Below are 113,849 nucleotides of genomic sequence, written 5' to 3' on the forward strand. Positions count from 1 at the left end.
TGGAACTGGGACGAGGATCGCTGCACCATCCGCACCGGCCACGGACCCGAAAACATCACCCGCCTGCGCCGCTTCGCCATCGGGCTGATCAAGACGAAATCGAAGGATTCCGTGGCGGCAACCATCGATAAACTCGCCCGTAAAGTCCGCCGTGTCTTCGACTATCTGGGCATGACGGCAAACTCCGCACCCCGCGTCGCCCAATCAGCGCCCGCCGGTTACCGTGAAACAGCGCACTTGTTGTAGGAGGCTCAACAGGACGCAATATGTTGCCTCTCCTGGCGTCCGTCCAAGCTACCGCCCCGTTTCATGGTCCGGGGTGGCGCTCCGCCATGTGCGTTAGAACGGATTCGCCGTGGCATCGGTTGGGTCAGGCGTGCCTGGGCGCGGATCGACGAAGCGGGCCTGCGACCGAGCGCAGGATGATGTCATGCACGTGCGTCGCGCTGCCTCGCCAACCAATCCTGGCGCGCAGTTTGAGTCAAACGCTGGGGCCTGTACAGAATCGAAGGTAAATCCCACTACGGCGAGTCAATCTGCGGTAGAACGGTTTCGCCGTGGGCGATGCGTAGCGACAACTTAGCGATGGCCGCGCCTTCCGATCGCCTGGGCCGCGCGGTGACCATCGGCGCCCTCGTCGTCTCGGACCTTCCCAACGTCAGGACGCCCCATGGCCCCAAAGGCAACCGTCTTCAAAGTCCAGGTCCAGATCAGCGATCTGCACCATCACAACGACGAAAGCTGCAGGCTCACCCTCGCCCGCCATCTCGCGGAGACGGATGCGCGGATCGCTCGATGCCGCTGAGGTTCAGGCGCTGACCGAGCTGGTCGAGCGCAGCATGGACCTGCCGTACAGGCTCGACGGCGAACCGGTCTAGATCAGCAATGGCCCGTCGACGGTCGAGCTGACACCACCCACACAGGCAACAGCTCCGACGCCGGCTATCCTTGTGGAGGTGAGTTCCGCCCGGCTCACGTCTAGCCCCATCTCCGTTGCGCACACTGCGCGCCAATTGATGTCCTTTGCTCGGTGCGTAGCTGGGCGGTACCTAAGTCGCTGTCAACCCCATTGTTGGTCGATGAGCTCAAGCACAGGAGGCCCCATGTCAGCTTCAATCGAGCAGGCGATCACTGAGCAGCTACAGGCATTCGCGCGGGACCGCGTTGGGCAGATGCAGGTACGGCCGCCGAAGTACGACGCCTCGGGAGCGCAGGTCATCGAAGGCGCCAGTCTCTTCGGCCGCGACCAGATCGAGGCTAAGCGCTACGTCGAGGCGCGCGACATCTTGCGCCAGGACATTCTCGACATGGAGGCGGCTTCACCGGATCGCGCGCCCTTCCGCGAGAACGATCGGGCGGAAACGCTGGTCGATGACCTCTTGCACATGTCTTTAGCCGCCATGGATTCGGCCGGGATGACATCCGCGCGACTCCCGGTCTCGCCCTGGTCGGACGACTACTGGGCGATCTACCTCGGGGTTCTGGGGTGTCGCTACGCCGACCCGGGCTTTCCCGCCTCGTCCGACTGGAAGGCCAACTACGACTATGTGGCCGCTCACCCCCCAGGCGCCGTGCTCGCCAGCGGGGATGCCGACGCCATCGATCGTCTGTCACCGGCGGAGAAGTATGACGTCCTCGTCGGCGACGCGTCCTTCACCCTGACCCGGCAGATGTGGAGCGAGGGCCGGACCTACTATGATCGCTACGGCGAGGTCGAGAGCTGGATGGGGATCTGCCACGGCTGGGCGCCGGCGGCCTACATGCTGCCGCGACCGACCGCGCCGGTCGCAGTGGCGGCGGCAGACGGTCGGACGCTCAGGTTCTACCCCTCGGACATCAAGGCACTGGCCTCGCTACTCTGGGCGAACGTCCGCACAGGCACGCGCTTCATCGGCGGACGCTGCAACGACCAGGACCCGGCGACCGATCCTCAGACCGGCCGGGTGACCTCCAACGACTGCTTCGACACCAACCCTGGCTCCTGGCACCTGGCCGTGGTGAACCAGATCGGCGCCTCGCAGCGCAGCCTGGTGCTGGATGCGACCTTCGACTACCAGGTCTGGAATCAGCCGATGCTCGCCTACGAGTACCGCTACTTCAACCCGCAGGAGATGCGCTACGCCAGCTCGCTGGAGGCAGCGCAGGTCGCCATGGCGGACTTCACGTCCGACGGCTTCTCCGCCTACCGCAGCGGCGCCGCCGCCTCCGTGGTCGGGATCGCCATGGACGTCTCCTACATCGTGGAGACACGCCCGAGTCATGCGGATACGGACAGTTCCGCCAGCGATGGCGTCAATCGCGTCCGTTACTTCTACGACATCGAGCAGGATGCGCTCGGCGGCATCATCGGCGGGGAGTGGTACAGCAACGCTCATCCGGACTTTCTCTGGACACCGCCCGAGGGTGAGCGGGCTGTGACCGCGGGCGACACGCAGGTTGCGGGCATCTGGCGACCTGGCGCACCCCTGCCGGCCGCGTGGCAGCAGGCCGGGCGCCGAGCGGCAGCCGTTAACAAGGCGCCGCTGGCCGCCATCGTCGAGCAGTTGATCGCCTTTGCCTCGGGCTAGGATCGACGCGCCCGCCGGTCACCGATCGGCGGGCGAGTGGCGCCGCTCCGAGGCCTATTCGCCGATCTTCTTCGCGAGGCTCACGACGGCCTCGGCGACGGAATACTTGGGTGCGGCGAGGCTGGACAGCAGCTTTCTGGCCTGCGCCTGTGGATCGGGTTCCTGCGTGGAATCGGTCGGTCGCTCACGCGCCTGCGAATAGGAGCGAACCGCCTCTAGGACGCCACGCTCGAGTGTGGTCAGCCCGCCCCCGCCTGAGCGGATCGACCCATAGACCTGCGCCAAGCGCTCAGGCTCGCTGGAGATCATGCGCTCCAGCACACGTGCGGCCTCGGCGAGGCTGGCCTGACGCTCTGGGCGGCTGCCCTGCGAGTGGCCGAGGCGATGGATGAGCCAGGGGCCTGCCCGCACGACCTCCGCCGCGATGCGCCCCGCCGGCGTATCCGCCGGCACCAGACCGGCACGCTTGCGCGAGGCCTGAACGATCCGATCCCAGCTCGCGCGCAGCGTCGGCGGCCGCTCGATGCGCTCCACACGCGGCCTGGAGCCATCGCGCAGCGCAAGGCTCAGCGCCTGAACGTCCGGGTGCTCGCCCAAGAGGGCATGCAGGCGCTCGACCACGGCCCCCAAGAGGTCGCGATGCGATTCGCGCATCTGCAGCAGCAGATGCGCGCCCATGATCGTCAGCATGGGGGCGCTGAGGTCATCGCTCGCCAGGCGCTGCATCAGCGCCGAGGAGATCACTTGCCGTCCCTGCATGAGCGCCTGACGCGCGAGCTCGGTCAGTCGCGCCGTCGCACTCTCGAACTCGAAGCCCTGGTCCGGGCGCGCCATCATGAGCGACGCGGCCCGCAGCGAGGGGGCGCGCACCGACTCCCTGTCGCTCCAGAGATCCTCCATGACGAAATACGCCTGGGTCTGCCAATCGGGCGCGACGGTGGCGAACAGCTCGTAGTCGCCGAGGCGCCCGGAATCCACCCGCACCGAATAGGTGCCGGGGTCCATCTCCAGGCTCAGGGCCGCCCACCGCTCCATCCGGCCAGCCTGGCCCTCCGCGAGCCGTGCGAGCTCGGCGCCGTCCAGTGCATGGATGCTGACGCCCGGGACATCGAACTCCCGACCCTCGTCCTCATCGCGGACGAACAGAAAGAGGCGTCCTCCCTGACCGACGGACCTGTGCACCTCTTTGGAGGTCTGAGCGGCGGGCGCGGCCTGGTATTCGTGGGTCGTGAGCGTGGCGGCAATGGGTGCAGCGGAATGGAAGCGCACCGGGTCGCCACTCACCTCGACCCCTGCCCCGCCCGGTGCGACCTCGACCAATTGGTCCTGCTGAGTGGCGCCAGAGCGAAACCGCACCTTGTAGAGCCCTGGCATCACCTGCATGTCCAGGCGGCCGAGTCCGGAGGCGATGCGCTTGAGGCTAGCGTCCATGAGAAAGATCTCCGTTGCCTCGTCCGCGGCGGTCACCGCGAGGCTGACAGCCTCAGAGGGAGACGCTGACATGTCCGGATACCTCGAAAAGGGTTGAGGCCGCAGCGCCTTCGATCCATGCCTTGTAGAGTCCAGGCGCCAGGTCGAGCTTGAAGTCGGTCGAGGTGATTGGAGCCCGGTAGATCGCTTCGAGGGCGCCGGTTGCGATGACCAGCACAAGGTTGGCGTACTGGGGCTGGATCTGGAAGCTGACCGGGATCGCCGACGGCGCTCGCACGGAAAAGCTCACGTCCTTGTTCTCGTCCGCGTTGATCTGCGGCGGCGTGATCGCGACGCTTCCGGCGAAGCGGTCGAGGCTGTTGTGCACCAGCCGTTTCACGGCGGTGCCATTGACGCGCCCCAGGCGATTCGGCGTCGCGTTGCGCAGCGCGTCCAGCAGCGCGACGGTGAAGATGCCGCGCACCCGTCCGTCCTCGAATTCCCGCTCACGGGCCGTGCGGTTGAAGCCAGCCGCATAGGCGGTGAATGTCTTGACCTTGTCTGCGCTCGGGTGCGGCGTCACCCTCGGCAGCGGCGGAAAACCGATCTGGTGGAACGGGTTGGTGACGCGGCAGGCGTCGAGGATGAGGATGACCTCGTCGAAGGCCCAGGTGCGCCGGAAGAAGTCCGCGTATTTCATGAGCGCGAGATGCGTCGGCATCTCCAACTCCGCGTTCGCGGCATAGAGGGCGGCGGAGTCGGCCTCCTGGGTGTCCGCAAACCCATGACCCGCGGCGAAGATGAAGAGGCGCCCCTCCGTGTGCTGCAGGTGTGCCGCCTGCTTCACGAGCGGTCTGAACAGGGTCTCCAGCTCATCGAGGACCGGATGCGCATTGCCAATCTCCGTGATCGGCGGAAACTGGCGCGTGGTCATGAAGGCGACGCGTGCGTCATCGAGCCCGCCACCGTCGTCGGCGACCAGCCAGTCGCGAAAGGCCTCGGCGTCATTACAGGGCCCCTTGAGATCCTGCATGCCAGGATAGCTGTCGATCCCGATGACGACGCCTTGGTCCGCCATGACTAGAATCCCTTCTGGATGAGATGTCTCAGGCTTGCAAGCGTGGTGGGCTCGTCGTCGAAATCCCCATGCTTGAGCGCCGCCGTTTCCAGTCCAGCACCGCCGGCGGCGACCGACCAGACGAGGCTGTGCGGCACATCGGCGGTCAGGTGTCGAAAGGACTCGACGGCGGGAAAGCGGTCCCCCGGATAGCGCGCGGCGTCGTAGTAGCGCTGCATCCCGATGAGGGGGGTATCGGCATCGGGCTCCACGACCCCGGAGACGAAGTAGAGCAAGGAGTGGGGATAGAGCACGGGTACCAGACGGTCTTTGCGCTCGTTCGGGTCGCTCATGGTGAAGATGCGCAGGCCCTGAATCCTTGCTCGGTTATGGGTGAAAGACTCGGCCGTCAGCGCGAACGTCGAGGCCGGCGCGAGCAACACGATGTTCAGCTTGAGCTCCGCTGGGAGCAAGGTCTCCGCCACCTTCAGCAGGTGGGCGATATAGACCGCCCCCGTGCTGTGCCCAACCAGCGTGACGCGCGGTCGGGCGCCATTGCGAACCCGCTCCCCAAGCAGGCTCAGGACCGCCGTGCCGCCGAAACGCTCGGGGTCGGGGCCGAAGCTATTTTGGGTATCGCCCTTCATCTGTGCCCAGATCGTCCCGCCGACATTCGCGAGATAGAAGGCCCGCAGAATCTCCTCGACGACCGTGGCGTGGAAGCCATGGTCTCGCTTGTGGAGGTAGCGTCTGATGACGCGCGCGGCGACGAGCACCAGGGCCTTGGCAAGCTTGGCGGCGGAGAAGAGGCCGCGGGCCGTCGGATCCGGGCGATCCAGCAGCGCATCCACCGCCGCAGGGTCCATCAGAGTCCCCGTGGCGGCGCGGACGGGCGCACCCGTCCGCGCCGCTGCATCCGCGACGACATCCGTCGGATCGCGCAGCCCCGCCGATACGCCCTGGGCCGCGATCTGCAGCTCTGGGTCCGCCTGCAGCTCCGCCTCCAGGACCATCATTTCGGCATCGGAGAGCGGCGTTAGTGCGGCGTCTGGCACCGGCTCGGCGGGCAAGCGCGCCGGATCACCCGAGTCCAGGGCGCGATCCAAAGCGGCCTCCTCCGCACTGAGATCGAGCGCCGGGATCACGCCCGCCGCGCGTGCGCCGACGCCCTGCTCCAGCTTGCGCCTCACCATGCTTGAGACCCGCTTCAGCAGAATGCGGAAGAAGGCCTCGGCGGCGATCGAGCCCAGGTTGTTGCGGATGGTCTCCAGCGCGCCGGACTCCCAGACGCTGAAGATCGGGAATGCGCCGGCTCGCTGGTACTCGGGCGTCAAACGCTCGGCGATGGCGCGGCCCTTAGCCTGGGAGACCAGGCCGCCATGGAAGTGCAGCACCAGGTTGCCGCTGTCGACCGCGTCGTCGACCATCTGCTTGACCGCGGAGAACGGGGTGTCCGGCGCCAGCCTGCCGTTCGCCGTGTGGATGATGTGGTTCGTCATGAGCGTCTGCCACCCTCTTGATCGAAGCGGTAATCCGTACCCTTGAGTATATCCGCTCAATGTCGGATGCGAGGTGGGCGGCGCGGTATTCAACCGTCGCGCTGTTGTGCAACGTCAGTGCTCGCCGAATGCACGTCCGCATCACGGCATCCACGCGCACGGCATTGAGCGCGTCCAGCGAGATCCACCCGTGGCCGCAGGGGATCAGATACAGCAAGACACCGGGAAAAGGGTGCCGGGCGATCGCGTGTAATTGCTCACCCGACCCGCTCCAGAAATGCGGGTCGAACGGTACATGGTCGGGCGGGATTCGGCGGTTGAGATCAACCGGTGTATTCAGAGCAGCAAATCCGCCTCGCGCCACTGGTGTAATCCGGCGGCGATCAGCGCGACCCCCAGCACCATGCCGAGCAGAATCGCAGAGCCCAAGGCGCCCATCGCGATGAGTAGGACACCGAGCAGGATGCTTGCCCACAAGCCGATTTTTCGAAGCAGTGGCGGATTGACGATTCCGGCGTCGCGCAGCGCGATCAAACCGGTGATGCCGCTCAGAATGAGACCACCACCGAAGAACACCGCCACCAGCCAGAGGGCCAACTCCGGCCAGATGAGGACCACCAGGCCAGCGATGATTTGCGCCCAAGGGCCGAAGACGCTGAGGGGCACCCCTTGCTTGCGCACGTCGATGACGAAGAGCAGAGAGACGATGCCGCTGGCGAGCATCACGCCGCCAAGCGCCAACACCGCCAATGTGCCGAAGAAATAGGGGAGCGCAACCGCCGCCACCCCAAGCAGGATTGAGACGATCGCAAAGCGTCTTGTTGAGGCCACGCTGTCGCTCCTTGTTGCGCTGACGGACACGCCCAAAGGTCGCCACGGGGCGGCGAGCCTGCCCCGATGACGTTAGCGTTTGTCAGGTTATCGGAGTCTAGCGCATGGCGCGATGGTGCTCGACCAGAAACCCGTCACTGCGGCTCGATGCGCCGGGTCGGCGACCTCATGGATCGGCGTTCATGGCCGATCCTTGTCGATTGGGCTGGGTCGAGCCAGCCAGGGCGACCGCTGTTCAGGCCTGAATCTGGCTGATCGCGGCCAGCGCCTGCTGTTCGCTGTCGAGACACCCTGCCCTGGCCGTCCGTCAGAACCCGCTGCCCGAGAGGCAAGATGATGACCGAACGCCACACGCCCGCCACCCACCAGCGCGCCCATGCAACCGACTGGGACGCCACGACCTATGACCGCATCGCGGACCCCATGACCCACTGGGGCGTGACCGTGCTCGAACGCCTGCGTCTGGACGGGCACGAGCGCGTGCTCGATGCCGGTTGCGGGTCGGGCCGGGTCACCGAGCATCTCTGCCAGCGCCTGCCGCGCGGGACGGTCATCGCCCTGGACCTCTCCTCGGCAATGCTGGTGGAGGCCAGGCGCAGACTCGCCTCCTATGAGGATCGGGCGAGCTTCCTGCGTGCCAGCCTCGCCCAACCGCTACCGCTCGCGCCTGTGGATGCCGTCTTCTCCACCGCCACCTTCCATTGGATTCGTGATCACGATGCCTTGTTCGCCAACCTCGCCGCGGTGCTGCGCCCTGGGGGTCAATTGGTCGCGCAGTGCGGGGGTGCGGGCAATATCGCGCGCGTCCATGCCGCCGCCAGGGCGGCGGGCATCGATCTCGATCCGACGCACTTCGCCACACCGGCCGAGACGCAGCAACGGCTCGAGGCGGCTGGTTTCATCGACATACAGTACTGGCTGCAGCCGGAGCCCACGACGCTCGCGCCAGGGGAGCCGCTTGAGACCTACCTGCGCACGGTCTGTCTGCGCCACCATCTTGAGCAATTGCCCGAAACGGACCGCCAACCCTTCCTGCGCGAGGTGATGCGGCAACTCGGCGAGCCCGTGATCGACTACGTGCGGCTCAACCTGCGCGCGCGCCGGGGGGCCGTCAGGTGAGTTCGTCCACGTCAACGGCAATGCCCTCCGCACCCAGCGCTGCGACGATCGCGGCGGTCAGCCTCGCGGCAATCGCGGCAATCGCGGGCGCTGATCGCCCTTGAAGACGCTGCTTGAGCGAGCGCACCTGCCTGACGAAGACAGACCAAGTCACGGGCTGGCCACCATCGCCGTCGCCGGGGTCGGATTGGCTGCCGCACCCGATCATGAATTCGGCGTCACCCTCGCGGTACTCGATGAGCCAGCCCCAGTCCTCGCCGATGGGATAGCTGGTCACGACGCCGCTTTTCACGAGCGTCTGCGCCAGCCACCAGGCCAATTCAAACCCGTAGGCGCCAGGATTGACCTGGCAGTCTTCCGGCAAGACCGGAAGGAACTTCGCGCTCGTGAATTCGATCTGCGCCATACAAGCCTCGCTCCGACCTGGATCTCGCTCACACCCTGACATCAACGTCCTGCCCACCTCGCAGGAGTCACCTCCGCTCGCCCCTGTTCGGCGACGCCCCTTCAGAGCGCCACCTGGCGCTCCGGTCGGACGTGACGCCCACCCGACAGGCTATCCGCTCGCGGCGTCGCGTCAATCGCGATCCGGCGAGCTTCAAGGCACGGTCGGAGCGGCCGCCCGCGGCAAGGTCTCTAGCGTCTCCTCCCATCCTTGCGCTTCGGCCTCGCGATTGGCCTGCCCCAGCGTCTGGACGTCGCTCAGATCCTCAAGCCGATCGGCGGTACGATTGCCCTGCCCTTCGGTCAACGTCTCCAGGTCGAGGTCGGTGGTGGTCAGGATCAAATCCGACTCGGTCAGCATCGTCAGCCATTCGGAGAGATCGATCCGGCTCCAGTCGACCTGGGCCAGGGTCTCGACCGCAATCCCTGTGCAGTTAGGATGCTTGGCGCTCCCATAGCCGCCGATGCCGGCCTGGCCCCGGATCTGCTCATTCAGGATCCGCGACAGCGGTGAGTTGAAGCAGCAGAAGCTGTCGCGGCTCTCGATGCAGGCCCCGAAGAAATTCTTCTTGCAGTAAGCGCCGACCCGGTGACAAGACCTCAGCTCGCGCTGCACGCCGAGGGTGAACTCGTCCTCGGTGCACTCCCAGATGAGGCGGATCAGGATCATCACGATGGTGTAGATCAGATAGGCCCACATCACCCAGTAGAGCACCACCGAGATGGCAGGATTGAGGGCGACAGTCGAGGCCACCGTGCCATCGGCGGCGACCGCCGCCCCGCCGGTGGCGGCATCGACGAAGAGGGCATTGGCCGCTTGGGGGCCGAATACCGAGGCGGTCCACTGTACCGTCTGCTGCAGGAGCTGCTGTTTGAAGGTGGCGATCAGACCTTGCTTGGCCGCCTCCGTCGTCACCGGGGTCGTATTGCCGGTGATGTTGTTGACCGCCGAGGTGAAGGCGTCTTTGACCGCCGACCAGGTATCGACCAGGGGTGAGCGCAGCGTCTCCCAGGCACCGAAGGCGGGGTTGGAGACGCCCGCCTTGACCAGGGACATGGTCACGCTGTCGAGCTTGGCCACGGAGAACATCAGCTGCAGATAAAGCCCGAGCGAAATCCCGCTCGGGCGCTCGCAGCAGTTGACGATGCCGCCGACCGCGCGCTTGCACTCCAGTGCCTCGCCCTTGAAGACCTGACAGCTCCCTGTCGTGCAGTCGGCATCGAGCGAGACCATCTCGGCGGCGTTGAGCGCCGCCACCGCCTCGTCGAAGTCGTCGGAAGAGTCAGGCACGATCGCCACGCAGTCATCGCCCAGACAGCGGATCTCGCCGCCGCAGTCCAGCTCCGAGGTGCGCTCGATGCCGGCGATCTCCTGATCGGTGCCGCAGTCGTAGACGACTTGATCCACGTAGCAGACCCCTGAGCGACCGGTCGCTTCCTCGGCACAGTGGCGGCTCACCGGGCGACACTGGGGATTGGCGTCGAGGGCCGCGCAGTTGTCCAAGTCGCCGGGATTCTCGGGACAGTGCGTCACACCGTCCGGATCGGTCCAGCAGTCCATCTGGCCTTCGTTGAAGCTGGTGCAGTCAAGGGCGACGCTGACCTGCATGCAGGCGGCACCGATGCCCGAGAACTGCTCCCAGGGCTCGTTGCCGGTCTCGCCCAGATACGGCGGTGACACAAGTTCGCCGTCGCATAGCTCACCGCCGGTGACCGGGACGCAGTTGGCGTCGGGGTTGCTGGTACAGGTCGTTGTGCTGCGGCAGAAGCCGTCCATGAGACGTTCGTTGAGGGTCTGGAGACAGGCCGCCGATTCCCAGCTCCAGGCATCCACGCGCTTCTCGACGCGCCGGACGTATTCGACGATGGGCTCCCCGGTCTCGGGATCGGTGCCGACCTGAACCGGGTCCCAGTAGACCGTCGCGTCCAGCGTCCGAGTGACCGTACAACCGAGCTTGGGCTGATCCTTGTCCGGGATCAGACAGGCTTCGTACTCGGGGACATGCACCGTCCTGGGACGGCTGAGAAAGCTGTTGTCCCAGGTGCAGTCGGCATAGGTCGCGGTGAAGTCATCGAGCGAGCTGACGGTCGCGTCGGTGAAGGCCCACAGCGGATCGGCGCTCAGGTCGCTACGCGGACGAGCGACCGGCTCGAGGAGGGTCTGGTACGCCTGACCGGTTGGGGATGAGTCGGCATAGGGCGTGTCGACCAGGTCCTGCAGGGTCTGAAGACCGGCTGCTTCCAAGGCTGCAGGATTGCCGTAGAGCGCGCTCCAGTCGGTCGCTTCGCCCGCCTCCGCGCCCGGGAAGTAGGCCCGATAGTCGCCGGTCTGATCGAAGGGGGCCAACAGCGCTGGATCGCTGCCGAGTTGGCTCCCCAGCCCCTGTCCATCGGTGGCCGCCTGATCGAAGTCGAGCGCCCGGCGCAGGTCATCGCCCCACACCAGCGCCCAGGGGGTCCAGACGATGGCCAAAGTCAGGACGCTGACCAGTGATCGCCGACCCCAACCCGGCGGCCTGGGGTCACAACCAGCTAACGCAGCAGTCATGCCAGCGCCAGATCAGATAGAGGTGGTCCTCGCCGACCCCAGGAATGTTGCGCCACATGCCCCAGCGCAACTCGCTCTCGCCGATGACGTGGTTGGCGTTGGCCTCGGGGAGCGGATAGAACTGTGAGAGGCGATACTGGGTCTTGGGCAGCATCAGTGCGAAGGGCGCCTCGCAGAGAGCGGCATCACCCACGGTCTGGCGGGCGAGTCCCCGCCGATGCAAGGCCGCGAGCACCCGCGCGCTGGCGAGGCTCATCTCCGAGGGACGACCGTTGAGGGTCGGGATGCGTCCGGTGAAGGGATAGAGCCCGCCCCAGGCACCGGCGCACCAGAACAACTCGTCCAAGGGCTTCTGCACTGTGGTCGCCGAGGCGGCATCGACCAGACAGGCGGCCTGGGCGATGGAGTTAGCCACGAAGGCCGCCTCAGGATTGGTGAAGAAGGCCTGCTCGTCGTTGTTCCAGGTCGGATCGAGTTCGGAGAGATAGAGCACGTCAAAATCGGTCAGGTGATCGACGTTGCAGCGATCCGGGAAGAACAGGTCGAGCATCACCAGGACCGGGAAGGCGTAGTAGTGATAGTTGTAGAACGCCTTGTCCGAGCCGTCATAGTTGGCCTGTCCCGGCGTGCCCAGGGTGCGAAAGGAGCCCAGATCGAGCCGCGCGCCGCCGAGCGAGGGCATGCAGCCCGGCACACGGACCAACTCGACGATCCGCGCCGGCTCCCACATGCCGATCACGACACCTGGACTCGGTAGCCCGGCCGGGTCGGTGCAGGCGCACAGCGCCTGGTCGCTGGCACCGCTCGGCACCGAGCCGCCCCCGATCGGCGCCCCGGCGATGCGCAACGGAAAGAGACAGCTCCAGCAAATGTCGGTGATGAGCTTGGGTCCGAGCAGCTCGGCGTCGGGGCAGACGGCGTTGCCGAGGCCCGTGGCGGTCTCCTCTTGGGCGCGCACGGTCAGGGCCAGCGCGAGCAGTAAGCCAACCAGCGCGGCGACCTGAAGGAAGCGGCAACGCAGCATCCTGCGCATCCTCAGCCCTCCGGCGGCCATTCGGCGACCACCAGGCCTCCCTCGCGCGACTCGACCACGGCCGGCACCCGCTCGATCTGGAAGCGGCGCTGAATGTCGGGGGTCAGCAGGTAGAGCGGATCCTGCAAGGCCGCCTGGACGGCGCGATAGCCTTCCCAGCCGGTAGCACGATCCAACCGTGTCGCCAGATAGAGCGGCAACCGCCGATCGGCACGACTCGCCCTTCCGCGCCGCGCGACCTCGGCCACTTGACGCGGGTCGGTCGCATCGAAGACAAAGAGGCGCTGACGAAAAGGCATGACGGCAAGCGGATCGACACGGTCGCCAGCGCGGATCACGGTGGTCCCGTCCGGGAGGGCCACATCGGCTTGTGCGACAAGGGTCAGGTCCAGACGTCGCTCACGTGGCTTCTCCGCCACCGGTAGCTCGGCAAAGGCCGCACGCTCCCAATAGTGCTCCAGTGCCGCCTCGCGCCGGGCGCTCCAGTCGATGCCCGCCAGACGCCGTTGCAGCTCAACGATCAGATCGGGCTCGCTCACAGCGACGGTAGGACCACGGACGCCCAGATTGCCCCGCCGGCCCTGCCCCACCTGCTCCAGCAGCCAGTCCGGTCGGCTGATGCCGCTGACGCGAGCAAGCTCCGCTCCTACCCTATCGGTGACGATCAACTTCGGAGCCACCTCCACCTGCGGAGTCTGGAAGGGGCGCGGATCGATCTCGATGCGGGGAATCGCATTGGTGCTCAGGCCATCGCGTGCTTCACGCAGAAGGACGTGGATCTGGCGGATGAAATCACCCAGCGATTCGCCCAGCGCCACACCACGAAAGACCACCCGCACTTCGGGTCGCCCGGCCGCCTGCGCGAAAAGCTCGCGCAGTTGAGCCTCACCCAGGGCACGGGAGGCCAGAATCGTCACGGTCAGCCCCTTGCTCGACGGCTCCGGCGCTGTGTCATCTGATTCTGGGGAAGTGGCCGATGGCGCAATGGCGTTGGAGGATCCGACGTCCCGAAGCGCCACCGACCAGTCGGCAACCGTCTCGTGCTGCTCGATCAGCCAATCGGGACGCGGCGCCGCCAGCGCCTGTTCCTGAATCTGCACCGCCTGATCGCGCAGCGCCGGATCTGGCAGCGCCTCGTCGGCCCGACTCTCGCCGATGACCAGGGTCGCCAGAGCCCAGATCAGGACCAACACCCATCGCCACTCAGAACAGCGCATAGGCCTTCCCGACCATCCGCGTGACCGGGAGAAAGCCCCAGTAGCGCGAGTCGAAACTGTCGGCGGTCTCGCCAAGCATCCAGAAGTGCTCGACCGGAACCCGCTCGTGGCGCAGCAGGCTCGCCGGATCGCGCTGCAGCGCCGGGGCCAGTGCCAGTCCTTGCGCCATCGGCATGCCGTTGATCGCGGTCTCGGCGAGCGTGACCGTCACCCAGTCTCCCGGCACCCCGGCTGCGTGCTTGACGAAGAGGCGTCCCTCGAAGGCGTCCACCCCCAGCCCCTGCGCGCGGAAGGCCACCAGATCCCCCTGGATCACTTCCTCGGGGCCGGCGAAGGTGTCGATCAAAAAGACGCGCGAGGACTCCAAACAGCTGTGCACCTGCAGATCGATCCCGAGGCGGTAGCGGATCGCCCCATAGGCGCCAACACCCAATACCAGGCTGAGTACCACGACAGCCAGCACTGCCCAGCGCCAACGCAGCGGCCGGATGCCGAACCGCCAGCGGCTCCCCACAAGCCGACCTTGGGCACCTGGCTCAGCCTTACTCGGGCGCATGCGGCACCTCCGTTTCCCGAAGCGTGAGCGCAGGCGGAGCGGCCAGCACCGCATGCCGATCCAGGACCAGCACGCCCCGCGCCGCCAGACCCTCGGCGGCCTGGGTATAGTCGCGCAGGATCTCCGTCATCTGCGCCGGGTCGGCGCCACGGGCGGCGGCGGACAGGTCCAGCAGCAGCACCGGCGGTCGGACCTCCAGCGCCTGGGCGAGCTGACGCTGCCACCAGAGGCTCAGAAAGGCACTACTCGCCAGACATAGGAGACCGGCGACAAGAACGACCGTGCTCAGCCCTGGTGGTCCCGCCGCCCTTGTCGGCTGGGTCGAGTCGGTTGGCGCCGCTCGCATCAGAGATACCCGCCCCTCAGCCATGCCCAGGCTCCGCCAACAACCTCCGGATCGCCGCGTCGATCGACAACCCCCGCCGGCGCAGCGCGCTCAGCGCCGCCACATCGCGCGGGTGGGTCGAATAGAGCAGCTGACGGAAGGGATCCACCACCAGCCGGCCGATTCCGGCCCCGTAGTCGCCGATGACCAGGATCTCGGAATAGACGCCGGGGACCGTGTGCACGGTCTTTAGGAGTTCCGCCCCGCCCTCGGTCAGCGGCAGGCGCTTGGCGGCGCGCAGCTGATCGATCGCCTGCGCAGGCTGGGCGAGCAGAAAGGTGTGGGCCGAGTTCTCGGCGATCGCCCGCCCGGTCGGATGGGCATAGAGGTCGTTGAGCGACTGGGTGACCGTGACCGCGGAACCTCGGTACTTGCGAAAGCGCCGGTAGCCGGTCTCGATGAAACGGGCGACATCGCCCTGGGTGAGCAGATCCCATGCCTCGTCGAGGATCACCAGCTTGGCCTGGTCCCGCTCGCCCAGATACATCGCCTGCTGGATCTGATAGATGAGCTGCAGCAGCACCACCTGCTGGAGGTGCTTGCGGCCCTTCAGCTCCTCCAATTCGAGGACGACGAAGGGCGCGGAGAATTGGATGCTGTTGGGTCCGTTGAAGAAGCGCCCGTACTCGCCCGAGGTGGTGAAGGGATAGATCTGGGTGCCCAAATCGCGCAGCCGGGGATCAGGCTCGGCGCTCAGGGCAGCGGCGATGCCGTCGATGGTCATGGCCGCTCCCTGCGCATCCCACAGGGTTTTGAGCACCCGCTTGAGCCCCGAGAGGGCATAGTCGTCCAGCCCGCCCGAGGGTGCGATCATGGCCCCAACCAGGGCCGCGATCATGTCAGCCTCCTCGTCCCAGTGCACGACCAGCTCGAAGGGATTGAGGCAGATCCGCGCCTCGCGAGTGAAGGCCAGGAACTGACCGTCCAGCGCCTCGCAGAGCTTCTCGTAGGAGCGCCCGACGTCGATCACCCAGCAGCGCCCGCCGACCGACAGCGTGGTGGAGATCAGCTCATTGGTCAGAAACGACTTACCGGCGCCCGACTGGGCGGCGATGCAGGCGTTGTAGTTGGAGGCCGAGTCGAACAGCGAGAGGTTCATCAGCTGTCCGCCCCGGCTGATGAGGTTCAGTACCGGGGTACCGGTCCCTTTCCAGTCCCCGTGCACCGGCATCAGGTTGACCGCGTGCGAGGCCGCCAGGGTGCGGTAGCGTTGCATGTCGCGAATGGCGGTGCGGTCGGCGCCGAAGGGCAGACAGTTGAGAAACAGGGGGAGCGTGAAGAAGCGGTCGCTCACCACCTGAAAGCCCAGCTCACGCCAATAGGTGCGCAGGTTCGAGGCGGCGGCGGTGGCCTGGTCCTTGGGCGCGAAGAGCACGAGCCCCAGATGCGCGCGCACCGGCCGGTCCCCGGCGTCGAGCCGCTCGAAGAGCACCCGGAAGCCCCGCGCCCGCTCGGCCAGGCGCGGCAGATAGACCGCGATCGGCCCGGTCGCCATGTTGGTCGCCCACTGACTTTGGGTCTGGAGCAGCGTCCGGGTGGTCTCGGGCTCGGGGAAGTGCAGATTGAGACAGACCAGCAGGTTGTGCGGGATGCCGCATGCTCAGTGGTGGCGACGCGCAGCAGCGTTCGGAACAGTTGGGGGTGCGGTGCCTTTATCGTCCCAACGGCCTATACACCGCCGACAAGACAGCCAATAGCCGGTTCAGCCCGATTTCTTGATCAGGTACGCGGACAACCGGTCCAATAGGCGGCGATGTCGGTCAGGTGCGAGTGTGCCGATGACGCCAAGAAGGCGCCTCTCGGGCAGCACGGCCAAGAAGCCCAAACGAATAAGCGAGGGAGACTTCAGACCGCTGGTGGCATAGTCGGCATGGTCCGTCAGGATCGGATCGTCGAATCCCGCGATCTCCTGATGCAACTGGGTACTGACGCCGCAGACCAACCAATCATGGAAACCCGGCATGCGCCGCAGTGCAATCGTCGGGCGGTTCTTCACGCGCCCGTCAGCTTGGGGAAGCGGCGTCAGCACTATGTCGCCCTCGTTCATGTACGTCTCACATCCATCAGCGTGTACTCGGGCTCGTCGTCTCCATAGGCATGCGCGAGACCCGTTACCGCAAGATCTGCCCAAGTTTCGCGTTCGGCGTCCATTGAAGGCGGCATGACTGTAACCAGCAACCGAGCGTTGCGGGGAAGCTGGAACGGCTCATCGAGAATGATCGATTGGCCGTCGAAATGGGCGTTCAGGGTAATGCTGGGCATCGAGACCTCTGCAAGCATCATTCGGTAACTGGAAGCCGGCTCTATGTCGTAGAAGGCTGGCGTCTGCCAAGCTCGCCATGAGGCCGTATTACTCATCCTGTTTCTTCGAGAGGACGACCACTGGCCGACGAATCTCAACGCCATTGACGTGACCGACGGTACCGACACTTTTCGACTCCACCACCTCGCCCCAAGCCTGCTTGACCAGCGAGCAGAGCAGCGCCCAGGGTGTTCGCGGTCCTGGCAGAGCTTCGTAACCAGGCAGACACTGAGGCCACGCAATGCTATCGATCGATAGAAAGTGTGGCAGCTCTGAGTCGGCAAAAATGACGTCTTCACTTCGTTCGAAATCGTCGTAGAACTCCACCTTAAGCACGCCGTCTTCGTCGCCTTCGTATTCGACGCTCGCGCCTTGGAAGACCTCGACCCGGTTAGTGACATGCAACATTTTCGAGAGTGCCGAGACTGTGATGCCTTTACTACCTTTAAGGACTACCGGCAAAGCGCCGGGATCGCCCCCGAGCGCCAAGATGATCGGCACATAGCTCGTGTCACTACAGAACCAATCCGGCTCATCGGCCTGACAAATCAGCGACGCCTGCTCTGTCGCCCAACAGCTCAGAACCTCCAATGGCACCTTCGGAATCGAAGAATCGCGAACCACGGTTTCGATCTCTCCTCCCAAGAGCACGCCTGCAATATGCCCGAGGCGAGAGGTTCTCAACCCGTCGGTTGTCACAACCCCGGGGGCAAGGAAACTTGGAGCAGTCGAGATTGTGGCCCGGCCATAGCGGCGACCGTCCGAACCTTCGAGCGTACACATGTAACTGCCGGTTAGCACATGCTTTTCATTCCCGTCCAGCCACAACCGCTTCAACAGGCCATCAGCAGGCATCGACCACCAGTCGCCAGCCTCAACCACACGGTGAACCCTCCCTAAATCATCGGCTACCTCGACGCTAACATCCAGGGTTGGGCACAGTGCTGCGGCCAGGCGCGCAAGACTGAGCCGAGATCCCTTTGATGTTGTCGTCTGGAACAAAAGCCCCCCTTCGACGCTCGGATCGACCTTCAGACGAACCGCGACCTGCGTCCCGCCTTCCCGCGACGCCCTGTCGCTAGGCGTATCTCGCAGCACCGGCCGCGATGCGAGACCCTGTCGGAACTCGAGCGTCCGGGTGTCGGCGTGACTGGCGTCGTAGCGACGACTGGTTACCTCTACATGGTCGCCAAGCATGAACACGGAGAAAAAACCGATCCCGAAGCGGCCGGCCGGCTTGAGGCCCTTCCCCATCAGACCTGGGTGCTCCCAGCGCATATCGGAGCTGCGCCACAGCGAAGCGCCGAAGTCCAATAGCGTGCCAGTCAGGACACGCGGCCCCATGCCGATCCCGTTGTCGCGCACGTCCAGCCAGATCCCAGCCTCATTTTTGCGCAATCCAACCTGGATCAAGCCGAAGTCTTCCGGCACACCGGGCAGACAACGCCGCGCGCGGATGGCATCGGCCGCGTTCTGGATCAGCTCGCGCAGGGCAACCCTGGGATCGTTGCCATAGAGTCGGGTGCCGCCCAGTTTAGCGACCAAGCCAGCCACGTCGGAGACGCGCAAACTGGTATCGACCGGCTGCCAGCCACTGGTCGGCAGCAGGCGCGCCAGCCGCTCAGGCGAGTCCGCTGCCTTGACGCGATTGATGGCGAACTGCGGCCGTCCGGTCTCTTCGAGCAGACGATCGACTCCTTGCAATTCGCGGTCGATCATGCGGATGGTGTCGAAGCACAGCCACCAGGCATCGGTCTCATTCGATCCGAATGGACTGCCGGTATAGACCAGGGCGTCTGCGTTGCGGCTCGGTTTGCCAAGGCGTTGCTGGAAACGCCAATGGTCGCCGGAGACACCTGCTGGTCGCTCAAGCGTCCTGAGCCAGCGCGGCGCCCGCCGATGGTCGATGTGGGCGGCATCCGCTACACGCAGCAAACAGGCGATCTTCAACGGATCGACCGTCCAGTCGGAGGGCAAACCGGCCCCGGCGTTGTAACAGGGCGGCAAACGGTGCTCCAAATCCACCAGATCCCACCAGTGGCTTGCGGCAATCTTGCCGATCAATGGACCGTAATAGGTTCGCAGGTCCGCATCCTGAATTAGATGCTCGTCGGCATCCTCTGACTCTGGCCCAGGCCAGCGGATGACCGCGAGATGCTCGGCCTGCTTGGCATGCAACGCGCGAAGGGTATCCGGCAATGACTCGTCGATGACGTCTTGCGGGGGGGTGTCGAGCGTCTGAGCCGAAGGCGGCTCGTCACACCGGCGCCTCAAGACCATCGCCACCACATCGCGCCATTCCGGTGTTTGCTGTATCTCGTCCAGGCCGCCCGGATAGGCCGCGCGACAATGCGCCGCATCATGGAGAAGGATGGCGCTGCCGAGCACGAATGCCTCGGCGGATGTCAGGTGAAAACCATCGCCAGCGATCAGACTAGCGGTCTCCCAGAGCGCGTCAAGGTGAGTAACATCATGCACCGTTAGACCTGGGATCTCAGCCGAGATGAGACCCACAAGTGCGGCGACCCGGCCCCGAATGTCGAGCAGAGTGACTCGCAGTCGCTCCCGGGCTTTCTGATTTGGATCTGCGGCTTGGCTCGCCAAACTGTCTTTCCAGAGAGATGTTCCCTCAAACTCGAGCATGGCTTGTCGGGTCCCTTGTCCACTTGTTCATGTGCCGAAACGCCAGCTTGCACCTCGGATGCACGCACTTCAATCTAGCAGCGCAAGCTGCGCTGAGATCGCACACGACACGGGGCGATGCGGTTCGTTCATCCCCGCATCCATAGCCGCCTATCCCGGGAGTGTTGTCCGCGTCACCGGGCGCGCATCCACCGCTTCGCGCAGCCGGGTGATCTCCTGCTGGAGGGCCTGGACGTCGCTTTGCTGGGACTGGCGCAACTGCTCGACCTGGCGGTTGAGCGTGGCCGCCTCGCCGGGGCCGCGCTGACGCTCGCGGGACGTCGCCTGGGCCAGCTCGCGCTCGAGCTGGGTCAGACGATTGGCCAGACCGTCGATGCCGAGCGCACGCGGATCGGCGTCGGTCAGCAGATGCCGGGTGAGCCGCTCGCGCGCCTGCTCGGCGCGAGTACCCGGGGTCGCTGGCTCATCAAGGGCGATCACCGCAATCAGCGCGACCACGCCGAGCACGACACCGATCAGCAGCCAGCGGCGCAGGCCGGGCGAGAGCCGCTCCCAGGTATCGGCGGGGGTGACGGGCATCTAGCGGGCTCCCTTACCGCGCAGAGAGGGACGCGCGGGTCGGCGCTGCTCCGGCGTCGGACGCCGCACCGCGACATAGAGCTCTGCCTGCTCGCCCGGAGCCAGCCAGACCCGTGGCCAGGCGGCCACGGCGACCGTGTCCCCGTCGAGGTCCGCGCGACAGGCGCGCTCTTCGATCTCCAGTTCGGCATCCGTCGTGTTCCGTGCGAGCGCGGTGATTAGCCAGAGGTCGCCACCTTCGAGGACCTGACCGCGGCGGGTCTCCAGACCCAGTTGGACGCAGGTCACGGTCTCCTGGCGCCGCGCCTGACGCAGACCGTAGCCCCCGGGGATCTCCTCGCGCGCCAGGGCGCGCATGGCCTCGGTGAGGGCCGTGACATAGTCCGGCGCGGCGACTGCGGTCGGTGCGGACGGCGCTCCAATCGGGTTCGTGCTGGGGAGCGGGTCGGTCAGGACCAGGCGGATCTCGCGCGGGGGGATGCGCCGTGGGGCGAGCGTCAGGGACAGCGCATGGTTGGGATCCGAGGCATCGCTCACGAAGAGGGTCACCGGCGTCTCGTTCCCAGTGGCGACATAGATGGCCGAGCCGTCGACACGAGTGCTGGCATCAGAGACGGTGCGTACCTGTGGATTCGGGAAGGGGGTGAGGATGCTGTTCAGATGATCGATGGCGATCTCGACGATGAGGTTGACACCGATGGTGGCCTGCACCGTCACCGGGCCGACCTCGAGGTGGGTCGGGCTCGGATCCGGCGACTCCGCCTTCACGCGCAGGAAGCGCCCGCCCCAGTCGTCCGGCTCCAGCGTCCGCTTTCCGGCGAGCACGGCGTCCGGGATCGGCGGCAGCTCGATGCCGATGTCCTCGGGCTGAGCCACCGCTGGACCGATGACCGCAAAGAGCACCGCCAGGGTCATCGCGAGTGTTAGCACCGAAGCACGGGGGTCAAGCAGGCGGCCGGTCGGCATGTCTCAAGTCCTCGATCGATCGGGCGGATGGACGGCCCGGGCGTTGTCACTGAGTCGACGCCGCCGGGGCGACGTCTGCCGTTGAATCCGCTCCGCGCCCCTTGCGCTCACGCGCATCCTGATAGGCGTCCAGGTACGTGATGAGCGGGCGGTAGTTGCGGAAGGCGACCTGCACCTCATAGGTCCGGGGCCGGGTCACCGGATCGGCACCGGGGTCGGTGATGACCTGCTTGCCGCTCACCCGCACCCGATCGCTGTCGGCCTCGTACTGGACGAGTTCGGGGGCGAAGCGCACGCTCACCCGGTCGCGCTTCAGGGCCTCGACCTGGTCGTCCAGAATCCCGGCGATGGCGCGACGCAGACTCGGGCTGAGCAGGGGCTCAAGGGTCCGGCGCAGGAAGGGCGCATTGGTCGGGGTGACGTTGCCGAGCAGTTCGGTGACGAAGAGGCCCCAGGCCTCCTTGACCTCCTGGCTTGCGGAGGCACGCGCCACATTGACCTGGCTCTCCAGGATCGGCGGCACCAGCACCACGGTGCGCTCGGCCTGCAGCAGCGCGCTGAGGGTGAGCAGGTTGGTGGCGAGGAGCGCGATCAGGAGACCGCGGTGGAAGCGGTTCTCCGTGACCAGGCGCTGCCAGGTCTGGCGAAAGCGCACCAAGTTCATCCGCGCGGCCTCATGGCAGGTAGCGCCGCACGAAGGGATTGGGCGTGCTGCGATGCCCCATCGGCATCAGGCCGATCCAGTAGAGCGCGTGCAACGCATAGCCGTCGGCGCGGCTCTCGCGGAAGCGGCCATAGAGGCGCACGGTCACCAGACCGAGCAGGATGAAGATCAGCGGTTGATTGACCAGGATGCCGATCACCAGCACCAGGAAGAAGGGCGTGACATCGTCGATACGCCAGAACAGCAGGTTCGGCGGATCGTCGATGTGACGGGGCAGCTCCAGGGTCGCCATCGGGGTCGCTCGCTCCGGGTGAGACAGACGTTTCGGTGCGCAAAACGATGCCGACTTTCACGCGCCGCGTCAGCAAACAACGGTTATTCGCGGAAGAACCGTTTCTTGGCAGTGGGCAGAAACGTCGTCCGATCACGAGCAGCGTTCAAGATGAGCGCACCAGCACACTGGAAGCGTCGAGCCTCCCTGTGCGCAAGGTCTAGACTGTCCTCCATCAACGCCATCGGGCATGCCGACCGATTCAACCAGGAGCGACTAGCCATGACATCCGAGCGACTCAACGCGGACTTTGGAATCCCCGAGCACCTTGTCTTCTGCGACGGACCCGGCGGACTGGTGCAGGCACGCCTGGCGTGTCCCTGGGGAGCGGCGGTGGTCTCGACCTACGCCGGTCAGGTCTTGAGCGATGTGCCGGCCGGCGAGGCGCAGGATCTGCTGTTCGTCTCCGAGCAGGCCACCTACCAGGCGGGCAAGGCCATCAAAGGCGGTATGCCGGTGTGCTGGCCCTGGTTCGGCCCCGATCCGCAGGGGCTAGGCCGTCCTCAGCATGGCTTCGTTCGCACCCACCAGTGGCAGGTCACCGGGAGCCATCGATCGGCCGACGGCGCGGTCCGACTGGTCTTGGGTGTGACCGACACCGACGAGACCCGCCAACTCTGGCCGTCTGCGTTCGCGTTGCGGATCGAGGTCACCCTGGGTCAGTCCCTCCAGGTCACGCTGGTCACGGAAAACCGCAGCGACGCAGCCATGGAGATCGGCCAGGCCCTGCACACCTATTTCAAGGTTGGCGATGTCAACCGAGCCAGGGTCGTCGGCCACGGCGAATCCGTTCTAACGCACATGGCGGAGCGCCACCCCGGACCATGAAACGGGGCGGTAGCTTGCACGGACGCCAGGAGAGGCAACATATTGCGTCCTGTTGAGCCTCCTACAACAAGTGCGCTGTTTCACGGTAACCGGCGGGCGCTGATTGGGCGACGCGGGGTGCGGAGTTTGCCGTCATGCCCAGATAGTCGAAGACACGGCGGACCCTGCGAGCGAGTTTATCGATGGTTGCCGCCACGGAATCCTTCGATTTCGTCTTGATCAGCCCGATGGCGAAGCGGCGCAGGCGGGTGATGTTTTCGGGTCCGTGGCCGGTGCGGATGGTGCAGCGATCCTCGTCCCAGTTCCAGTCGAGGATCCAGTGATGGGCCTCGATCCCCCAGTGCCCACGGTTAAAGCCGAGCAGACACGCGGGGTCGGCGCTGTCGGGGGTGTGATCGGTGACACCGTAGACCGTCTCGATGGAGACCTTGCCGGTCTTCTTCTCAATGGTGTGTCGCTCAATGGCGAAGACCTGACCGACCTGGGGGAAGTCGAGATAGGCGTTGAGGGCCGTGGAGGTCCAAATGGCACGGCTTTCGATGCGCCCGTGCTGGAGGGAGAATGGTTCACGAAAATCCGGCTCGCCGCGGTCGGCGAAGTGCAGGCGGATATCGGCGGCCAGCGTCGGTTGGTTATCCTTGGCGGTGAAGAGGTAGTGCGCACCACGTTCGACCAGATCGTCGGNGAGAATGGTTCACGAAAATCCGGCTCGCCGCGGTCGGCGAAGTGCAGGCGGATATCGGCGGGCAGCGTCGGTTGGTTATCCTTGGCGGTGAAGAGGTAGTGCGCACCACGTTCGACCAGATCGTCGGCGAGCTTGCGCTGGGTGAGCAGGGCGTCGGCGGTGATGGTTTTGCCGGCGATATCGAGCGGTTCGAGCACCGGGATCGCCATCCCGATCTCGTTGGTGCGTTTCAGCTCATCGCTGCCATCGACGGGCAACGAGGCGACTTTTTTTGGGTGTGACAGATCTGCGTTTGATGTCCGACGACACCAAGAATATGGGTCTGGCGCCCCTCCGCGTCGATGGCATTGCACATCGTCTTGCCATCAATGGCCAAGCCCTCGTCGGCCGCGGCCATCTGCGCATTCCAGCCCTGCAGCGCCTGATCGAGCGCGTCGGGATCAACCCGCGTGAGCACATCCCGGATGCGGGTGCGGCTCGGGACCTCGTAGCGCCCGTGACGATAGCGGCAGCCAAAGCGCGCACGGGCGGCCTGGCCAAGGTCCTTCGCCCATGCGGCGATCGCCTTATAGCCACGTGCCCCGCACAACACCGCGCCGGCGGCGATGGCGAGCACCGCCGGCAAGGGATGGCGCCGACCTTGGCTGCGACGTGGATCGGGCACATCGGCAAAGAACGCTGGAAGCGAACGCATCTGCTTGGCACTCAACATCAGTTTCGGGGCTCCGTCGTGGTCAAGAGGATCGAGCATCGGTTGGGTCAGGCGTGCCTGGGCGCGGATCGACGAAGCGGGCCTGCGACCGAGCGCAGGATGATGTCATGCACGTGCGTCGCGCTGCCTCGCCAACCAATCCTGGCGCGCAGTTTGAGTCAAACGCTGGGGCCTGTACAGAATCGAAGGTAAATCCCACTACGGCGAGTCAATCTGCGGTAGAACGGTTTCGCCGTGCCCGATTGCCCGCCGCCGCTTGACGCGCGCGGGCGTCGCCGATCATAGTAATCAGCGATGGCGTCTCAGCGTCGTCCAGGCGCCAAGGGAACTTTAGGCGTCGTTCCGACTCCGAATTCTGGAAGGATTCACCTCCTCCTATCCACTCGTTCCAAGCCAGCGCGCACCCCCTGATCGATGAAGATCCCAGGCGCTACCATTGCGCGCTCACTTGCCACTCCCGTCGAGCGGTCCAGGGATGTCGCGCCCCAGGTTGTGCCGCTGTTTCCCAAGCAGGGCACCGACCCGATCGTCCAGCGTCCGGTCACGGACGTGGACCAGTCTGCGGTCATCTACCTGCGCGATCGCTACCCCAGTGCCTACGCCGATCACGCCGCCGACCGCTATGCCCAGCGCGCGATCGGAGCCTACGAATCCGTCCACCAACTGAAAGAGCGCGACGATCTGCGCGCCATCACCGGAGTCGACACCTTCGCCTGAGGCTTGCGAGAACGCGACGATTCCGTCCCTGTCTAACCGCCCGTATCGACGGGGCCTGCGCATTCCTGACCAAGGTTTCGCGTCGGCTCCCATCGCTCTAGGGCCTCATCAATCTCAGTCTGTCATTTGGAGTCGTTGGCTATGAGCCAAGCGGGTAGTCGGGCCGACGCGTCGGTCGCGGAGCGTATCGGTTTGGAGGGTGGCGCATCCAGGCGCCGGCGTCGTTGGCCATGGTGGCTTGGCTTGATGATTGTCGGAGTCGTCGTGGCGGGTTTCGTGCTCATCGAACCGTCGCGGGAGGACGGGCTCGCCTTCAAGACGGCGGAGGTCAGCCGCGGTGATCTTGCCGTGAAGGTGACCGCCACCGGCAAGCTCCAGCCGGTCACCCAGGTCGACGTGGGCACCGAGGTATCCGGCACCATCCAGAGCGTCGGGGTCGATTTCAACGACAGGGTCAAGCGCGGGCAGGTCATGGCCAAGCTGGACCCGGAGCAGTCGCAAGCGAAGGAGCGGCAGTCCGCCGCCGCGCTGACGCTCGCCAAGGCCGGGGTCGACGAGGCCCAGGCGACGGCCAGCGAGACCGCCAGCAAGCTGCGGCGCACACGCGACCTGATCGCCAAGCGGTTGGCCTCCCCGGAGGAGCTGGACACGGCCGAGGCGGCGGCCGAACGGGCGGTCGCCGCGCTGGCGGTTGCACGGGCCAAGGTCGATCAGGCCCAGGCCCAGCTGGACGCGGACCGCCGTACCCTGGAGAAGACGCTGATTCGCTCGCCGATCGACGGCATCGTGCTCAACCGGATCGTCGAGCCGGGCCAGACCGTCGCGGCCTCGCTGCAAACGCCGGTGCTCTTCACCCTGGCCGAGAACCTCACGCAAATGGAACTCAAGGTCGACGTCGACGAAGCGGACGTCGGCCAGGTGCGGGAGGGCCAGGAGGCCGACTTCACCGTGGATGCCTATCCCAGCCGGACCTTTCCCGCGATCATCACCCAGGTGCGCTTCGCGCCGGAGACCATCAACGGCGTCGTGACCTTCGGCGCCCTGCTGGCGGTCGACAACGGTGATCTCTCGCTGCGTCCGGGCATGACGGCGACCGCGGACATCCTGGTGCGGGAAGAGCGCGGCGTCCTGCTCGTCCCCAACGCGGCGCTGAGATTCACGCCGCCGCGCCAGGAGGTGAAGACCAGCGGCCCGAACCTCCTCAGCATGCTCTTGCCGCGGCGCCCGCGCGGCGCGAAGCGCGAGCCCGAGGTGGCGGAGAAGAAGACGACCGGCGCGACCCTCTGGGTCTTGCGCGCGGGCGAGCCGGCGCCCGTCGAGGTGCAGACCGGTTTCACCGACGGTGCCATGACGCAGGTGTCGGGCGGCGATCTCCAGGCCGGTGCGCGGGTCCTGATCGGCATGGATCGGGGCGAAGGTCGGTCATGAGCGCGGTCGAAGGCGCGCTCACGGCCGTCGATACCGCTCCGCTGATCGAGCTGCGCCAGGTCAGCAGGATCTACGGGGCCGGTCTGACCGAGGTGCGCGCCCTGGACGGCGTGGACCTGCGCATCCGCGAGGGCGAATTCGTCGCCGTCATGGGGCCGAGCGGATCCGGCAAGTCCACCGCCATGAACATTCTCGGCTGTCTGGACACCCCGACCCTCGGCAGCTACCGCTTCCTCGGGGTCGCGGTCGAGACGCTGGACCGCAATCAACGCGCGCTGCTGCGTCGGCACTACCTCGGCTTCGTCTTTCAGGGCTTCAATCTGCTCAATCGCACCTCCGCCCTGGAGAACGTGGAGTTGCCGCTCATCTATCGGCGCAGCCCGCGCGCCGAGCGGCACGCGCTCGCGCGCGAGGCGCTGGCGATGGTCGGGCTCGCGGGCTGGGAGCATCACACCCCTGGCGAGCTGTCCGGCGGCCAGCAGCAGCGCGTCGCCATCGCGCGCGCCCTGGTGACCGCGCCCAGTCTGCTGCTGGCGGACGAGCCGACTGGCAACCTGGATACCGCGCGCAGCCACGAGATCATGGATCTCCTCACCGGGCTCAACCGCGAGCGCGGCATCACCGTCCTCATGGTCACGCATGAGGCGGACATGGCCGCCTACGCCCACCGGGTCATCCACTTCCTGGATGGCCGTGTCGCCGACGCCGCCCCGTCTGGAGCCTCCGCCTGATGCTCTGGAACACCCTCCTTCTGGCGTTGCGCGAGATCCGCCGCAACATGCTCCGCTCGGTGCTCACCATCCTGGGCATCGTCATCGGCGTCGCCGCGGTCATCGTCATGGTGACGCTCGGCGATGGCGCGACCCGTCAGGTCACTCAGCAGATCGAGAGCCTGGGCACCAACCTGCTGATGATTCGCGTGGGTCAGCGCATGGGGCCGGGGCAGCAGTCCAACGCGCCGTCGTTCGGCGTTGACGATGCCGTTGCCATCCGGCGGGACGTCTCGGCCGCTCGGGCCGTCGCGCCGTCCGCCAGCACCTCGCTCACCGCGATCGCGGGCAACCGCAGCTGGTCGACGACGGTGACGGGCACGGACAACGCCTACTTCGACGTGCGCAACTGGGAGCTGGAGTCTGGGCGCTTCTTCTCGACCGGCGATCTCCACGGCGGGCGAGCGGTGTGTGTGATCGGCGCGACCACCAGACGCGAGCTATTCGGCGCCATGGACCCCATCGACCAGAAGATCCGCTTGAAGTCGATGGCCTGTCAGGTCGTCGGACTGCTGCGCGCCAAGGGGCAGAGCACCATGGGCATGGATCAGGACGACCTGGCCCTGATACCGCTGCGGACCTTCCAGCGCCGGATCGCCGGCAATCAGGACGTCACTCTCATCCAGGTCTCCGTGCGCGACGGCGAGTCGACCGAGGAGGCGACCAAGGAGCTGGAGCGCCTGATGCGCGAGCGGCGCAACATCCTGCCCTCCGAGGAAGACGATTTCAGCGTGCGCGACATGAAGGAGATCACCAACATGCTGACCGGCACCACGCGCGTCCTTACCGCCCTGCTCACGGCGGTGGCGGCGGTGAGCCTGCTGGTCGGCGGGATCGGCATCATGAACATCATGCTGGTGTCGGTCACCGAGCGGACGCGCGAGATCGGCATCCGGCTCGCCATCGGCGCCCTGGAGCGCGAGGTGCTGCTGCAGTTCCTGGTCGAGGCCGTGGTGCTGTCGTCCCTGGGCGGTATTTTGGGGATCCTGCTCGCGCTCGGCGCCTCGGTCGGATTGACCAGGCTCTTGAACGTGCCCTTCGTCTTCAACGGCGGCATCGTCCTCATCGCCTTCTTCTTCTCCGCGGCCGTCGGCGTCATCTTCGGCTACTTCCCGGCCCGCCGCGCCGCGCGGCTCGATCCCATCGAGGCCTTGCGGCGCGAGTAGCGCCGCCGCATGACAGATGTCCGTCATCGTGCCAGGCGCGAGGCGCCACGCCGGCTGTCGGCGCTCGGCCGACAGCCTGAGATGAGCTCGGGTTAGCGGGTGTGGCTGGGCGGTGAGCCGCGGTCCGCCCTGGCATGGGAATCCGGGTGCGGCTGCGGTCGATGCTCGGCGTTGCGAGGACGGCGGACCTCGTCGTTGGACGCCAGGCTGCGGATGTGCCGTTCCGAGCGGTCGAGCTTCCGATCCAGGCGCCGATACGTCTCTCGCGACCAGTCACGGCGCAGGCTGCGTGCCAGATCGCGGATCTCGCGATGCTCCTGGCGCAGGATGCCGGCCTCCCGCTTGGTCAATTCGCCCGAGTTGATGCCGCGGTCGATCGTGGTCTGCTGTCGGTCGAGTCGCGCGTCGATGTCATGACCCTTTGGCGCGGCTTGCGCCGGCAGGGCCATCATCAGGGCAATGGTCGAGGCCAAGAGTGCTGTGGTTGAAGCTTTCATAGGACGTTCTCCAGTTCGTCTTGTAGGTGCGAGGATGAAGATACGCCCGCAAGGCTGAATGCTGTCTGAACGCTCGCGAGACGGCCTGTCATGGCACCGCGGCGCGGTGCCATCCGCTCGCCCGAGGGCCGCACGCTTGGAACGCGAAGGGCGGAATCAGGCCGGGTCCTCGGGCGAGGATGCGGGCCGCTCTGTCGTGTGTCGCACCAGCACGGGCGGCGGCTGCGGCATCCACCAGGCGGCGAGCAGGATGAGCACGAGGCCCGCGATGGAGACCCAGTACCAGCCGGTCATCTGGGTTGGGCTGAGCTGGTAGACGGCCCCGGCGCTCAGCATGAGGTGGTCGTCATGCGAGAGGATCCAGCTGATCCCGACCGGCGGCTGATACTCGGGACTGTCGGCCGCTGTCGGTTGATCCAAGGCGGTCAGGTCGCCCGATTGCTCCGAGAGATCGAGCCAGGACAGGCCCTGATCGCCGCCCATCCAGAGACGCTCGCTCCCGCCGCTGCCATCCCTGGGTGCCAGGTGGAGCGCCAGAATTCGCGTGTCGGCGAGCGCCGGGTGCAGCAGCCGCCAGGTCTCGCCGGGCCGAGCTTGCCAATAGAGGCCCTGATTGGTGCCTGCGAGCAGGCGCCCGCCCGGCGTCGCGGCGAAGCTGAAGACGTTGGAACCCTCCGGCAGACCCAGGCTGTTCGGCCGCCAAGGTGTGGCGGGATCGCCCGCCGGGGCCGAGAGCACGCCATCGCCGACCGTCGCGGCATGGAGCCATGCGCTGCCGTCGCCCTCTTGCTTGAACAGGGTGTAGACGTTCGCCTTGGGACCCGGCGTTTGCCAGCGCCCGCCGGTGAGCAGGCGCACGCCCTCTGGCGTGCCGGCGATCAAGCCCTGATTGGTTTGGAGCAGGCTGCCGACGCGCCCTTCGAGCGCGGCCGCCCCGACGGGACCGTTGTAGAGACCGGCGGCCGTTCCGACGGGTGCGCGGCCGGGCTCGCCGAGGATCGCCATGACGGGGTTGCCGCCGAGGTAGATGCGTTCTTGGGTCCAGATCCCGCCGTGCAGGCGCCAGATCTCACCGGTCTGGGTGCCCGCCAGCACATCGCCGGCGGCCGTGGTGGTCAGCACCGTGACGTGTCCGGAGCGTGGCGGATCATTCGGCATCAAATGAATGCCCCCCGGCAGAAAAGGGCCGGCGATGGCGAGGATGATGCCGATGGCGGTCATGCTGAGCGCGAGTGTCTTGCTTTTCTTCATAGTGTCCCTGTCGGTTGCGGTGTGAGACGCTGGTTTCGGCCAGCCGCCGTGCGGCCATGATCTCAGAGATCGTGCCGAAGCACTCGCCCTGGTCACCTGGTCATCTGGTCGCGGTGGCAAGAGGCGCCCGCGGTGGGCCGGGATCCGGCCAGTGATGCCGTTGGTTTTCCGTCGGACGACTCAGTGGCGAGACGCTAGCGAGCGCGCGTGGCGCCGCGGAGCGGGTAGCACGAGAGGGTCTTGGTCATCAGTTGGACCGGTAGGGTGGACGAGCGAGCGCGAAGTCCACCGAATCCCGCGCCGTTGTTGGTGGACTGCGCTGCGCTTGTCCACCCTCCCGAAGACGATTGGTCCGAAGGATGATCGACGCCCACGAGAGGTTTGCTGTTTCACGGTAAGGATCCCAAGCGCTTGAGCAGGAACAGGCGAGACGAGAACCCTGATGTGCTCGCCAGGCTTAGGGTCGGTGATTCGCCGTGATGCTGGGATCTTTCAGGCGCGGAACCCTCGTGTCCAACCCCGGATAGTATCCCGATACGGCGCGCGGATGAGATGTCCGTTTGTCATCGGCATCTTCGATCGTTCCGATAGAAATTCTAGATTGGCCGCAAGACCTCCTGTTCCCTAGGGTTTGTCTGCCGCGCATCGCTTATTTCGCAAGTGCTTATGCAGGACGACGCGCGGTGTGCGAATCACCACTCGAACAAGGAGAATTTTCGATGAGAGCATCCGCCCTTGCACTGGCGACCACGGCCCTCTTTGCGGTTTCGGTTTCGGCATCCGATCAGACGCTGCGCGACAAGGCCACCAACGCCGGGCTCAAGGCCCTGCCCGCCGACATGCAGCAGCCAGCCAATAATCCCATCACCCCGGACAAGATCGCGCTGGGCAAGATGCTGTTCTTCGATCCGCGTCTCTCCGCCAGCGGTCTGATCAGTTGCAACACCTGCCACAATCTGGGTATGGGCGGTGACGACAATCTTCCCACCTCGGTGGGTCATGGCTGGCAGAAGGGGCCACGCAATGCGCCGACGGTCTTCAACGCCGTCTTCAACACCGCGCAGTTCTGGGATGGGCGTGCCGAGGACCTCAAGGCCCAGGCCAAGGGGCCGGTCCAGGCCGGCGTGGAGATGGCCAATAAGCCCGAGCAGGTGGAGGTGACGCTGAAGAGCATGCCCGAATATGTCGAGCGTTTCGGCACGGCCTTTCCGGGCGAGGCCGATCCCGTGAACTTCGATAACATGGCCAAGGCGATCGAGGCGTTCGAGGTCACCCTGGTCACGCCCGATGCGCCCTTCGATCACTTTATGGCAGGCGACGACGCAGCCCTAACCCTGGAGCAGAAAGAGGGGCTGTCACTCTTCATCGACCGCGGCTGTGCCTCCTGCCACAGCGGTGTCAACATCGGCGGTCAGAGCTACTTCCCCTTCGGCCTGATCAAGCGGCCGGGTGCCGACATCCTTCCTCCGGAAGACAAGGGGCGTTTCCAGGTGACCCATTCGGCGTCCGATGAGTATGTCTTCCGCGCCGCGCCGCTGCGCAATGTCGCCGTGACGGCACCTTACTTCCACTCCGGTCAGGTGTGGGATCTCACCCAAGCCGTCGCCGTCATGGGCACCGCCCAGCTCGGCACCGAGATCAACGGAGAAGAGGCCACCAAGATCGCCGCCTTCCTCCAGTCGTTGACTGGCAAGGTTCCGGCGGTCGAATACCCCTTGCTCCCGCCCGAGACCAAGACGACCCCGCGTCCGCATCTCTGAGCGGCTCCTCGCGTGACACCGCTAGACGGTGTCACGCCTCGACTTCGCTGAGTAGGCGTTAGGCATAGGCCGGCGCAAAGGCCTTCTCGGGCTCCTCCACGGGGCCGTTTTCACCCCAGTAAGGCGATAGCTTGCGCAATTGAGCGACGATCGGCGGAACGGCGGCGATCACCCGCTCAACCTCTTCCAGGGTGTTGTACCTGGAGAGCGAAAACCGCGTGGTACCGTGGGCGGCGGTGTAGGGGATGCCCATGGCGCGCATGACGTGGGAGGGCTCGAGCGAGCCCGAGGTACAGGCCGAGCCGCTGGAGGCGGCGATGCCGAGCTTGTTGAGCAGCAGCAGGATGGCCTCGCCCTCGATGTATTCGAAGGCGATGTTGGCGGTGTTGGGCAGACGGTTGGACGGGTCGCCGGTGACGAAGCTGTAGGGTACCGTCGCGATGATGGCCTGCTCCAGCCGATCGCGCAGGGCGCGGACGCTCGTTTGCTCCTGCGCCATGTGCTCCATGGCCATCTCGCAGGCCTTGCCGAGCGCGACGATCGCGGCACTGTTCTCGGTCCCGGCGCGTCGGCCGCGCTCCTGGTGGCCACCGCGCAGCAGTGGACGGAAGCGGGTGTTGCGGCGCAGGTAGAGGACGCCGATGCCCTTGGGCGCGTGCAGTTTGTGGCCGGAGAGCGAGAGCATGTCGATCGATGAAGTCTTGAGATCGATCGCCACCTTGCCGACGGCCTGCACCGCATCGGTGTGGAAGAGGACGCCCGCCGCCTTGGCCATTTCGGCCATTTCCAGGACCGGGAAGAGGGTGCCGGTCTCGTTGTTCGCCCACATCACGGAGACGATGGCGACCCGATCCGACAGCACCTTGCGATACGCGTCCAGATCCAGCCGACCCTTTCCGTCAACCTCCAGGTAGTGGACCTTGTAGCCCTCTTTCGCCAGGTGCTCGCAGAGCGCCAACACCGCGGGGTGTTCGACCACCGTAGTGATGATCTCCTTGCGCTCAGGCTGGGCCTTGAGCGCGGAGAGGATGGCGGTGGAGTCGGACTCGGTCCCGCAGGAGGTGAAGACGATCTCGGAGTCGTGCTCGGCGCCGAGCAGTGTCTGGACCTGTTGGCGGGCCTGCTTGATGGCGAATCCGACCTTGTTGCCGAACAGGTGCATGGAGGAGGGGTTGCCGAACTGCTCGCTGAAGAAGGGCAGCATGGCCTCGACGACTTCCGGCGCCACCATGGTGGTGGCGTTGTTGTCGAAATAGATGCCTTGGATTCCGCTATCGGTGGTCACGTCTCTGGCCCCGCTGGAGTGTTCGTGAAGGGAATGGCTCGGTGTCGAGTCCGGCGCGCCGCTGGCGGCGCGACACCGCTCGGCGCTGCCGTGAGACGGCTCGATCAGCCGTAGGCGCGTTCGCTCTTGGGCATCAGCTCGGCGGGCACCACCCGCACGAACTCACCCAACTCATCGATGATGCGCTCTTGGATGCCTTCCAGCGTGACCGCCGCCATTTGGCAGCCGGCGCAGGCGCCGGTCATCTTCACGTAGACCGTCTTGCCGTCGACGTCGATCAGCTCGACATCGCCGTGGTCGCGCTGCAGGTTGGGGCGGATCGCCTCCAGGGCGGCCTCGATCTTGCGGATGCGCTGGACGCCGGTCATCTTGGTCGGCGGCGTCGGCATGGCGACCGCGACGGGTGCCGGAGCGGCGGGCGCGAAGGTCTGACCGGACTCGGCCATGACGCGCGTCAGGATCTCCTCGACACCTTCATGGCAGGCCGAGCAGCCACCGCCGGCCTTGGTGAAGTTGACGACATCCTCGACCGTGGTCAGCTTGTTGTTGCGGATGGTCTCCTCAATGAGCACGGAGTCGACCGCGAAGCACTTGCAGATGAGCGCGCCTTCCTCGTGATCGTCCTTCCACTCCTCGCCGCGATAGTTGGCGACGGCGGCCTGCAGCGCCTCGCGCCCCATGACGGAGCAGTGCATCTTCTCGGGTGGCAGACCGTCCAGATAGTCGGCGATGTCCTGATTGGTGACCTTGAGGGCCTCGTCCAGGGTCTTGCCTTTGATGATCTCGGTCAGGGCGGAGCTGGAGGCGATGGCGGAGCCGCAGCCGAAGGTCTGGAAGCCGGCGTCCAGGATCACCTCGGTCTCGGGGTCGACCTTGAGGCTCAGACGCAGCGCGTCACCGCAGGCCAGCGAGCCGACGTCGCCCAGGGCATTGGCATCTTGCACGGCCCCAGCGTTGCGGGGGGTGAAGAAGTGTTCCTGGACCTTTTCCGAGTACTCCCACATGGCATGTCTCCAGCTAGGTTGGCGGGTGCGCACGCCGGCGGTGCGGCGCATGGCTTAAGTCTTGCGTTGACTCGATGGCGATGAGTCAGCAAAGGCTGTGCCAGAGAGCTAGGCCGAGCAATGACGCGGATTCATTGACAATCTTCAACGTGCGACCGCGTCCTTTGTCGTCTCTTGAACAGGCAAAGGTGGTCGTCTGGTGATAAACCCGACAACAGGAGTCCGCGAATGGACCTGATCCAGCTCAGCCCCGGCGACATGGTGTTCGCCGCGAAGGACATCTTCAACGACGGCGGCATCCCGGATATTGCGCAGGACGCCCTCATCGCCAAGGCGGGCACGCGTGGCGTCATCGTCAACATTGGTCACTTGGAAGAGAACCCTGACAAGGAGCTCTATCTGGTGCGCTTCGAGGGAGCGGACCTGGTCCTTGGTCCGCCGACCGGGTGCTGGGAGGATGAGTTGAAGGCGGCCGAGAGCTGATCGGCTTGGGCCGGGGCGGTTTCCGGCATGCGCGTGCCCGTCTGGGCATCGGTGCTCCAGGGAGGATTGGCGCCTGGATCGGCTCGATCTAGGGCCGGAAGCCGCCGACGTCGTGAAGCAGAGCTTCATCGCCGAGGTCACGAAGCAGGAGCTTCGTGACCAGAAAGGCGGGAAGCAATTGATGCGCAGATCCTGAGACGCTCTCGCTCGGCGGGAGCGGCGCCCCGCCGCGACCGGGCGCCTGCCGCGCCGAGGGCGACGCTCCCCCGTCGGCGTGCCGGCTCACTCGTCGGAGACGGACACATCCTTGCCCTGGCTTGTCAGCTTGGCCGTCTTGGCGTTGATGTAGTCGAAGGGGGCGTTGGGATAGGTTTCGTACTGCCGCTGGCCGACGTATTCCAGCAGTCCGAGGAAGTGATAGCGATAGAGCATGCTCTCGATCCGCAGGATCTCCTTGCCCTTGTCGTAGAGCACCAGTGTCGGACGGTAGGTGATGCCGAGCCTGTCCGCGAGCTGCTTGGCTGTGGTCTTGGTGCCATCCGGCGCGGTGATGGGCGTGTCGGACTGGTCATCGAGGCGCACGAAGACGAAGTCCTTGAGTGCCTTGTTGACCTCGGGGTCGCCGAGGTTGCCGTCGTGCAGGGCGTCACAGGCGATACAGGCGCTGTCCTCGAAGAGGAGGGCGAGCGGCTTGTCGGTGACGCTACTGAGGTCGTCGATCGCCTGCAGCTGCGGGTGCGGCCGAAAGTCATAGCTGCGCTGGGTCTTGTGGGACGCCTGGAACTGGGCGAGTGTCTGGGTCTCATAGGCCTTGGCCGCGACATAGTCCAGGACGTCCTTGAAGTCATCCGGGTTGCGGTAGCCATTGATCCGGGCGACGGGATCCTTGTTCTGGTTCAGAAAGATGACGGTCGGGGTGTAGCTGACGCCGAGCTGCTTGGCGAGGGCCTTTTCGGTGAGCGAGGTCTCGGCGTCCAGCGCGACCTCGCGGTCACCCTGCACGTTGAGGGCGATGACGTCGAAGTTGTTCTGGATGAACTCTTTGTAAGGCGACCCTTTGAAATTCTCCTCGATCATCTTGTAGCAATAGGGACAGCCGTTCATCTCCAGGACGAGGATGACATGCTTGTCCGCCGCCGCCGCTTCGTCGACATCCTCGGCAATGTCCAGAAAGCTCTCCTTGAACCAGTCGGGATGGGTCGATTGTTTGGCGCCGGTGACTTTGCCCTGAGCGCTGGCGTCGGGCTGGCTTGATGCGGTCGTCTGCGCCTGCGCGAGCAAGGTGAGCGACAGCAGGGTCGCGGTCAGCGGGACGGCGATCCAAGAGGGTGTGCGATGCATGGTGCGGATCCTCTTTCCTGTGGGCGTCGTTGTCAGTGGTTGTCGATTCAGGCTACGGAGGCGGCGGCGCAAGCGCCTCGGCTCCCCACGGGGGTGTGGTGTCTGGCGCTCAATCCATCAAGGCGACGGCCTTGACCTGGGCATAGATCTGGCGGCCGGCGCTGAGGTTGAGGCGGTCGCGCGAGTGGCGGGTGATGCGCGCGAGCAGGGGGGTTTGCTCGCCGCTGCCGGTGCAGAGCTTCAGCAGGACCTGGGCGTTTTCGATCTCGCGCATCTCCAGGATGCGCGCGGGCAGGATGTTGAGGATGCTCGAGGTGCCGGGCTCGTCGAGCGCAACGCTGACGTCGCGGGCGTGGATACGCACGCGCGCCAGGTCGCCGACGGCGCGCTCGAGGCGGGCGACCGTGAGTCTGCCGCCGGGGATTTCGAGTCGCGTCAGGCGGTAGTCGTCGTCATGGCTCAGCACCGTCCCGTCGATGATGGAGCTGGCCTCCGCATCCTGGGCCAGCGGCAGGTCGAGGCGGGAGAGCATCTCGGTCGCCGAGCCGCTGGCCTGGATGTGCCCGTCGCGCAGCAGGATGATGTGGTCGGCCAGCCGGGCGACCTCGTCCGGCGAGTGGCTGACATAGAGCACCGGGATCTGCAGGTTGTCGTGCAGGCGCTCCAGGTAGGGGAGGATGTCCTGCTTGCTGGTGTGGTCCAGGGCCGAGAGGGGCTCGTCCATCAGCAGCAGGCTGGGGCTGGTCAGCAGCGCACGGGCGATGGAGACGCGCTGGCGCTCGCCGCCGGAGAGGCCGGCCGGGTCGCGGTCGAGGTGGTGGCGGATGCCGAGCAGGTCGACGACCTCGTCGAATCCGACCTGGCGCTGTTCGGCTGGGATGCGCTTGAGTCCATATTCCAGGTTGCGCCGCACGGAGAGGTGGGCGAAGAGGCTGGCCTCCTGGAAGACATAGCCGATGGGGCGGCGGTGCGTCTTGAGGAAGTGCCCGCGACTGTCGTCCTGCCAGCTCTCCCCATTGAGCCGGCAGTGGCCGGCGGCGCGCTCCAGCCCGGCGACGCAGCGCAGCACCGTGGTCTTGCCGCAGCCGGAGCGGCCGAAGAGCGCGGTGACGCCGACGCCGGGCGCCTTGAAGGCGACATCCAGCGTGAAGCCGCCGCGATCGAGTCGGAAGGCGATGTCGAGGTCGTTCATGCTAGTTCGTCAACCTGCTGCTTTGACATTGACGTTCTGGGTTCGCGCTCTGAGATTCGCACTGAGGAGGCGCGAAGGCCTGGATCCGCGACGGGCACAGGCCCAGCGGAGGCTGGCGGTACCCGGCCATCAGGAGCGGCGGTGGCGAAAGGTCCAGGGGGTCTGATGCTCACCGCGCTGCCGCCAGATGCCGCGCTTGGCCTTGCGGGCTTCACGCTCGGCGCGGAAGTAGCCCGGATCCTCGCAGTAGCGGTCGTAAACCGCGGCCTGGCCGCTCCGAACCTGCTCCAGGTTGAGCGAGAGGCGATCCGGTCCGGTGGTGAACACCTCTCCGACCGTCCGGCCGAAGCGGTCGCGCTCCATCGCCACCAGCTCCACCTCCCGTGGCGCGATCTCCCGCAGGTGTGCCCGTGAGCGGTCGCCCCAAGGCCGCTGGCCCTTCTCCGGGGCGTCGATGCAATGGAGTCTGACCTCCACGGGTCCGTTCGGGCAGGTCAGCCGCATCGAATCACCATCCAGCACCTTGTCCAGACGGCAGCTGTCCGCGGCTGGCCGGATCCGCCAGTCGGCCGGCACCAGACCCGGACCCCAGCGCTCCATCGCCCAAGCCCCGGAGATGAGCAGGGCGATGACGAGGGAACCCGCGCGCGAGCCGAGACGCCGGTTGCGCCTCAGCATCGGTCGGCTTCCGCTGGCACTGCCGACGGTCGCGTCAGCCGTTGAGCCACATGTGCACCGCGATGCTCGACAGATAGCCCAGCGCGATCGCCGGTGTCCATTCCAGATGGGCGAAGAAGGTGTAGACACCGCGCGCCTGCCCCATGAGCGCGACGCCCGCCGCCGAGCCGATCGACAGCAGGGAACCGCCGACGCCAGCGGTCAGGGTGACGAGCAGCCACTGCGTCTCGTTCATATCCGGGTTCATGGTCAGGACGGCGAACATGACCGGGATGTTGTCGACGATGGCCGAGAGCACGCCGATCGAGACGTTGGCGAGGGTCGGCCCCCACTGGGTGTAGATGACCTCGGAGGTCATCGCGAGATAGCCGATCTGACCAAGGCCGCCCACGCACATGACGACGCCGTAGAAGAACAGCAGGGTGTCCCATTCCGCGCGGGCGACCTTGTTGAAGACATCGAAGGGGGCCATGTCGGCCACGAAGCTCGAACGGTCCTCGTTGCGTTTGTACCAGCTCTCATGGCTCATCCGCAGGAAGAAACCGAAGAACTGCAGATAGCCTAGGCCGGTGAGCATGCCGATGACCGGCGGGAGGTGCAGGAAGTTGTGGAAGCTCACCGCCGTGATGATGGTGAGCAGGAAGAGCAGCATGATGCGCTTGGCGCCGCGGCGCATCGGGACGTCTTCCACCGCCGCATCGGGCTTGAGGTTGGGCACGGCGAGGAACATGAGCAGCGCCGGCACCAGGAAGTTGACGATCGCGGGGATCAACAGCTTGAAAAAGCCGAAGAAGCCGATGATCCCCTTCTGCCAGACCATGAGCGTGGTGATGTCGCCGAAGGGGCTGAAGGCGCCGCCCGCATTGGCCGCGACGACAATGTTGATGCAGGCGAGGGTGACGAAGCGGGTGTTGTCGCCGCCCACCGCCATGACGACCGCGCACATGAGCAGTGCGGTGGTCAAGTTGTCCGCGATCGGCGAGATGAGGAAGGCGAGGATGCCGGTCATCCAGAACAGGGTGCGGAAGCCGAAGCCCTTGCGGATCAGCCAGGCGCGCAGGGCGTCGAAGACCTGACGCTCCTGCAGGGCGTTGATGTAGGTCATGGCCACCAGCAGGAAGAGCATCAGCTCCGCATATTCGAGCAAGTTGTGCCGGACGGCCTCTTCGGCGACGTGCGGCAGTCCCTGCTGGGTATAGGCCCAGGCGATGATGCCCCAGATGAGGCCGGCGGCGATGATGACCGGCTTGGATTTGCGCAGGTGCAGGAACTCTTCCGCCATCACCAAGGCATAGGCCAGGCCGAAGATGATGAGCGCGGCATAACCGATGGGGTGCGTCGTCAGGTCGATGGCCTGACCCGATTCCGACGCCATGGCGGCCAATGGGGTAAAGAAGGCGAGAACGCCCAGGAGGAGCGAGCGGGCAGAAAGCATGGTCGTGCCTCTTCTTTGGTAAGCGGCTGAAAACACTTTGGGTGAATAAGCAGCCGAGCACCATACCCGTTGAGGGCAGAGGCGCCAAGTCGCATGGGCGCGAAATCGCGGACGGCTCCGGCGTCCGCGGCCGAGGTTCATGGGTTTATCCCTGTCGCGCCAGCCACTTGATTGGCGCTCTGGCGCTATCAATGCTCTCTATTGTGAAGGTGCTCGACCCGACCGGGCGGTGTCTCTCCGTCAGGCTCGACCTTCAAATGCCGCCCCTGGAGGCCGATCGGCGTTATCCTGCGCCCCCTGGTCGTGATGATCTGGAGCTCTCATGAAGAAGCGTCTGGCTGTGCTTGTGCTGGCACTGCTCACCATCCTTGGATACCTGCTCTACCGCAATCAAACGCCCGAAGGGGCAACGAGCGGGGGATTGGTCCTCTATGGCAACGTCGATGTGCGTCTGATCAATCTCGCGTTCGAAGTCAGCGGGCGCGTCGCCAGCATGGAGGTCGCGGAGGGGGCGTACGTCGAGACCGGTGAGACGCTGGCGCGCTTGGATGTCCGCCGCCTGACCTTGGCGCGGGATGTGGCCGAGGCTCAGGTCGAGGCGCAGCGCTCCGAGCTGGACAAGCTGGTCGCCGGCGCCAGAATCGAGGAGATCCAGAAGCTCAAGGCCGATCTGGAGGCCGCGCGTACCGAAGCCGCGAACGCCAGAGGTCACGCCAAGCGGTCCAAGGAGCTGGTGGGGCGCAAGCTGACCTCGCTCCAGGACTACGACGACGCCCGGAGCCAGGCAGAGGCGGCCGAGGCGCGCGCGGGGGCCTCACAGGCGGCGCTGGATCTCGCGTTGGCGGGCACCCGTCCCGAAGACCTCGCGGCGGCCAAGGCCCAGCTCGCCGCCCTGGAGGCGGATCTGCGCTCGGCGCAGGTCAATCTGGACGATGGGGTGCTGCGCGCCCCGGCCGAGGGCGTCGTGCAGAACCGCATTCTGGAGCCCGGAGACATGGCCTCGCCCGAGCGTCCGGCCTTCACCCTGGCGCTGACCGAGCCGCTCTGGGCGCGCGTCTACCTCGCCGAGTCGGACCTCGGGCGGGTCCGGCAGGGTCAGCTCGCGCGCGTGCTGAGCGACAGCTTTCCCGGTCAGGTCTATCCGGGCTGGATCGGCTACATCGCGCCCAGCGCCGAGTTCACCCCCAAGACGGTCCAGACGACCGAGCTGCGCGCGGACCTCGTCTACCAGGCGCGCGTCTTCGTCTGCAATCCGCGCGGCGAGCTGCGACAGGGGATGCCCGTGACGGTGGAGATCGACCTCGATGCCGAGCCGCTCGGTCAACCCGGCTGCCAGGCGTCCGCTCAAGCGGCCCCGTCGGCCCTGGGCTCGGAGGCGCGCGCCGGCTCTCCAGGACGTCTGGATCGATAGGCGGAAGGTCGGGCGTTGCCGGGCCACCTGGCCAGCCGAGCGGCTGTTTCTCGCCGACCGCCCGACCCAGCCCTCCCACTGAGATGACCCTGAGCGAGCCGATTGCCTTCGTCGCCATCGCCTGGCTGCTCGATGCAGTCTTCGGCGACCCCGTCTATCGCCTCCATCCGATTCGGATCTTGGGCGCCTGGAGTCTTCTCTGCGAGCGTCGCCTGTTCGCCCTGGGCTGGAATGGCCGTCTCGGCGGTGTCCTGCACTGGTCGCTGGTGGTGGGCGGCGCCCTTGGCGCCTGGTACGTCGTCCGTCTCGGCCTCGCGTGGCTCGATCCCTGGCTGGCGGTGGCCTGGGATCTGTTTCTGGCCTACAGCCTGCTGTCGATGCGTGATTTGCTGGCGCACGGCCAGCGGGTGCTGGACGCCCTGGACGATCTGCCGAACGCGCGCCGGCAGGTCGCCATGCTGGTGGCTCGGGATACCGATCGCCTGGGGGGCGACGGGGTCGTGCGCGCGGCCATCGAGAGCCTGTCGGAGAATCTGACCGACGCCGTGCTGACGCCGCTCTGGGCGCTCTGCCTCTTCGGCCTGCCGGGGCTCATCATCGTCAAGGCGATCTCCAACCTGGACTCCATGGTCGGCTACAAGGACGAACGCTATGGCCGATTCGGCTGGGCCGCGGCGCGCTCGGATGACCTCATCCACTGGATTCCCGCGAGGCTATCCGTCCCCTTGATTGCATTGGCCGCCGCCGTGCTGCGTCTGCATCCGGTCCTGGCCGTGCGCGCGGCCCTGCGCTACCACGCCATGCTGCCGAGTCCCAACTCCGGCTGGAGCGAAGCCGCCTGCGCTGGCGCGCTGCGGGTGCGGCTGATCGGCCCCATTCGCTGCCGAGGTGCCTTGGTGACCGAGCGCTATATGGGCGACCCGGACTGGCCGGCCAATCTGGACGCCGGGCATCTGAGGCGTGCCCTGCTGTTGATGCAGGTGTCTGGCCTGCTTGCGCTTGGCTTCGGGCTCCTGCTGACAGTGGCGCCGTTGCTGCTCCACTGGGTGTAAGGGCGGCGAGACCCTGGCGTTTCCAACAGTACCTCGTCACGCATTCCCGAGAGTCGTCCATCGAATCCCCCGCCGTTCTTCCCTTTGCGCCACCGGTTGAGTGGCGGTGGACAGGTCTGGACTGAGGCTTCCTGCCAAAATGGGACCGCTGTGCACTGCGCTCGATCCTGATGAGCGACGAACCCCAGGTCGGCGGCTCGCACCATCGGCCGGTGATGGCCGTCACAGAACGCACAAGAAGTCCTATATATATTAGAATATAATGATATACTAAATATCAACTACCCATCTCAATCGGAGACTCTCATGGGCGCACTTGGAATCATCGCTGCACTGGCCGTGCTGCTTGGCGGAACGCAGTCTGCTGTCACCGCCTCGCACGAGACGCAGCGCACCGCGTCATCGACCCCAACCTCGACGTCGCAGCCGATTCATCCTACGTCGGACAGGCTCCCGGGGAAGGCCGCGGAGCTGCTCCACGCGCATGACTGATCGGCGGCATGTCGCCAAGTGTGAATCGTCTTCCAGTTTTCTTCTTGCATGAGGAGCAATCTAGTTGAGCCGCGACCAGGCTTGCCAGGGTACGTCGGATCAGGACCCAAGGCTCGATCGTGACCCGTCATGGAACACGAGTTGTCAATCAATTCAGGCACCACTTCTGCCGACTCGAACGTGGAAGCTGTGCGCTCGGTCAGGAGACATCGCTATGTTATTCGACGCATTAACCATCCTTGGGATCTTCTCCACCCTGCTGTGTGGGGCATTCCTCGTCACGCTCGTGAAACGCAATGCGCGCGATTGAGGTTCCCTTGGGCTTTCGTCTTCCAAGGAATTTTCGTCGTCCACGGTACTGCTTTCCTGCCACCTGGTCTGCCTTCTGCCGCGCCTCAGGACAAGAGTCAGCGGCTTACCAGGTGTGATTGCCTCGAAATGAATGGGGCCATGCGACAGCTATAGCCACCCGGTCTGATATCCATACATGCCCCTTCGGTCGACCCCTGGAAACACTGGTAGAATCAAGGGGCCAGTACGAGTATCACGCAGAATGGCTATAGGCTAGCTGACTGCAGTTCACGTGGAAGAGACGCTGAATCGGTGCGGTGCGCCGACGTCTCTGAGCCGATCGCGGGCTCTGAGAATGCCCCGCGCAACAACGTGAACGGCCACACCGCCCGCGATCGCGTCTCAGCGTGAGACGATCGTACGTCCGAGATCCTTGCGAGATTGATCGCCAATGTGGACGGCACGCTCGGCGCGTCCGCAGTGGGACTCGATGTGAAGCTGGTAGGTCCCCGGCGTGTCGTCGCACAGACAGAAGATCCCTCCACCCCGCTGTTGCCCTCGAATCTCTTACCAACGCAGTAGATCTCCGGCGTCCACCGCGACCGGTCTTATCGGTCGGGCTCGGCTGCGGACAGATCGAAACGCACCTTGTCGTAGATGTCGCTCAGCGCAAGCGTGCAGTCGACCGCATCGAGGGGAACGGACGCGTTCGGGTCTGTGTGTGCTTCGAGGAGCCAGCGTCCGTCCGGTTGGCGGGTGAAGACATCGACTGAGAAGCGGTCTTGGGCGATGAGCACGTATTGCGCGAGTTCCGGGAGGCCGCGATAGACCGCGAACTTGCCACCGCGGTCGTATCCCTCGGTCGAGGGTGATAGGACTTCGATCAGCAGGGTTGCATTGGTGAGCACGTCCTTGCGGTTGTCGTGGAAACGCGGCTCGCCGCACAGGACGAGCACGTCGGGATAGGTGCAAGCGTCCGCGGCATCGATGCGGAGGCGCATGTCATTGACGAGGACGGTGCAGGGACGGGACTCGAGTTTGTTGCCGAGATGTCTCGCCAGGTTCGCCGTGATGAGATTGTGGTTGAAAGAGGCGCCGGTCATGGCGAAGACCTGACCATCGACGTACTCATGCTTCTCGTCCACGCACTCGCGCTCTGCGGCGAGATAGTCTTCGAAGCTGTAATCGGGCTTGGGCTGCGTGGACATGGGCTTCTCCTGAACCGATTTCGCAAGTATAGGCGCAGCCGAGCTTCGTGCTGGCTGTCAGCGTTGGCGTGAAACAGCAAAACTCTCGTGGCATCCGCTCCGCGGTGCCACGCGCGCGCGACGCCATGGTGCGACCGGGCGCTTAGGAAATGTCCATCTTCTACGTCCCGATTCGAGCCTGGTGACGAAGCTCCAGCTTCGTCACCCGCGAGACGAAGCTCCGCTTCGCGAACTCGAGGATCAGCGCCTGGATCGACCCAATCGAGGGCCGGAAGCCGCCGACGTCGTGAAGCAGAGCTTCATCGCTGAGGTCACGAAGCTGGAGCTTCGTGACCAGAAAAGCGGGAAACAATTGATGGACAGTTCCTTACTGCTTTACGCCAGGAAGATCCGCTCCAGTGCGCCGCGGGAGACATTGCCTCGCGTGTCTTCGGCTTCGATGAAATAGCGCACGTCCCCCAGACCCACGGGCAGGTCGGCTGTCATGTACTGGGCGGTCACCCGTGCCCCCGTCTGGCAGGGGTAGGGACGGCGGTCCGTCATCGCCATGCTCTGCTCGCCCTTCTCGGTGCGCAGGTGCAGCGTCACGCGCTTCAGCCCGGACAGGTCGTGGACGAAACTATGCACCCGGCCCTCGCGCGGGGCGTCTTCCAGGCATCCCTGGCCCCATTGCTTGCCGCCGGGATTCTCCGGCGTGACCCAGGGCGGGAAGATGGTCGGGCCGGTGCGGTCGGCGCCGCTGCCGGCGAGACGCTCCAGCTCGGCGCCCGCGATCGACCAGGCGCGATTGGCCGCGTTGGTGACCTGCTGGTCCCAGACCGACTGCCCGGTCCAATACCAGTAGTCGCTCGCCTCGGCCGTGAGCAGGAGTCGCGTCAGTTCGCCGAGCAGGGGATGATCCGGCTCGGCGTCCTCTAGGGTGTGAACGGCGTTCTGCAGCGCGGTCAGAACCGCCCAGGAGTTGAGGTCCGGTGAGTAGGGCTCGCGGTAGCGGCTGAACCACTTCATGAACTGGGGGTCGCCGTTGTCGGCGCCGCTCCAGGAGCCGGCCTCGACATGAACGGCCTGGTCCGGGTCGGGCGGGAAGCGCTGGAGGTAGTCCGCGATGCCGATCAGCTCGAAGCGCGGGTCCTGCTGCAGCCACTCGATCATGCGCGCGGTGTTGTGGCGGTAGTAGCTCTCCGCGCCGCCGCCGTGGTTATCGCCGTCGGAGTGCAGCAGCAGGAAGGGCGGGTGCTTGGGGTCGAAGCCGCCGTGGTCGAGCAGGTGCTGATAGAGCTGCTCGAACACGTCGGGATACTGTAGCGCGCCGAAGCCGCCGCGCGCGTCTTCGTTGCCGATGTAGCGCTCGGCGGGGATGCCAATGATCTTGTGGGTGACGCCGTCCGGGTCCGTGTAGGCCAGGTACTCCGGCTTGAGCAGGCTGGGTGCGATCTCCGAGCCGGTCCATACGTTGTGCAGACGCAGCCAGTCGCTGACCGGCGGGTTGACCTGATCCGACGGGTTCGGCGGCAGCATGCCCTCGCTCATGCCGCCGTAGGGATACTCCTTGCAGGCACGATAGCGGTGGATGGAATCGTAGAGCACCGCCTGGATACCGGCCTGATTGAGCGCGGGGATGATGCGCGGGTGGAAGGCCGTCTCGGGCGGGAAGAGGATGTCGGAGGCTGGTGCGCCAAAGGTTCTGGGAATCAGCTCACGGTGCAGCTGGATCTGGCGGACGATGTCGCGCTCCGGGATGAGCGGCATCAGCGGGTGGTGGAAGCCGAAGGCGCTCAGATCCAGACGCGGGTTGCCCAGGGTCGTCTTCAGGTTGGCGACCGCGCGCAGCTCGCGCGTCCAGTCCGCGAAGCGCCCGCCGCAGCGACCCTGCTCGGCGCAGAGGTCGAGCTGTTCGATCAGGGATCCGCTCCAACTGCAGGTGAGGCCGCCGTGCGGCAGCTCGGCGTCCGCGTATTGGCGGATGGCCGCGGCGACGAAGTCCACGTAGGGGCCGCCGCGCGAGCCGAAGATCCCGTCCTTCTCACCGTCCCAATAGTTGGGATCCACGGCATCGTAGTAGGGCTGATGCATGTGCTTGTGGATGCCGAAGTAGAGCTTGGGCTGGTCGCCGCTTTGGATGCGCGGTGTGGCGGTGCGCGGTGCGCGCTCCACCGCGATGCTGTGGAAGCTCTTGATCCAGTCCGCGCCGCCTGACTGATGGATGTCGGGCTTGCGGCACCCTTCGATTTGGACCTGGACCTCGCCGGGGCCGAGGATGCCCGCCGGAATCTCGGCGCGGTAGAGATGCGCCCCGTCCGGCTCGGTCGCGGCGAGCGCGATCTGATCGCCCTTGATCAACTGCTCCCGGCCGTATTGGCGCAGGATGATCTGGGGGAAAGGGATGACGCCATCGGCGCTCAGCGCGATGGTGAAGGCTGGACTCTTGTTGTCGGTCTCGCAGACCAGGCGGCTGGGGAGTCCTATCGACAGGAAGCGGGAAAATAGGTTTGGTGTCGGCATGGCATCGGTCCTTAGGTGCTGGATGCATTGCGCTAGCCTAAAGCCATTCGCCGCTGCCGTTCTATCTTCGATCGTCCTATCTTCGATCGTCAGTCGAGGTCAGAGCGAAGGCGCTGCCTCGGCCAGCCGCCGCAGCGGATCCTGCCTGTAGAAGGCGCTCAGCTGGTCGTAGATCTCGGGGTATTCGTCGAAGAGCAGGCCGGGGATCTCGAAAAAGGCCTCGCTGACGACGGCGAAGAACTCTGCCGGTGACTCCGTGGCATAGGGGTCGATCGGCGTGTCTTCGCCGGCATCGACGCGGCGACACAGATCTTGGTAGGCGTCCGCGAAGGTACGTTTCCAGACGGCGCCGGACATGCTTTTGTGCAACGGCGGGCAGCCGTTGGTGCCGCCGGAGCGGCCGTCCAGTTTGTGGGCAAGTTCGTGCAGGATGACGTTGTGGCCGTCCAGCCGGGTATCCTCGCGAACATCCGCCCAGGAGAGGATAACCGGACCTCGGTCCCAGCACTCGCCGGCCTTTGCCGTGCGGTCGACCCAGACGACGCCGTCGTCGCCCATCACCTGATGCTCGGGGACGAAGGCGTCTGGGTAGAGGATGACGGAGTACCAGCCGCCGTACCAGTCGAGTCCAAGCTCGAGCACCGGCAGGCAGGCCTGCAGGGCGATCGTCAGACGCATCGGGTCGGTTAGCTCCAGCCCCTGGACGGGCTCGAGCGTCTTGTCGCGCAGGAAGTCCAAGGCGAGCCGGTGGAGTCGGGCCGACCTGGCGGCGTCCAGGCCCGCGAGAACCGGCAGCGACGCCCAGACCTGCTCCCATGTCTCGGACGCGAAAGGGTCGTGCCCGCGGTCGTCCGCGCGGGAGCGCCACCAATGCGTCAGAGGTCTCATGATTCGCCTTCCGTTGGTGTCGTGGAGGCCAAGGCGTGCGCGATCAGCGGGCGTCCTCCGCATCGCCGTCGGGCGACATGCCCATCTCGGCGGCGATCTCGATCCAATAGGGCTCAGCCCCGCAGGAGCCGCAACCGGACCAGGGTGCGACGTCTTCATGCATGCTGCGAACGGGCGGCGTCGGTACGGGGGCGGCCGTCTCTGTTTCCGGCGCCGAGTGGTGCTCGCCGATTGCGGCGATTCGATGCGGGTCGCGGTCCGGTTTCAACTCGGTCATTGCGCTGGCTCCCTTGGTTGGCAAGGCCGTGAAGGCTCGCAGATTCCGAGCTTGCCATAGGATGCGTTTCCCGTGCGCGTCGCGCACTGTTCCTGAGGACCGATGGCGCGCGTCGGCGAGGTCCGCGCGGCCAGCGGCGCGGAGCCCAGTCACTTGGATTTCGCCAAGCGACGGCGGGGGCTTGCGGAAAGCTCTGTAATCCGATCCAAACTTTACGAGCAGATTCTTACAGATAGGGTTCAAGCAGACGCGGCATATCCACGCGTGCGCGCAGTCGGCGGCAAAGCAAAAAGGCGCCCAGGAACTTGCGGTACAGAAAAACGCTGGACGGATCGGGCAGCTGACTGTAGGCGCCCTCGTAGTAGAGTTGCTGGCCCTGATCGTAGATGCGCTTGAAGAGATCGGATGCGCCGAAATCATAGGGACCCTGGTGACGCATCATTTCGCTCGACAGGCGCATGAGTTCAAGCATGCCATCGACCTGCGCGCGCTGTGTATCCTCGCGGGCGAAGCCAAGCGCGATGGCACTCTGGTACATGGCCACGCGGTCTTCCGCCATCGCCGCTCGGATCAGATCCCGATAGCCGGAGGCGATGGCCGGCGGGACCGGGTGGGTAGAGCCGAAATCCAGCAGGACGACGCGGCCCGTATCGGCTTGATAGAGAAAGTTGCCAAAGTTCGGGTCGGTCTGCACCAGGCTGAACTCGAACAGCTCACGCAGAACAAGTTCCATGACGAGGTTGGCGGCGCGATCGCGGTCCTCGCGGGTGAAGCTTGTCTCGGCCAGTTGATCGATCGCGATGCCGTCGGCGAAATCCATCGCCAGGATGCGCCCGGTGCTGAAGTCGCGATGCACTTCGGGGACGAAGTAATGGGTGCCGTCGCCGATCAGGCCGCGATAGGCCTCGAGCGCATTGGCCTCGGCCTCATAGTCGGCTTCCTGGTGCAGCTGGCGGCGGGCCTCGTCGAGCATGGGTTTCAGGTCCATCCCCTTTGCCGACATGCCGATGGCGCGGCTGAGGAAGCCCAGATTATCCATGTCGCTATCGATGCTCTCGCGCACGCCGGGGAACTGAATCTTCAGCGCCAGATGGCGGCCATCCGCGGTTTCCGCGCGATGCACCTGGCCGATGGATGCGGCCGCGATCGGTGTGAATGCGAAGCGCCGAAAGCGTCGATTCCAGTCCTTTCCGTATTCGGTCTCAAGCAGGGGCGCGAGCTGGCTGAGCGGCATGGGTTCGGCGCGATTGCACAGCGCGCCCAAGATGGCGGCGGCTTCGGGCGTGAGGACGTCCGATCCGTCCATGGACATCAATTGCCCCATCTTCATCATCGCGCCGCGCATGTGTGAGAGCCGGTTCGTGATGCGCTGAAAGGCCTCCGGACTCAATTGAACGCGGTCCGATGCGCCTTCGCTCCCCCGCGCGAGATCGATCAGACCCCGCATGCCGATGCCTGCCGCGAGGTCGGTTGTCGCGCGTCCTAGATGCCAGAGGCGGTTGAGGCGCGAGCTCGGGACGGCGCGACCGCCCGTTAGAGAAGCCTGTGTCATGACGTATCCTGAGGAGATGTCGAGAATGCTGGCGGGTTTCGCTCGCGTCGCCGTACCAGACCCGGCGGTAAACGCCTAAGGCCTGAGCTGAGAGACGGGAGCGCCGGTGGTTGAACGAAAGACTAGCGACGCTCGCTGGTCGGGGGCAATGACAAATCCCCATGGCAAGACTCTGGCATTGGCTATGTTTGAACCCCGCCGCTGCATTCGTGACACCGCAGAGCGGTGTTACGAGCACGCGGGATTACAGGGCGGTTTCGTTTGGATCTGGCTTGGCAGCGCTGTTGATGTCACTCGTTCCCGGCTGTCGGTGCTGCTAGGGGGCGGCGGCCGGCGCGGCGGCGGAGCCAGTTGATGCCGTGCATGATCTTGGCATTACTCGCGATTCTCCGCTCGAGGGCGAATTTGCCTGGGAAGTCGCTCAGTACGATGCCCATGAGGATGGTGAGCAGACCTTGCCCAGGTAGCACGAGCATGATGATGCCGGCACAGACGAGCAGCCAACCCAAGAGGTTCTTGGCTGCCCAGATCATCATGTAGATCGCGGGATGTCGCTGGCGCAGGTGCGGTTGATGTCGGTTTGCGTCGGCAAAGTAGTCTTCGGGGATCATTGACGCCAGAAATGGCAGCGCCAGGATAGAGAGGATGCAGAGGAGCAGCGAGAGACCTGCCATCCAGAGCAGAAGTTCTTCATGTCCCGCTGCCCAGGCCAAGGCGGTTTCGATCATGGTCCACATCCTCCTGGGCGACTGACGACAGGCGATGATGAGGATCCGCCTGCGCCGAGTGGCCGACGCTCAGGTCGGCGGGCTCGGCGCGGGGAATGTCCCGAGCGGATCACCGCGCCCTCACGCGTTGGCGTGGAGCTCGGCGGCTTGCAGCGTATTTTCCAAGAGTGTGGCGATCGTCATCGGGCCGACGCCACCAGGGACCGGCGTGATCCAGGATGCCCGCTCGCTGCAGGCGGCGAAGTCGACGTCCCCCACCAGCTTGCCGTCTGTCCCGCGATTGATGCCGACATCGATCACGACAGCGCCTTCCTTGACCCAATCGCCCTGGACGAAGGCCGGGCGGCCGACGGCGGCGACCAGGATGTCGGCACTGCGCGCCTTGTCCGCGAGGTCTTTGGTGCGGCTGTGGCAGATGGTCACCGTGCATCTGGCGGCGAGCAGTTCCAGTGCCATGGGTCGTCCGACGATATTGGATTGCCCGATGATGACCGCATCGAGTCCTTCCAGGGGGCGTCCGGTGCGCTCGAGCATGGTCATCACCCCCTTGGGTGTGCAGGGGCGCAGCAATGGCATCCGCAGCACCAATCGGCCGACGTTGTAGGGATGAAAGCCGTCGACGTCCTTGGTGGGCAGGATGCGCTCGGTCACGGCGGTCTCGTCGATATGCTCGGGCACCGGCAGCTGCACCAGGATGCCGTCGATGCTTGGGTCGGCGTTGAGTCTGTCGATGAGGGCGAGCAGCGCGTCCTGCGTCGTCGTGGCGCTCAGCTCGTGAAGCGCGGAATAGAAGCCGACCTCCTCGCAGGCCTTGCGTTTGTTGCGCACATAGACCTGAGAGGCGGGGTTCTCGCCGACCAGCACGACGGCCAGCCCGGGTGCCCTGCCGCCCGCCGCGAGGATGCTGTCTACTTGCGTTTTGATGTGCCCGCGGATGTCTGCGGCGATTGCCTTTCCGTCCAGTATTGCTGCGCTGCTCATATCGGTCCTTTTGGTACCTCTGACTATCGGGCATCATAGCGAGCGCCGAGTTGGATGAAAACGTGCGGGACGGTGGTTCAATGGTCGGGCGCCGTGCGCGGACGAGCGTTTGGTGGTTGACCTTGGGCGAATAGATGCGTATATTGCCCGCTCTTCGGTTCCGGGCTATCGTTTTTGAGGCCGGGAAGCCAGCCGAAACCGGGGTATAGCGCAGTCTGGTAGCGCGCCTGCTTTGGGAGCAGGATGTCGGGGGTTCGAATCCCTCTACCCCGACCAATACGCCGGCCAGGCAGCGGCACGCTAGCGGAGCAGTTGCCGCAACTGCACCCAAGTTAAAGCGCCCGTAGCTCAGCTGGATAGAGCAACGGCCTTCTAAGCCGTGGGTCGCAGGTTCGAGTCCTGCCGGGCGTGCCAATGATATCTGGTCGCAGGTACCCAGAAGGTGCGGGTTGCGATAAGATAACGGTTAGGTTCTATGGTGGATGTAGCTCAGTTGGTAGAGCGCTGGATTGTGATTCCAGTGGTCGTGGGTTCGAGCCCCATCGTCCACCCCATCATGTCGTAGAGACGGCAAGGCTTGGAGAGCCATCCTTGCCGTCTAGTCAAGAATACAGCGGGTCGTTAGCTCAGTTGGTAGAGCAGTGGACTCTTAATCCATCGGTCGTAGGTTCGAATCCTACACGACCCACCACTCTTTGAAGGCCCCTCTAGGGGCCTTTTTTCTTGCCCATTGACTGCATGGTCGAGCCCTTGACGCTTGTCTGTGGGCTGACTAATCTGCCGCTGTCCGAGACCAAGGAGCCTGTTTGCGGCTCGGTCACACTTGTCCAACGTGTCGCCAAGCCCGACCCTCATCCGCTCCAGCGCAGGGATTGGCCGCGGTCAGCACCGGACCGAGCATCGAGCGTGTATCCCAAATACTTTGGGCTCAAAGAGCCCAGCTTCTCCATCGCGCCTGATCCCCACTATCTCTTCCTCAGCGAGCAGCACAAGGAGGCGCTGGCCCACCTGCTCTACGGGGCTGGGGAGAGTGGAGGTTTCGTCTTGCTCACGGGCGAGGTCGGGACTGGCAAGACCACTGTCTGCCGCGCCTTCCTCGAGCAGTTGCCCGAGGGCGTGGACGTTGCGCTCATTCTCAATCCGGCGCAGTCGGCCAACGAGCTCCTGACCAACGTCTGTGATGAGTTTCGCATCCCCCTGCCCAAGGGCAAGCTGTCCAACAAGATGTTGGTGGATCGGCTCAACGCCTATTTGCTGGCGGCTCACTCCGAGGGGCGGCGACCGCTGCTGATCATCGACGAGGCGCAGAATCTGCAGCCGCAGGCCATGGAGCAGGTCCGGCTCCTGACGAATCTGGAAACGACCAAGCACAAGCTGCTCCAGATATTCCTGATCGGCCAGCCGGAGCTGCGGCGCATGCTTGAGCGCGACCGCCTCAGGCAGCTCAATCAGCGGATCACGGCGCGTTTTCATCTCACGCCGTTCAGCCTGAGGGAGACGAGTGATTACATCCGTCACCGGGTTGCGGTTGCGGGCGTGGATCGGCCGTTGTTTTCAGCGCGTGCGATTCGGCGCATCTATAAGTTTTCCGGCGGGATACCCCGCTTGATCAATATCCTCTGTGATCGGGCGCTCCTGGGGACTTGCGTGACCCGCGGTTCTCAGGTGACACCCGCGATCGTCGCCAGGTCCGCGCGCGAGGTCCGGGGCGATCCGGTCGACGAGAAACCTCGCTCGCCCCTGCAGCTCACCGCGATTGCGCTGGTCTCCTTTGGGCTTGCGGCGGCCTTGGCCCTGGCCGCGCATTCGCGTCTCGGCTTGAGTCCGACCGTTTTGATCGATGGGTTATTCCCGGCTGGTGAGCTAGCGACGGGCGAGGCCACCCCCGAGGTGCCGCCTGTCGCCGAGCCAGCGCCTGCGGTCACGGACGCGCCGGCTGCCGGTGAGCTGTCAAGCTCGGCGGAGCCTGCGCCTCAGGAACCGCAGGCCGTCGCCTCTGCGTCGGAGGGCGACCTCGCGTCGATACCGGTCGCAGAGCCGGCCGAGCAGCCCGCACCCGCTGGCGATGCCGCGCCGGGCGTGCTTGCCAGCCCGGATGCCCAGGTCGCACTCGCCTCGTCCGAGGTGCTCGATCGGCTGGCGGTGTCGAAGTCCGAGGCGATGCGGGTCTTGCTCAAGCGCTGGGGGCTTGAGGTGCCCTCGCTCGGCACGGGCGACCCCTGCCTGCGTATTGTGAATTTCGGGCTCGGCTGCGAGGAAGAGCAGGGCCGGTTGAGTCATGTCCGTTTCTTCGATCTTCCGGCCTTGATGAAGATCCTCGCGGCGGATGGGGCGCCTCGTTATGTGGTGCTGGGCGAGCTGGGAGCGAGCGAGGCGGTCGTCGATGACGCGCAGGGCACTGGCGAGCGGGTGCGTGCCGAGGCGTTGGAGCGCGTCTGGACGGGCGATTACACCCTGGTTTGGCAGCTGCCGCCCACGGGTGTCGACCTCATCGGACCTGGCTCCGCTGGTGAAGACGTCCGCTGGTTGCGCGACCTCTTGGTGAAGGTGCCGGACTTGGCCGTTCTGAAGAGCGATTCGGCCTTCTTCGATGCGGCCCTGGCCAGTGCGCTGAAGGCCTTTCAGGCATCCAAGGGGCTGATGCCGGACGGGATTGCCGGCCCGCGGACGATCATCGCGCTGCAGCACGCCGTCGCCATGCGCAACGTGCCGAGATTGAGCGGCGAGGCCGCGGCCAGCAAGGAGTCAGAGGGTGCGCCATGAGCTATATCCTCGAAGCGCTCAAGAAGTCCCAGCAGGAGCGCGAGCTGGGGCAGGTGCCGACACTGGATGCGAGTGGGCTCTTCGTCGAAGACAAAGAGCCCGTGCCGACCAACTACTGGGCATTTCTCTCGGTTGCGCTTGCCGCCTTGGCTGTCGTGATCGCGCTCTATGCGGCGCTGCGAGGAGGGCAGGAGCCTCCAGGGGTGCCCGCAACGGTGGCGGCGACGCCCTCACCGCAGACGGCTGACCCCTCCGTCGATACCGCGCGCGCCGGCGCAGTGCGCCCAGCCGCCGAGCCGCCCTCTGGGATCGCTTTGCCGCCGCGAGCGCCAGCGATGCCGAGCGCGCCCGCGTTGGTCGAGGCGCCACCGCCGAAGCGCCTTCCCCGGCCAGTGCCGGCCGCGCCCACGCAGACGTCTCGCGCCGATGGTGCTGATACTGCGCCGGCACTCTACGATGCACCTGTGTCCCTTGACTTGGATCCCTTGACCGAAGAAGAGCTGCTGCGCCAGCTACAGGCTGAGCAGGCGGCCTTGAGCGGACAGCCGGCGCCGGGCGGACAGTCGGCCCTGGGCGAGACAGCTCCGTTGATCGAGGAAGCGCCGCGGCCCGCAACCATTCCGTCCGATCTGGTCAAGGACATCGAGGCATTCAAACAGCAGGTCAGGCGCGAGCAGGGCGTTGCGCCATCCGCGGCCAAGCGCCCATCGGCCAAGATCAAGGGTGATCCGACCCGGCTGCGCCTCACCGCCGAGCAGCGGGCGATGCTGCCGGCCTACTTGATGACCGTGCACGTCTACGATGCGAACGCCGACAAGCGCTTCGTGGTCATCAATGGCATGACGTACCGAGAAGCTGACGAGACCCGCGAGGGTTTGCGTGTCGAGCAGATCTTGAAGGATGGCGCGGTGCTCAGCTATCTGGGTAATCCCTTCTACGTGGCACGTTGACCTCGACGCCGGCCTGTTGCTCGCGAGCCGCTCTCCGAATCCGACAGCGACGCCGCTCATCCTCACCCGGCGCGGGCGCCTGGAGCTTCCATGACCGATCAGAAGACGCCGGATCCGGACACGCTCAGGCGCCATCTGCATGATGTTCAGGAGCTGCTCTCCAGGTATCGCCTGGCCGAGAATCTGGCGCATCGCCAGAGCACGGCCAACCAGGCGTTGGTCGAGACCATCACCCATCGCCAAAATCTGACGCGCCTTCAGCGCAAACTCGATCCGCTACACCCGGCGGACATCGCGCATATCCTCGAGTCGCTGCCGCTTGAGGAGCGCTGTTTCGTCTGGGATCTGGTGCGCGCGGACAAGGATGGCGAGATCTTGCTCGAGGTCTCGGACGCCGTCCGCTCGACCTTGCTCGACAGCATGGACATCGAGGAGCTCAAGGCGGCGGCCGAGACCCTGGACGCCGATGAGCTGGCCGACCTCGCGCCCGACCTGCCGCCGGAGGTGATGGAGGATGTGCTCGCCTCGCTCGACCAGCGCGAACAGGCCCAGGTCAAGGCGGCGCTGTCCTTTCGCGAGGGCACGGTCGGGGCGCTCATGGACTTCGACATGGTCCGCGTCCGCGAGGACGTGACGCTCGAGGTCGTCCTGCGCTACCTGCGCCGCTTCGACGCCCTGCCGGATCATACGGACAAACTCTTCGTGATCGATCGCGACGACCGCTTGCGCGGCGTGCTCACGCTGGAGTCGCTCCTGATCAACGACCCCGAGACCCAGGTCGCGGAGGTCATGAAGGCGCGCTCCCTGGTGACCTTCGCGCCGGAGGACGATGCCAATGAGGCCGCAACGGCCTTCGCGCGGTATGACCTGGTCTCCGTGCCCGTCGTCGACGGCGCGCAGCGGGTCATCGGACGCATCACGGTGGCGGACATCGTCGACCAGATCCGCGAGGAGTCCGAGGCTGAGATCTTGAGTCAGGCGGGCCTGCGTGAGGAGGAGGATATCTTCGCGCCCGTGATGCGCTCGGTGAAGAATCGCTGGGCTTGGTTGGCGATCAATCTGGTGACGGCCTTCATCGCCTCACGCGTCATCGGCCTCTTTGAAGGCTCGATCGAGCGCCTGGTGGCGCTAGCCGCTCTGATGCCCATCGTGGCCGGTATCGGCGGTAATGCCGGGAATCAAACCATCACCATGATCGTGCGGGCCATTGCCATGGGGCAGATCGATGCATCGGCGCTTTGGCGCCTGATGCGAAAGGAGCTTGGCGTCGCGCTGATCAACGGGGTCGTCTGGGGGGGCGTGATCGGCGGTTTAGCCGCCTGGCTCTACGGGAATCCGGCCCTGGGATCCGTCATGACCGCGGCCATGATCCTGAATCTGCTGCTGGCGGCGAGTGCTGGGGTCTTGATCCCCTTGGTCCGCTATCGCTTTGGCCGAGACCCTGCCTTGGGCAGCTCCGTCTTGATCACCGCCCTGACGGATTCTGGGGGATTCTTCATCTTTTTGGGGCTGGCGACGCTGTTTCTGATATAGCGGCGCGGCTTGGTTGGGGCGCTGCGCGAGGGGCCGGGCGCTTTCCAGTCGGGGAGCAACGGGGCCGAAGCCCCGGCGGGTCATCGCAGACCGAGTCTCGCCCGTCAGTCGATGATCTCGGCCTTCTCGATGATCACATCCTCGGCCGGGACATCCTGATGCCCGTTGCGGGTGCCCGTCTTGACGGCCTTGATGGCCTCGACCGTCTCCATGCCTTCGACAACCTTGCCGAAGACGCAGTAGCCCCAGCCGTCCTGCCCGGGATAGTCCAGGAAATCGTTGTTCGAGACATTGATGAAGAACTGCGAGGACGCGGAGTGCGGTTCCATGGTGCGGGCCATGGCGATGCTGCCGGTGACGTTCTTCAGGCCATTCTTGGCTTCGTTCTCGATGGGCGCCCGTGTCGGCTTGGCGTTGAAGTCCGGCGTCATGCCGCCGCCCTGGATCATGAAGCCGCTGATCACGCGGTGGAACAGGGTTCCGTCATAGTGTCCGTCGCGCACGTATTGCTCGAAGTTGGCACAGGTTTTCGGTGCCTTCTCGGCGTCGAGCTCGATGAGGATATCGCCGTGATTGGTGGTGAGTTTGATCATGGGATGCTTCCAGAATGGGGGTTGAGCCCGCCCGAAGGGCAGGCGAGGACTGAGGATGATGCCAAAGTGCGCCTATGGTAAGGACTTCGGCGCAACCGCGAAAGGCGCGATCACCAGATGGGAGGTGCCTTTGCTAAAATGGGCGTTTTCTCTCAGCCGGTCGAAATCCAAGCGCCAGATGCTACAAATCTATAACAGCCTGACCCGTCAGAAGGAAGTCTTTCAGCCCATCGAGCCCGGTCAGGTGCGGATGTATGTGTGCGGCATGACGGTCTACGACTACTGCCACCTCGGGCACGCGCGGGTGATGGTGGTGTTCGACGTGGTCTACCGTTATCTCCGCTCGCTCGGCTATGCGGTGACCTACATCCGCAACATCACCGACATCGATGACAAGATCATCCGCCGCGCCAACGAGAATGCCGAGCCCTTCGCCGCGCTGACCGAGCGATTCATCGCCGCCATGCACGAGGACTCCGACGCGCTCGGCGTCCTGCCGCCCACGGACGAGCCAAGGGCGACTGACCACATGGGCGAGATCCTCCAGATGGTCGCCACGCTGGTCGAGAAGGGGCTGGCGTACGAGGCGGGCAACGGTGATGTCTACTTCGCCGTCGGCCGCTTTCAAGGCTATGGCAAGCTCTCCGGCAAGGATCCGCAAGACCTGCGCGCCGGGTCGCGCGTCGAGGTCGGCGAGGCCAAGCGCGACCCCCTGGACTTTGCCCTGTGGAAGGCCGCGAAGCCGGACGAACCCGCTTGGGACTCGCCCTGGGGACTTGGCCGACCCGGCTGGCACATCGAGTGCTCCGCCATGAGCACCTGCGCACTCGGGAATCACTTCGACATCCACGGTGGCGGGGCCGACCTCCAGTTTCCTCACCACGAGAACGAGATCGCCCAGTCCGAGGGGGCCACGGGTGAGCCCTTCGTCAACGTCTGGATGCACAATGGGTTCGTCCGGGTCAACGAAGAGAAGATGTCGAAGTCCCTGGGCAACTTCTTCACCGTGCGCGAGATCCTGCAGCGCTACCGGCCGGAGGAGGTCCGCTATTTCATCCTGACCAGCCAGTACCGCAGTCCGCTCAACTACGACGACGAGCACTTGCAGAACGCGCGCGGGGCCTTGACCCGCATCTATACGGCGCTGCGCGGCCTGCCGGAGTCATCGCCCGCCCATGGCGATGCCTTTCGCGAGCGTTTCAGCGCGGCCATGGACGACGACTTCAATACGCCGGAGGCGCTGGCCGTGCTCTTCGATCTGGTGCGCGAGATCAATCGGATCCGCAACGACGACCCGCTCCGCGCGGCCGCCCTGGGTGCGCAGCTGCGCGCACTCGGTGGTGTCTTGGGAATTTTGCAGGACGACGCCGAGGCGTTCCTGCGTGGAGACTCAAAGGCCGGCGCGCTTCAGGACGCCGAGATCGATGACCTGATCGCGCAGCGCAAGGCCGCTCGGGCCGCCAAGAACTGGGCGGAGGCCGACCGCATCCGAGACCTCCTCACCGAATCCGGCATCCTGCTCGAAGACGGGTCGCAAGGCACCGCTTGGCGCCGCGGCGCCTGATGGCCTCAAGACCGGCGTGCACCGGTCTCCAGCCAGGCTGACGGATGCGCGCGTCGATGCCGAGCGCGTGTGCGGTATCGATCAGGACGAGGGATGCGTCGGCCACCGGCCCCTTCACACCGTCTTGGGCGGTAGCCGCTCCTCCCGTGGAGGGCCGCATAGGGGGGTCACCAAGTCGAAGATCGGCGGGTCTGTTTTGTTGGGCCAGGTGTCGTCCAGGGCCGGACGGATCGGCTCCGAGGTCGCGCCCTGACTCGCCGGCGTACCGCCGGCGCGCTCTGCGATTCTCTGGGTTGCCAGTTGAAGCAGGTGCTCGGCGAGCTGGCTTCGCCGCAGGGCCAATGAGCGAACCAGGTCGCGGCGCGCAGCCCCGAGATCGTCGCGTGCCAAGCCGCGGATGCCCCTCGCGAGTGCCTGCTCGGCGGCCTGCTCGGCCGCGATGAGCAAGCCGAGATCCATGCCGCAACGCCGACAGACCTCGGCGTCGCTGGTTCGGGCGGAGCAGTTGGGGCAGCGCTCCATCAGGACTCGAGATAGTAGATGAGATCGGAGAGCGCGCTCATGGCCGCTTCGATCGCGCTGAAGTCGCCGCCGTCGAGCGCGTCCTTGAGTCCTTCGGTCAGGTCGACCAGATCCTCGCGGTCCTCGGGATTGGTCGTTTCCATCAGCCGCTCGGCCTTCTCGATCAGCGCCTGGGCCTGGACGGATTCACGGTGCTCGGTGGTAACGTCGCGGGCTTCTCCTTCGATCAGGCTGGACAGGCGCTCGCGGGCGGCATCGAGCGCTTGGCCCTCGAAACGGGCCGTGGCGTTGTCGATGGTGATGCGTTGTTCGAGCCCGGTGCTCTTTTCGCGCGCCGTGACCTGGAGGATGCCGTTCAGGTCGAGCGAGAAGGTGGTCAGGATGATGTTGCCGGCCGGCACCTTCTTGAGCCCTTCGATGCGGAAGGAGCCGATTTCGCTGTTGTTGAGCGCGTCCGGATCCTCGCCCTGATAGACACGAATCTCGATGATCTGCTGGTCGTCGTAGAGGGTCTCGAAGGCTTCGGTCTTGGTGACGGGGATCGGGGTGTTCTTGCGGATCAGCGGGATGAAGGTGTAGGGGTAGGGCTCGCCGTTGAGCAGGCTCATGGCACTGGTGCCGAAGGTGTAGGGGGTGATGTCCACCAGCACGCTCGAGACTTGCTCGCCGGAAATGACGGCGGCTTGAATGGCGGCGCCCGCGGCGACGCAGAGGTCTGGGTCGACCTCCGCGCGTGGCTGCATGCCGAGCGCCTCCTCGAGCCGCTTCTGGATCAATGGCGTGCGTGTCGCGCCGCCGACCAGCAGGACCTCGTCGATGTCCGAGACGGCCAGCGCGGCGCTCTTCAGGGCGATGTGCACGGCCTCCAGGGTCTGGTCGATGTAGGGCGTGATCAGCTCCTCGTAGACTTCGCGGTCGATCTCCAGCGCGAGATTCACCGGGCTGCCGTCCTGCTCCAGCAGATACTCTTCTTCGATGCGTGCGTAGGGCTGGTCGCTCAGTGCGATCTTGGCGTTCTCGCAGGCGCGCACGATGCGCGCCATGGCGGCGCGGTGGTCGCTGGGGTCGGCGCCCTTGGTCTCTTTGAGGTGATTGAGAACGTGCTGGACCAGCTTGGCGTCGAAGTCGTCGCCGCCGAGGTGGTTGTCGCCGTGGCTCGCCAAGACCTCGGTGACGTCCTGGCTCAGGCGCACGACGGAGACGTCGAAGGTCCCGCCGCCCAGGTCGTAGACCAGAATGGTCTTGGCGGTCTCATGATCCGCCTCGTAGGCGAGGGCGGCGGCGGTCGGCTCGTTGATGATGCGCACCACCTCCAGCCCCGCCAGCTGCCCGGCGTCCCGGGTCGCCTGGCGCTGGGCGTCGGAGAAGTAGGCTGGCACGGTGATGACGGCCTTGGAGACGGCCTGCCCAAGATGCTCCTCGGCCGCCCGCTTGAGCCGCTGCAGGATGAGGGCGGAGATCTCCTGGGGCTTGTAACTCTGCTCGCCCATCTCGAGGCTGACGTCCTCGCCCATGCGGCGCTTGACGGAGCGCACCGTGCGCTCGGGGTAGAGGACGTACTGATTACGTGCCGTGTGTCCGACGAGCAGGCTTCCATCGTCGGCGATGCCGACCACCGACGGCAGGATCTTCGAGCCGTCGATCTCGATGATGTGTGTGCGTCCGCCCTGGACGACGGCGACTTCGGAGTTGGTGGTTCCTAGGTCGATGCCGATGATGATGTCGCTAGATGTCTTGGCTTCCAAAGTCGTGTCTTCCGGGTTGAGAGATGTGTGATCAGCGTTGGCGGTGAATGCGTGGGCTGCGCGTGGTCAGCCTCGGGAGGGGGCGCTCAGGACCTCAAGGACTTCAGGGACTCCAAGGACTTCGAGAAACGCCAAGGCTTGGGTGGGCGATCCTGTGCGCGGCTCAGTGCGTGTTGTCGCTGGGTCGGTGCCCAGGAGTCCTGCGTGCTCGAGCGCAAGCTCAGTTGTTCAGATGCGGTCGCGTATCCGCCTTGGTCGTGCTGGGCCGGTTGACTACGACCTCGGCCGCGCGCAGTAGTGCGTCCTCATGCAGGAAGCCCTTGCGCAGCTCGGCGACGACATGCCCCTCGGGGAGCTTGGGATTCTGGGCGAGTTCGGCGGCGTGCATGGTCCGGGGGTCGAAGGGACGACCCACGACGGTCAAGGGTCTCACGCCGCGCCGGGTCAGGCTTTCTTCCAGCCGGCGCAGATTCATGGCCAGTCCCTCCGCCATGGAGCTGACGAAGCGCTTGGCGCGGCGCCGCCCGAGCCAGCCGGGTCGAAAACGCAGCGCCTGCTCATGACCGGCTTCCAACCTGTCGCGCAGATCCAGCAGTTCGAGTAGCAGATCCTTCTGGGCGCGCTTGTCCGCCGCCCGCTCGGCCTCGCGCCGTCGGTCACGCTCTTCCTCCAGACGCGCCTCGCGCTCGCGCAGGCTGTCGAAGAGGTCGCGGAACTGGTCCAGCGCGCTCTTGACCTGGCGGGACTCCAGCTTGACCTCACTCTTGAGCGCGGCAAGCTCCGCGAGCAGGGTGAAGAGATCGGGTCCTGCCGCGGCGTTCGGTTCGCTCTGGCTCTCGTCGCTGTCTTCCCATTCGGCGGCCCGGTCGAGATAGGCGCGGAAATCCGCCGTGAGCTGCGCTTTGACGGCTTCGTCCATCAGTCATCCCCGCGGAGCAGGGCTTCGAAGAGCGCGGGCTCGGGGCGCCGCGTGGGCCCTACCGGCGCGATTCGGTCGAGCAGGTCCGCCGGTTCCGGCGGGGTGACGTCGAAGAGTCGATAGCCGATCCTGTCGCGCTGGGTGCGCAGTCGCTCGTAGGCGGCGCGTAGCGCTTGGAAACGCTCGGCGTCCCGCTCGGGCGGGCAGCGCTTGATGCCCTCCAGGTAGGCCTTCTCGACCATGGCGTCGTCGGCGTCTTCCGCGATGCCGAGGATGAGGTAGGGGTCTCTCATGAGAACAGATCCTCTGGCATGGGCGGATCCTCGTCGTTGGGCTTCTTGGCGGCCTTTGGCTTGGGTGTCCGACGGTTGCCTTTCGGTGGTGATGGCGGGGGCATGGGTAGCCCGTCGAAGTCGATGCGACTCTCGAGTTCCTCGAACATGGCGATCAGCATGTCGATGATGGCCTCCTCACCCGATTCGCGGGCGGCCGTCTTGAGCTCGCGTCTGATCGCCGGCGGTGCGTTGGAGAGTTCCAGGGCCTTGTCCAGGCCGACCAGTTCGATCAGCGCCACCAATGCATCCTTGGCACCAAGATCGAGCTCTGGGGGGAAGTCCGGCTCGTCGTCCAGAGGTGGGAGGTCGAAGGGATTCGAGAAGCGGCCGAAGGGGCCGACCGACTGGCTGATGACGTCTTGGATGCGCAGGGCGGTTCGGGTATCGCCTTCGCTGCGGGCGCGGTTCAGGGCGATTTCCAGGTCGAAGAAGTCCTGACCGTAAGTGTTGGAACAGCCGTGTGGGTATTTCGCCTCGAAGGCGTGGAGCTGAAAGAGCGGCGCGCCCCGCCAACGTTTGAGCGCGGCACGTGCCGCCTTGTCGCGGGCCGCATCGAGCTTGGCGCGCTTCAGTGTCTCACAGGCGGATTCCATGTCGCCGCGCGCCAGCTTCGACCAGTCGACCTTCGCGAGGAATTTCGCGAGGGCATCCCGCACCTTGATCGAGAGGGTGCCGCGACCATCCAGGTACTGTTTGAGTCTGGCGAGTGCGCCGATCAGATCCCGCGGGTCTGGCTTGAGCACCTTGTGGAGCGCAAGCTGTTTGAACAGCTTCAAGGGACGCCAGCGCACGGGATCGCCGGCCAGGGTGAGGACGACCTGCGCGGTCAGTCCGCTGCCCAGGCGTTCGGCCAGGGCGCGGAGCTGGGCGAGGCCGGCGCTCTCATCCTGCGTCAGGCGGTTGAGACCCGAGAGGATGTCGAGCTGCTCGCGCGCGTGCTCGCCGCGCGCCCACTCCTGGGCGGCCTCCAGCTCTTTGCTTGCGAGGTCTGGGCGGAAGTTGAACATCTGCTTGCGGGCATGCGCCAGATGCGCCTCGACGAGCCGGTCGCGCACGCCGCTGTTGATGGGGTCGATCGCGAGGATGCGCCGCGCGAGGGTCGTCGCCTTCTTGAAGGCGCCGGAATCGATCGCGGCCTCCATGGTGGCGTTCAGCACGCGCATGTCGTCGGGCCAGCGCTCGCTCGCGGCGGCGAGCAGACGGCGCACGTCCTTGGCGCGGCCGCGCCCGCGATGGAAGGCGATCAGCCGCAGGTAGGTATCGCAGTCGTCCGGATCCCACTCCAGGCTTTGCTCGACACGCTCGGCGGTGACGTCTTCCTCTTCGGGCGGGGCGTCGCTCGCGCTCGGGTCCGCGCAGAGGACGTCGGCGATGCGATCGGCTCGGCGCATGACCAGGGCGACGCTCAAGCGCTGGGTTGGGTTGGCGTCCTCTTGTCTGTAGTCGAGCCTGAGGCGCTCGGCGAGCAGTCCCCAGGTGTCGGTGATCTCCCAGGCCGCGTCCGTCTGCTCGGTCGCCCAGCAGCGGATCAGGAGTGCTTCACGCGGGGAGGCGGGTGGTGCGCCGATCGACGGCAGCCATTGGAGGCTGCTGGGGTAATGCTGAACGAGGAGTCGCAATCCCTTTTGGCGCGCCCAGTCCTCGCCCAACTGGGCGCGGTGCTTGTGCAGGAAGCGCAGAAACACATCCGCCGTGACGCCGGCCCCCAGAGGCCGGAGTTCGTCCAGAAAGGCGATGCGCTCCTGCGGCCAGCCGCGCAGCATGCAGGCGAAGCGGGCCTTGCTGCGGCCAGCCTTGAGGGCCTGGGTCAGAAAGGCCGACTCGGGGAGCAGCGCCAGCTCGGCCGCCTCCTTCAGCACCCGAAAGCCTGAGTCGGGGGCAATGCGCCCGAGCAGCTTGGCCGCCTCGGCCGGGCGCTCGGGCAGCAGCTGGAGGGCCTTCAGGATCTGAGCCAGGTCACGGTAGGGGGAGCGGAACGGGATCTCGCCCAGCGCCGCGCGCACGGCGGGCTCGTCTCCAGCGCAGTAGGCATTCAGGGCTGCACGGGCCGCGCCGGCTTGACGGCGGACAGAATCGTCGGCGGGCAAGCGATCGAGGGTGTCACTCTTGTCGGCCAATACCCGCGCCGCGATCAGACCGCGCAGACGCTCGCGGTCGGCGGGTCGCATCTCCTCGGCCTTGGCGAGTCTATCGAGGCAGGCATCGAAGCGTCCCAAGCGCAACAGCAGCGCCGCGTGGTCGGCGGCGGGCGGGACGTCGGGGCCCAAGGCCTCGCGGTTGTCCCACATGACCATCGCCTCCTTGAGCATGCCCTTCTCGGTCAGCTCGCCGGCGCGCCCGGCATAGGCATCCGCCAGGGCATCGCGCCACTCGGGTCTTGCCTCCTGCTTCAGCAACTGCTTGAAGCTGGCGATGGCATCTCGGAAGCGACCCGCGTCGAGTTCCGTGCGGGCCTGGTTCGCGAGGGCGTCAGGGGTGAGCGGCGACGACCGATGGCCAGCGCCCGCAACGCGCCGCTTCTGCTTCTTCGACATAGGCGTTCTAGCTGAAATAGTGTGTAAAAAGGACGCCGCCATGGGCGGCGTCGCCGGTGATGCTGACCGCTAATTGTACCGCGATGGTCGCGTCTTGTCCGACCTCCAGGTCGATCCGCAGCTAGGCTCGACCCTTGGGAAATGGAGCCCTTTCGATTGAGTCCGAGCGGTCCGCCCGGGCCGCCTGACATTTCCAACTTGCAGTCGAGCCCCAACCGCGACGACGATGGCACTGCCAACTGCCAACTGCCAACTGCCAACTGCCAACTGCCAACTGATGAGACCCCCCGACATTGACCGATTCGCCGCTCCTCATTGATCGCCTGACCAAGTCCTTCCAAGGCGGCGGGCGTCGGGTGACGGCGCTCGATGGGGTCTCTGTGTCGCTGGCGGCCGGGGTGGTGACCGGGCTCATCGGCCCGGACGGGGCCGGCAAGACGACGCTGATGCGGGTGGTGGCCGGGCTCCTGATCGCGGACGCCGGACGTGTCGAGGTGCTGGGTGTGGACGTGGCCGCGGAGCCGCTCGCCGTTCAGTCGCGGATCGGCTACATGCCTCAGCGTTTCGGTCTCTACGAGGATCTCAGCGTCCGCGAGAACTTGGATCTCTATGCGGATCTCCAGGGCGTCCCCGCGGCCGCGAGGGCGGAGCGCTATCAGCGTCTGATGGAGATGACAGGGCTCGGCGACTTCATGGCCCGACTCGCCGGTCAGTTGTCCGGAGGCATGAAGCAGAAGCTCGGTCTGGCCTGCACCCTGGTCAAGCCGCCGCGGCTGCTGTTGCTCGATGAGCCGACGGTGGGTGTGGATCCGGTGTCGCGGCGCGAGCTCTGGTCGATCGTCTACCGCCTGGTGGAAGAGGAGGGGATGAGCGTGCTCCTGTCGACGGCCTATCTGGACGAGGCCGAGCGCTGCGCCGAGGTGATCTTGATGCACCAGGGCCGGGTCATCGATCAGGGTCCGCCGCGGCGCTTCAGCGAGCCGCTGCGCGGGCGCGCCTTTCAGGTCAGCGTCCCGGCCGAGGAGCGTCGCTCCCGCCAGGCGCAGCTGAGCCGGACGCCTGGCGTGCTGGACGCCGTGCTCCAGGGGGATTCCATTCGCGTCGTGCTCGACCGGGAGCCGCCCGCCGAGACGCGCCGTCTCGCGGAATCCTCAGCCTGGAGGTCGGTCGAGCCCAGGTTCGAGGATGGCTTCGTCACACTCCTCAACGCGGGTCAGGAGCGCGTCGAGCCGCCGCATGTGACGCTGGGCTCGCGTTTCACCGGCGCGGCGATCGAGGTGGAGGACCTGACACGCTCATTCGGTGACTTCGTCGCGGTCAAGCGCTCGTCCTTTACCGTGCAGTCGGGCGAAGTCTTTGGGCTGCTCGGCGCCAACGGGGCCGGCAAGACGACCACCTTCCGCATGCTCTGTGGTCTGTTGCCCGTGAGCAGCGGGCAGGTCCGGGTCGCGGGCGTGGATCTCAGACATGCCGCCGCGAAGGCGCGTGGGCGCATCGGCTATATGTCGCAGAAGTTCTCGCTCTACGCCAATCTCTCGGTCCGCCAGAATCTCGACTTCTTTGCCCGCGCCTATGGGCTGCGTGGTCGCGCGGCCGGCGCACGCATTCGCTGGGCGCTGGAAGCCTTCGAGCTGGAGACCTTCGAGACGACCGAGAGCGGCACCCTGCCGCTGGGCTACAAGCAACGCCTCGCCATGGCGGCCGCGCTGATGCACGAACCCGACATCCTCTTTCTCGACGAGCCGACCTCCGGCGTGGATCCACTGGCGCGGCGCGAGTTCTGGGGCCGCATCAATGCGCTGGCCGAGAGCGGCGTGACGGTGCTGGTCACGACGCACTTCATGGAAGAGGCCGAGTATTGCGACCGCCTGGCCATCATGTCCGCGGGCGAGATCCTGGCCCTGGGCACGCCGATGGAGATCAAGGCGCGCGCCGCGACCGCCGAGCAGCCGCATCCGGAGATGGAGGACGCCTTCATCGCACTCATCCAGCAGCGAGGGTCCGACTGATGCCAACGCTCGTTTCGAGCCGCCTAATTGGGTTGCTGCGCAAGGAGTCGCTGCAGATCCTGCGCGACCCTTCCAGCATCGCCATCGCCTTCGTGCTGCCCGTGCTCCTGCTGTTGCTCTTCGGCTATGGCGTGTCCCTGGACTCCAAGCACGTCAAGGTCGGGATCGTGGTCGAGCAGCCGGGCTCCGAGGCCCGCTCCTTCGTCGCGGCCTTCCAGCAATCGGTCTATTTCGAGCCGCACCTCTATCCGACGCTGCAGGCCGGACGCGCGGCGCTGCGGGCAAGCGAGGTCAAGGGCATTCTGGTGCTGCCGGCCGACTTCGCCCAGCGTCTCAAGGGCGACCGCGACGCGCCGATTCAGGTGATCGTCAATGGGGTCGATGCCAACTCGGCGCGGCTCCTGGAAGGCTATGTCCAGGGCGTCTGGACCACCTGGCTGCAGCGTGAGCTGCAGGCCCGGCAGATCCAGGTCGCTCAGCCGGTCGAGCCGCAGACGCGCATCTGGTTCAACCCCGAGCTGGAGAGCCGTAATTACCTGGTGCCCGGTCTCCTGGTGGTGAACATGACCCTGGTGGGGGCGCTGCTGACCGCGCTGGTCTTCGCGCGCGAGTGGGAGCGCGGGACCCTGGAGGCGCTCATGGTGACGCCGGTTACCATCGGCGAGATCCTCATCGGCAAGCTGCTGCCCTATTTCGTGCTCGGCATGGGCGGCATGGTGCTCTCCGTGCTCATGGCGCTCTTCCTGTTCGGTGTGCCGATGCGCGGCTCGCTCTGGGTGCTGGGGATCTGCTCCACGCTGTTTCTGCTGACCGCGCTCGGCATGGGTCTGCTGATCTCCATCGTGACGCGCAACCAGTTCGTCGCCGGCATGGTCGCCATCCTCGCGACCTTCCTTCCGGCCTTTCTGCTCTCCGGCTTCCTGTTCGACATCGGCAGCATGCCGGTCGTCGTGCAGGTGGTGACGCACGTCGTCGCGGCGCGTTACTTCGTCACCATCCTGCAGAGCCTCTTCCTGGCCGGGGATGTCTGGAGTCTCATCCTGCCGAACGCGGCGGCCCTGGTCCTGATGGCGGGCTTCTTCCTCGGGCTCAGCCGCCGCTTGTTGCGCAAGCGGCTGGAGTGACGGTGTCATGTTTGCACGGATCCTGGCACTCACCATCAAGGAGCTGCTCGCCCTGTTCAAGGACAAGCGCAGCCGTTTCATCGTCGTCATCCCGCCGCTCATTCAGCTCCTGATCTTCGGCTATGCGGCCTCCTTCGATCTGAACCACATCCCCTATGCCGTCTATGACCGGGACGGTGGCTACGCCGCTCGGGATTTGCTCGCGCGCTTCGAGGGGGCGCCGAGCTTCGACCTGGCACGCCGCATCCAGCGTCAAGACGAGATCGCCGAGGTCATCGACACCCGTGATTGCCTGCTGGTGATCCAGGTGCCGCCCCGCTTCACGGCGGATCTGGTCTCCGGCCAAACGGCCCCCGTGCAGATCCTCATCGACGGGCGGAACTCCAACAGCGCGCAGATCGCGCAGAACTACGTCGCGCGCATCGTCACCGGCTTCAATCAGGACTGGGTTTTCGCGCGCGGGCTGCAGGGGATGCCGGTGAGCCTGGTGACGCGCGCCTGGTACAACCCCAACCTGGAGAGCCGGTGGTTCTTCGTCTCCGGGCTGGTCGGTTTGCTGACCCTGGTCGTCACCATGATGGTCACGGCCCTGTCCGTCGCCCGTGAGCGGGAGCAGGGCACCTTCGATCAGCTCCTGGTGACGCCGCTGCGGCCGGTCGAGATCCTCATCGGCAAGTCGATGCCGGGGATCCTCATCGGCGTGTTCGAGGCGTCGCTGGTCGTGATCCTGGCCGTTTTCTGGTTCAAGGTTCCGTTGATGGGCGAGCTGGCGGTGCTCTACACGGGCATCCTGCTCTTCGTCTTCGCGGCCGTTGGGGTCGGGCTCATGATCTCCTCGCTGGCCGCGACGCTCCAGCAGGCGCTGCTCGGCGCCTTTCTCTTCCTGGTGCCGGCGGTCATCCTCTCCGGCTTCGCGACCCCGATCGACAACATGCCGCCAGCGGTTCAGATGCTGACCCTGGTCGATCCGCTGCGCTATTACCTGGTGATCCTGCGCAGCGTCTTTCTCGAAGGGGCCGGCTTCGGGTTGCTGGCGCAGCAGATGTGGCCGCTGGCGATCATCGCGGCGGTGACGCTGGCGGCGGCCGGCTGGCTGTTCCGTCATCGCATGAGCTAGCGCGGATGTCTGTGATCTCCTCCTCGTAACGGTGACGCGCTCCGCCGAGCAGCGACGCGAGCGGCTATCCTGTGCGGAGCGCTGGAGAGACCCCGGCGAAAGGCGAGTCAAACGCGCCTATCATCATGGGCAGGAAGAGAATTTCCAGGAAATTTCAGTAGACTTGCATTAGCCTAGACCATCAAACGATCAACGGGAGACCCGCGATGCCCACTCAACCGCGCGCAAATCCGCACGGCCCTTTCCATGTCGATCAGTTGCATGAGGGCGACCGCTATGAGCTGAGCCAGGGGCACCCGATCTACTGTGCCCCCGCGGGTCGCGACCATTCCGGGCGCAACCTGTCTGGCGCTGGCGTGCTGGAGACCGACCCCGACGTGCAATGGGCGGGCGTCGATGCCGGGTTCACGCCAGCAGCTGGCACCCTGCGCGCGCCAGACATCGCCGTGGCCCCTCCCGGCGAGGAGCGCGGCTGGATCCCCGGCGTGCCGCCGCTCGCCGTCGAATATGCCGGAGCGGGGCAGGACGAGCAGGAGCTGGAAGACAAGATCGCCGAGCTGCTCGAGTATGGCACCCAACAGGTCTGGGTGGTGCGTCTGGTTGGTCCGCGGCGCGTCGAGGTGCGCTGCCCCGGACAGCCGATGCGGGTCCTGGGTCTGGGCGAGGAGCTCACCGCCCCCGGCATCCTGCGTAATCCGGTGCCGGTCGAGGCGCTCTACGATCGCGACGCCAGTCATCGCGCGATGCTGCGCAATCTGCTGCAGCGCACGGGCTACGAGAGCATCGAGGCGATTCGCGCGGAAGGTCGGAGCGAAGGCATCGAACAGGGTGTTGAGAAGGGCATCGCCGAATCGATCCTCGCCCTGTTGGCGGACCGCGGTCTGAGTCTGGATGAGACTGGCCGCGCGCGCATCCTCGCCTGCCGGGATCGCGTCCAACTCCAACGCTGGCTTCTCGCCGCGACGCGCGTGCAAGATCAGGCTGAGTTCTTCGACGCAGAAACGCCTTAAGGACGCGCGAGGACGTTGGAGCAGCGACAAGGGATCGGGCACTCCCCAGAGCTGCAACCCTGTTCGACGAGCTGTGGAATGATTTGATCGACGTCAGCTCGACCCTCCTTCCGCGGGTTGTTCATGCCCGCGCTTTTGGCGACGGTATCGACTGTGGCGACGACTGCGCTGGCGGCGGTGTCTGCGCCATCCGCATGACCGAAGACCTGGCCGTCGAGGCACGCTTCACGACCAACGACAGTCACACCTGTCAGCCCGACACGGCCGCCGTTAACGGGCCGCTGCTCCAGGGGGCACGGCTGATTCGCTTCGAGCGCGGTCGGTCCTCCCGCTCGCCCTGCCGCGACGCCGGCCGGATGGGTGGAGGTGGCCCGCCTCAAGCCCTTTCGGGCCGCAGGCGGTTGCGGCATGCCCGTCGGCGTGACACATTAGCCGGCTTTTATCCTGAAGAGGCAGAACCCCTGGACCTGCTTGCACCTCCCGAGCACGGCGGCCGGCTGCGTCAGGCCGCCGAGCGCTTCGGCATTCCGCTGACGGACTGGCTGGACCTCTCCACCGGGATCAATCCGCGGGCCTGGCCGGTGCCCGCCTTGCCCGCGTCCCTCTGGAGTCGACTCCCCGAGACGGACGATGGGCTGGAGCGCGCAGCCAGTGACTACTATGGCGCGTCCGAGCCTTTGCCCCTGGCTGGGTCTCAGGCGGCGATCCAACTCATCCCGAAACTTCGCCCGCCGGGTCGGGTCGGCGTGCCCGAGGTCGGTTACGCCGAGCACGCCCATGCCTGGCGCTGCGCTGGTCACGAGGTGGTGCCGCTGCCCGACGGCGACGCGGCACCCTGGCTCGATGTCGGGCCGGAGCGCCTGGACTGCGTGGTCGTCATCAATCCCAACAACCCGACTGGACGACGATGGTCGCCGGAGACCCTGCTCGACTGGCACGCGCGTCTCGCGGCGCGCGGCGGCTGGCTGGTGGTGGACGAGGCCTTCATGGATGCGACGCCTGAGTCGAGTGTGATGCCCCATGCCGGTCGTCCCGGACTGATTCTCTTGCGGTCGTTCGGTAAGTTCTTCGGTTTGGCGGGCGCCCGCGTCGGCTTCCTCTTCGCCGAGGCCCAGATCCGGCGGCGGGTGGCGCACGGACTCGGCCCCTGGACGCTCACCGGCCCCTCCCGCTGGGTCGCTGCCCGGGCCTTGGAGGATACGGCCTGGTACGCGCAGACGGCTGCTCGGCTGGCGCGCGACTCTGAGCGGCTGGCCGCGCTGTTGCGCGATCAGGGGCTGACGCCGAGCGGGGGCACGTCGCTCTTTCAATGGGTCGAGACGATTCACGCGGAGCGCATTTATGTGGGACTTGCGGCGCGGGGTATCCTGATACGCCTGTTCGCGCACCCCAAGAGTCTCAGGTTCGGGTTGCCGGGCGAGGACGGCGAGTGGCAGCGGTTGGCCAAGGCGTTGGCGTCTCTGTCGGAGCAAGGTGAGTCGACGCAGGTTCAGGCATCCGCCGCGTGGTCCGCGCACGCGGATTCCCCAGCCCCGCGCCCCTGATCCATGCCTCCGGAATGGCTCAAGATCCCGGCGGCGGACCCTTCGCTCGCGTCGAGGCACCAGGCTGAGTCTCGCGATGGACCCGCCTTGAGCGTCGTTTGTTCGCGCTTCGGTTTGACTTCCGAGCGGCGAGCGACCGTGCCGCCGACGCTTCCCCGGTCGAACGGCTCAAGCCGATCGAGGTTGGTGGCCTTCGTGTCGGACCCCGTGTTTGCGGCGCAGCTGCGCGCGAGCTTGGTGCCCGGCCCGCTCGCGGGCCAGGTCGAGGTGATGGATGCCGGATGGCTGGCGCGGAAGGGGCTGGATGCCGTCCACGGCCTCCCAGTCTCCGTCTCCCATGATCGGTGGGGCGAGGAGGTCGTCATGGACCGGCATCGTTTGGATGTGTGCCTGAGCATCGGTCGACACGCGGCGGAGCGCGCCAAGCTGGCCGGGCGTTCCCGGATCCTCTGCATGGGACTGGAGGCGGATTGGCCAAGCGCGGAGATGCCGCCGGTCGAGGACGGCGTTGTCTCAAGACCCGGACTGGAGCCCAAGGGGACGGTGCGGTGGTCAGCAGTCGATCGGCGAGATGTCTACGAGTCTCTGCGCGAGCAAGGCACCTTCAGTGCGAGCGCGCTCGTCGGCGCCATGATCGCAAGCGCGCAGATGGGGTTGTGGGTCGAGGCTGTGGGTCCGCTGGCGCGGGTCGCCGCGGCACTTGCCGCGCGCCTGAACCCGGAGGTGCGCGCCTGGATCGGCGGATTGGCTGCCGAGCCGATCGCCATGGAGGGAATGAGGGTAGTTTGCGCAAGCGGGGCGCGGGCGGCGTCCGGCTACAGCTCGGCGAGCGACTCTTCGGTCTGCGCTGTCTCGTAGGGGGGCTCTGGTTGGTCTTCCTGCTGTTCGCGCTTGAGCCGGTGGCGCAGCAGATTGAACTCCCAGATACGCTCGGCAAGCGTGCGTCTCAGCTCCGCGCGCTCCAACTCGGTGCTCAGTAGCTTTCTGCCGAGCCAGTCGAGACGAATCCCGACGACATCGAGCTTCGTCCTGGTGTGGGCGATGGATTGCTCAAGGCGCTGGAGTCTGTGCTCGTTCAGGCTGGCGACCTGGCATTTGGGGGCACAAGGGCCAGATTCAGGCATCTCAACTCCTTCCGATTTGAGGCGGTATACCCAGACGCCATCCTAGCCCTTCCGTGCCCATCGGGCATCCGGGAAAACACCTATGCGTGTATGAAAGGGTGGTGACGGCAATGCACATCGCGGCCCGGCGGTCGTCAGCTCCGCTGGTGGAAGTCGCCGCGATGGCTTCGATCGGGTGGCTCGGTGTCAGCCTGTCGAGCCCGTGCCGGTATCGAAGACGACGTTCAGCATCACCAGGGCGACGACCAGGAAGAGGACGGTCATGATTCCGCCGGCCTTCATGTAGTCGGGTACCCGGTAGCCGCCTGGACCCATGATGAGCGCGTTCACCTGGTGGGTGGGGATGAGGAAGGAGTTGGAGGTGGCGATGGCGACCGTGAGCGCGAAGACGGCCGGGTTGGCGCCGGCACCGATAGCCATGTTGACCGCCAGCGGGACCAAGAGCACCGTTGCGCCCACGTTGGACATGACCAGTGTGAAGAAGGTGGCGAGCCCCGCGAGGGCGGCTTGGATGACCCAGACGGGCACGTCGCCGAGTGCTTCCAGGGTCTGCTCCGCGATCCAGGCGGCCGTGCCGCTCTGTTCGACAGCGAGGCCGAGCGGGATGAGCGAGGCCAGAAGGAAAACGGTCTTCCAACTGACCGCCTCATAGGCCTCTTCGATGGACAGGACGCCCGTGAGCACCATCCCGACGGCGCCGGTCAGCAGCGCCACGGAGAGCCTGAGATCCGTGAAGAGCACCAGGCTCAGGGTCATCACGAAGAGGAAGAGGGCGGCCGGGACCTTGTGTGGCCGCAATTCCTCGTGCGGATATTCGGTGGTGACGACGACGAAGTTGCGGTCTTTTGCGATTCGACTCAGATCCGCCCAAGTGGTGTGGACGACCAAGGCATCGCCGGGTTCGAAGGGGGTGTTGCGCACGCCGCCGGTCTTGTAGGTGATCTGGGTTCCGCCGCGCCGGATGGCCAGGAGTGAGAGGCCGTAGGTCTTGCGCAGCCAGAGATCGCGCGCGGTTTTTCCGATGAGCGCCGATCCCGGCGGAATGACGATCTCGGCGATACCCGCCTTGGTATTGGCCATGGCCTCGGCGAAGAGGTCCAGGTCGGGCTTCTGCTCGACCGTGCAGGTGTTGGTGAAGTCGCGGAAGGCGTCGGCGTTGCCGAGCAGCCCCATGTGGGTGCCTGGGGTGATGCCCAGGGTGCGGTCCACGCCGTCGGCGCCGAAGCGCAGGCCATCGCCTTTCTCGACCCCGATGATGCGAACCTTCCAGGTGCGCTCCAACTCGTCGACGCTCATGCCGATGAGGTTGCTCTCCGAGGGGATGCGGAACTCCCGCAGCTCGAACTCGTTGAGTCCGTAGGTCTCCGCGAAATAAGCGCCCGTGTCGCCGCCCTCGAGCGTGTCGCTACCGCGCACCGGGAGCACGAAGCGGCCGGCGAGCACGAAGTAGAGGATGCCGGTGGCGAGCAGGGCGACGCCGATGGGCGTGACGTCGAACAGATCGAAGGTCGCCATGGGCGCGAAGCCCTCGGGCAGCGCCTGGTTGGAGGTCAGGATGAGGTCGTTGAGCAGGATGAGCGGGCTGGATCCGACCATGGTGATGGTACCGCCCAGGATGGCGCAGAAGCCCATGGGCATCAGCAGGCGCGACATGGGCAGTCCGGTCCTGGCCGAGATGCGGCTGACGACCGGCAGAAAGAGGGCGGCGGCGCCGACGTTCTGCATGAAGCTCGAGATGACGCCGACGGTCCCCGAGATCAGCGGGATGATGCGCGCCTCGGTCGAGCCGCCGATGCGCATGATGAAGGCGGCGACCTTGGACATGATGCCGGTCTTGTCCAGCCCGGCGCCGACGATCATGACGGCGATGATGGAGATGACTGCGTTGCTGGAGAAGCCGTCGAAGAGCTGCTCGACCGGGACCAGGCCGTGCTCCAGGCCGATCCAGGGCGCCGCTAGACTGGTCAGGCCGAGCAGGACCATCACGGTAATGGCCGCGACGTCGACGCTGACCACCTCGAAGGCGAAGAGAAAGATGGTGAGCAGCAGGAAGGCGCTGACCCAGGCGACCTCTGTGTTTGGCACCACCCCGGCGAGGTAGATGGCGATGACGGCGAAGAATGCGGCGGCGATGTCCCGTTGGGACAGGGCGCGGAGTGCGGCGAGCATGCGGATTCCCCTCTCTTTGTTTGTTTCCAGTCGTTCAGTTGTCAGTTGTCAGTTGTCAGTTGTCAGTTGTCAGTTGTCAGTTGTCAGTTGTCAGGACCAGGACAGCTTTGAGGCATCCGAGTGCGCATGATACGTAACGAAATCCTGGTCTTCGCGCCTTTCGCGCAGGCGGCGGGGATCAGGTGGCTGCTTTGGCGGCGAGCGCCGGATGCGCCCTTCTGCTAGTCTCGTGTCAGGACTCAATTTTTTATCCCGACGGGGTCTCTGACCATGAAAGGTTTCGGTCCATGGTTGTTGCTCGCAGTGCTGCTGTCCTGGTGCGGTGTTTCACTTGCGATTGAGGATCTCCAGTCCTCGCCTCAGGTCGAGGTGTCGGCGGAACTCGAGCGTCTCATGTCCGAGCTGGGTTTCGAGGTCAAGGGCTTCGAGCAAACCGATGGCGCCATCGGTCATGCCGCGGGCGATGAGCCCGTCGGCCGTCTGCATCTGCTCCTGGAGAACTTCGACCACGTCATCATTCAGGCGCCCGCCGGTGGGATCGAGCGCGTCATCATCCTCGGCGAGAAGTCGGATTATGTGCCACCACCCGTTGTGGTGGCGGGGACGCCGGACCAGGCGGAGGAGGGCGTTCCAGGCGGCGCGAGCGGCCAGGAGATCGTCCTGACCACGCAACGCAAGGGGCCTTCCCACCTCGTGACACTGGGGCTGGAAGGCCCGAACAAGCAGCGCGTCGAGGAGGCGATGCTCATCGACACCGGCGCGGACCGCATCGTTCTGCCCATCTCGCTGCTCTCGTCGCTCGGCATGGGCCTGGACTCCCTGCGCGAGCAGCAGGTGCAGACGGCCAATGGCTCCGTCGATGCCCGCATCGGCAGCCTCGCTGCCATCTGGGTGGGTGAGATGCGTATCGAAAACGTCGAGGTCGCCTTCATCGACGACCAGAAGCTGGGTGGGACCTCACTCCTCGGTATGAGCCTGCTCGGTCGCTTCCGCATGACCATCGACGATGAGAAGAGCCAGTTGACCCTGGCGACCAAGTGATACAGGCGGACGTACGCCGCCGTCGGATGCGCGATCTCGGCTCGCTGGGTCGTTCGCCGCCGGCCTTGCAGGGTCGTTGCCCGCCGGAGAAACCTGGGAAAGCGTGCGGCTCGGTGCCTAGCGTGGCGGCTTGAGCTTGCGCAGCTGCTCTTTCAGCTCCCTGAGTTCCTTGTCGAGATTCTCCATCCCCTGTGCATGCTGCTCCTCATGCTTGGCTTGGTTGAGGGCAAGTTGGCGCATGTACTTTCTGAGTTCGTTCAGATCGCTCTCGACGCGTCCTAAACTACCGAGCGCTTGATCAAGGCGGTCGGATGTTTGGTCGACACGCTCGGCGGCTTCCTGCCTGAACTTCTGCAGGGTCTCGCGCAGTTCCCTCAGAAGGACGAGGACGAAACCATTGGACATGTTGTGCTCCAGGGATCTTGGCGGGCTGGACTTGGCCGGGCGCGCCGTCAACAGATTGCTAACGAACAGATTAGACGATTGATTGATTCAGCTCGTCTTCGGGATCGAGGATGTGCCGATCGTCTCCGGTCTGCCCCGTGGCGGTGTCTCGATTGCCGATGCGCGCGATGTGGTAAAGCGCCTCTCCCTCCGTGATCAGGGGGAGGTTGGTCCGTCCGATCAGGATGCCGTCGTCCGGCGCCGTCACGGCCTCGTCGGCGGGTCGGAACGGGTCGCTAATGATACCAAGGGTGTCGTCTTTCTTGACGCTTGCGCCCAACTGCGCGAGCGAGAGCAGCACGCCGCTCTGGTTCGCGCGGACCCATAGGCTCGAGCGCGCGACCAGCGGCGGTTTGCTTGGCGCTCGGCGCGACCGCTCCGGAATCATCCCGAGATGGCGCATGACGCCCAAGACCCCGCGCAATCCCGCGCGAATCGCGACTTCGTCGAACCGCAAGGCTTCGCCCCCCTCATAGATGATCATCGGGATGTTACGCGCCGCGGCAACGGCGCGAAGCGACCCCGGTCGTACTTCCGCATCCAGGATGATGGGTGTTGCGAATGCCTGGGCGAGCGGCGTCAGGCGCGCGTCGGTGTTCAGCGATACCCGGACTTGGGCGAGGTTCTCGCGGTGTAGCGCGCCCGTGTGCAGGTCGATTCCGTGCGTCGCGCCGTCCAGGACCTCCCGCACCAGGGTCGCGGCCAGACGCGCGGCCAGCGAGCCTCTGTCCGAGCCCGGAAAGCAGCGGTTGAGGTCCCGCCGGTCGGGCAGATAGCGCGACTGGCGAATGTAGCCATAGACATTGACCACGGGCACCGCGAGCAGCGTGCCGCGCACGTGAGCGAGTGCCCGCTGCTGCAAGAGTCTGCGGATGATCTCGACACCATTGATCTCGTCACCATGCACGGCCGCTGTCACGACTAGCCGTGGCCCTGGGCGTTGACCATGGACCACATGCACCGGCATGAAGACGGACGTCTGTGTGTAGAGACACGGCAAGGGCACATCCACGCGCGCATGGCTGCCCGGTTGGACCTGTCGACCGGCGATGACGAGCGGCCCGTGGCTCACTCGGAACGACCAGGCAATCTCGCCTCGATACTGTCATCGATTGCGTTGAAGCGTACATGCCGCCGGGTCGGAATAGCGGGATGTTTGACCGATTGTGCGGCGCCTGTCACAGTCTTCAGCCTTGTCCGCGGGTGCGTGTCTTGCCAAGGGCGGCGTTCTTCTCGACGAAGTCGATCACGAGACCGGCGATGTCCTTCCCCGTGGCGGACTCGATGCCCTCGAGCCCAGGCGATGAGTTCACCTCCATGACGACCGGTCCATGGTTGGAACGCAGGATATCCACGCCGGCGACGTTGAGCCCCATGATCCTGGCGGCGCGGGTGGCCGTGGAGCGCTCCTCCGGCGTGATGCGGATCAGCGATGCGCTGCCGCCACGGTGCAGATTGGAGCGGAACTCACCCTCCTTCGCCTGCCGTTTCATGGCTGCGACCACCTTGTCGCCGATCACGAAGCAGCGGATATCGGCGCCATTGGCCTCCTGGATGTACTCCTGCACCAGAATGTTCACCTTGAGCCCCATAAAGGCCTCGATGACGCTTTCGGCCGCCTTCTGCGTCTCTGCCAGTACGACACCGATGCCCTGCGTCCCCTCCAACAGCTTGATCACCAGGGGGGCGCCGCCGACCATCTTGATCAAGTCCTGCACGTCGTCCGGGGCATGCGCGAAGCCGGTAATCGGCAGGCCAATGCCCTTGCGTGCGAGCAGCTGCAGGGAACGGAGCTTGTCACGCGCACGGGTAATGGCCACGGACTCGTTGAGCGGATAGACGCCGAGCATCTCGAACTGACGCAGCACGGCCGTGCCGTAGAAGGTAACGGATGCTCCGATACGCGGGATGACGGCATCGACGTCGCTGAGGTCTTCGCCTCTGTAGTGGATCGAGGGTGCGTGGGAGGTGATGTTCATGTAGCAGCGGAGCGCGTCGACGACCCTGGCCTCGTGCCCGCGCGCGCGTGCGGCTTCCACCAGGCGTCGCGTGGAATAGAGCGATGGGTTGCGCGAGAGGATGGCAATTCTCATGAGAGCCTCTGGATCTGAGCGGAGAGTCGATGCCGCGGGTCGGACGGCAGCGGACATGGAAGCAATCGGGGTGCGGGCTGTTGGGATTGGGCTCTGGCTCTGGCTGCTCGGGGGCGGTTCCGAGCCAGGCGTGATGGGATCGCGCCGGTCCGGCGCGAAGTAGCCACCGACGCGAGCTTCGCGGCCGCTATGATAGCCGAATCGCTCCGGGAATACCGGCCCAGCGTCGGGGTTTGGGCTCGACCATCAGTGATGCGCGCCGGCCAGCGTCCGTCGTTGGGCCGACGTCAGGAGGCCCAACATGCGCCGTTTCATTGGGCCTCGTCCCTCGGCCCAGCCGACCCCTTGGGGACGAGGATCCTTGGCGCCGGGCAGCGTGCCCGTGCCTCAGGGCGAGCGCGGCGATTCGTGGTGTGAGCCGTCCTCGCTCGAGCGCAGTATGCCGAGGATCAAGAGCGTGACCCCGATGGTGATGGCGCTATCGGCGACGTTGAAGGCTGGCCAGGGGTTGAATAGATCCAGCGGCAAGAAGGGCAGATAGACTTGAACGAAGTCGACAACATGCCCGAGCAGGACCCGGTCGATCAGGTTCCCGACCGCGCCGCCGATGAGCAGGGCCAGCGCGGCGGCCTGGCTCTTCTCGTCCGGTCTCAGTCGCAGGAGCCAGGATGCGAGGACGACGGTGACCACGATCGCCAGCGTTGCGAAGAGCCAGCGTTGCCAGCCTCCGGCACTCGACAGAAAGCTGAACGCCGCGCCCTCATTGAAGACCAGGGTGATGTTCAGGTTTGGGGCGAGGGGGACGACCTCGAAGGGGTTCAGGGCGGCAAGCACCATCCACTTGCTCGCCTGATCGAGTGCGAGGACGGTCAATGAGAGCCAGAGCCAGTGTTTCAACGTGTGTCTCGACGAGGGTAGAGGCCGCTTGAACCCACGCGGGGTTCGCGACGCTTAGGTTGGAGGATAGCCCTGGGGCAGGCTCGCGCCGAGCCGCCCCGGGCCAATGTTCGATGAGCTGCCGTCGCTGCTGGGGGCCGAATCAGGCGAAGCGCCGTGTCTCGCCGGTGTCGCCCAGGTTGGCCACGCATCGTCCGCAGAGTTCCGGGTGGTCGCCATCGGTGCCGACGTCCGCGCGGTGGTGCCAGCAGCGCACGCACTTCGGGTGCTCGGAGGGTCTGACCTGGACTGCGAGTCCATCCTGCTCGGTGTCGAGCGCATCCGCGGTTTTATCCGCAACTGGATGCAGCCGGACGGCCGAGACGATGAGGGCAAAGCGCAGCTCGTCTTCAAGCTGCCGCAACTGGGCGAGAAGCGGCTCGGCGCAATAGAGGTCCAGCTCGGCATCCAGCGAGGAGCCGATTTGCCCAGCCTTGCGGGCGGCCTCCAGCGCCGGTCCGATCGCGACGCGGGCCGCGATGACCTGGTCCCACAGGCCGCGGTCGATGGGGTCGCCCTGGTCCAGCGTGAAGAGTCCGTCGTACCAGGTCTCGGTGAGGATGGTCTCGCCGCGCTCGCCCGGGATCTCCTGCCAGATTTCGTCCGCCGTGAAGCTCAGGATTGGCGCCAGCCAGCGGCTCATCGCCTCGATGACGTGGTACATGGCGGTCTGGCAAGAGCGGCGGGGCAGACTGTCGGCCGGCGTGGTGTACTGGCGGTCCTTGATGACGTCCAGGTAGAAACCGCCCATGTCGACGACGCAGAACTGCTGGACCTTCTGGTAGATCAGGTGGAACTGGTAGTCCTGGTAGGCTTTGATCACCTCTTGCTGGAGACGATGGGCGCGATCGACGGCCCAGCGGTCCAGCTCGACCATGTCCCCCGGGGCGACCAGATTGGTGGCCGGGTCGAAGCCGTTGAGGTTGGCGAGGAGGAAGCGCGCCGTGTTGCGGATGCGCCGATAGGCGTCGGCGGTGCGCTTGAGGATCTCGTCGCTGACGCTCATCTCCGCCCGGTAGTCCGTGGCGGCGACCCAGAGGCGGATGATGTCGGCGCCCAGGGTCTTCATCACGTCTTGCGGCCGCACGACGTTGCCCTTGGACTTGGACATCTTCTCGCCCTTGGCATCGACCGTGAAGCCGTGCGTCAGGACCTGCCGATAGGGCGCCCGGCCATCCATGGCGACCGCGGTCATGAGGGAGGACTGGAACCAGCCGCGATGCTGGTCGGATCCCTCCAGATAGAGATCGGCGGGACTGCGCAGCCCGGCGCGATGCTCCAGCACGCAGGCGTGGGTGACGCCCGAGTCGAACCAGACATCCAGGGTGTCATGCACCTTCTCGTACTGGCCTGCGTCCGCGTCGTCGAGCAGGTCCGCGGGCTCTAGCGCAAACCAGGCCTCGATGCCCTTTTCCTCGACGCGCCTGGCGACGGCCTCGATCAGCTCCGACGTCTTGGGGTGGGGCTCGGCCGTCTCCTTGTGCACCAGCAGGGTGATGGGCACGCCCCAGGTGCGCTGGCGCGAGATACACCAGTCCGGGCGTCCGCGCACCATGCCGTCGATGCGGCTCTGGCCCCAGTCCGGCATCCAGCTGACCTTGCCGATTTCCGCCAGCGCGGTCTCGCGCAGCCCCTGCCTGTCCATGCTGATGAACCACTGGGGCGTGGCGCGGAAGATGATCGGCGTCTTGTGACGCCAGCAATGCGGATAGCTGTGGGTGAAACGCGTTTCGAGCAGCAGCGCGCCGTGCGCCTTCAGCGTCTCGACCACGTGCTCGTTGGCCTGAAAGACGTTCTCGCCCGCGAACAGCGGGGTGCCTGGCAGGAAGCGCCCGTCGCCGCCGACCGGGTTGTCGACCTGCAGCTGGTAGCGCTGACCGACGATGTAGTCCTCCAGACCATGGCCGGGGGCCGTGTGAACGGCGCCGGTGCCGGCTTCCAGGGTGACGTGCTCGCCGACGATGACGGGCACCTCGCGGTCGTAGAAGGGGTGCTTCAGCCGCAGGCCCTCGAAGTCGATCCCGCGCGCGTAGCCGACGACGCGGTAGTGCTCGATCCCCCAGCGGTCCATGGTGTCCTTGAGCAGGCCCTCGGCGACGATGAGCCGCTCATGTCCCTGGTCGGACTGGGCCTCGACCACGACGTACTCCAGCTCGGCGTTCAGGGCCACCGCCTGGTTGGCCGGCAGCGTCCAGGGCGTGGTGGTCCAGATGACGATGGAGGCGGGGCCTTCGCCACAGCCGGACGGGGTGCCGTGGCAGCGTTCCTTCAAGTCGTCCGGGGCGACCACTGGGAAGCGCACGTCGATGGCGATGGATTCCTTGTTGGCGTACTCCACCTCGGCCTCGGCCAGGGCGGAGCCGCAGTCGATACACCAGTGAACCGGCTTCTCACCCTTCTGCAGATGGCCGTTGGCGATGATGCGCCCAAGCGAGCGGATGATCTCCGCCTCGAAGGCGAAGTCCATGGTCAGATAGGGATTGTCCCAGTCGCCCAAGACGCCCAGGCGTTTGAAATCCGCGCGCTGGTTGTCGACCTGTTTGCTGGCATACTCACGGCAGGCGACGCGGAACGCCGCCGCGCTGATCTTGTGGCCGGGCTTGCCCTTCTTCTTCTCGACCTGCAGCTCGATCGGGAGGCCGTGGCAGTCCCAGCCGGGCACATAGGGGGCATCCAGTCCGTCCAGGGTGTGCGCCTTGACGATGATGTCCTTGAGCACCTTGTTCACCGCGTGGCCGATATGGATCTCGCCATTCGCGTAGGGCGGTCCGTCGTGCAGGATGAAGGTTTCGGCTCCGGCGCGTGCCTCGCGGATGCGGGTGTAGACATCGAGCGATGCCCAGCGCTTGAGCATCTCGGGCTCACGCTGCGCGAGATTGGCCTTCATGGCGAAGCCGGTGTTGGGGAGATTCAGGGTGCTCTTGTAATCAGTCACTGAAATTCGATCTCGAATGCGTCGAAAGGCCGAGGGTTTCTCAAGTGGTGCAAGCTACAAGCCGTGAGCCGCAGAATCAAGCGGATGCCGCGATCCCGCCCCCTGTCTTGGGCATCGGGCGGCGATCTGCGGCGAAACGCGCTGACGCCGCCGGTCGGTCTGCGGCTCTGGGCCTTTTGAGGCTGGGAGAGGGATGCCCTATGCTGTCCGCTCTGTCCACAGGAAGTCCGTCCAGGATGAACCCCTTCCGCGTGCTTGGCCGTCTTCGGCCCTGGTTTGAGGCGTGAGCGAGAAGATCATCGACATCGATCAGCTACGCGTTGGCATGTTCGTCCAGCTCGATCTGCCCTGGATGAGTCACCCCTTCATGACCAGCAGCTTCAAGATCCGCACGCGCAAGCAGTTGGAGGCGCTCAAGCATCTGGGCCTCAGTCAAGTTCGGATCGATCCCGACCGCAGCAACCGGGTTCTGGCCCCGTCCGACGATGCGGACACGGATACCGCCGCCGGCGATCAACTCAGGGAGGACCTGACCGCGGCGCTTTGGCAGGAGAAGACGCAGCGCATCCGTAAGCTCAAGGAGCGGCGCAGCCGGCTCAATCTCTGCGCCAAGCGCTATACGCAGACCGTCGGGCTGGCGCGTAAGCTCATGTCGCATCTGCGCGCCTCACCCTTTCAGGCGGCGGAGGAGGCGGGGGCCTTGGTGGGGCAGATGGTCGATGAGCTGACCGAGGATTCCGAGACGACCATCCAGCTGGTGAATCTGAAGAATCAGGATGAAGGCAGCTATTACCACGCCATCAATGTAGTGGCCCTGGCGCTGGTGGTGGGTCAGAAGCTGGAGCTGGACAAGTCGCAACTGCGCATGCTTGGGCTTGGCGCCTTGTTCCACGATCTGGGCCATATGAAGATCCCGACTCAGATCCTGCTCAAAAAGGAGGGGTTCACCCAGCCGGAGCGGCAGTTCTACGAGCAGCACCCGCGCTACGGTGCCGAACTGGCGCGCCAGATCAAGACGCTCCCGCCAGCGGTCGTCGAGATCGTCGCCCGGCATCATGAGCACCTCGACGGCAGCGGCTATCCAGAGGGTCTCAAGGATAAGGACATCGGCACCCTCACGCGGATCGTCACCGTCGTCAATCGCTATGACAACCTCTGTAACGGCTTCGGGGCAGAGCACGGTCTTTCGCCCCATCAGGCCATCTCCCAGATGTATTCCAAGGAGCGGACGCAGTACGACGCCAGGGCGCTGACCAGCTTCATCACCAACCTCGGCGTCTATCCGCCGGGGACCGTGGTGCGGCTCAACGATCGGCGCATCGCCGTGGTCGTCTCCATCAACGCCGGTGATCTCCTCAGGCCGAACGTGCTGGTGTATTCGCCGGAGATTCCCTCCGAGGAGGCGCTGGTCCTGGATTTGGTTGAAGAGGACATCGGGATCTGCGAGAGTCTGCGTCGCTCGGATCTTTCGGCCGAGCAGGTGGAGTATCTCAACCTGTCCGACAAACTCAGCTACTATTTCCAATCGCCGCAGGTCTCGTCGAGGCGCTAGGGCACGCGCAGCCGGCCTCCAGATGCGCTAGCGCGGCCCGGGCGGATCGAAGGCAAAACCGCGGGCCCGCGGCGCGCTTTCTGTTAGGCTCGCGCGGTTGGTTGGTGTGGCCACGCAGATCCAAGGCCCGCGGCGCCTATCCTCGGCAGACAGAAATGCGCCCCGCCGATCAGTCATCCCAAGAGAACAAGTGTCAGAGGAGCCCTACGTGGTGAGTCGCCCTATGAGTCGTCGTTTCGTCCTGTTCTGGATCATGGCTGCGTGGCTGGTCCTGCCCCTGGTGGCCGCGGCTGGCCAGGTGCTGGAGGTGCCCCTGCCCGGCAAGGCGTCCATCGTGCGACTCGGCGCCGTGCCTGACCCCGTGACCGAGACTGGGCGAGCGATCGCTCAGAGCCTGTTCGAGGGTTTGGAGCAGCAGGATCCGGCGTCCGTATCCGCCGCCATCGATCGGCTTGCGGCCGTCGTCGGGCGCGAGAACGTCGGTGGCAGCTACTCGGCGATGGAGTGGCTCGCCAAGGGCTGGTTGCGTGCGCAGGAGGTCGGGGTTGAAAAGGCCCGGCCGGAGTCCCTGATGGACCGCGCCTATTTCGACTACTTCCTCGACGAGGATGCGGCGAATTTCAAGGAGTACCTGCAGCGCAAGTACGCAGTGGGCGATTTCAAGGTGACAGACCCGGCGCAACACATGGATCGGCGCACCTTCCTCGAAGACATGCTGATGTTCAACAACCCGGTCCGCTCCGAGTGGGATTCGACGGAGCGGGTCGTCGAGACCCTGGTCGGACTCCAGCCGCCGATCAAGAAGGTGATCGATGTCGGTGCCGGATTCGGCTATTTCTCGCAGCGTTTCGCGCAAGCTTTGGGCGATGGCGCGACCGTGTTCGCGGTGGACACCCAGGACACCTATGTCGAAGCCCTGAAAAAGACCATCGCAGACTATGGCATTCGCGGGGTGCGGCCGATCCTCTCGACGGCCGACGACGTCAAGGTCGAAGAGCAGACCGATCTCGTCTTCATCTCATCGCTCTACCATGTCCTCTATGCCTGGAGTCAGCCCAGGCAGCGTGACGCCTTCATGGCGACGCTGGACAGGTCTCTGCGGCCCGGCGGCTACCTCATGATCCTGGACAACCGGGACAATCAGGGGGCCTCGCTGCACAACTCCTTCCTGAGCCAGGACTTTGCCATTGCTCAGCTCTACCACTATGGCTACGAGCTGGTGAAGAGCGAAGACCTCTCTGCGTATCGCTATTTGCTCGTCCTGCGCAAGGCGGCGCCCGAGGCGCCGAAGCCGCCCGTCTACTCGGTTCCGGAAGGGACGCCCGCCATCCAGGTCCGCGGCCCGGACTCCGTGGTGCACATTGGGAGTCTGGACTCCTTCGACATCACGCCCTCCGGCATTGCGGCGGCGAAGCTGCTGCTCAAGGCGCTCACCGATTCCGATGTCGAATCCGCGCGCGCGGCGGCGAATCTCTACGCGGCGACCATTCCGGCGGAGAACTTCGGCGGAGAATACACGGCGCTTCAATGGGTGGCCGAGTATGTCTCCGGCACCGAGGAGGAGCGGCAGGCGCTGACCAAGGACCCCTTGGCCGCCGAATTCCTCGCCTATCTCGGCGCGGACGACTACCAACGGCTCAAGGGGTATCTCACCCGCAAGTACAAGCTCGATGCGCCCGACCTGACGGTCGAGGAAGCGACCGACGAGAAGAACCGCGAGATCGGCATCGTCAGGCGCCAGGCGCTCGAGGACTTCATTCTCTTCAATAATCCGAGGCGCGAGTTCTGGGAGAAATCCTCCCGGATCATGGAGCTGCTGCCGCTGCGTCCGGGCGACACCGTGGTCGACCTGGGCAGTGGCCCCGGCTATTTCAGCTTCAAGTTCTCCGATCGGGTGGGTCCGAAGGGGGTGGTCTACTCCATGGACACGAAGCAGACGCACATCGACTATCTCACCGAGATCGCCAAGAAGTGGGGCGTCGAGAATATCCGTGCCTCTGTCTCCTCGACCGATGGCTTCGAGATCTCCGAACCTGGATCGGCCGACGTCGTCTTCATGTGCTCGCTCTATCACATCATCTACGCCGTCTCTTCCCAGAGCGAGCGCGATGGTATGATCGCGAGCATCATCAAGGCGCTGAAGCCTGGTGGTCGGTTCGTCGTCGTCGACAATGGTCCCGTGGATCAGGGCAAGCTGCCCTATCATGGCCCCTATATCCGCCAGGAGCTGATTCGTGCCCAGCTTGAAGCCTATGGCTTCAAGTACGAGTCCTCGGAGCAGATCATCCCGCAGCGCTACCTCATGGTCTTCTCGCATGGCGCGAGTGCGGACGCGTTGCCCTAGGCGTCTTGCGTCCCGGTCAGAATTCCCTCGAACGAGCGCTTCCCGCCGCCATGCGCGCGGGGCGCTCGTGGGCGGGCTGGCGTCGTGGTCGCGGAACATCTCCGGGTCTGCGCAAGTCTGACAAGATGAGCCACTCGATCGGGCAGTCGCTCCCCAGGGTCGTCGCTCCCCAGCGAGCCGAAAACGCGACACCGACGAGGTCGTTCGTCAGTCGCAGCCGTGTTACCCCCCAATCGTTCGGAGAAGCATCCTATGAAGACGTCACCGTCATCGATCATTTTGAGCTCGCTCGCTCTGGTGTCCTCGATGATTGCGATCGCCATCCAGTTTCCGCCCCTGAGCGGCTATGTTTCGGCGCTGAGGGGTGAGGAGCCGCCGGCGAAGCTCGACGCCGCGGCCATGTCCGCGCAGTCCTTGTCCGAGCCGCTGCCCGACACGCGCGTCGCAAGCCCGTCCGAGGCGGATGTGCCCGTCGCGGGGGCATTGGATGCGCAGGCGCGTCGCATCGCTCTGCTCGAGAAACAGCTGTCTCAGCTCGAGCGGGTGATCCGGTCAGCCGGGTTGGACGCGGCGGCGCCCTACCTCATGCCGCCGCCGGGCAGCGATTCGCCGCTGTTGGCCCAGATCGGTGAAACATACGCGACGCGCGCGCGCTTCGAGGAGCGCCGCAAGAAGATGCTGGAGCACTCTCAGGAGATGCGCCAACGCGATATGGACGCCTATGGCCAAGCCAGCTATGAGGCGATCAACGGCCTCTACGACAAGGCGCGCCCGGCGCGCGGCAACGCCACCCCCGAGCAGAAGGCGGAGCGTGACGCCGCGCTCAATAGCTTGATGACTGACTACCCGGAGGCCTATACGACCAGCGTTGCCGTCGCCGAGCAGGCCTTGGCTGCCGCCATCAATCGCGACACCGCGGGCGCTGAGGGCTACTACCAATCCCTGGTGTCGGCCTCGCCCTATTCCGAGGTGGTGACCGAGCAGGGCATCAACGCCATTCCCACGCTGCAGACCTATCTCGCGCGTCAGTACGTCGACGAAGGGCGATTCGATGAGGCGGCGACCATCCTGGACGCCCTCAGCACGCAGTCCGACACGATCATCCTCGAGCCCAATGACATGGGCGAGCCGACCGCGAAGCCGGCGCAGGACATCATCACCGAACTGCGGGATAAGATTGCGCGTTAGGCGCCTGTCCGGCTGAGGGGGCTCGACGCGAGGCGGCGGGAGCACGCGGCCATGTCGGCCCGGTCGTGAGGTGCATCGTGGGTTCCATGCGAGGAAAAGCCTGGGCGCAGGTCGGACAGGCTCCCAAACGGCCGCCCCCTTCCGGGTTGGGGGGCGAGTCCTCTCCCGAGCGCCCGATCGCAGGCCCTTGAGACGCCAGCCAGTGCGGCTGCCTACTCGCGCTCGCCGATGCGCGGTCCGCGCCGGCAACTGCGGCAGAAACGATAGAAACTGCGGTGAAATGCCGCCACTTGACTCACGTATATTCAAACGCTGTTGGGAGAAGGCCGAGGTGGGAGTGCAGAGCGGACGGCATGGCGCGATTCGAGCCAGCAGGGCTGGCGGGTAATCGGGCCGTGGGATTGGAGTTGATCGGTATTCTCGCCGCGCTTGGCTCGGCGGCAACCTGGGCAGTGGGTGCGCTCTTGCTGAAGCCCTTCGCCGAGCAGCTTCCGGCGATGGGGCTTGCGTTCGCGAAAGGGATCTTCGGCCTGCTGCTGCTCGGAACCTGCATTCTGCTGGTCGGGCGGGAGCCCATCGGAGCCCCCGTCTTCTGGGTCCTGTTCCTGAGCGGGGTTTTGGGCATCGGCGTCGCCGACACGCTGTTTTTCAAAGCGCTGCGCGAGCTCTCCTCGCATTCGGTCGTGCAGCTGATGCTGTTGGGGCAGGTCGCGACCATTGGCATGGCCGTGGTCTTCCTCGGAGAGGTTCTGGTTTGGCAGGAGTGGTCCGGTGTCGCGCTCGTGATTGCAGGCGTGGCCGTTGTCTTGACCGGGCCGGGCGAAGAGGGTGACGGTCGTGCGACGCGGCGTGGAATTCTGTTCGGGTTGGTGTCGGTCATGTCCATGGCGGCCTCGGTGACCATGGCCAAAGGTGTGCTGGACGACGTCGATGCCCTCACGGCGACCTTCTTGCGGATCGCGGGCGGGGTCGTGTCGCTCTTCCTCTTCGCGCCTGTGTTCTACCTGGGGCGGGGTAACTGGATCAGCCCCTTGCTGTCGGACTGGCGCCTGGCCTTGAGGTTCTGCGCCATTGCGACCTTCGTGACCTTCGGCGGATTCTTCCTCTCCCTGTTGGCGATGAAGTTGACGCCTCTGGCGATTGCCAACACCCTCTTGTCGACGGAGCCGCTGTTCGTACTCTTGATCATGGCGATCCTCTACCGGGAGAGGCCGGACTCACGGCGGCTGCTTGGCAGCTTGATCGGGGTTCTCGGTGTCGGCCTCATTTCCGCTAAGAGTATCCTGACGTAATACGAGGTTGGATCGATGAAAACGAATGAAGGGGTCCAGCTCCACGACCTGCAAGCCATCGGCTCGCAAGGCTTCGAGGCGGATGTGTTCGACGAGTCCATCAAGGTCGCACTCAAGGCCAGGGGCGAGGCCCAGGAGCAGCTCTTCGAGATGGCCCGCGCCGCGCGCCTCACGGGGTTTCCCGATCGCCGCGCGGAGATCCGCAGCGTTGTCGAGATCTCCAACATCTGCAAGCAGCGCTGCAATTACTGCAACATCGGCTCCGAAGGCACGAAGAAGTACGTCATCCCGTCCGACGACCTGGTGGACATCGCCTCCTTCCTCTACCGCGAGCGCGGCCGGCGTGTCCTGCTGCTGCAGTCTGGCGAGAACAAGGACAAGCAGTTCGTCTCCAACGTGATCCGGGGTTGCGCGCTCATCAAGGACAAGATGCCCGACATCCAGCTGATCGGCTGCATCGGAAATCTGAGCTATGAGCAGTACCGCGAGATGCGGCAGGCCGGCGTGGACCGCTACCTGCTCAAGATCGAGGCCTCCCGCCCGTCGCTCTACGAGGCGGTGAAACCCCATGACAAGTGGGCGGAGCGGCGCCAATGCCTGGACGACCTCGCCGAGCTCGGTTTCCTGGTGGGCAGTGGCGTCATCGTCGGGCTGCCAGGTCAGACGGAAGACGATCTGGTGGGGGATCTCAAGTTCCTGTCGGACCTCAACCTCCACATGGTCAGTGCCTCGGTCTTCATCCCCGGGCGGGGAACGACCTATGAGCACATGCCCTGCGGCGACGTCGAGACGACGCTGAACTTCATGGCCCTTCTGCGGATCAAGAACCCGACCGCGCTGATGCCGACGACCAGCTCGCTCGAAAAGCTGAAGGCCGATGGGCAATACCTCGGGGTCATGGCGGGCGCCAATACCGTGACGATTCACGACGGTACGCCCCAGGCCCTGCAGCACCTGTTTCCGATCTACGATGAACACCGATACCGGCCAAATGACGATTATCTTCGTGCGATTGTGGAACGCGCGGGCCTGCGTCTTCTGGCCTGAGTCCCATTGAACACCGCGGAGCGCGTCGAGCAACGAGCAACGCGTCGAGCGACGAGGAGAGAATGATGAGCGAAATGACAGCGACCCAGAACGACTCAACCAATCCGGTTCGGCGCGAGACTGTCGAGAGCCGTGTGCAAGACTTCAACAGGTTCCGCGAACTGGGGCTCGTCGCGAAATCGGGTGATTTCTTTCCGTCGGTGCATTATCCGCCCATTACCATGTATCCGGAGGCCGAGGAAGAGGAGTTGCTGGGAGACTATGTCCCACCCGCCGATGGGCTCTTCGACGTCTACCTGCACCTGCCGTTCTGCGAGCAGCGCTGCATGTTCTGCCACTATCCGGTGAAATTCGGTCAGTTCGGCGACAGCGTCAGCGATGAGACCGAGAGGTATCTGGACGCGCTCGAGACGGAGATGGACCTCTTCAGAGCCCGGCTCGGGATTCCGATGTTTCAGGCGCGCTCGATTCTGGTCGGCGGCGGCACACCGACCCTGCTGGCGCCGGTCCAGTTGCGGCGGATGCTGGAGGGCTTCAAGAAGCGCGTCGATTGCTCCCGGGTGACTCAGTTCAACTTCGACGTCGATCCGGGGACGCTGACCGATCAGCACGGCGAAGAGCGGCTCAGGATTCTGCGCGAGCATGGCGTGGATCGGCTGACGATCGGCGTCCAATCCCTGGACGACGAGATCCTGCGCAAGATGCACCGCCCGCACGACGTCAAGACGGCCTTGGCCGCGATCGAGGCGTGCAAGAGGCATGGCTTCCAACTGAATATCGAATTCATCTTCGGCTATCCCGGCCAGACGCTCGCGTCCTGGACCAGCATGATCGAGGAGGCGGCGCAGCTGGATGTCGATGAGATCCAGCTCTATCGCCTCAAGATCGAGGCCTATGGCGACGCCCAGGGGCCGATCCAGAAGATCGCGACCCTGCGTCCGGAGCAGCTTCCGTCGTTCGAGGAGGCCATCCGCATGAAGCAGGCCGCGATCGATGTCCTGGCCTCTTACGGGTACACAGAGAACCTGCGTCGTGTCTTCTCCAAGAAGCGCGAGCACTATTCGCACTATGCGCACAACCAGTGCTGCCAACTCTATGATCAGGTCGGCTTCGGGCTGACCGCCTTCAGCAGCCTGCGCGATCGCTTCCTGCTCAACACCCAGTCGTTCGATGATTACTATCGCCGCATCGCCGAGGGCCGCCTCCCGGTCAATCGCGGGCTCAAGCGAAGCCACGAGGAGCAGCGCCGATGGGCGGTGGTCTTGCCGCTCAAGAACCGCGATGTCGACAAGGCCCAATACGAGGCATTGACCGGGATCCCCTTCGAGCAGTCCTTCCCCGAGCTGTGGGAACAGCTGCTCGCGCAGGGGCTGGTCGAAGACAGAGGTGGGTTCGCCGGTTTGACGGCCAAGGGCGCCTTCTTCGCCGACGAGGTCTGTCATCAGTTCCATGCGCCCCAGTTCATTCCCTTCGAGCAGGACGAATATGCGAACGGACCGCTGAATCCTCACCGCTCGATGACGTCGTGATGGGTTAAGGGCGCGGCTCGGCGTTTCGCGTCATCGACATGGAATCTGGGATTGCGTTACCTTGAGCGCCGCGCCGTCGGCGCGACCAGAACCGACGACGCGCCTCACGTCGAGGCGCGTTTTATCCTGCTCGTCGGTGATTCGGTTGGGCGATCAGCAAGGAGCTTTCATGAATCCCATGTCTTTCGAGACTCGACTCCTGTCCGTCCTGCTCTTCGCGGGGGTCATTTCGAGTCCTGGCTGTGCCGATGGTCCGCCACGCGGCGACGGACCGCGGGGCGGGCCGCCGCCGCAGGCGCTCGAGGCCTGCGCCTCGCGGATGGAGAACGCCGACTGCTATTTCGAGGATGGACGCGACTCGATCACCGGCCGCTGCCAGCAGCGCGGAGGCGACTGGGTCTGCGTCCCTGATCGGGCGCCGCCCGGTGGCGGCAACGCGGCGACCGCCGCTGCTGGTGGTTTGGGCGGCGCAACGGCCGACGCTTTCGACCGCCAGGAGCCTGGTCGAGGAGGCTCGCGCCCGGTGCCGCCGCCGGAGGCGATCGATGCCTGTCTCAATCTGAACGAGGGGATGCGCTGCGTCGTGCGGACCTCACGTGGGGATGTCGATGGCCGCTGTTCCGATGGCGGTGCGTCCCTGGCGTGTATCCCCGCGGACCCGTCGCATCGTGCGAGCGGTGGTCCCGGTCCTCAGGCAAACGGGCTCTGATCGCAGGAGAAGCGGCGCGCGGAGGCGAGCGCTGGTGCATGGCGCTCCCATTCGGTTCCATCTGAATCCATGAACCCGCCCAAGGTGCGCCGGTCGTTTCGGGGCGCTTGCTCGCAGCGTGCCAGGGTGGCCCGCTGCGAGGGCGACGGTCAGCGGTGTGGTGGGAAGAGTAGGGGAAGCACCTGAGGAATAATGCCGATCGGACCAGGACCAGGACCAGGACCAGGACCCGGGGGTGGGGCGTAACCGGGTCCTGGTCCATACCCCGGGCCAGGTCTATAACCGGGTCCGGGTCCATAACCGGGGCCAGGTCCATACCCCGGGCCAGGTCCATAACCAGGTCCGTACCCCGGACCACCAGGTCCACGCGGTCCCCTTGGGCCGCCGTCAGGCCCACCCCCCGGACCACCGGGACCAGGTCCTTGTGCGACCCGTTCGATGGCGTCCGAGCCTGTGCTCGGGCTCATGGCCTCTGGGGCAACGGATGTGGGGAGTTGGGTTTCGAGCTGGACCGGGAGATGAGCCGAGGGAAGCCGCGGAACGGAGTCCGGGTTCGCGCCGATCTGGCCGACGGATGCATGGGCTCCGGGGGCAGTCACAGCCAAGGCGAGCACCGGAATCAGTCTGTTCATGATTGATCGGTTCATGATGGAATATCCTTCGATAACGGTACGGAAGAAGTCGATCGCTTGACCTCGCGTCAATCCTACTCCCTCTCCCAACCCAAATCATCCCGGTGCGAACGCTGGCGGGGCCGCGCTTCAAGCCACCGGGCAGCCCTCGGAGACCTTACGCGTGAAGCAACGAATCGCCGTGGTTGGCGCCGGCTTTTCCGGTGCAGTGATTGCCTATCGCCTCGCGCAGGCGGGGCACGGCGTGGATGTTTTCGAGGCTCGCCGACACCTCGCGGGCAACTGCCACACCGAGCGAGATCCGCAAAGCGGCGTCCTGCTGCATCGCTACGGGCCGCATATCTTTCATACGGCGGACGAGCGCGTCTGGCGGTTCGTCAATCAATTCGCGGAATTCATGCCGTTCGTCAACCGCGTCAAGGCGGTTGCGCGTGGGCGCGTCTTCACCCTGCCGATCAATCTGCTCACGATCAATCAGTTCTTCGGTCGGACCTTCTCGCCGGAGGAGGCGCGGCGCTTCATCGGCTCGATCGCCGACACCTCGATCGAGAACCCGCGCACCTTCGAGGAGCAGGCGCTGGCCTTCGTCGGCAAGGACCTCTACGAGACCTTTCTCGAGGGCTACACGCTCAAGCAATGGGGGCGGCATCCGTCTCAGCTGCCCGCAAGCGTGCTCAAGCGCCTACCGCTGCGCTTCAACTACGACGACAACTATTACAGCCACCCCTATCAGGGCATCCCGCGGGAAGGCTACACCCACATCGTCGAAAAGCTCCTCGATCATGCGGGGATTCGCGTGCACTTGGAGACCAGCTTCACGCAAGCGGATCGAAAGGGCTTCTCGCACCTCTTCTACAGTGGTCCCATCGATGCCTGGTTCGACGACGCGGAGGGGCGGCTCGCCTATCGGACCCTCGACTTCGAAACCCTGCGCGCCGAGGGTGACCTGCAAGGAACCGCCGTCATCAACTACTGCGACCCGGAGGTTCCCTGGACACGGATTTCGGAGCACAAGCACTTCGCCCCCTGGGAGTCCCACGAGCGGACGGTCGCCTTCAAGGAATTCAGTCGTGTCTGCGAAGCGGGAGACATCCCCTACTACCCGATTCCACTGGTCGCCGAGCAAGCCCAGCTCCAGCGCTATCTCGATCTCGCGCGTGCCGAGCAAGGCATGACGTTCCTCGGCCGGCTCGGCACTTACCGCTACCTGGATATGGATGTGACCATCAAGGAGGCGCTGGAGGTTGCCGACAGGTTTCTCGGCGCCTGTCCGGCTTAGAGAGTGGAAACGCCGAATCGGTAGAGCGGCCGATTCGGCCAAGGTCGGACGGGCGCCTCGATCTGGGCGGGACGCCTCGGCTAGGCATGTCTCGTCAGGCGTTCGCCCCAGACCTGGGCCGCCGAGATGACCTCCGTCGGGTTCACCGTGGTGGGCACGCCGTCTCTGATCACCTGCAGGCCCTGGATCCAAACCTGTCGAACCTGGTGCCTGCCCGCCGCGTAGACCAGCTGGGAGACCGGGTGATAGAGCGGTTGGGTGTGCGCGTCCCTGAGATCGAGCGCGACCAGGTCGGCTGACTTGCCGGGCTCGATGGAGCCGATCGTGTCGTCCATTCCCAGCGCGCGGGCACCGTTGATGGTGGCCATCCGCAAGGCATCCATGGCCGGGATCGCGGAGGCCGAGCCGGCGACGCCCTTGCCGAGCAGCGCGGCCGTGCGCATCTCTCCGAGCAGATTGAGGTCGTTGTTGCTGGCGGCGCCGTCGGTGCCGAGGGCGACGTTGACGCCGGCTTCCAGGAGTTTGGCGACCGGGCAGAAGCCGCTGGCGAGCTTGAGGTTGGATTCCGGGCAGTGCACCACGTGGGCGCCGGTTTCGGCCAGGCGCGCGATCTCGGCGTCTTCGAGCTGCGTCATGTGGATGGCGACGAGTGACGGCCCGATGAGTCCGAGCTGATCCAGTCGGCTGATGGGCCGCTCGCCGTGATCGCGCAGGGATTGCACCACCTCGTCCCGGGTCTCGTGCAGGTGGATGTGGATGGGCACGTCCAGCTCGTTCGCCAGGATTTGAACGCGCTGCAGAGGGCCGTCGGAGACGGCATAGGGCGAGTGCGGCGCAAAGCCGATACGGATCAGCGGGTGGTTGCGGTACTGCTCATGCAGCGCGAGACCCTTGGCGATGTAGTCGTCGGCGGACTCGGCATAGCCGGTCGGGAAGTCGACCACGATCATGCCGACCACGGCGCGCATGCCGGCCTCGGCGGTCACATGGGCGGTGACCTCGGGATAGAAGTACATGTCGTTGAAGCAGGTGACCCCGCCGCGCAGCATCTCCAGGACGGCTAGGCGCGTCCCGTCCGCCACGAAGCTGGGATCCACCCAGCGCTTCTCGGTCGGCCAGATGTGATCGTGCAGCCAGGTCATGAGCGGCAGGTCGTCGGCCAGGCCGCGCATCAGGCTCATGGCCGCATGGGTGTGGGCGTTGACCAGGCCGGGAATGAGGGCATGCCCGGGTAGCTCCACCACGCGCTGGGCCTCGACCGATTGCCGTGCCTCCGCGTAGGGCAGAATGGCAAGGATACGTCCGTCCGCGATGGCGACGGCGTGATCGGTGAGTTGTCGATTCTCGGGGTCCAGGGTCAGGATCCACTGAGAATGGATGAGAAGCTCGGCTTGCATCGCTCGGACCTTTGGTGGTGACGTCGAATTGGGGGACAATGCGCCGCAACATGCCATAAGGAGCCTTCGATGAAAACCACGCCCCCCACGACCCCGACCCCTGACGACGCGGCCTTGTGGCACGAGGGTCGCCTCTACCTCGCCGATCAGCGCGTGCTGCCGGAGCGGGCCGAGTTTCTGAGCTACGAGCGCGCGGCCGATGTCGCGGAGGCGATCCGCGCCATGGTTGTGCGTGGGGCACCGGCGATCGGGGTGACCGCGGCCTATGGCGTGGTGCTCGCCGGTCGTGCCGCCCATGCCGCCGCGGGCGCGGGCTGGAAGGCGGCGATCGATGCGGACCTGGAGCGCCTTGCGGCCTCTCGGCCGACGGCGGTCAATCTCTTCTGGGCGATCCGCCGCATGCGGGCCTGTATCGCTCGGCTGGGCGCGGACGATCCGACGGATGCCCTCCTGACGGAGGCATTGGGCATTCACGCGGAAGATCGTGCCGCGAACCGTCGCATGGGCGAGCTGGGCGCCGAGCTGATCGAGGGGCCGACCGACATCATCACGCACTGCAACGCCGGGGCGCTGGCGACTGGCGGCTATGGGACGGCGCTGGGTGTGGTGCGCAGTGCCTACGCGGCGGGCAAGATCCGTCGCGTCTACGCCGATGAGACGCGTCCCTGGATGCAGGGTGCGCGGCTCACGGCCTGGGAGCTGATGCACGATGGCATTCCGGTGACGCTGCAGGCCGATTGTGCCGCGGCGAGCCTCATGGCCGGCGGCGGCATTGGCTGGGTGATCGTCGGCTCGGACCGCATTGCCGCGAACGGCGATGTCGCCAACAAGATCGGGACCTATGGTCTGGCGGTGATGGCGCGGCACCACGGCATCCGATTCATGGTGGCCGCGCCGACCTCGACCGTGGACATGGAGGTCGCCTCGGGTGCCGAGATCCCGATCGAAGAGCGTGATCCGGACGAACTGCTCGGCTGTGGCGGGCGGCGAGTGGCACCCCAGGGCTGCGTCGCCCGCAACCCGGTCTTCGATGTGACGCCGGCCGAGCTGGTCGATGCCATCGTCACCGAGCGCGGCGTCGTGCTGAATCCGACACGGGAGAAGATGCAGGCGCTGATGGCCTGATGCTTTTGTCGGGTGGCAGGTGGCGGGCGCTCAGGCGCGGAAGCGGTCGGACCCTCGGCGTGGTAGAATCGGCGGGTTACGAACCAGCCTGATGTGGCGCCCCGTTCGGGCGCCGCGCCGTAAGCAAAGAGTCGGTTGACCACGCCCATGCCAGATTTCGCGAAAGAAGTCCTGCCCATCAATCTCGAGGACGAGATGCGCCAGTCCTACCTCGATTACGCCATGAGCGTCATCGTGGGACGGGCACTGCCAGACGTGAGGGACGGCCTCAAGCCGGTGCACCGGCGGGTCCTTTTCTCCATGCATGAGCAGGGCAACGTCTGGAATCGCGCCTACCGCAAGTCCGCGCGTGTGGTCGGTGACGTCATGGGTAAGTACCACCCCCATGGCGACTCCGCCATCTACGACACCATGGTCCGCATGGCGCAGCCCTTCTCGCTGCGCTACCTGCTCGTCGACGGTCAGGGAAACTTCGGCTCGGTGGACGGCGACCCGCCTGCCGCCATGCGTTACACCGAAGTGCGCATGAAACGCATCTCCGAGGCGCTGCTCGACGACCTCGACAAGGACACCGTCGACTTCATCCCGAACTACGACAATACCGAGCAGGAGCCCTCGGTCCTGCCAGCGCGCTTCCCGAACCTGCTGGTCAATGGCTCCTCCGGCATCGCGGTGGGCATGGCGACCAACATCCCGCCGCACAACCTGCGCGAAGTCATCGACGCCTGCCTGGCCATCATCGAGAACCCGCTCGTCACCATCGAGGAGCTGATGGAGATCGTGCCCGGGCCGGATTTCCCGACCGCCGCTCTCATCAACGGCATCCGCGGCATCCGCGAGGCCTATCGGACCGGCCGCGGGCGCGTCGTCATGCGTGCGCGCACCATCACGGAGGTCCAGAAGCGCAGCGGGCGCGAGGCCATCGTCGTCACCGAGCTGCCCTACCAGGTCAATAAGGCCCGGCTGCTCGAGCGCATCGCCGAGCTGGTCAAGGACAAGAAGATCGAGGGTATCGCCCAGGACGGTCTGCGCGACGAGTCCGACAAGGACGGCATGCGCGTCGTCATCGAGCTCAAACGCGACACCTACGCCGAGGTGCTGCTGAACAACCTCTACCAGCACACCCAGATGCAGCAGGTGTTCGGCATCAACATGGTCGCCCTGGTCGATGGTCAGCCGCTGACGCTGAACCTCAAGCAGGTGCTGGAGTACTTCCTGCGTCACCGCCGCGACGTGGTGACGCGCCGTACCCTCTATGAGTTGCGCAAGGCGCGCGACCGGGCGCACGTCTTGGAAGGCTACGCCATCGCCCTGGCCAACATTGACGCGGTGATCGAGACCATCAAGACCTCGGCGAGCCCCGCCGAGGCGCGTGAGCGCCTCATGATGCGTGCCTGGCCGCCGGGTGCCGTGACGGGGATGTTGGAGCGGGCGGGGGCCGATCAGACGCGCCCGGAAGATCTCGATCGCGGCTTCGGGCTCACGGATGCCGGCTACAGGTTGAGCGAGCGCCAGACCAAGTCCATCCTCGACCTGCAGCTGCACCGCCTCACCGGCCTTGAGCAGGAGAAGATCCTCAAGGAGTTCGAGGAGATTCTGGAGATCATCGCCGCGCTGCTGCTCATCCTCTCCGACCCCGATCGCCTGATGGAGGTCATCCGCGACGAGCTGATCGCCGTGCGCGAGCAGTTCGGCGACGAGCGGCGCACCGAGATCCAGATCGACCAAACGGATCTGACCCTCGAAGACCTCATTGCGCCGGAGGACGTCGTCGTGACCCTGTCGCATCAGGGTTACGTCAAGGCGCAGCCGATCAGCGACTACCAGGCGCAGCGGCGCGGCGGCAAGGGCAAGAGCGCGACCTCGTTCCGGGAAGAGGACTTCATCGACCGCATCTTCGTCGCCAACTCGCTCGATACCGTGCTCTGCTTCTCCAGCCGCGGGCGTGTCTACTGGCTCAAGGTGTATGAGCTGCCCCAGGCCGGGCGTGGCGCGCGCGGGCGGCCCATGGTCAACCTGCTGCCGCTGGAGGCCAACGAGCGGATCAATGCCCTGCTGCCCGTGCGGGAGTATGAAGAAGGCTACTTCGTCTTCATGGCCACCAGTGCCGGCACTGTCAAGAAGACGCCGCTCCAGGACTTCTCGCGGCCGCTCTCGCGCGGCATCATTGCCATCGATCTGCGCGACGACGAGTATCTGATCGGCGTCGCCATCACCGATGGCAATCAGGATCTCATGCTGTTCACTTCCGCCGGCAAGGCCGTGCGCTTCTCCGAGCAGCATGTGCGTGCCATGGGGCGCACCGCGCATGGCGTTCGGGGCGTCGCGTTGCGGGACGACCAGCGTGTCATCTCCCTGGTCGTGCCCGAGCCCGGCACCGTGCTCAGCGTGACCGAGAACGGCTACGGCAAACGCACGACGGTGGACCAGTTCCCGACCAAGGGCCGCGGGACGCAGGGCGTCATCGGGATCAGCACCTCGGAGCGCAACGGCGCGCAGGTCGGTGCCGTGCTGGTGCGCCCGGGCGACGAGATCATGCTGATCACCGAAGGCGGCCACCTGATCCGCACGACGGTCGACGGGATCCCGATCGTCGGCCGCAGCGCACAGGGTGTGAAGCTCATCAATCTCGCGGAGGGCGAGCGCCTGGTCTACGTCGAGCGCATCGTGGCCCTGGAGAATGGCGACAGGGACAACGGCGAAGAGGGCGCCGACAACGTCGACGACGACTCGGAGAAGGATGTCGATCCGGAGACGGGTGTCGATCCGGGGAAGGATGTCGATCCGAACAAGGGTGTCGATCCGGACACCGAGACAGATTAATCAGCTAACCGAAATGGGGATACCGAGAATGGCTCGCGTCTACAACTTCAGCGCCGGTCCGGCCATGCTGCCGGAGCCGGTTCTGGCCCAGGCCCGCGACGAGATGCTCGACTGGCAGCGCAGCGGCATGTGCGTGGCCGAGATGAGCCACCGCGGCAAGGAGTTCATGTCCATCGCCGCCAAGGCCGAGGCCGATCTGCGCGAGCTCTTGGGCGTGCCCGACAACTACAAGGTGCTCTTCCTGCAGGGCGGCGCCTCCAGTCAGTTCGCGGCCATCCCCATGAACCTGCTGCATGGGGCAGAGGGCGCGGACTACATCAACACCGGCTCCTGGTCCAAGAAGGCGATCGCCGAGGCGCGCCGCTATGGCGCGGTTCACGTTGCCGCCACGACCGAGGACAGCAAGTTCACGCGTGCCCCCGCGCAGGCGGAGCTGCAGTTGAGCGCTGACGCGGCCTATGTGCACTACACGCCCAACGAGACCATCGAAGGGGTCGAGTTTCCCTATATCCCGGAGACCAATGGCAAGCCATTGGTTGCGGATATGTCCTCGACGATCCTCTCGCGTCCCATCGAGGTGTCCCGCTACGGGCTCATCTACGCGGGCGCGCAGAAGAACATCGGCCCGGCCGGTCTCACCATCGTCATCGTGCGCGACGACCTCATCGGCCAGCCGATCAACGGCACCCCGACCATGTTCGACTACAAGGTCCAGGCGGACAACGACTCCATGTACAACACGCCGCCGACCTATGCCTGGTATCTGGCCGGGCTGGTGTTCCAGTGGCTGAAGGACAAGGGCGGACTCGCGGCCATGGCCGAGATCAACGCGCGCAAGGCCAAGCTGCTCTATGACACCATCGATGCCTCCAGCTTCTACGCCAATCCGGTCGATCCCCAGGCGCGTTCCTGGATGAACGTCCCCTTCACCCTGGCCAACGCGGAGCTGGACGAGACCTTCCTGAAGGAGGCGAAAGGCGCCGGGCTCACGACGCTGAAGGGCCATCGCTCGGTCGGCGGCATGCGTGCGAGCATCTACAACGCCATGCCGGAGGCGGGCGTCGAGGCGCTGGTGTCCTTCATGCGGGAGTTCGAGCGCAAGAACGGCTGAACCCAGTGGGCAGTTGTCAGTTGGCAGTTGTCAGTTGGCGCTGTTCAGGTTCGATTTTTCGCGACACCGCGGAGAGACTGGGCAAGGATTTTCCGTGGGCCGGGATGAGGGACGAACCCCGGCTTGGCTGGTTCGTCAGCCACTGGCACGCTGGGGTTCTCTCTCTCGTTCACCCCAGCCTGCGTGCTGACAACTGAAAACTGACAACTGACAACTTCTTTATGTTCAAGATTCAGACGCTGAACAACATTTCCGTGGCCGGCCTGGAGCGCCTCCCGCGCGACGCCTACGAGGTCGCCTCGGAGATCGCCCATCCGGACGCCATCCTGGTGCGTTCGGCCAAGATGCATGACATGGTGATCCCGGAGACGGTCAAGGCCATCGGTCGGGCGGGCGCGGGGACCAACAATGTGCCGGTTTCCGCCATGACCGCGCGTGGCGTGGCGGTCTTCAACGCCCCAGGCGCCAATGCCAACGCGGTGAAGGAGCTGGTGATCGCCGGCATGCTGATCTGCGCCCGCAACATCGCCCATGCTTGGCGGTTCGCCCGCGAACTCAGTGGCGACGATGCGGCGATCAACGAGGCGGTCGAGGCCGGCAAGAAGCAGTTCGCCGGCTTCGAGCTGCCCGGTCGGACCCTGGGCGTCATCGGCCTGGGGGCCATCGGCGTCAAGGTCGCCAACGCCGCGCGCGCGCTTGGCATGAAGGTCGTCGGCTACGACCCGAGCATCACCGTCGGCCGTGCCTGGCAGCTGGAGAGCGATGTGCAAGCCGCCTTGAGTATCGACGACCTGCTCTCGCGCTCCGACTTCGTCACCTTCCATGTGCCCTTGACCGAGCAGACCAAGCACATGATCAACGCCGAGCGCATTCGCACCCTGCCCAAGGGTGCCGTGCTGCTGAACTTCTCCCGCTCCGGCATCATCGACGACGATGCGGTGGTCAACGCACTCGACCAGGGACACCTCTACGCCTATTGCTGCGATTTCCCCAGCAACCTGCTCAAGGACCATCCGCGCGTCGTGACGCTGCCGCACCTGGGCGCATCGACCAAGGAGGCGGAGGACAACTGCGCCATCATGGTCGCCGATCAGATTCGCGACTATCTCGAGAGCGGCAATGTCACCAACTCGGTCAACTTCCCGGAGATCGTGCTGCCGCGCAACGGCGGGCTGCGCCTGGCCATCGTCAACAGCAATGTCCCGAACATGGTCGGCCAGATCTCGACGGATCTCGCCAATGCCGGGCTCAACATCCTCGACATGCTCAATCGCTCGCGCGGTGACATCGCGGTGACGCTGATCGATGTCGACAAGCGCTGCCCGCAAGACACGGTCGCGCAGCTTGAGTCGATCGACGGCGTGCTCTCGGTGCGCTGTCTGGGCGGTTGAACCGGTCTGGAGTCATCATGACGAAAGCCACCACCGAAGAGGCGGAACTCGAGGCGGTCCGCAACCGGATCGATGCGATCGATCAGGAGCTGCTCGCGCTGATCAGCGAGCGCGCCCGCTGCGCGCAGCAGGTCGCGCACATCAAGACGGAGGCGAGCGGCGGCGCGGTCCAGTTCTATCGGCCGGAGCGCGAGGTCGCGGTCCTGCGCCGGATCAAAGACGCCAATCCCGGCCCCCTGGATGGCGAGGAGGTCGCGCGGCTCTTTCGCGAGATCATGTCGGCCTGTCTTGCCCTGGAGCGTCCGCTCAACGCCGCCTTCCTGGGTCCCGAGGGGACCTTCACCCAGGCGGCGGCGATCAAGCACTTCGGCCATTCCGTGGTCACCAAGGCCATGGCGACCATCGACGAGATCTTTCGCGAGGTGGAGTCGGACGCCTGCGACTTCGGCGTGGTGCCGGTCGAGAACTCGACCGAGGGCGTGGTGAGCCATACCCTGGATCTGTTCATGAACTCAGCCCTGATGATCACGGGCGAGGTCTGTCTGCGGATCCACCATCACCTGCTGACCCAGGCGGACGACCTGGGCGCGATCCGCAAGGTCTATTCGCACCAGCAGTCGCTCGCCCAGTGCCGCGAGTGGCTCGACCGCTATCTGCTCACGGCGGAGCGGATTGCGGTGGGCAGCAACGCCGAGGCGGCGCGGTTGGCCGCCGGGGAGCCCGATGCCGCCGCCGTCGCCGGCATCCAGGCGGCGGAGATCTACGACCTCAAGGTGCTTGCGGAGCGCATCGAGGACGAGCCCTGCAATACCACGCGCTTCCTCGTCATCGGCAAGCAGGACGCGCGACCGAGCGGGCAGGACAAGACCAGTTTGTTGCTCTCGTGCAATAACAAGGCGGGTGGGCTCCATAGCCTCTTGGCACCGCTGGCCGTGCACGGGATCAGCATGACCCGGATCGAGTCCCGGCCTTCGCGCCGCGGCGTTTGGGACTATGTCTTCTTCGTGGACATCATCGGTCACCGTCAGGATCCCAATGTCGCCTATGCGCTGCAGAACCTGGAGAAGGACGCGCTCTTGTTCAAGGTGCTGGGCTCCTATCCGCTGGCTGTGCTGTGATAGCGTTGCGTGCAGTCCTCCCGTGGGCCGATCGTGCGGCTGCACCTTGACTCAAGGCCCTGACTGGCCTGTGCTTTCGTGACCGTTGATTTCTTGATCGCTAGTTTCTTGACCGCTAATTTCTTGATCGCTACTGTTCGTGACCCCTATGAGCCAAGCTGACAACCCCTTCCTGTCCATCGCGGCGCCTTGGATCGGCGGCCTCACGCCCTACGTCCCGGGAAAGCCCGTCTCCGAACTCGAGCGCGATCTGGGGATCCGCGACTCCGTGAAGCTGGCGTCGAACGAGAATCCGCTCGGCCCCGGCCCTCGCGCGCGCGAAGCCATGAAGGCGCTGCTCGAGGAGCTTGGCCGCTACCCGGACGGCGGCGGCTACGACCTCAGACGCGTCCTCGGCGACTATCACGGCGTCTCGCCGACCGCGATCACCCTCGGCAACGGCTCGAATGACGTGCTCGACCTGATCGCGCGCGTCTTTCTGCAGCCGGGCGCCGAGTCCGTCTTCTCGGAGCACGCCTTCGCGGTCTACCCGATCGCCATCCAATCCGTCGGCGCGACCGCGCGCGTCGCCAAGGCGCGCGACTATGGTCACGACCTCGACGCCATGGCGGCGCTGGTCAACGACAAGACCCGTGTCGTCTGGATCGCCAACCCGAACAACCCGACCGGAACCTGGCTGCGCGCGGCACCGCTCAAATCCTTTATCGGTGCGCTACCGCGCACCTGCGTCATCGTGCTCGACGAGGCCTACACGGAGTATGTCTCCGAGCCGGACTTCCCGGACGCGACTCGCTGGATCGAGACCTTCCCGAATCTCATCGTGACGCGCACCTTCTCGAAGGCGCATGGTCTGGCGGCGCTGCGCGTCGGCTACGGCATCAGCGATCCGAAGGTCGCGGAGCTGCTCAACCGCGTGCGCCAGCCCTTCAATGTCAACGCCCTGGCGCAGGCGGCGGCGAGCGCGGCGATCTCCGACCGCGAGCACGTGCGCGCCTCGGTCGAGCTCAACCGTGCGGGCATGGCGCAGTTCATCGCGGCCTTCGAGCGATTGGCCCTGGGCTACATCCCCTCGGTCGGTAACTTCGTGACGGTCGACCTGGGCCGCCCGGCCGGGCCGATCAACGAGGAACTGCTGCGGCGCGGGGTGATCGTGCGCCCGGTCGCGAACTATGGTCTGCCGAATCATCTCCGCATCAGTATCGGCACCGAGGAGGAGAACGCCCGCTGCATCGCGGCCTTGGAGGCCGTCCTGGCGGCATGATCGAGCGGCTCGCCATCATCGGTGTCGGCCTGATCGGCGGCTCCCTGGCGCGTGCCCTGCGCGCGGCCGGAGAGGTCGGCGAGATCGTCGGCTGCGGGCGCTCACTGGGGAATCTCGAGCGGGCGCAGGCGCTCGGTGTGATCGACCGCTTTCGTCAGGATCCTGGCGAGGCCGTCAGCGGCGCCGACATGGTCTTTCTTGCGGTGCCCTTGGGGGCTATGCGTGGCGCCATGGCGGCGCTCAAGGGGCACCTGGACCCGAGCGCCGTCATCACCGACGGCGGGAGCGTGAAGGGCAGTGTGGTGGCGGATGCCGCCGCGACCTTCGGGCGGATTCCACCGCGTCTGGTCCCGGGGCACCCCATCGCGGGGACCGAATGCAGCGGGGTCGAGGCGTCATTCGCCGAACTCTATGAGAGCCGTCGGGTCATCCTGACGCCCTTGCCGGAGACGGACCCGGACGCCCTTGGCCTGGTCACGCGCATGTGGGAGGCCTGCGGTGCCGAGGTCACCTCCATGTCGGTCGGTCATCACGACGAAGTCCTTGCCGCGACCAGCCATCTCCCGCACATGCTGGCCTTCGGGCTCGTCGATGCGCTGGCGCGGATGCGCGAGAACGACGAGATCTTCCGCTACGCGGCAGGCGGTTTTCGGGACTTCACCCGCATCGCGTCCAGCAACCCCGTCATGTGGCGGGACATCTGTATCGCCAACCGCGAGGCCCTGAGCGCCATGCTGGCGCGTTTCGGCGTCGAGATGACCGACCTCGCCGAGAGTATCCGGCGTGCCGACAGCGAGCACCTGCTGGAGATCTTCGAGCGCGCCAAGGCCGCGCGCGACCGCTACGTCGACAGCGCGCGATAGCGGCCCAGGTCCGCCGCGCGGCTCCCGAGACCGCTCCGTGCTGTCACGCACGCGCAGCACCCCGCCACGAGGCCCAGCCTCACTCCGAGACCGCGTGTTCCGCGCTGGCGGCTTCGAGCGGTGCCAGGAGTGCGGGAAAATCGCCCGCGTTGACATACTGAATCACCACATGTCCCTGCGGATCCCGCCCGATGTCCAGCCCGCGATCCGGGTAGAGCCAATGCACGATCCCGGTCTTCTGCTCGGTCTGCTTGCGTGCGGGCGCGCCGAAGCGCTGCTCGATCAGATCTTCGTCCAGCCGGGTTTTCGGGAGATAGCTGATACTTCGGATGGGGAATGACGCCAGTGCCTCGGCGTCGACCGGGTCCAGCTTCACCTTCTTGCCGCCGCTCTCGAGCTGGCTGATGCGCAAACCGCGATCGTACATCCCCTCGAGCTGGCTCTGATCGGCCACCAGGGCGATGACGAAGTCGGCACGCAGCCGCTCAAGATAGACTTGCTCGAAATAGGCCTCGACGGCGAATCGTGCCGGCGTCTGCGTCGTCTTGAAGAGGCTCATCTCACCCTCTTCCTGGAAGACCTTGCGCACCTCGGCCAGCGTGGTTCGACCCAGGGTGAAACCGAACACCTGCGTGCGCCCCGATTCATCCCGATCGATCTGCCAGGGCAGCCGCACGACGCCATCGTCGATCGGATCCGGCATCAGCAGCAACATGCCGACGAAGCCGAGGGCAGCCGCGCCCAAGATGGACAGGATGATGGGTCGATCCATGGCGGTACGCGCTCCGGAGTGAGTTGCAAGAGGCGAGGTGAGTTGCAAGAGGCGAGGTGAGTTGCAAGAGGCGAGGTGAGTTGCAAGAGGCGAGGTGAGTTGCAAGAGGCGAGGTGAGTTGCGACGGGGTGCCGGCGGGTCAGTCGAGGATGAGTGCGGCGGCGACGCGGCGACCTTCGGACATGAGGATGTTGTAGGTCCGACAGGCCGCGCCCGTATCCATGACCTCGATGCCCACACCCCGCTCCAGGATCCAGAAATAGACGTCGGGATCCGGGAACACCTGTCGCGTGCCCGTGCCCAGCACCACGACGTGGGGATCGAGCGCCACGACGGCATCGAGGTGCGCACGCGCCAGGTCGGCCGCCGCCCTTGGTTGCCAGTCCGCCAAGATCCGTTCCGGGGTCAGGATCAGGCTGGTTCGATACTGGCGGCCATCCACCAGAATGCCGTCGGCGCCATAGCCTTCGATCAAGTGGCCGCTCGAATGGTCTGTCTCGGTGAATCTCATGGCGTCAACATACCCCATGGCGCCAGGCGCGAACAAGCGGGCAGGGAGGCGGGCCACTGTGTAGAATTTCGCACCTCGATTCACTCAAACAGTCCGGAATGCCATGACAGTTCGCACCAGATTCGCCCCCTCTCCAACTGGCTACCTGCACGTTGGCGGTGCCCGCACCGCGCTCTTCTCCTACCTCTATGCGCGCAAGCATGGTGGCCAGTTCGTGCTTCGCATCGAGGACACGGATCTGGAGCGTTCCACCGCCGAATCGGTGAATGCCATCCTGGAAGGCATGACCTGGCTTGGGCTGGATTATGACGAAGGCCCCTTCTACCAAACGCACCGTTTCGACCGCTACAACGCGGTCATCGACGAGCTGCTGGAGAAGGGATTGGCCTATCGCTGCGATTGTCCCAAGGATCGCCTGGAAAAGCTGCGCGTCGACCAGATGGCGCGCAAGATGAAGCCGCGCTATGACGGTCGTTGCCGGAATCGCCAGATCGACCCCGATACGCCGCACGTCATCCGCTTCAAGAACCCGGTGGACGGCGCCGTGGTCGTCGACGACATGATCCGCGGCCGCGTGCCCTTCAGCAACGAGGAGCTCGACGATCTCATCATTCGCCGCAGCGACGGCGCGCCGACCTACAACCTCTCGGTAGTCGTCGACGACGCGGACATGGAGATCACCCACGTCATCCGTGGCGATGATCATCTGACCAATACGCCGCGTCAGATCAACATCCTCAAGGCGCTGGGCTTCGAGCCGCCGCGTTACGCCCACGTGCCCATGATTCTCGGCGACGACGGCGCGCGGCTCTCCAAGCGGCACGGCGCGGTCAGCGTCATCGCCTATCGCGATCAGGGGTATCTGCCGGAGGCGCTGCTGAACTACCTGATCCGCCTCGGCTGGTCTCACGGCGATCAGGAGATCTTCTCGGTCGAGCAGATGATCGAGCTGTTCGACATCAGCGACGTCAACAAGGCGGCCTCCGCCTTCAACACGGACAAGCTCGACTGGCTCAACCAGCAATATATTCAGCACGCCGAGCCCGCCCGCATCGCCCGGCTCCTGAGCCCCCACATGGGCAAGCTCGACATCGATCCCTCGACCGGGCCGGAGCTGGCGGATGTCGTCACGGCTCAGGCCGCCCGCGCCAAGACGCTCACCGAGCTGGCCGAGATCAGCGCCTTCTGCTATCGCGACTTCGACGACTACGACGAGGGCTCGGCCAAGAAGCATCTGCGTCCGGTCGCCCGCGAGGGGCTGGAGAGGCTGCGCGCGGCCTTCGACCTGATGGCCTTCGAGGACTGGACGCCGGAGCAGCTCAAGCATGTGGTTGAGCGCGTGTCCGAGGAGTTGGAGGTCAACATGGGCAAGGTCGCCCAGCCACTGCGCGTGGCCATCGTCGGCCGGGCCGCGTCCCCAGGCATCGACGAGACCCTGATGCTGGTGGGCAAGGAGGCGACGCTGCGCCGGATCGACAAGGCATTGGCCTATATCGAGGCGCGCGCCTCGGCCTGACCGTTCAGATCTCGCCACACCGCCCTGCGGTGTGGCGAACCTCCCCGGCGCTCCGCGCCAGGAGACGTCAGAAGGAGTTGATGCATGTCCAGAAGCCGATACCACTTCACGGAGCCCAGCCGACCGCACTTCCTCACCTGTACCGTCGTCGACTGGCTGCCGGTCTTCACACGGCAGGCGGCGGTGGAGATCGTCTGGGGTAGTGTTTCTCGTGTCACCGCTCCGCGGTGACACGCGCTTCCTGGCGCTCCGCGCCACGCGACGTCAGAAGGAGTTGATGCATGTCCAGAAGCCGATACCACTTCACGGAACCCAGCCGACCGCACTTCCTCACCTGTACCGTCGTCGACTGGCTGCCGGTCTTCACGCGGCAGGCGGCGGTGGAGATCGTCCTGGATTCATGGCGTCACCTTCAATCCCACGATGGCCTGAAGCTCTACGGCTACGTGATTCTCGAGAATCACCTGCATGCCGTCGCCCAGGCGCCGAATCTCCCCAGCGTCTGGCGTCGATTCAAGTCCTTCACGGCGCGGGAGATCATCGATTTGCTCGAAACCAAGGGCGCAGAGCCTTTGCTGAAGCGGCTTCGGGAGGCGCTCAAGGCCCATCGGAGCGATCGTCTCCATCAGTTTTGGCAAGAGGGATCGCACCCGCAGGGGATCGACGGGGAGGAGATGCTGCGTCAAAAGCTCGACTACATCCATCAGAATCCGGTGAAGCGCGGTTACGTCGATTGCGCGGAGCACTGGCGGTGGTCGAGTGCGAGGGACTATGCGGGGCAGGAGGGCTTGATCGAGGTCGATACCCGCTGGTTGACGGAGTAGGCGCGGAGCGCCGGGAGGGACGTGTCACCGCGGAGCGGTGACACGAGATCAGGGCGAGTGGCGTCGGTGCTTGGCACTCTGCGCCGCGAGGCAGGGCGCTGGCGCTGGATGAGCGCACGGAGGCATGTGGGGCGGGGGGGGATCGAGGTCGATACCCACTGGTTGGCGGAGTAGGCGCGGAGCGCCGGGAGGGACGTGTCACCGCGGAGCGGTGACACGAGATCAGGACGCGCGGCGTCGGCGCTTGGCGCTCCGCGCTGCGTGCTCCGGAACTTACGAGCCGCCTCAGCTCTCCCACATCACATTCTCTCCATCCGCCGCTGCGGCTTTGAGCAGCTCGATGAGGGGGAGGGCGCGGTGGGCGAGACTCACGCGCTGAGACTCGTCGCTCTTGCGCGCCCCGGCGGTCTGCGGATCCAGCGGCTCGTCCGCGTGCTCGGAGACGGCCGTCTGGAGCCGCTCGAGTGCGCCTGGCACGTCTTCGGCGAGCAAGGCACTCGGTATGGTCCCGCTATGCCCCATCAGCTTGATGAGTGCGACGGCGACGTCGCCGAACATGGTGATCGGCGCGTAGGCCTTGGTTTGAAATGTGACCAGCATGGAAAGTCCTCCGGGTCGTTGGTGATTGGGGCGGACGCCTTTGCCCACTGCGGGGCGTCCAACCACTGCGCTCGAGCTCCACGAACATGGGGGCATCCGTGTCGCGCGCCCGGGGGCGATCTGGATCCGATCCCGCGCGGGCGGCGGCAACACGCCTTACAATTCGCCTGGTACCCGCTAGAATGCGAAGCCCATCGACCCTGCCGCCCTCCGAGAGACCATGACTGACGCCGCTGAGTTGCACCCGAGCAAGTTGCACCCGACCAATTTTATCCGTCAGATCATCGAAGCGGATCTGGCTGGCGGAAAGCACAACCGCATCGCGACCCGCTTTCCGCCGGAGCCGAACGGCTATCTGCACATCGGTCACGCCAAGTCGATCGTCCTCAATTTCGGTCTGGCGCAGGACTTTGGCGGCACCTGCAATCTGCGCTTCGACGATACCAATCCGCACAAGGAGAACCTCGAGTTCGTCGAGTCGATCAAGGCGGACGTGCGTTGGCTCGGCTTCGATTGGGCGGACCGGCTCTATTTCGCCTCCGACTACTTCGAGCGGCTCTATGGCTTCGCAGTGGAGCTGATCGAGAAGGGACTGGCCTACGTCTGCGAGCTGGACGCCGAGCAGATGCGCGCCTACCGCGGCACCCTCACCGAGCCCGGCAGGGAGAGCCCCTACCGCAACCGCTCGGTGGCGGAGAACCTCGATCTCTTCGCGCGCATGCGCGCCGGTGAGTTTCCGGACGGCTCGCGCACCCTGCGCGCGCGCATCGACATGGCCTCGCCCAACATCAACCTGCGCGACCCGGTCCTCTACCGCATCAAGCATGGCGTGGTGCACCACCAGACGGGCTCGGCCTGGTGTCTCTATCCGACCTACGACTATACCCACCCCCTCTCGGATGCGCTCGAGGGCATCACTCACTCGCTCTGCACCCTGGAGTTCGAGGATCACCGTCCGCTCTACGACTGGTGCATCGACAACGTCTCCGTGCCGAGCAAGCCGCGCCAGATCGAGTTCAGCCGTCTCAACCTCGAATACACCGTCATGAGCAAGCGGCGCCTGACCGAGCTGGTCTCGGAGTCGCATGTTCAGGGCTGGGACGACCCGCGCATGCCGACCATCGCCGGACTGCGCAGACGCGGCTATACCCCGGCCGCGATCCGTGCGTTCTGCGCTCGCATCGGCGTCACCAAGGCGGAGAACCTGGTCGAGATGGCGATGCTGGAGAGCGCCATCCGCGACGACCTCGACGCCCATGCGCCGCGGCGCATGGCGGTGCTGCGCCCGCTCAAGGTGGTGCTGACCAACTACCCCGAGGGTGAGGGCGCGCAGCTCGCCGCGAGCAACCACCCCAAGGACGAGGCCATGGGCAGTCGGACCCTCTCCTTCGGGCGTGAGATCTACATCGATCGCGGCGACTTCGAGGAGGTGCCGCCCAAGGGCTTCAAGCGCCTGGTGCCGGACGGGGAGGTGCGCCTGCGCAATGCCTATGTCATCCGCTGCGACGCGGTGATCAAGGACGCCGCCGGCGCGGTCGTGGAGCTGCATTGCTCCGTCGATCTCGACACCCTGGGCAAGAACCCCGAAGGCCGCAAGGTCAAGGGCGTCATCCACTGGGTGTCCGCCGAGCACGGCGTCCCGGCCGAGGTGCGCCTCTACGATCGCCTCTTCGGCGTGCCGACGCCAGGGGCCGGCGGGGCGGACTATCGCGATGAGATCCACGCCAGCTCGCTGCAGATTCTCGCAGGCTGCATGCTGGAGTCGGCCCTGCGCGGCGTGCAGCCGGGCGAACGCTTCCAATTCGAGCGTGAGGGCTACTTCGTCGCCGATCCGGACTCGACCCCCGAGCGACCCGTCTTCAATCTCACCGTCGGACTCCGGGACACCTGGGGCAAGAGCCAGAAATGACGGATCGCGAATCAGACAGCCGCAGCCCCGTCGGCGCCAGCGGCATTCCGGCGCATGAGCGCCTGGCGGCCAACCTGGGTGTGCGCCTCTATGCCTCTCTCGCCAAGCCTGATCGCATCCTCGAGCATTTCCGCGCGGAGGCGATCCGCGCCCTCGAGCTGACCCGCAAGCTCCCGGAGGAGGCTGGCGCCAGAGCGGTGCGCATCCGACGTTTTCCCGGTATCGAGGCCGACAGCCGGCAGTGGTCCGTCTATATGACGCTCGACCACCTGGTGATGGTCAATACGGCGATCACGGCGCTGATTCATGCCATCTGCTCGGACCACCGTCATGGTGTCGAGATCCGTCTCGAAGACGCGCAGCCCCATGTCAGCGCGGGTCCGGACCGCATCACCGCGCTCGAGGTCCTGGTCGAGCGGTATGCGCACCAGATCCAGTGTCTCGGGGTTCTGCGCTCGCGCGCGCGCTATCCTCACCCCTGGTTCGGCCCCATGACCGCCCGCCAGTGGCATGCCTTGGCCGCGCTGCACAATCGGATGCACCGCGTGCAGATCGAGAAGATCATCCGCCGCTTGGACTGAGACCGTGAGTGAACCCGTCGCCGAAGAGGGCGCCGCCGTGACGCGCCAGGCCGCGCTCGAGCGTCTCCATGCCGATCTCGAGGGCTGCCGGCGCTGCCCGCGGATGTTCGGGCCGCCCGTGCACAGCCTCGCCGTGCTCTCCTCGATCATGCTCATCGGTCAGGCGCCCGGCACGCGCGAGATCGAGCAGAAGCGCCCCTTCTGCTGGACCGCCGGCAAGACGCTCTTCGGCTGGTTCCAGTCGATCGGACTGACCGAGCAGGCGTTTCGAGAGCAGGTCCTGATGAGCGCGGTCTGCCGCTGCTTTCCCGGGAAGAACCCCAAGGGCGGCGACCGCGTCCCGGACCGCGACGAGGTCGGGCGTTGCAGCGGCTGGTGGCGCAGCGAACTGGATCTGCTGCGCCCGCGTCTGATCCTGCCGGTGGGCAAGCTCGCCATCTCGCAGCTCATGGACTGCGCACGCCTCAACGACGTCGTCGGCAAGCAATGGCCCTACCGCTCCGAGGCCGGCTGGACGGCCGACATCATCCCGCTCCCGCATTCCTCGGGCGCCTCGACCTGGTTCAAGATGGAGCCGGGTCGGGAGCTTCTGTCCCAGGCGCTGGCGCTGATCGCCGCGCACCCCTGCTGGCGGGAACTCCCACGGGCGCGCCATGCCCTCAGCACCTGATGGCCCGACGCCTCTGCGTGATCCGTCCCTAGCCTGCCAGGACGATCGCGTCGCCTATGTAACTTCAATCCTGGGTTTTCCATCATGACCGCCGACCAGATCCACGCCTTCTTTCGCAACGACCGCTTCGCCGAGCATGTCGGTATCGAACTCCTGGATGTCGGGTCGGGCAGGGCGCGCGCGCGGCTGGAGATCGGCGAGCGGCACCTGAACGCGGTGGGTGTGGCGCATGGCGCCGCCATCTTCAGCCTGGCCGACCTGGTCTTCGCGGTCGCCTCCAACTCGCATGGGAGCGTGGCTCTGGGTGTCAATGTAGCGGTTTCCTTTCTCAAGTCGGCCGGTCGCGGCATCCTCATCGCCGAGGCCGAGGAAGTCTCGATCAACCCCAAGCTGGCGACCTACCTCATCCGCGTCACCGATGAGGGCGACAACCTGATTGCGCTCTTCCAGGGCACTGTCTACCGCAAACGCGACGCGCTCGCCGGGCATCTGCCCGCCCGGAGCGATGGATGATCAAGCTGCATCATCCCTCACCCGTCGCCTTCGGGCTGGTGGTGATCGGCGACGAGGTGCTCAATGGCGATCGGGTCGATAGCCACTTGCTGACCTTCAAGCGCATGATTCACGAGCGCGGTCATGAGCTGGCCTGGCACTGGCTCTTGCCGGACGACCCCGAGACACTGACGGGGCATCTGGCCTTCTCCATGGCGCGGCCGGATCCGGTCTTCGTCTGCGGCGGCATTGGCGCGACGCCGGACGATCACACCCGCGCCTGTGCCGCCGCGGCCGCGGAGGTCGCGCTGGTGCGGCATCCAGGGGCGCGGGCCTTGCTCGAAGCCAAGTTCGGCGCCGATGCCTACCCCAATCGCATCCTGATGGCGGATCTACCGGAGGGCGCGGAGCTCATCCCCAACCCGATCAATCAGATCCCGGGTTTCTCGATCGCCAACCATTGGTTTCTCCCAGGCTTTCCCAAGATGGCTGGGCCGATGGGCAAGTGGGTGCTGGACCAGCGATTCGGACACTGCGCGGCCCTGCAGGAGGCCGTGCTGGTCGTTCGGGGCGTTCCGGAGAGCCGTCTGGTGCCCCTCATGCATCGCCTCGCCACCGCCCATCCGGATCTCAAGCTCTTCAGTCTGCCCCACATGGGCGATGACCCGCACATCCTGCTCGGTTTTCGCGGTCGGTCAGGGCTCAAGGCCGCGATGGCCGACCTGCGTCAGGCGCTCGACGGCGAGTCGATCGGCTACGCCGAGGCGTCGTCGTAGGGGTTTTGCGCGCCCTTCTGGCGCGATCTCACGGGGTTTTCGAGATCGCCGTCACAACGCTCGGCACTTGCCTTGATGGGGGAATGACCACGCCGTAGCATCGTTCGCTGTCCGATTCCAGGGATCTGATCGACACGCGTCCATGACGAGACTAGGTGCCACCGAAACCCATCGCCGCGGCCCGAGCGCAGCGCGCGTCACCGCTCTGCTGCTGCCACTCTGCCTCGCGCTAGGCACGGGCTCTAGCTGGGGCGGCACCAAGGGGCGCGAGGTCGATCTCTTCGACATGAGCCTCTCCGAGTTGCTCGGCCTGCAGATCACCACGGCCTTCAGAAAGGCCGAGTCCATCTCCCAGGCGCCGACCGCCGTCTTCGTCATCGCCCAGCAGGACATCCGCCGCTCCGGCGTGACCAAGGTGCCGGAGGCCCGGCGCATGGCGCCCGGCGTGCCGAGCTGGCCGACATGCCGATGACCAGCTTGGAGCGGTCCGTCTATCTCAAAGGTGAGTCTGGACTTCTGAGCGTGGCGAAAGGCTCGCGGCAAGGATCTTTCATGGATGCCCCGATTCAACCCAGCCAGGCGTCGCGCGACCGGGCGGACTGGAGCCATGGCGATGGATTCAATGGGTCCATTCTGGTCATGCCGCTGACTGCGTGGCGGCGATTCGCCATCCGCCTCCGGCCGGTGTTCGCCCTGTTCTCTTTGTTCGTCGTGCTGCCAGCTCATGCCCTGGAGCCTTCGCGTGAAGACCTGATCAAGGCGGCCATC

At 65.5% G+C, this 113,849-nt stretch carries 100 protein-coding genes, 4 tRNA genes and 1 pseudogene (1 of these 105 running past the window's edge); 53 read left to right on the forward strand and 52 right to left on the reverse strand.

Going from position 1 to position 113,849, the window contains the following annotated elements:
• From CKO23_RS07650 to CKO23_RS07660, 3 genes are all read left to right on the forward strand, one after another.
• Positions 1 to 246, forward strand: a 246-nt coding sequence (locus CKO23_RS07650) for a hypothetical protein (RefSeq protein WP_200329707.1), incomplete at its 5' end; no start/stop codon positions are given.
• Between the two features lie 424 nt (positions 247 to 670).
• Positions 671 to 805 carry a YaeQ family protein gene (locus tag CKO23_RS07655; RefSeq protein WP_200329709.1) on the forward strand — a complete coding sequence of 45 codons (135 nt, stop codon included), beginning with the start codon at positions 671 to 673 and terminating at the stop codon, positions 803 to 805.
• Positions 806 to 1,103: 298 nt separating this feature from the next.
• A complete protein-coding gene (locus CKO23_RS07660; RefSeq protein ID WP_200329711.1) occupies positions 1,104 to 2,567 on the forward strand; it encodes a hypothetical protein in 1,464 nt (487 codons plus the stop codon).
• A gap of 54 nt (positions 2,568 to 2,621) precedes the next feature.
• Here CKO23_RS07660 and CKO23_RS07665 read toward each other — a convergent pair whose 3' ends face one another.
• The 4 genes from CKO23_RS07665 to CKO23_RS07680 form a co-directional block, all read right to left on the reverse strand.
• Complete coding sequence (locus CKO23_RS07665; RefSeq protein WP_200329713.1) at positions 2,622 to 4,070, reverse strand: hypothetical protein; 1,449 nt, start codon at positions 4,068 to 4,070, stop codon at positions 2,622 to 2,624.
• Positions 4,051 to 5,055 carry a caspase family protein gene (locus CKO23_RS07670; RefSeq protein ID WP_200329715.1) on the reverse strand — a complete coding sequence of 335 codons (1,005 nt, stop codon included), beginning with the start codon at positions 5,053 to 5,055 and terminating at the stop codon, positions 4,051 to 4,053. Before CKO23_RS07670 ends, CKO23_RS07665 begins: the two co-directional genes overlap by 20 nt.
• A 2-nt stretch (positions 5,056 to 5,057) precedes the next feature.
• On the reverse strand, positions 5,058 to 6,533 hold the full coding sequence (locus CKO23_RS07675; protein ID WP_200329717.1) for a hypothetical protein: 1,476 nt from the start codon (positions 6,531 to 6,533) through the stop codon (positions 5,058 to 5,060).
• A gap of 336 nt (positions 6,534 to 6,869) precedes the next feature.
• The gene (locus tag CKO23_RS07680; protein ID WP_200329719.1) at positions 6,870 to 7,364 is read right to left on the reverse strand and encodes a DUF308 domain-containing protein; all 495 of its coding nucleotides are present in this window, start codon (positions 7,362 to 7,364) and stop codon (positions 6,870 to 6,872) included.
• Between the two features lie 333 nt (positions 7,365 to 7,697).
• Between CKO23_RS07680 and CKO23_RS07685 the strand changes: the two genes are divergently transcribed.
• Positions 7,698 to 8,483 (forward strand): class I SAM-dependent methyltransferase, encoded by a 786-nt coding sequence (locus CKO23_RS07685; protein ID WP_200329721.1) that lies wholly within the window; start codon positions 7,698 to 7,700, stop codon positions 8,481 to 8,483.
• Here the strand turns inward: CKO23_RS07685 and CKO23_RS07690 are convergent.
• The 14 genes and pseudogenes from CKO23_RS07690 to traL form a co-directional block, all read right to left on the reverse strand.
• The gene (locus CKO23_RS07690) at positions 8,476 to 8,889 is read right to left on the reverse strand and encodes a hypothetical protein (RefSeq protein WP_200329723.1); all 414 of its coding nucleotides are present in this window, start codon (positions 8,887 to 8,889) and stop codon (positions 8,476 to 8,478) included. The two genes, CKO23_RS07685 and CKO23_RS07690, sit on opposite strands and share 8 nt — an antisense overlap.
• 192 nt (positions 8,890 to 9,081) lie before the next feature.
• On the reverse strand, positions 9,082 to 11,400 hold the full coding sequence (gene traN / locus CKO23_RS07695; protein WP_242482287.1) for a conjugal transfer protein TraN: 2,319 nt from the start codon (positions 11,398 to 11,400) through the stop codon (positions 9,082 to 9,084).
• Positions 11,401 to 11,449: 49 nt separating this feature from the next.
• On the reverse strand, positions 11,450 to 12,508 hold the full coding sequence (locus CKO23_RS07700) for a TraU family protein (RefSeq protein WP_200329727.1): 1,059 nt from the start codon (positions 12,506 to 12,508) through the stop codon (positions 11,450 to 11,452).
• Between the two features lie 2 nt (positions 12,509 to 12,510).
• Entirely contained in the window at positions 12,511 to 13,701 is a 1,191-nt protein-coding gene (locus tag CKO23_RS07705) for a TrbC family F-type conjugative pilus assembly protein (RefSeq protein WP_346014585.1), read from the reverse strand.
• A 10-nt stretch (positions 13,702 to 13,711) separates the two neighbouring features.
• A complete protein-coding gene (gene lepB / locus CKO23_RS07710) occupies positions 13,712 to 14,281 on the reverse strand; it encodes a signal peptidase I (protein ID WP_200329731.1) in 570 nt (189 codons plus the stop codon).
• Positions 14,268 to 14,627, reverse strand: a complete 360-nt coding sequence (locus CKO23_RS07715) for a hypothetical protein (RefSeq protein WP_242482288.1) — start codon at positions 14,625 to 14,627, stop codon at positions 14,268 to 14,270. Before CKO23_RS07715 ends, lepB begins: the two co-directional genes overlap by 14 nt.
• Before the next feature lie 16 nt (positions 14,628 to 14,643).
• A pseudogene (locus tag CKO23_RS07720) lies at positions 14,644 to 16,260 on the reverse strand (TraG/VirB4 family ATPase); the annotation flags it as partial.
• 108 nt (positions 16,261 to 16,368) lie between these two features.
• On the reverse strand, positions 16,369 to 16,713 hold the full coding sequence (locus CKO23_RS07725) for a type II toxin-antitoxin system PemK/MazF family toxin (protein ID WP_200329735.1): 345 nt from the start codon (positions 16,711 to 16,713) through the stop codon (positions 16,369 to 16,371).
• A complete protein-coding gene (locus tag CKO23_RS07730; RefSeq protein WP_242482289.1) occupies positions 16,710 to 17,024 on the reverse strand; it encodes a hypothetical protein in 315 nt (104 codons plus the stop codon). Before CKO23_RS07730 ends, CKO23_RS07725 begins: the two co-directional genes overlap by 4 nt.
• Entirely contained in the window at positions 17,017 to 19,611 is a 2,595-nt protein-coding gene (locus CKO23_RS07735) for an HD domain-containing protein (protein ID WP_200329737.1), read from the reverse strand. Before CKO23_RS07735 ends, CKO23_RS07730 begins: the two co-directional genes overlap by 8 nt.
• A 150-nt stretch (positions 19,612 to 19,761) precedes the next feature.
• Entirely contained in the window at positions 19,762 to 20,190 is a 429-nt protein-coding gene (locus CKO23_RS07740) for a hypothetical protein (protein ID WP_200329739.1), read from the reverse strand.
• Positions 20,191 to 21,156, reverse strand: a complete 966-nt coding sequence (locus tag CKO23_RS07745; RefSeq protein ID WP_200329742.1) for a TraK domain-containing protein — start codon at positions 21,154 to 21,156, stop codon at positions 20,191 to 20,193.
• Positions 21,157 to 21,202: 46 nt separating this feature from the next.
• Positions 21,203 to 21,820, reverse strand: a complete 618-nt coding sequence (locus CKO23_RS07750) for a TraE/TraK family type IV conjugative transfer system protein (protein WP_200329744.1) — start codon at positions 21,818 to 21,820, stop codon at positions 21,203 to 21,205.
• Positions 21,821 to 21,830: 10 nt separating this feature from the next.
• Positions 21,831 to 22,112, reverse strand: a complete 282-nt coding sequence (traL, locus tag CKO23_RS07755; RefSeq protein ID WP_014777977.1) for a type IV conjugative transfer system protein TraL — start codon at positions 22,110 to 22,112, stop codon at positions 21,831 to 21,833.
• Between the two features lie 261 nt (positions 22,113 to 22,373).
• Between traL and CKO23_RS07760 the strand changes: the two genes are divergently transcribed.
• A complete protein-coding gene (locus tag CKO23_RS07760; protein ID WP_242482290.1) occupies positions 22,374 to 22,979 on the forward strand; it encodes an aldose epimerase family protein in 606 nt (201 codons plus the stop codon).
• 61 nt (positions 22,980 to 23,040) lie between these two features.
• Here CKO23_RS07760 and CKO23_RS26700 read toward each other — a convergent pair whose 3' ends face one another.
• Together CKO23_RS26700 and CKO23_RS07775 are read right to left on the reverse strand one after the other, a co-directional pair.
• The gene (locus tag CKO23_RS26700) at positions 23,041 to 23,655 is read right to left on the reverse strand and encodes an ISAs1 family transposase (RefSeq protein ID WP_369408000.1); all 615 of its coding nucleotides are present in this window, start codon (positions 23,653 to 23,655) and stop codon (positions 23,041 to 23,043) included.
• Between the two features lie 238 nt (positions 23,656 to 23,893).
• Entirely contained in the window at positions 23,894 to 24,376 is a 483-nt protein-coding gene (locus CKO23_RS07775) for a transposase family protein (RefSeq protein ID WP_200329748.1), read from the reverse strand.
• Positions 24,377 to 24,790: 414 nt separating this feature from the next.
• Here CKO23_RS07775 and CKO23_RS07780 point away from each other — a divergent pair, with 414 nt between their 5' ends.
• From CKO23_RS07780 to CKO23_RS07795, 4 genes are all read left to right on the forward strand, one after another.
• Entirely contained in the window at positions 24,791 to 25,093 is a 303-nt protein-coding gene (locus CKO23_RS07780) for a hypothetical protein (RefSeq protein WP_200329750.1), read from the forward strand.
• 246 nt (positions 25,094 to 25,339) lie between these two features.
• Complete coding sequence (locus CKO23_RS07785) at positions 25,340 to 26,521, forward strand: efflux RND transporter periplasmic adaptor subunit (RefSeq protein WP_242482291.1); 1,182 nt, start codon at positions 25,340 to 25,342, stop codon at positions 26,519 to 26,521.
• Positions 26,518 to 27,252 (forward strand): ABC transporter ATP-binding protein, encoded by a 735-nt coding sequence (locus CKO23_RS07790; RefSeq protein WP_200329754.1) that lies wholly within the window; start codon positions 26,518 to 26,520, stop codon positions 27,250 to 27,252. Before CKO23_RS07785 ends, CKO23_RS07790 begins: the two co-directional genes overlap by 4 nt.
• Positions 27,252 to 28,457 (forward strand): ABC transporter permease, encoded by a 1,206-nt coding sequence (locus CKO23_RS07795; protein ID WP_200329756.1) that lies wholly within the window; start codon positions 27,252 to 27,254, stop codon positions 28,455 to 28,457. The genes CKO23_RS07790 and CKO23_RS07795 overlap by 1 nt, the downstream gene beginning before the upstream one ends.
• Positions 28,458 to 28,549: 92 nt before the next feature.
• Here the strand turns inward: CKO23_RS07795 and CKO23_RS07800 are convergent, their stop codons facing one another.
• Together CKO23_RS07800 and CKO23_RS07805 are read right to left on the reverse strand one after the other, a co-directional pair.
• A complete protein-coding gene (locus CKO23_RS07800; RefSeq protein WP_200329758.1) occupies positions 28,550 to 28,954 on the reverse strand; it encodes a hypothetical protein in 405 nt (134 codons plus the stop codon).
• A 156-nt stretch (positions 28,955 to 29,110) separates the two neighbouring features.
• Entirely contained in the window at positions 29,111 to 30,205 is a 1,095-nt protein-coding gene (locus tag CKO23_RS07805; RefSeq protein ID WP_200329761.1) for an ABC transporter substrate-binding protein, read from the reverse strand.
• Positions 30,206 to 30,924: 719 nt separating this feature from the next.
• Here CKO23_RS07805 and CKO23_RS07810 point away from each other — a divergent pair.
• Positions 30,925 to 31,965 (forward strand): cytochrome-c peroxidase, encoded by a 1,041-nt coding sequence (locus CKO23_RS07810; RefSeq protein ID WP_200329763.1) that lies wholly within the window; start codon positions 30,925 to 30,927, stop codon positions 31,963 to 31,965.
• Positions 31,966 to 32,023: 58 nt separating this feature from the next.
• Here CKO23_RS07810 and nifS read toward each other — a convergent pair whose 3' ends face one another.
• Entirely contained in the window at positions 32,024 to 33,250 is a 1,227-nt protein-coding gene (gene nifS / locus CKO23_RS07815; RefSeq protein ID WP_200329765.1) for a cysteine desulfurase NifS, read from the reverse strand.
• 104 nt (positions 33,251 to 33,354) lie between these two features.
• Positions 33,355 to 34,254: a Fe-S cluster assembly protein NifU gene (gene nifU / locus CKO23_RS07820; RefSeq protein WP_200329767.1), complete on the reverse strand. Its 900-nt coding sequence runs from the start codon at positions 34,252 to 34,254 to the stop codon at positions 33,355 to 33,357.
• A 228-nt stretch (positions 34,255 to 34,482) separates the two neighbouring features.
• On the opposite strand from nifU, the gene CKO23_RS07825 reads away from it, so the two are divergent.
• Positions 34,483 to 34,737: a nitrogen fixation protein NifZ gene (locus tag CKO23_RS07825; RefSeq protein ID WP_200329769.1), complete on the forward strand. Its 255-nt coding sequence runs from the start codon at positions 34,483 to 34,485 to the stop codon at positions 34,735 to 34,737.
• A 282-nt stretch (positions 34,738 to 35,019) separates the two neighbouring features.
• Here CKO23_RS07825 and CKO23_RS07830 read toward each other — a convergent pair whose 3' ends face one another.
• From CKO23_RS07830 to nhaD, 4 genes are all read right to left on the reverse strand, one after another.
• Positions 35,020 to 36,078, reverse strand: coding sequence for a thioredoxin family protein (locus tag CKO23_RS07830; RefSeq protein WP_200329771.1), 1,059 nt, complete (start codon positions 36,076 to 36,078; stop codon positions 35,020 to 35,022).
• 109 nt (positions 36,079 to 36,187) lie between these two features.
• The gene (modC, locus tag CKO23_RS07835; protein ID WP_200329773.1) at positions 36,188 to 37,270 is read right to left on the reverse strand and encodes a molybdenum ABC transporter ATP-binding protein; all 1,083 of its coding nucleotides are present in this window, start codon (positions 37,268 to 37,270) and stop codon (positions 36,188 to 36,190) included.
• A gap of 129 nt (positions 37,271 to 37,399) precedes the next feature.
• Positions 37,400 to 37,948: a thermonuclease family protein gene (locus tag CKO23_RS07840; RefSeq protein WP_200329775.1), complete on the reverse strand. Its 549-nt coding sequence runs from the start codon at positions 37,946 to 37,948 to the stop codon at positions 37,400 to 37,402.
• A gap of 34 nt (positions 37,949 to 37,982) precedes the next feature.
• The gene (nhaD, locus tag CKO23_RS07845; RefSeq protein WP_200329777.1) at positions 37,983 to 39,383 is read right to left on the reverse strand and encodes a sodium:proton antiporter NhaD; all 1,401 of its coding nucleotides are present in this window, start codon (positions 39,381 to 39,383) and stop codon (positions 37,983 to 37,985) included.
• A 322-nt stretch (positions 39,384 to 39,705) separates the two neighbouring features.
• Between nhaD and CKO23_RS07850 the strand changes: the two genes are divergently transcribed.
• Positions 39,706 to 40,794, forward strand: coding sequence for an efflux RND transporter periplasmic adaptor subunit (locus CKO23_RS07850; RefSeq protein ID WP_200329779.1), 1,089 nt, complete (start codon positions 39,706 to 39,708; stop codon positions 40,792 to 40,794).
• 83 nt (positions 40,795 to 40,877) lie between these two features.
• Positions 40,878 to 41,846, forward strand: a complete 969-nt coding sequence (cbiB, locus tag CKO23_RS07855) for an adenosylcobinamide-phosphate synthase CbiB (RefSeq protein WP_200329781.1) — start codon at positions 40,878 to 40,880, stop codon at positions 41,844 to 41,846.
• A 1,391-nt stretch (positions 41,847 to 43,237) separates the two neighbouring features.
• Here cbiB and CKO23_RS07860 read toward each other — a convergent pair.
• The 7 genes from CKO23_RS07860 to folD form a co-directional block, all read right to left on the reverse strand.
• Positions 43,238 to 43,837, reverse strand: coding sequence for a Uma2 family endonuclease (locus tag CKO23_RS07860; protein ID WP_200329783.1), 600 nt, complete (start codon positions 43,835 to 43,837; stop codon positions 43,238 to 43,240).
• Positions 43,838 to 44,212: 375 nt separating this feature from the next.
• Positions 44,213 to 46,339: a glycosyl hydrolase family 57 gene (locus CKO23_RS07865; RefSeq protein WP_200329785.1), complete on the reverse strand. Its 2,127-nt coding sequence runs from the start codon at positions 46,337 to 46,339 to the stop codon at positions 44,213 to 44,215.
• Positions 46,340 to 46,438: 99 nt separating this feature from the next.
• Positions 46,439 to 47,227: a zinc-dependent peptidase gene (locus tag CKO23_RS07870; protein ID WP_200329787.1), complete on the reverse strand. Its 789-nt coding sequence runs from the start codon at positions 47,225 to 47,227 to the stop codon at positions 46,439 to 46,441.
• Between the two features lie 43 nt (positions 47,228 to 47,270).
• Positions 47,271 to 47,504, reverse strand: coding sequence for a hypothetical protein (locus CKO23_RS07875; RefSeq protein WP_200329932.1), 234 nt, complete (start codon positions 47,502 to 47,504; stop codon positions 47,271 to 47,273).
• Between the two features lie 226 nt (positions 47,505 to 47,730).
• Entirely contained in the window at positions 47,731 to 49,056 is a 1,326-nt protein-coding gene (locus CKO23_RS07880; RefSeq protein WP_200329789.1) for an ABC1 kinase family protein, read from the reverse strand.
• Positions 49,057 to 49,346: 290 nt separating this feature from the next.
• Positions 49,347 to 49,784, reverse strand: a complete 438-nt coding sequence (locus CKO23_RS07885) for a PGPGW domain-containing protein (protein WP_200329791.1) — start codon at positions 49,782 to 49,784, stop codon at positions 49,347 to 49,349.
• 120 nt (positions 49,785 to 49,904) lie between these two features.
• Entirely contained in the window at positions 49,905 to 50,765 is an 861-nt protein-coding gene (folD, locus tag CKO23_RS07890) for a bifunctional methylenetetrahydrofolate dehydrogenase/methenyltetrahydrofolate cyclohydrolase FolD (RefSeq protein WP_200329793.1), read from the reverse strand.
• Between the two features lie 199 nt (positions 50,766 to 50,964).
• On the opposite strand from folD, the gene CKO23_RS07895 reads away from it, so the two are divergent.
• The 7 genes from CKO23_RS07895 (at position 50,965) to mgtE (ending at position 56,011) form a co-directional block, all read left to right on the forward strand.
• Positions 50,965 to 51,041 (forward strand) — tRNA-Pro (locus tag CKO23_RS07895).
• A 61-nt stretch (positions 51,042 to 51,102) separates the two neighbouring features.
• Positions 51,103 to 51,179 (forward strand) — tRNA-Arg (locus CKO23_RS07900).
• A gap of 64 nt (positions 51,180 to 51,243) precedes the next feature.
• Positions 51,244 to 51,319 (forward strand) — tRNA-His (locus tag CKO23_RS07905).
• A 61-nt stretch (positions 51,320 to 51,380) separates the two neighbouring features.
• A tRNA-Lys gene (locus CKO23_RS07910) sits at positions 51,381 to 51,456 on the forward strand.
• 215 nt (positions 51,457 to 51,671) lie between these two features.
• Complete coding sequence (locus CKO23_RS07915) at positions 51,672 to 53,528, forward strand: AAA family ATPase (RefSeq protein WP_200329795.1); 1,857 nt, start codon at positions 51,672 to 51,674, stop codon at positions 53,526 to 53,528.
• Positions 53,525 to 54,478, forward strand: coding sequence for a general secretion pathway protein GspB (locus CKO23_RS07920; RefSeq protein WP_200329797.1), 954 nt, complete (start codon positions 53,525 to 53,527; stop codon positions 54,476 to 54,478). Before CKO23_RS07915 ends, CKO23_RS07920 begins: the two co-directional genes overlap by 4 nt.
• Before the next feature lie 90 nt (positions 54,479 to 54,568).
• Entirely contained in the window at positions 54,569 to 56,011 is a 1,443-nt protein-coding gene (gene mgtE, locus CKO23_RS07925) for a magnesium transporter (RefSeq protein ID WP_200329799.1), read from the forward strand.
• Between the two features lie 104 nt (positions 56,012 to 56,115).
• Here mgtE and CKO23_RS07930 read toward each other — a convergent pair whose 3' ends face one another.
• Positions 56,116 to 56,604 (reverse strand): peptidylprolyl isomerase, encoded by a 489-nt coding sequence (locus CKO23_RS07930; RefSeq protein ID WP_200329801.1) that lies wholly within the window; start codon positions 56,602 to 56,604, stop codon positions 56,116 to 56,118.
• A gap of 178 nt (positions 56,605 to 56,782) precedes the next feature.
• Here CKO23_RS07930 and cysS point away from each other — a divergent pair, with 178 nt between their 5' ends.
• Positions 56,783 to 58,168: a cysteine--tRNA ligase gene (gene cysS / locus CKO23_RS07935; protein ID WP_200329803.1), complete on the forward strand. Its 1,386-nt coding sequence runs from the start codon at positions 56,783 to 56,785 to the stop codon at positions 58,166 to 58,168.
• A gap of 114 nt (positions 58,169 to 58,282) precedes the next feature.
• Here the strand turns inward: cysS and CKO23_RS07940 are convergent, their stop codons facing one another.
• The 5 genes from CKO23_RS07940 to CKO23_RS07960 form a co-directional block, all read right to left on the reverse strand.
• Positions 58,283 to 58,690, reverse strand: a complete 408-nt coding sequence (locus tag CKO23_RS07940) for a hypothetical protein (RefSeq protein WP_200329805.1) — start codon at positions 58,688 to 58,690, stop codon at positions 58,283 to 58,285.
• The gene (locus CKO23_RS07945) at positions 58,690 to 60,435 is read right to left on the reverse strand and encodes an Hsp70 family protein (RefSeq protein ID WP_200329807.1); all 1,746 of its coding nucleotides are present in this window, start codon (positions 60,433 to 60,435) and stop codon (positions 58,690 to 58,692) included. Before CKO23_RS07945 ends, CKO23_RS07940 begins: the two co-directional genes overlap by 1 nt.
• A 220-nt stretch (positions 60,436 to 60,655) precedes the next feature.
• Positions 60,656 to 61,354: a nucleotide exchange factor GrpE gene (locus CKO23_RS07950; RefSeq protein ID WP_200329810.1), complete on the reverse strand. Its 699-nt coding sequence runs from the start codon at positions 61,352 to 61,354 to the stop codon at positions 60,656 to 60,658.
• Positions 61,354 to 61,647, reverse strand: coding sequence for a J domain-containing protein (locus CKO23_RS07955; RefSeq protein ID WP_200329812.1), 294 nt, complete (start codon positions 61,645 to 61,647; stop codon positions 61,354 to 61,356). Before CKO23_RS07955 ends, CKO23_RS07950 begins: the two co-directional genes overlap by 1 nt.
• On the reverse strand, positions 61,644 to 64,223 hold the full coding sequence (locus CKO23_RS07960; protein WP_200329814.1) for a hypothetical protein: 2,580 nt from the start codon (positions 64,221 to 64,223) through the stop codon (positions 61,644 to 61,646). The genes CKO23_RS07955 and CKO23_RS07960 overlap by 4 nt, the downstream gene beginning before the upstream one ends.
• 293 nt (positions 64,224 to 64,516) lie before the next feature.
• On the opposite strand from CKO23_RS07960, the gene CKO23_RS07965 reads away from it, so the two are divergent.
• From CKO23_RS07965 to CKO23_RS26535, 6 genes are all read left to right on the forward strand, one after another.
• Positions 64,517 to 66,232 (forward strand): ATP-binding cassette domain-containing protein, encoded by a 1,716-nt coding sequence (locus tag CKO23_RS07965; RefSeq protein WP_200329816.1) that lies wholly within the window; start codon positions 64,517 to 64,519, stop codon positions 66,230 to 66,232.
• A complete protein-coding gene (locus tag CKO23_RS07970) occupies positions 66,232 to 67,356 on the forward strand; it encodes an ABC transporter permease (protein WP_200329818.1) in 1,125 nt (374 codons plus the stop codon). The genes CKO23_RS07965 and CKO23_RS07970 overlap by 1 nt, the downstream gene beginning before the upstream one ends.
• A gap of 7 nt (positions 67,357 to 67,363) precedes the next feature.
• The gene (locus CKO23_RS07975; RefSeq protein ID WP_200329820.1) at positions 67,364 to 68,473 is read left to right on the forward strand and encodes an ABC transporter permease; all 1,110 of its coding nucleotides are present in this window, start codon (positions 67,364 to 67,366) and stop codon (positions 68,471 to 68,473) included.
• 206 nt (positions 68,474 to 68,679) lie between these two features.
• Positions 68,680 to 69,483, forward strand: coding sequence for a Uma2 family endonuclease (locus tag CKO23_RS07980; protein ID WP_200329822.1), 804 nt, complete (start codon positions 68,680 to 68,682; stop codon positions 69,481 to 69,483).
• A gap of 83 nt (positions 69,484 to 69,566) precedes the next feature.
• Positions 69,567 to 71,027 carry a threonine-phosphate decarboxylase CobD gene (gene cobD / locus CKO23_RS07985; protein ID WP_440870563.1) on the forward strand — a complete coding sequence of 487 codons (1,461 nt, stop codon included), beginning with the start codon at positions 69,567 to 69,569 and terminating at the stop codon, positions 71,025 to 71,027.
• A gap of 186 nt (positions 71,028 to 71,213) precedes the next feature.
• On the forward strand, positions 71,214 to 71,885 hold the full coding sequence (locus tag CKO23_RS26535; RefSeq protein WP_200329823.1) for a nicotinate-nucleotide--dimethylbenzimidazole phosphoribosyltransferase: 672 nt from the start codon (positions 71,214 to 71,216) through the stop codon (positions 71,883 to 71,885).
• Here the strand turns inward: CKO23_RS26535 and CKO23_RS07995 are convergent.
• Positions 71,843 to 72,151, reverse strand: a complete 309-nt coding sequence (locus CKO23_RS07995; RefSeq protein WP_200329824.1) for a hypothetical protein — start codon at positions 72,149 to 72,151, stop codon at positions 71,843 to 71,845. The genes CKO23_RS26535 and CKO23_RS07995 overlap by 43 nt on opposite strands.
• Before the next feature lie 186 nt (positions 72,152 to 72,337).
• Positions 72,338 to 74,320 (reverse strand): SLC13 family permease, encoded by a 1,983-nt coding sequence (locus tag CKO23_RS08000; protein ID WP_200329825.1) that lies wholly within the window; start codon positions 74,318 to 74,320, stop codon positions 72,338 to 72,340.
• A gap of 270 nt (positions 74,321 to 74,590) precedes the next feature.
• Between CKO23_RS08000 and CKO23_RS08005 the strand changes: the two genes are divergently transcribed.
• Positions 74,591 to 75,361 carry a retropepsin-like aspartic protease family protein gene (locus tag CKO23_RS08005; protein ID WP_200329826.1) on the forward strand — a complete coding sequence of 257 codons (771 nt, stop codon included), beginning with the start codon at positions 74,591 to 74,593 and terminating at the stop codon, positions 75,359 to 75,361.
• Positions 75,362 to 75,478: 117 nt separating this feature from the next.
• Here the strand turns inward: CKO23_RS08005 and CKO23_RS08010 are convergent, their stop codons facing one another.
• The 5 genes from CKO23_RS08010 to ileS form a co-directional block, all read right to left on the reverse strand.
• Positions 75,479 to 75,766 (reverse strand): hypothetical protein, encoded by a 288-nt coding sequence (locus CKO23_RS08010; RefSeq protein WP_200329827.1) that lies wholly within the window; start codon positions 75,764 to 75,766, stop codon positions 75,479 to 75,481.
• A gap of 70 nt (positions 75,767 to 75,836) precedes the next feature.
• Positions 75,837 to 76,877: a succinylglutamate desuccinylase/aspartoacylase domain-containing protein gene (locus CKO23_RS08015; protein WP_200329829.1), complete on the reverse strand. Its 1,041-nt coding sequence runs from the start codon at positions 76,875 to 76,877 to the stop codon at positions 75,837 to 75,839.
• A 115-nt stretch (positions 76,878 to 76,992) separates the two neighbouring features.
• The gene (gene rimK, locus CKO23_RS08020) at positions 76,993 to 77,898 is read right to left on the reverse strand and encodes a 30S ribosomal protein S6--L-glutamate ligase (RefSeq protein WP_200329831.1); all 906 of its coding nucleotides are present in this window, start codon (positions 77,896 to 77,898) and stop codon (positions 76,993 to 76,995) included.
• A 387-nt stretch (positions 77,899 to 78,285) separates the two neighbouring features.
• Positions 78,286 to 78,795, reverse strand: a complete 510-nt coding sequence (gene lspA / locus CKO23_RS08025; protein WP_200329833.1) for a signal peptidase II — start codon at positions 78,793 to 78,795, stop codon at positions 78,286 to 78,288.
• Between the two features lie 142 nt (positions 78,796 to 78,937).
• Entirely contained in the window at positions 78,938 to 81,769 is a 2,832-nt protein-coding gene (gene ileS / locus CKO23_RS08030; protein WP_200329835.1) for an isoleucine--tRNA ligase, read from the reverse strand.
• Between the two features lie 283 nt (positions 81,770 to 82,052).
• On the opposite strand from ileS, the gene CKO23_RS08035 reads away from it, so the two are divergent.
• From CKO23_RS08035 to CKO23_RS08070, 8 genes are all read left to right on the forward strand, one after another.
• A complete protein-coding gene (locus CKO23_RS08035; RefSeq protein WP_200329837.1) occupies positions 82,053 to 83,321 on the forward strand; it encodes a DUF3391 domain-containing protein in 1,269 nt (422 codons plus the stop codon).
• Positions 83,322 to 83,544: 223 nt separating this feature from the next.
• Positions 83,545 to 85,665, forward strand: coding sequence for a class I SAM-dependent methyltransferase (locus tag CKO23_RS08040; RefSeq protein WP_200329839.1), 2,121 nt, complete (start codon positions 83,545 to 83,547; stop codon positions 85,663 to 85,665).
• Positions 85,666 to 85,971: 306 nt separating this feature from the next.
• On the forward strand, positions 85,972 to 86,853 hold the full coding sequence (locus CKO23_RS08045; protein ID WP_200329841.1) for a hypothetical protein: 882 nt from the start codon (positions 85,972 to 85,974) through the stop codon (positions 86,851 to 86,853).
• Between the two features lie 353 nt (positions 86,854 to 87,206).
• Complete coding sequence (locus CKO23_RS08050; RefSeq protein ID WP_200329843.1) at positions 87,207 to 88,145, forward strand: DMT family transporter; 939 nt, start codon at positions 87,207 to 87,209, stop codon at positions 88,143 to 88,145.
• Positions 88,146 to 88,160: 15 nt separating this feature from the next.
• A complete protein-coding gene (locus CKO23_RS08055; protein WP_200329845.1) occupies positions 88,161 to 89,192 on the forward strand; it encodes a biotin synthase BioB in 1,032 nt (343 codons plus the stop codon).
• A 65-nt stretch (positions 89,193 to 89,257) separates the two neighbouring features.
• On the forward strand, positions 89,258 to 90,721 hold the full coding sequence (locus CKO23_RS08060; RefSeq protein ID WP_200329847.1) for a coproporphyrinogen-III oxidase family protein: 1,464 nt from the start codon (positions 89,258 to 89,260) through the stop codon (positions 90,719 to 90,721).
• Positions 90,722 to 90,890: 169 nt separating this feature from the next.
• Positions 90,891 to 91,430 (forward strand): hypothetical protein, encoded by a 540-nt coding sequence (locus tag CKO23_RS08065; RefSeq protein WP_200329849.1) that lies wholly within the window; start codon positions 90,891 to 90,893, stop codon positions 91,428 to 91,430.
• A gap of 795 nt (positions 91,431 to 92,225) precedes the next feature.
• Positions 92,226 to 93,341 (forward strand): FAD-dependent oxidoreductase, encoded by a 1,116-nt coding sequence (locus CKO23_RS08070; protein WP_200329851.1) that lies wholly within the window; start codon positions 92,226 to 92,228, stop codon positions 93,339 to 93,341.
• Positions 93,342 to 93,421: 80 nt separating this feature from the next.
• Here CKO23_RS08070 and CKO23_RS08075 read toward each other — a convergent pair whose 3' ends face one another.
• Positions 93,422 to 94,738, reverse strand: coding sequence for a TRZ/ATZ family hydrolase (locus tag CKO23_RS08075; protein WP_200329853.1), 1,317 nt, complete (start codon positions 94,736 to 94,738; stop codon positions 93,422 to 93,424).
• Positions 94,739 to 94,807: 69 nt separating this feature from the next.
• Between CKO23_RS08075 and mtnA the strand changes: the two genes are divergently transcribed.
• The 7 genes from mtnA to CKO23_RS08110 all read left to right on the forward strand — a co-directional run bounded on the left by mtnA (position 94,808) and on the right by CKO23_RS08110 (position 104,430).
• On the forward strand, positions 94,808 to 95,863 hold the full coding sequence (mtnA, locus tag CKO23_RS08080; protein WP_200329855.1) for an S-methyl-5-thioribose-1-phosphate isomerase: 1,056 nt from the start codon (positions 94,808 to 94,810) through the stop codon (positions 95,861 to 95,863).
• Between the two features lie 147 nt (positions 95,864 to 96,010).
• A complete protein-coding gene (gene gyrA / locus CKO23_RS08085) occupies positions 96,011 to 98,686 on the forward strand; it encodes a DNA gyrase subunit A (RefSeq protein ID WP_200329857.1) in 2,676 nt (891 codons plus the stop codon).
• A 28-nt stretch (positions 98,687 to 98,714) separates the two neighbouring features.
• On the forward strand, positions 98,715 to 99,797 hold the full coding sequence (serC, locus tag CKO23_RS08090) for a 3-phosphoserine/phosphohydroxythreonine transaminase (RefSeq protein WP_200329859.1): 1,083 nt from the start codon (positions 98,715 to 98,717) through the stop codon (positions 99,795 to 99,797).
• Positions 99,798 to 100,018: 221 nt separating this feature from the next.
• On the forward strand, positions 100,019 to 101,188 hold the full coding sequence (locus CKO23_RS08095; RefSeq protein ID WP_200329861.1) for a phosphoglycerate dehydrogenase: 1,170 nt from the start codon (positions 100,019 to 100,021) through the stop codon (positions 101,186 to 101,188).
• Positions 101,189 to 101,205: 17 nt separating this feature from the next.
• Positions 101,206 to 102,306, forward strand: a complete 1,101-nt coding sequence (gene pheA / locus CKO23_RS08100) for a prephenate dehydratase (RefSeq protein WP_200329863.1) — start codon at positions 101,206 to 101,208, stop codon at positions 102,304 to 102,306.
• Between the two features lie 148 nt (positions 102,307 to 102,454).
• Complete coding sequence (hisC, locus tag CKO23_RS08105; RefSeq protein ID WP_200329865.1) at positions 102,455 to 103,567, forward strand: histidinol-phosphate transaminase; 1,113 nt, start codon at positions 102,455 to 102,457, stop codon at positions 103,565 to 103,567.
• Entirely contained in the window at positions 103,564 to 104,430 is an 867-nt protein-coding gene (locus CKO23_RS08110; protein ID WP_200329867.1) for a prephenate dehydrogenase, read from the forward strand. The genes hisC and CKO23_RS08110 overlap by 4 nt, the downstream gene beginning before the upstream one ends.
• Before the next feature lie 79 nt (positions 104,431 to 104,509).
• On the opposite strand, the gene CKO23_RS08115 is transcribed toward CKO23_RS08110, so the two are convergent.
• Together CKO23_RS08115 and CKO23_RS08120 are read right to left on the reverse strand one after the other, a co-directional pair.
• Entirely contained in the window at positions 104,510 to 105,202 is a 693-nt protein-coding gene (locus CKO23_RS08115; RefSeq protein ID WP_200329869.1) for a hypothetical protein, read from the reverse strand.
• A gap of 139 nt (positions 105,203 to 105,341) precedes the next feature.
• Positions 105,342 to 105,713, reverse strand: a complete 372-nt coding sequence (locus CKO23_RS08120; protein ID WP_200329871.1) for an Mth938-like domain-containing protein — start codon at positions 105,711 to 105,713, stop codon at positions 105,342 to 105,344.
• 103 nt (positions 105,714 to 105,816) lie between these two features.
• Between CKO23_RS08120 and gltX the strand changes: the two genes are divergently transcribed.
• From gltX to CKO23_RS08135, 3 genes are all read left to right on the forward strand, one after another.
• Entirely contained in the window at positions 105,817 to 107,229 is a 1,413-nt protein-coding gene (gltX, locus tag CKO23_RS08125) for a glutamate--tRNA ligase (protein ID WP_200329873.1), read from the forward strand.
• An 84-nt stretch (positions 107,230 to 107,313) separates the two neighbouring features.
• A complete protein-coding gene (locus CKO23_RS08130) occupies positions 107,314 to 107,460 on the forward strand; it encodes a hypothetical protein (RefSeq protein ID WP_200329875.1) in 147 nt (48 codons plus the stop codon).
• Positions 107,461 to 107,510: 50 nt separating this feature from the next.
• Complete coding sequence (locus tag CKO23_RS08135) at positions 107,511 to 108,053, forward strand: REP-associated tyrosine transposase (protein ID WP_200329877.1); 543 nt, start codon at positions 107,511 to 107,513, stop codon at positions 108,051 to 108,053.
• 285 nt (positions 108,054 to 108,338) lie between these two features.
• Here CKO23_RS08135 and CKO23_RS08140 read toward each other — a convergent pair whose 3' ends face one another.
• Entirely contained in the window at positions 108,339 to 108,653 is a 315-nt protein-coding gene (locus tag CKO23_RS08140) for a DUF1840 domain-containing protein (RefSeq protein ID WP_200329879.1), read from the reverse strand.
• Positions 108,654 to 108,873: 220 nt separating this feature from the next.
• Between CKO23_RS08140 and CKO23_RS08145 the strand changes: the two genes are divergently transcribed.
• The 7 genes from CKO23_RS08145 to CKO23_RS08175 form a co-directional block, all read left to right on the forward strand.
• Positions 108,874 to 110,562 (forward strand): glutamine--tRNA ligase/YqeY domain fusion protein, encoded by a 1,689-nt coding sequence (locus tag CKO23_RS08145; protein WP_200329881.1) that lies wholly within the window; start codon positions 108,874 to 108,876, stop codon positions 110,560 to 110,562.
• On the forward strand, positions 110,559 to 111,143 hold the full coding sequence (locus CKO23_RS08150) for a DinB family protein (protein ID WP_200329883.1): 585 nt from the start codon (positions 110,559 to 110,561) through the stop codon (positions 111,141 to 111,143). Before CKO23_RS08145 ends, CKO23_RS08150 begins: the two co-directional genes overlap by 4 nt.
• 4 nt (positions 111,144 to 111,147) lie before the next feature.
• Positions 111,148 to 111,813 (forward strand): uracil-DNA glycosylase family protein, encoded by a 666-nt coding sequence (locus CKO23_RS08155; protein ID WP_346014586.1) that lies wholly within the window; start codon positions 111,148 to 111,150, stop codon positions 111,811 to 111,813.
• 84 nt (positions 111,814 to 111,897) lie between these two features.
• Positions 111,898 to 112,326 carry a PaaI family thioesterase gene (locus tag CKO23_RS08160; protein WP_200329886.1) on the forward strand — a complete coding sequence of 143 codons (429 nt, stop codon included), beginning with the start codon at positions 111,898 to 111,900 and terminating at the stop codon, positions 112,324 to 112,326.
• On the forward strand, positions 112,323 to 113,081 hold the full coding sequence (locus CKO23_RS08165) for a competence/damage-inducible protein A (protein ID WP_200329888.1): 759 nt from the start codon (positions 112,323 to 112,325) through the stop codon (positions 113,079 to 113,081). The genes CKO23_RS08160 and CKO23_RS08165 overlap by 4 nt, the downstream gene beginning before the upstream one ends.
• 142 nt (positions 113,082 to 113,223) lie before the next feature.
• The gene (locus tag CKO23_RS08170) at positions 113,224 to 113,553 is read left to right on the forward strand and encodes a hypothetical protein (RefSeq protein WP_200329890.1); all 330 of its coding nucleotides are present in this window, start codon (positions 113,224 to 113,226) and stop codon (positions 113,551 to 113,553) included.
• An 80-nt stretch (positions 113,554 to 113,633) separates the two neighbouring features.
• Positions 113,634 to 113,849 carry the 5' portion of a YfiR family protein gene (locus CKO23_RS08175; RefSeq protein WP_200329892.1) on the forward strand. It continues 432 nt past the right edge of the window, so only the first 216 of its 648 coding nucleotides appear in the window; its start codon is at positions 113,634 to 113,636; the stop codon falls past the right edge of the window.

Origin of the sequence: Thiocystis violacea (assembly GCF_016583565.1) — a bacterium.
GTDB classification, from domain to species: Bacteria; Pseudomonadota; Gammaproteobacteria; order Chromatiales; family Chromatiaceae; genus Thiorhodococcus; species Thiorhodococcus violaceus_A.

Bases quoted from the DNA above. Each gene is read 5' to 3' on its own strand.
- CKO23_RS07860 (WP_200329783.1), bottom strand. From the start codon at position 43,837: ATGTCCACGCAGCCCAAGCCCGATTACAGCTTCGAAGACTATCTCGCC.
- CKO23_RS08065 (WP_200329849.1), top strand. From the start codon at position 90,891: ATGAATCCCATGTCTTTCGAGACTCGACTCCTGTCCGTCCTGCTCTTC.
- cysS (WP_200329803.1), top strand. From the start codon at position 56,783: ATGCTACAAATCTATAACAGCCTGACCCGTCAGAAGGAAGTCTTTCAG.
- cbiB (WP_200329781.1), top strand. From the start codon at position 40,878: ATGACCCTGAGCGAGCCGATTGCCTTCGTCGCCATCGCCTGGCTGCTC.
- CKO23_RS08050 (WP_200329843.1), top strand. From the start codon at position 87,207: ATGGCGCGATTCGAGCCAGCAGGGCTGGCGGGTAATCGGGCCGTGGGA.
- rimK (WP_200329831.1), bottom strand. From the start codon at position 77,898: ATGAGAATTGCCATCCTCTCGCGCAACCCATCGCTCTATTCCACGCGA.
- CKO23_RS08120 (WP_200329871.1), bottom strand. From the start codon at position 105,713: ATGAGATTCACCGAGACAGACCATTCGAGCGGCCACTTGATCGAAGGC.
- CKO23_RS07700 (WP_200329727.1), bottom strand. From the start codon at position 12,508: ATGCGCAGGATGCTGCGTTGCCGCTTCCTTCAGGTCGCCGCGCTGGTT.
- CKO23_RS08075 (WP_200329853.1), bottom strand. From the start codon at position 94,738: ATGCAAGCCGAGCTTCTCATCCATTCTCAGTGGATCCTGACCCTGGAC.
- CKO23_RS07930 (WP_200329801.1), bottom strand. From the start codon at position 56,604: ATGATCAAACTCACCACCAATCACGGCGATATCCTCATCGAGCTCGAC.
- traL (WP_014777977.1), bottom strand. From the start codon at position 22,112: ATGGCGACCCTGGAGCTGCCCCGTCACATCGACGATCCGCCGAACCTG.
- CKO23_RS07665 (WP_200329713.1), bottom strand. From the start codon at position 4,070: ATGTCAGCGTCTCCCTCTGAGGCTGTCAGCCTCGCGGTGACCGCCGCG.
- CKO23_RS07870 (WP_200329787.1), bottom strand. From the start codon at position 47,227: ATGAGACCTCTGACGCATTGGTGGCGCTCCCGCGCGGACGACCGCGGG.
- CKO23_RS08095 (WP_200329861.1), top strand. From the start codon at position 100,019: ATGTTCAAGATTCAGACGCTGAACAACATTTCCGTGGCCGGCCTGGAG.
- CKO23_RS07795 (WP_200329756.1), top strand. From the start codon at position 27,252: ATGCTCTGGAACACCCTCCTTCTGGCGTTGCGCGAGATCCGCCGCAAC.
- CKO23_RS07675 (WP_200329717.1), bottom strand. From the start codon at position 6,533: ATGACGAACCACATCATCCACACGGCGAACGGCAGGCTGGCGCCGGAC.
- CKO23_RS07750 (WP_200329744.1), bottom strand. From the start codon at position 21,820: ATGAACTTGGTGCGCTTTCGCCAGACCTGGCAGCGCCTGGTCACGGAG.
- CKO23_RS07775 (WP_200329748.1), bottom strand. From the start codon at position 24,376: ATGTTGAGTGCCAAGCAGATGCGTTCGCTTCCAGCGTTCTTTGCCGAT.
- CKO23_RS07725 (WP_200329735.1), bottom strand. From the start codon at position 16,713: ATGAACGAGGGCGACATAGTGCTGACGCCGCTTCCCCAAGCTGACGGG.
- CKO23_RS07660 (WP_200329711.1), top strand. From the start codon at position 1,104: ATGTCAGCTTCAATCGAGCAGGCGATCACTGAGCAGCTACAGGCATTC.
- CKO23_RS07730 (WP_242482289.1), bottom strand. From the start codon at position 17,024: ATGAGTAATACGGCCTCATGGCGAGCTTGGCAGACGCCAGCCTTCTAC.
- CKO23_RS08110 (WP_200329867.1), top strand. From the start codon at position 103,564: ATGATCGAGCGGCTCGCCATCATCGGTGTCGGCCTGATCGGCGGCTCC.
- gyrA (WP_200329857.1), top strand. From the start codon at position 96,011: ATGCCAGATTTCGCGAAAGAAGTCCTGCCCATCAATCTCGAGGACGAG.
- CKO23_RS07875 (WP_200329932.1), bottom strand. From the start codon at position 47,504: ATGACCGAGTTGAAACCGGACCGCGACCCGCATCGAATCGCCGCAATC.
- CKO23_RS08045 (WP_200329841.1), top strand. From the start codon at position 85,972: ATGATTGCGATCGCCATCCAGTTTCCGCCCCTGAGCGGCTATGTTTCG.
- nhaD (WP_200329777.1), bottom strand. From the start codon at position 39,383: ATGCTTTCTGCCCGCTCGCTCCTCCTGGGCGTTCTCGCCTTCTTTACC.
- CKO23_RS08150 (WP_200329883.1), top strand. From the start codon at position 110,559: ATGACGGATCGCGAATCAGACAGCCGCAGCCCCGTCGGCGCCAGCGGC.
- CKO23_RS07830 (WP_200329771.1), bottom strand. From the start codon at position 36,078: ATGCATCGCACACCCTCTTGGATCGCCGTCCCGCTGACCGCGACCCTG.
- lepB (WP_200329731.1), bottom strand. From the start codon at position 14,281: ATGCGCCCGAGTAAGGCTGAGCCAGGTGCCCAAGGTCGGCTTGTGGGG.
- CKO23_RS08060 (WP_200329847.1), top strand. From the start codon at position 89,258: ATGAGCGAAATGACAGCGACCCAGAACGACTCAACCAATCCGGTTCGG.
- CKO23_RS07780 (WP_200329750.1), top strand. From the start codon at position 24,791: ATGAAGATCCCAGGCGCTACCATTGCGCGCTCACTTGCCACTCCCGTC.
- pheA (WP_200329863.1), top strand. From the start codon at position 101,206: ATGACGAAAGCCACCACCGAAGAGGCGGAACTCGAGGCGGTCCGCAAC.
- mgtE (WP_200329799.1), top strand. From the start codon at position 54,569: ATGACCGATCAGAAGACGCCGGATCCGGACACGCTCAGGCGCCATCTG.
- serC (WP_200329859.1), top strand. From the start codon at position 98,715: ATGGCTCGCGTCTACAACTTCAGCGCCGGTCCGGCCATGCTGCCGGAG.
- CKO23_RS07840 (WP_200329775.1), bottom strand. From the start codon at position 37,948: ATGCTGAGGCGCAACCGGCGTCTCGGCTCGCGCGCGGGTTCCCTCGTC.
- modC (WP_200329773.1), bottom strand. From the start codon at position 37,270: ATGAACGACCTCGACATCGCCTTCCGACTCGATCGCGGCGGCTTCACG.
- folD (WP_200329793.1), bottom strand. From the start codon at position 50,765: ATGAGCAGCGCAGCAATACTGGACGGAAAGGCAATCGCCGCAGACATC.
- CKO23_RS07800 (WP_200329758.1), bottom strand. From the start codon at position 28,954: ATGAAAGCTTCAACCACAGCACTCTTGGCCTCGACCATTGCCCTGATG.
- CKO23_RS07785 (WP_242482291.1), top strand. From the start codon at position 25,340: ATGATTGTCGGAGTCGTCGTGGCGGGTTTCGTGCTCATCGAACCGTCG.
- CKO23_RS07690 (WP_200329723.1), bottom strand. From the start codon at position 8,889: ATGGCGCAGATCGAATTCACGAGCGCGAAGTTCCTTCCGGTCTTGCCG.
- CKO23_RS07940 (WP_200329805.1), bottom strand. From the start codon at position 58,690: ATGGAGCGCTGCCCCAACTGCTCCGCCCGAACCAGCGACGCCGAGGTC.
- CKO23_RS08140 (WP_200329879.1), bottom strand. From the start codon at position 108,653: ATGCTGGTCACATTTCAAACCAAGGCCTACGCGCCGATCACCATGTTC.
- CKO23_RS07970 (WP_200329818.1), top strand. From the start codon at position 66,232: ATGCCAACGCTCGTTTCGAGCCGCCTAATTGGGTTGCTGCGCAAGGAG.
- CKO23_RS07805 (WP_200329761.1), bottom strand. From the start codon at position 30,205: ATGAAGAAAAGCAAGACACTCGCGCTCAGCATGACCGCCATCGGCATC.
- CKO23_RS07825 (WP_200329769.1), top strand. From the start codon at position 34,483: ATGGACCTGATCCAGCTCAGCCCCGGCGACATGGTGTTCGCCGCGAAG.
- CKO23_RS08055 (WP_200329845.1), top strand. From the start codon at position 88,161: ATGAAAACGAATGAAGGGGTCCAGCTCCACGACCTGCAAGCCATCGGC.
- CKO23_RS07850 (WP_200329779.1), top strand. From the start codon at position 39,706: ATGAAGAAGCGTCTGGCTGTGCTTGTGCTGGCACTGCTCACCATCCTT.
- CKO23_RS08010 (WP_200329827.1), bottom strand. From the start codon at position 75,766: ATGTCCAATGGTTTCGTCCTCGTCCTTCTGAGGGAACTGCGCGAGACC.
- CKO23_RS07865 (WP_200329785.1), bottom strand. From the start codon at position 46,339: ATGCCGACACCAAACCTATTTTCCCGCTTCCTGTCGATAGGACTCCCC.
- CKO23_RS07920 (WP_200329797.1), top strand. From the start codon at position 53,525: ATGAGCTATATCCTCGAAGCGCTCAAGAAGTCCCAGCAGGAGCGCGAG.
- gltX (WP_200329873.1), top strand. From the start codon at position 105,817: ATGACAGTTCGCACCAGATTCGCCCCCTCTCCAACTGGCTACCTGCAC.
- CKO23_RS07975 (WP_200329820.1), top strand. From the start codon at position 67,364: ATGTTTGCACGGATCCTGGCACTCACCATCAAGGAGCTGCTCGCCCTG.
- CKO23_RS08000 (WP_200329825.1), bottom strand. From the start codon at position 74,320: ATGCTCGCCGCACTCCGCGCCCTGTCCCAACGGGACATCGCCGCCGCA.
- CKO23_RS07955 (WP_200329812.1), bottom strand. From the start codon at position 61,647: ATGAGAGACCCCTACCTCATCCTCGGCATCGCGGAAGACGCCGACGAC.
- CKO23_RS08165 (WP_200329888.1), top strand. From the start codon at position 112,323: ATGATCAAGCTGCATCATCCCTCACCCGTCGCCTTCGGGCTGGTGGTG.
- CKO23_RS07760 (WP_242482290.1), top strand. From the start codon at position 22,374: ATGACATCCGAGCGACTCAACGCGGACTTTGGAATCCCCGAGCACCTT.
- CKO23_RS07735 (WP_200329737.1), bottom strand. From the start codon at position 19,611: ATGCTCGAGTTTGAGGGAACATCTCTCTGGAAAGACAGTTTGGCGAGC.
- CKO23_RS08005 (WP_200329826.1), top strand. From the start codon at position 74,591: ATGAAAGGTTTCGGTCCATGGTTGTTGCTCGCAGTGCTGCTGTCCTGG.
- CKO23_RS07740 (WP_200329739.1), bottom strand. From the start codon at position 20,190: ATGCCCGTCACCCCCGCCGATACCTGGGAGCGGCTCTCGCCCGGCCTG.
- hisC (WP_200329865.1), top strand. From the start codon at position 102,455: ATGAGCCAAGCTGACAACCCCTTCCTGTCCATCGCGGCGCCTTGGATC.
- CKO23_RS07980 (WP_200329822.1), top strand. From the start codon at position 68,680: ATGCCCACTCAACCGCGCGCAAATCCGCACGGCCCTTTCCATGTCGAT.
- CKO23_RS08130 (WP_200329875.1), top strand. From the start codon at position 107,314: ATGTCCAGAAGCCGATACCACTTCACGGAGCCCAGCCGACCGCACTTC.
- CKO23_RS08160 (WP_200329886.1), top strand. From the start codon at position 111,898: ATGACCGCCGACCAGATCCACGCCTTCTTTCGCAACGACCGCTTCGCC.
- CKO23_RS07715 (WP_242482288.1), bottom strand. From the start codon at position 14,627: ATGCGAGCGGCGCCAACCGACTCGACCCAGCCGACAAGGGCGGCGGGA.
- CKO23_RS08040 (WP_200329839.1), top strand. From the start codon at position 83,545: ATGAGTCGTCGTTTCGTCCTGTTCTGGATCATGGCTGCGTGGCTGGTC.
- CKO23_RS07880 (WP_200329789.1), bottom strand. From the start codon at position 49,056: ATGACACAGGCTTCTCTAACGGGCGGTCGCGCCGTCCCGAGCTCGCGC.
- CKO23_RS07685 (WP_200329721.1), top strand. From the start codon at position 7,698: ATGATGACCGAACGCCACACGCCCGCCACCCACCAGCGCGCCCATGCA.
- CKO23_RS07885 (WP_200329791.1), bottom strand. From the start codon at position 49,784: ATGATCGAAACCGCCTTGGCCTGGGCAGCGGGACATGAAGAACTTCTG.
- CKO23_RS07995 (WP_200329824.1), bottom strand. From the start codon at position 72,151: ATGCCTGAATCTGGCCCTTGTGCCCCCAAATGCCAGGTCGCCAGCCTG.
- CKO23_RS07810 (WP_200329763.1), top strand. From the start codon at position 30,925: ATGAGAGCATCCGCCCTTGCACTGGCGACCACGGCCCTCTTTGCGGTT.
- CKO23_RS07655 (WP_200329709.1), top strand. From the start codon at position 671: ATGGCCCCAAAGGCAACCGTCTTCAAAGTCCAGGTCCAGATCAGCGAT.
- CKO23_RS08170 (WP_200329890.1), top strand. From the start codon at position 113,224: ATGACGAGACTAGGTGCCACCGAAACCCATCGCCGCGGCCCGAGCGCA.
- mtnA (WP_200329855.1), top strand. From the start codon at position 94,808: ATGAAAACCACGCCCCCCACGACCCCGACCCCTGACGACGCGGCCTTG.
- nifU (WP_200329767.1), bottom strand. From the start codon at position 34,254: ATGTGGGAGTACTCGGAAAAGGTCCAGGAACACTTCTTCACCCCCCGC.
- CKO23_RS07960 (WP_200329814.1), bottom strand. From the start codon at position 64,223: ATGTCGAAGAAGCAGAAGCGGCGCGTTGCGGGCGCTGGCCATCGGTCG.
- CKO23_RS08135 (WP_200329877.1), top strand. From the start codon at position 107,511: ATGTCCAGAAGCCGATACCACTTCACGGAACCCAGCCGACCGCACTTC.
- CKO23_RS07745 (WP_200329742.1), bottom strand. From the start codon at position 21,156: ATGCCGACCGGCCGCCTGCTTGACCCCCGTGCTTCGGTGCTAACACTC.
- CKO23_RS08145 (WP_200329881.1), top strand. From the start codon at position 108,874: ATGACTGACGCCGCTGAGTTGCACCCGAGCAAGTTGCACCCGACCAAT.
- CKO23_RS07670 (WP_200329715.1), bottom strand. From the start codon at position 5,055: ATGGCGGACCAAGGCGTCGTCATCGGGATCGACAGCTATCCTGGCATG.
- CKO23_RS07950 (WP_200329810.1), bottom strand. From the start codon at position 61,354: ATGGACGAAGCCGTCAAAGCGCAGCTCACGGCGGATTTCCGCGCCTAT.
- CKO23_RS08115 (WP_200329869.1), bottom strand. From the start codon at position 105,202: ATGGATCGACCCATCATCCTGTCCATCTTGGGCGCGGCTGCCCTCGGC.
- CKO23_RS07790 (WP_200329754.1), top strand. From the start codon at position 26,518: ATGAGCGCGGTCGAAGGCGCGCTCACGGCCGTCGATACCGCTCCGCTG.